This window comes from Paraburkholderia madseniana (assembly GCF_009690905.1).
Taxonomy (GTDB): domain Bacteria; phylum Pseudomonadota; class Gammaproteobacteria; order Burkholderiales; family Burkholderiaceae; genus Paraburkholderia; species Paraburkholderia madseniana.
Genome location: NZ_VOSW01000007.1, coordinates 57,672 through 148,599, shown reverse-complemented (window position 1 = coordinate 148,599; position 90,928 = coordinate 57,672). Strand labels below are relative to the sequence as shown.

Annotated in this window: 80 protein-coding genes and 1 pseudogene (1 of these 81 running past the window's edge); 52 read left to right on the top strand and 29 right to left on the bottom strand. The window is 61.2% G+C overall.

Annotation, left to right across the window (positions count from 1 at the left end; genetic code table 11):
• The 16 genes and pseudogenes from FSO04_RS06010 to FSO04_RS05935 form a co-directional block, all read left to right on the top strand.
• Window positions 1-194: transposase domain-containing protein (locus FSO04_RS06010; RefSeq protein ID WP_166618151.1), on the top strand; the 194-nt coding region annotated here is incomplete at its 5' end.
• A gap of 157 nt (window positions 195-351) precedes the next feature.
• Window positions 352-924, top strand: a complete 573-nt coding sequence (locus FSO04_RS06005) for a plasmid pRiA4b ORF-3 family protein (protein WP_154558801.1) — start codon at window positions 352-354, stop codon at window positions 922-924.
• A pseudogene (locus FSO04_RS06000) lies at window positions 900-1,538 on the top strand (ParB/RepB/Spo0J family partition protein); the annotation flags it as partial. The gene FSO04_RS06005 and the pseudogene FSO04_RS06000, both read left to right, overlap by 25 nt.
• Window positions 1,535-2,437, top strand: coding sequence for a plasmid partitioning protein RepB C-terminal domain-containing protein (locus FSO04_RS05995; protein WP_154558800.1), 903 nt, complete (start codon window positions 1,535-1,537; stop codon window positions 2,435-2,437). The pseudogene FSO04_RS06000 and the gene FSO04_RS05995, both read left to right, overlap by 4 nt.
• A 419-nt stretch (window positions 2,438-2,856) precedes the next feature.
• The gene (locus FSO04_RS05990) at window positions 2,857-3,408 is read left to right on the top strand and encodes a hypothetical protein (protein ID WP_154558799.1); all 552 of its coding nucleotides are present in this window, start codon (window positions 2,857-2,859) and stop codon (window positions 3,406-3,408) included.
• A gap of 791 nt (window positions 3,409-4,199) precedes the next feature.
• Window positions 4,200-6,851, top strand: a complete 2,652-nt coding sequence (locus FSO04_RS05985) for a type VI secretion system Vgr family protein (protein WP_233464756.1) — start codon at window positions 4,200-4,202, stop codon at window positions 6,849-6,851.
• A gap of 38 nt (window positions 6,852-6,889) precedes the next feature.
• A complete protein-coding gene (locus tag FSO04_RS05980; protein WP_154558797.1) occupies window positions 6,890-8,977 on the top strand; it encodes a hypothetical protein in 2,088 nt (695 codons plus the stop codon).
• 42 nt (window positions 8,978-9,019) lie between these two features.
• Entirely contained in the window at window positions 9,020-10,102 is a 1,083-nt protein-coding gene (locus FSO04_RS05975; RefSeq protein ID WP_154558796.1) for a formylglycine-generating enzyme family protein, read from the top strand.
• Window positions 10,103-10,132: 30 nt separating this feature from the next.
• Complete coding sequence (locus FSO04_RS05970) at window positions 10,133-11,065, top strand: DUF3592 domain-containing protein (RefSeq protein ID WP_154558795.1); 933 nt, start codon at window positions 10,133-10,135, stop codon at window positions 11,063-11,065.
• 43 nt (window positions 11,066-11,108) lie between these two features.
• Window positions 11,109-11,498, top strand: coding sequence for a PAAR domain-containing protein (locus FSO04_RS05965; protein ID WP_154558794.1), 390 nt, complete (start codon window positions 11,109-11,111; stop codon window positions 11,496-11,498).
• Window positions 11,495-11,995: a DUF4123 domain-containing protein gene (locus FSO04_RS05960; RefSeq protein WP_166618150.1), complete on the top strand. Its 501-nt coding sequence runs from the start codon at window positions 11,495-11,497 to the stop codon at window positions 11,993-11,995. Before FSO04_RS05965 ends, FSO04_RS05960 begins: the two co-directional genes overlap by 4 nt.
• Complete coding sequence (locus tag FSO04_RS05955; RefSeq protein WP_154558793.1) at window positions 11,988-12,338, top strand: hypothetical protein; 351 nt, start codon at window positions 11,988-11,990, stop codon at window positions 12,336-12,338. Before FSO04_RS05960 ends, FSO04_RS05955 begins: the two co-directional genes overlap by 8 nt.
• A gap of 168 nt (window positions 12,339-12,506) precedes the next feature.
• On the top strand, window positions 12,507-13,100 hold the full coding sequence (locus FSO04_RS05950) for an Imm52 family immunity protein (RefSeq protein ID WP_233464755.1): 594 nt from the start codon (window positions 12,507-12,509) through the stop codon (window positions 13,098-13,100).
• Between the two features lie 25 nt (window positions 13,101-13,125).
• Entirely contained in the window at window positions 13,126-13,713 is a 588-nt protein-coding gene (locus tag FSO04_RS05945; RefSeq protein WP_046567197.1) for a restriction endonuclease fold toxin 5 domain-containing protein, read from the top strand.
• Window positions 13,714-13,731: 18 nt separating this feature from the next.
• The gene (locus FSO04_RS05940; protein ID WP_154558791.1) at window positions 13,732-14,448 is read left to right on the top strand and encodes an Imm52 family immunity protein; all 717 of its coding nucleotides are present in this window, start codon (window positions 13,732-13,734) and stop codon (window positions 14,446-14,448) included.
• A gap of 62 nt (window positions 14,449-14,510) precedes the next feature.
• Complete coding sequence (locus FSO04_RS05935; RefSeq protein ID WP_154558790.1) at window positions 14,511-14,741, top strand: hypothetical protein; 231 nt, start codon at window positions 14,511-14,513, stop codon at window positions 14,739-14,741.
• A gap of 46 nt (window positions 14,742-14,787) precedes the next feature.
• Here the strand turns inward: FSO04_RS05935 and FSO04_RS48700 are convergent, their stop codons facing one another.
• The 4 genes from FSO04_RS48700 to dnaA form a co-directional block, all read right to left on the bottom strand.
• The gene (locus FSO04_RS48700) at window positions 14,788-15,735 is read right to left on the bottom strand and encodes an HNH endonuclease signature motif containing protein (protein ID WP_154558789.1); all 948 of its coding nucleotides are present in this window, start codon (window positions 15,733-15,735) and stop codon (window positions 14,788-14,790) included.
• 630 nt (window positions 15,736-16,365) lie between these two features.
• The gene (gene gyrB, locus FSO04_RS05925) at window positions 16,366-18,837 is read right to left on the bottom strand and encodes a DNA topoisomerase (ATP-hydrolyzing) subunit B (protein WP_154558788.1); all 2,472 of its coding nucleotides are present in this window, start codon (window positions 18,835-18,837) and stop codon (window positions 16,366-16,368) included.
• A gap of 114 nt (window positions 18,838-18,951) precedes the next feature.
• Window positions 18,952-20,055: a DNA polymerase III subunit beta gene (dnaN, locus tag FSO04_RS05920; RefSeq protein WP_054037057.1), complete on the bottom strand. Its 1,104-nt coding sequence runs from the start codon at window positions 20,053-20,055 to the stop codon at window positions 18,952-18,954.
• Between the two features lie 219 nt (window positions 20,056-20,274).
• Complete coding sequence (gene dnaA, locus FSO04_RS05915) at window positions 20,275-21,912, bottom strand: chromosomal replication initiator protein DnaA (RefSeq protein ID WP_216674115.1); 1,638 nt, start codon at window positions 21,910-21,912, stop codon at window positions 20,275-20,277.
• A 402-nt stretch (window positions 21,913-22,314) separates the two neighbouring features.
• Here dnaA and rpmH point away from each other — a divergent pair, with 402 nt between their 5' ends.
• The 4 genes from rpmH to yidC all read left to right on the top strand — a co-directional run bounded on the left by rpmH (window position 22,315) and on the right by yidC (window position 25,002).
• Complete coding sequence (rpmH, locus tag FSO04_RS05910) at window positions 22,315-22,449, top strand: 50S ribosomal protein L34 (protein WP_004198824.1); 135 nt, start codon at window positions 22,315-22,317, stop codon at window positions 22,447-22,449.
• Window positions 22,450-22,463: 14 nt separating this feature from the next.
• Complete coding sequence (gene rnpA, locus FSO04_RS05905) at window positions 22,464-22,964, top strand: ribonuclease P protein component (RefSeq protein WP_154558787.1); 501 nt, start codon at window positions 22,464-22,466, stop codon at window positions 22,962-22,964.
• Window positions 22,965-23,079: 115 nt separating this feature from the next.
• The gene (gene yidD / locus FSO04_RS05900; protein ID WP_007180115.1) at window positions 23,080-23,310 is read left to right on the top strand and encodes a membrane protein insertion efficiency factor YidD; all 231 of its coding nucleotides are present in this window, start codon (window positions 23,080-23,082) and stop codon (window positions 23,308-23,310) included.
• 30 nt (window positions 23,311-23,340) lie between these two features.
• Window positions 23,341-25,002 (top strand): membrane protein insertase YidC, encoded by a 1,662-nt coding sequence (gene yidC, locus FSO04_RS05895; RefSeq protein WP_154558786.1) that lies wholly within the window; start codon window positions 23,341-23,343, stop codon window positions 25,000-25,002.
• A 96-nt stretch (window positions 25,003-25,098) separates the two neighbouring features.
• Here the strand turns inward: yidC and FSO04_RS05890 are convergent, their stop codons facing one another.
• Window positions 25,099-25,578 (bottom strand): XRE family transcriptional regulator, encoded by a 480-nt coding sequence (locus FSO04_RS05890; RefSeq protein ID WP_233464754.1) that lies wholly within the window; start codon window positions 25,576-25,578, stop codon window positions 25,099-25,101.
• 346 nt (window positions 25,579-25,924) lie between these two features.
• On the opposite strand from FSO04_RS05890, the gene mnmE reads away from it, so the two are divergent.
• The 4 genes from mnmE to FSO04_RS46270 all read left to right on the top strand — a co-directional run bounded on the left by mnmE (window position 25,925) and on the right by FSO04_RS46270 (window position 30,464).
• Window positions 25,925-27,319 carry a tRNA uridine-5-carboxymethylaminomethyl(34) synthesis GTPase MnmE gene (gene mnmE, locus FSO04_RS05885; protein ID WP_154558785.1) on the top strand — a complete coding sequence of 465 codons (1,395 nt, stop codon included), beginning with the start codon at window positions 25,925-25,927 and terminating at the stop codon, window positions 27,317-27,319.
• A gap of 263 nt (window positions 27,320-27,582) precedes the next feature.
• Complete coding sequence (dinD, locus tag FSO04_RS05880) at window positions 27,583-28,425, top strand: DNA damage-inducible protein D (protein WP_233464753.1); 843 nt, start codon at window positions 27,583-27,585, stop codon at window positions 28,423-28,425.
• Window positions 28,426-28,798: 373 nt separating this feature from the next.
• The gene (locus FSO04_RS05875; RefSeq protein ID WP_154558784.1) at window positions 28,799-30,010 is read left to right on the top strand and encodes a tyrosine-type recombinase/integrase; all 1,212 of its coding nucleotides are present in this window, start codon (window positions 28,799-28,801) and stop codon (window positions 30,008-30,010) included.
• Between the two features lie 292 nt (window positions 30,011-30,302).
• Complete coding sequence (locus tag FSO04_RS46270) at window positions 30,303-30,464, top strand: hypothetical protein (RefSeq protein WP_166618149.1); 162 nt, start codon at window positions 30,303-30,305, stop codon at window positions 30,462-30,464.
• Between the two features lie 97 nt (window positions 30,465-30,561).
• Here the strand turns inward: FSO04_RS46270 and FSO04_RS05870 are convergent, their stop codons facing one another.
• Entirely contained in the window at window positions 30,562-30,891 is a 330-nt protein-coding gene (locus FSO04_RS05870) for an ecotin precursor (RefSeq protein ID WP_154558783.1), read from the bottom strand.
• Window positions 30,892-31,159: 268 nt separating this feature from the next.
• Between FSO04_RS05870 and FSO04_RS05865 the strand changes: the two genes are divergently transcribed.
• The 7 genes from FSO04_RS05865 (at window position 31,160) to FSO04_RS05835 (ending at window position 40,137) form a co-directional block, all read left to right on the top strand.
• Window positions 31,160-32,785 (top strand): methyl-accepting chemotaxis protein, encoded by a 1,626-nt coding sequence (locus FSO04_RS05865; protein WP_168435577.1) that lies wholly within the window; start codon window positions 31,160-31,162, stop codon window positions 32,783-32,785.
• 77 nt (window positions 32,786-32,862) lie between these two features.
• Entirely contained in the window at window positions 32,863-33,327 is a 465-nt protein-coding gene (locus FSO04_RS05860) for a chemotaxis protein CheW (protein ID WP_154558782.1), read from the top strand.
• Window positions 33,324-34,715: a CheR family methyltransferase gene (locus FSO04_RS05855; RefSeq protein WP_154558781.1), complete on the top strand. Its 1,392-nt coding sequence runs from the start codon at window positions 33,324-33,326 to the stop codon at window positions 34,713-34,715. The genes FSO04_RS05860 and FSO04_RS05855 overlap by 4 nt, the downstream gene beginning before the upstream one ends.
• Window positions 34,708-35,391, top strand: a complete 684-nt coding sequence (locus tag FSO04_RS05850) for a chemotaxis protein CheW (RefSeq protein ID WP_168435576.1) — start codon at window positions 34,708-34,710, stop codon at window positions 35,389-35,391. Before FSO04_RS05855 ends, FSO04_RS05850 begins: the two co-directional genes overlap by 8 nt.
• On the top strand, window positions 35,388-37,922 hold the full coding sequence (locus tag FSO04_RS05845; protein WP_154558780.1) for a hybrid sensor histidine kinase/response regulator: 2,535 nt from the start codon (window positions 35,388-35,390) through the stop codon (window positions 37,920-37,922). The genes FSO04_RS05850 and FSO04_RS05845 overlap by 4 nt, the downstream gene beginning before the upstream one ends.
• A gap of 17 nt (window positions 37,923-37,939) precedes the next feature.
• Complete coding sequence (gene cheB, locus FSO04_RS05840) at window positions 37,940-38,956, top strand: chemotaxis response regulator protein-glutamate methylesterase (protein WP_154558779.1); 1,017 nt, start codon at window positions 37,940-37,942, stop codon at window positions 38,954-38,956.
• 71 nt (window positions 38,957-39,027) lie between these two features.
• On the top strand, window positions 39,028-40,137 hold the full coding sequence (locus FSO04_RS05835) for a diguanylate cyclase (protein WP_154558778.1): 1,110 nt from the start codon (window positions 39,028-39,030) through the stop codon (window positions 40,135-40,137).
• Here FSO04_RS05835 and mdeB read toward each other — a convergent pair whose 3' ends face one another.
• Complete coding sequence (gene mdeB, locus FSO04_RS05830; RefSeq protein WP_154558777.1) at window positions 40,138-42,888, bottom strand: alpha-ketoglutarate dehydrogenase; 2,751 nt, start codon at window positions 42,886-42,888, stop codon at window positions 40,138-40,140.
• Between the two features lie 152 nt (window positions 42,889-43,040).
• Between mdeB and FSO04_RS05825 the strand changes: the two genes are divergently transcribed.
• The gene (locus FSO04_RS05825) at window positions 43,041-43,568 is read left to right on the top strand and encodes an Lrp/AsnC family transcriptional regulator (protein ID WP_054037036.1); all 528 of its coding nucleotides are present in this window, start codon (window positions 43,041-43,043) and stop codon (window positions 43,566-43,568) included.
• Window positions 43,569-43,587: 19 nt separating this feature from the next.
• On the opposite strand, the gene FSO04_RS05820 is transcribed toward FSO04_RS05825, so the two are convergent.
• Window positions 43,588-44,388, bottom strand: coding sequence for an SDR family NAD(P)-dependent oxidoreductase (locus FSO04_RS05820; RefSeq protein WP_154558776.1), 801 nt, complete (start codon window positions 44,386-44,388; stop codon window positions 43,588-43,590).
• 175 nt (window positions 44,389-44,563) lie between these two features.
• Here FSO04_RS05820 and FSO04_RS05815 point away from each other — a divergent pair, with 175 nt between their 5' ends.
• Both FSO04_RS05815 and FSO04_RS05810 read left to right on the top strand, forming a co-directional pair.
• Window positions 44,564-45,499, top strand: a complete 936-nt coding sequence (locus FSO04_RS05815) for a GlxA family transcriptional regulator (protein WP_154558775.1) — start codon at window positions 44,564-44,566, stop codon at window positions 45,497-45,499.
• Window positions 45,500-45,580: 81 nt separating this feature from the next.
• Window positions 45,581-46,051, top strand: coding sequence for an HIT family protein (locus FSO04_RS05810; RefSeq protein ID WP_154558774.1), 471 nt, complete (start codon window positions 45,581-45,583; stop codon window positions 46,049-46,051).
• 216 nt (window positions 46,052-46,267) lie between these two features.
• On the opposite strand, the gene FSO04_RS05805 is transcribed toward FSO04_RS05810, so the two are convergent.
• Window positions 46,268-46,447: a hypothetical protein gene (locus FSO04_RS05805; protein ID WP_168435575.1), complete on the bottom strand. Its 180-nt coding sequence runs from the start codon at window positions 46,445-46,447 to the stop codon at window positions 46,268-46,270.
• Window positions 46,448-46,724: 277 nt separating this feature from the next.
• Between FSO04_RS05805 and speG the strand changes: the two genes are divergently transcribed.
• A complete protein-coding gene (speG, locus tag FSO04_RS05800; RefSeq protein ID WP_154558772.1) occupies window positions 46,725-47,264 on the top strand; it encodes a spermidine N1-acetyltransferase in 540 nt (179 codons plus the stop codon).
• A gap of 449 nt (window positions 47,265-47,713) precedes the next feature.
• On the top strand, window positions 47,714-48,052 hold the full coding sequence (gene sap1, locus FSO04_RS05795) for a surface attachment protein Sap1 (protein ID WP_154558771.1): 339 nt from the start codon (window positions 47,714-47,716) through the stop codon (window positions 48,050-48,052).
• Between the two features lie 290 nt (window positions 48,053-48,342).
• Here the strand turns inward: sap1 and FSO04_RS05790 are convergent, their stop codons facing one another.
• From FSO04_RS05790 to FSO04_RS05770, 5 genes are all read right to left on the bottom strand, one after another.
• On the bottom strand, window positions 48,343-50,076 hold the full coding sequence (locus FSO04_RS05790; protein ID WP_154558770.1) for an IlvD/Edd family dehydratase: 1,734 nt from the start codon (window positions 50,074-50,076) through the stop codon (window positions 48,343-48,345).
• Between the two features lie 59 nt (window positions 50,077-50,135).
• Window positions 50,136-51,140, bottom strand: coding sequence for an L-arabinose ABC transporter permease AraH (araH, locus tag FSO04_RS05785; RefSeq protein ID WP_154558769.1), 1,005 nt, complete (start codon window positions 51,138-51,140; stop codon window positions 50,136-50,138).
• A gap of 85 nt (window positions 51,141-51,225) precedes the next feature.
• The gene (gene araG / locus FSO04_RS05780) at window positions 51,226-52,785 is read right to left on the bottom strand and encodes an L-arabinose ABC transporter ATP-binding protein AraG (protein WP_174825276.1); all 1,560 of its coding nucleotides are present in this window, start codon (window positions 52,783-52,785) and stop codon (window positions 51,226-51,228) included.
• Between the two features lie 98 nt (window positions 52,786-52,883).
• Window positions 52,884-53,888, bottom strand: a complete 1,005-nt coding sequence (locus tag FSO04_RS05775) for an arabinose ABC transporter substrate-binding protein (protein ID WP_154558768.1) — start codon at window positions 53,886-53,888, stop codon at window positions 52,884-52,886.
• A 258-nt stretch (window positions 53,889-54,146) separates the two neighbouring features.
• On the bottom strand, window positions 54,147-55,595 hold the full coding sequence (locus FSO04_RS05770; protein WP_154558767.1) for an aldehyde dehydrogenase family protein: 1,449 nt from the start codon (window positions 55,593-55,595) through the stop codon (window positions 54,147-54,149).
• A gap of 177 nt (window positions 55,596-55,772) precedes the next feature.
• Between FSO04_RS05770 and FSO04_RS05765 the strand changes: the two genes are divergently transcribed.
• The gene (locus FSO04_RS05765) at window positions 55,773-56,750 is read left to right on the top strand and encodes a LysR family transcriptional regulator (protein ID WP_154558766.1); all 978 of its coding nucleotides are present in this window, start codon (window positions 55,773-55,775) and stop codon (window positions 56,748-56,750) included.
• 153 nt (window positions 56,751-56,903) lie between these two features.
• A complete protein-coding gene (locus tag FSO04_RS05760) occupies window positions 56,904-57,461 on the top strand; it encodes a YaeQ family protein (RefSeq protein WP_154558807.1) in 558 nt (185 codons plus the stop codon).
• Between the two features lie 34 nt (window positions 57,462-57,495).
• Here FSO04_RS05760 and FSO04_RS05755 read toward each other — a convergent pair whose 3' ends face one another.
• Window positions 57,496-57,921, bottom strand: coding sequence for a VOC family protein (locus tag FSO04_RS05755; protein ID WP_154558765.1), 426 nt, complete (start codon window positions 57,919-57,921; stop codon window positions 57,496-57,498).
• 398 nt (window positions 57,922-58,319) lie between these two features.
• Here FSO04_RS05755 and ada point away from each other — a divergent pair, with 398 nt between their 5' ends.
• The 4 genes from ada (at window position 58,320) to FSO04_RS05735 (ending at window position 63,141) form a co-directional block, all read left to right on the top strand.
• The gene (gene ada / locus FSO04_RS05750) at window positions 58,320-59,495 is read left to right on the top strand and encodes a bifunctional DNA-binding transcriptional regulator/O6-methylguanine-DNA methyltransferase Ada (RefSeq protein ID WP_154558764.1); all 1,176 of its coding nucleotides are present in this window, start codon (window positions 58,320-58,322) and stop codon (window positions 59,493-59,495) included.
• Window positions 59,492-60,409, top strand: coding sequence for a DNA-3-methyladenine glycosylase family protein (locus tag FSO04_RS05745; RefSeq protein ID WP_168435574.1), 918 nt, complete (start codon window positions 59,492-59,494; stop codon window positions 60,407-60,409). The genes ada and FSO04_RS05745 overlap by 4 nt, the downstream gene beginning before the upstream one ends.
• Before the next feature lie 337 nt (window positions 60,410-60,746).
• A complete protein-coding gene (gene gshA / locus FSO04_RS05740; RefSeq protein ID WP_154558763.1) occupies window positions 60,747-62,363 on the top strand; it encodes a glutamate--cysteine ligase in 1,617 nt (538 codons plus the stop codon).
• Between the two features lie 277 nt (window positions 62,364-62,640).
• A complete protein-coding gene (locus tag FSO04_RS05735; RefSeq protein ID WP_154558762.1) occupies window positions 62,641-63,141 on the top strand; it encodes a hypothetical protein in 501 nt (166 codons plus the stop codon).
• Between the two features lie 484 nt (window positions 63,142-63,625).
• Here the strand turns inward: FSO04_RS05735 and FSO04_RS05730 are convergent, their stop codons facing one another.
• Together FSO04_RS05730 and FSO04_RS05725 are read right to left on the bottom strand one after the other, a co-directional pair.
• Window positions 63,626-65,188, bottom strand: a complete 1,563-nt coding sequence (locus FSO04_RS05730; RefSeq protein WP_154558761.1) for a DHA2 family efflux MFS transporter permease subunit — start codon at window positions 65,186-65,188, stop codon at window positions 63,626-63,628.
• 135 nt (window positions 65,189-65,323) lie between these two features.
• Window positions 65,324-65,866 (bottom strand): MarR family winged helix-turn-helix transcriptional regulator, encoded by a 543-nt coding sequence (locus FSO04_RS05725; RefSeq protein ID WP_154558760.1) that lies wholly within the window; start codon window positions 65,864-65,866, stop codon window positions 65,324-65,326.
• A gap of 253 nt (window positions 65,867-66,119) precedes the next feature.
• Here FSO04_RS05725 and FSO04_RS05720 point away from each other — a divergent pair, with 253 nt between their 5' ends.
• A complete protein-coding gene (locus FSO04_RS05720; RefSeq protein ID WP_154558759.1) occupies window positions 66,120-66,479 on the top strand; it encodes a hypothetical protein in 360 nt (119 codons plus the stop codon).
• Window positions 66,480-66,728: 249 nt separating this feature from the next.
• Window positions 66,729-68,285 (top strand): efflux transporter outer membrane subunit, encoded by a 1,557-nt coding sequence (locus FSO04_RS05715; RefSeq protein WP_154558758.1) that lies wholly within the window; start codon window positions 66,729-66,731, stop codon window positions 68,283-68,285.
• Between the two features lie 79 nt (window positions 68,286-68,364).
• Here FSO04_RS05715 and FSO04_RS05710 read toward each other — a convergent pair whose 3' ends face one another.
• The 8 genes from FSO04_RS05710 to gspG all read right to left on the bottom strand — a co-directional run bounded on the left by FSO04_RS05710 (window position 68,365) and on the right by gspG (window position 75,175).
• A complete protein-coding gene (locus FSO04_RS05710; RefSeq protein ID WP_154558757.1) occupies window positions 68,365-69,144 on the bottom strand; it encodes a type II secretion system protein N in 780 nt (259 codons plus the stop codon).
• A 22-nt stretch (window positions 69,145-69,166) separates the two neighbouring features.
• On the bottom strand, window positions 69,167-69,670 hold the full coding sequence (locus tag FSO04_RS05705) for a type II secretion system protein M (protein ID WP_054042756.1): 504 nt from the start codon (window positions 69,668-69,670) through the stop codon (window positions 69,167-69,169).
• Complete coding sequence (gene gspL, locus FSO04_RS05700) at window positions 69,667-71,067, bottom strand: type II secretion system protein GspL (RefSeq protein ID WP_154558756.1); 1,401 nt, start codon at window positions 71,065-71,067, stop codon at window positions 69,667-69,669. The genes FSO04_RS05705 and gspL overlap by 4 nt, the downstream gene beginning before the upstream one ends.
• 28 nt (window positions 71,068-71,095) lie before the next feature.
• Window positions 71,096-72,358 carry a type II secretion system minor pseudopilin GspK gene (gene gspK / locus FSO04_RS05695; protein WP_414693388.1) on the bottom strand — a complete coding sequence of 421 codons (1,263 nt, stop codon included), beginning with the start codon at window positions 72,356-72,358 and terminating at the stop codon, window positions 71,096-71,098.
• 679 nt (window positions 72,359-73,037) lie between these two features.
• Window positions 73,038-73,715: a PulJ/GspJ family protein gene (locus tag FSO04_RS05690; protein ID WP_154558755.1), complete on the bottom strand. Its 678-nt coding sequence runs from the start codon at window positions 73,713-73,715 to the stop codon at window positions 73,038-73,040.
• Window positions 73,693-74,109 carry a type II secretion system minor pseudopilin GspI gene (gspI, locus tag FSO04_RS05685; protein WP_154558754.1) on the bottom strand — a complete coding sequence of 139 codons (417 nt, stop codon included), beginning with the start codon at window positions 74,107-74,109 and terminating at the stop codon, window positions 73,693-73,695. The genes FSO04_RS05690 and gspI overlap by 23 nt, the downstream gene beginning before the upstream one ends.
• A 1-nt stretch (window position 74,110) precedes the next feature.
• Window positions 74,111-74,680: a GspH/FimT family pseudopilin gene (locus FSO04_RS05680; RefSeq protein ID WP_154558753.1), complete on the bottom strand. Its 570-nt coding sequence runs from the start codon at window positions 74,678-74,680 to the stop codon at window positions 74,111-74,113.
• A gap of 30 nt (window positions 74,681-74,710) precedes the next feature.
• Window positions 74,711-75,175, bottom strand: a complete 465-nt coding sequence (gspG, locus tag FSO04_RS05675; protein WP_154558752.1) for a type II secretion system major pseudopilin GspG — start codon at window positions 75,173-75,175, stop codon at window positions 74,711-74,713.
• Window positions 75,176-75,347: 172 nt separating this feature from the next.
• On the opposite strand from gspG, the gene FSO04_RS05670 reads away from it, so the two are divergent.
• Window positions 75,348-75,761: a type II secretion system protein N gene (locus tag FSO04_RS05670; RefSeq protein WP_154558751.1), complete on the top strand. Its 414-nt coding sequence runs from the start codon at window positions 75,348-75,350 to the stop codon at window positions 75,759-75,761.
• Between the two features lie 26 nt (window positions 75,762-75,787).
• Here the strand turns inward: FSO04_RS05670 and gspF are convergent, their stop codons facing one another.
• The 3 genes from gspF to gspD are packed head-to-tail and all read right to left on the bottom strand — an operon-like array spanning window position 75,788 to window position 80,905.
• A complete protein-coding gene (gene gspF / locus FSO04_RS05665) occupies window positions 75,788-77,005 on the bottom strand; it encodes a type II secretion system inner membrane protein GspF (RefSeq protein ID WP_093634517.1) in 1,218 nt (405 codons plus the stop codon).
• A 4-nt stretch (window positions 77,006-77,009) separates the two neighbouring features.
• The gene (gene gspE / locus FSO04_RS05660) at window positions 77,010-78,578 is read right to left on the bottom strand and encodes a type II secretion system ATPase GspE (protein WP_168435573.1); all 1,569 of its coding nucleotides are present in this window, start codon (window positions 78,576-78,578) and stop codon (window positions 77,010-77,012) included.
• Entirely contained in the window at window positions 78,575-80,905 is a 2,331-nt protein-coding gene (gene gspD, locus FSO04_RS05655) for a type II secretion system secretin GspD (RefSeq protein ID WP_154558750.1), read from the bottom strand. Before gspD ends, gspE begins: the two co-directional genes overlap by 4 nt.
• Window positions 80,906-81,421: 516 nt before the next feature.
• Between gspD and FSO04_RS05650 the strand changes: the two genes are divergently transcribed.
• Both FSO04_RS05650 and FSO04_RS05645 read left to right on the top strand, forming a co-directional pair.
• Complete coding sequence (locus FSO04_RS05650) at window positions 81,422-81,871, top strand: lytic transglycosylase domain-containing protein (protein WP_093634514.1); 450 nt, start codon at window positions 81,422-81,424, stop codon at window positions 81,869-81,871.
• A gap of 157 nt (window positions 81,872-82,028) precedes the next feature.
• The gene (locus FSO04_RS05645; RefSeq protein WP_154558749.1) at window positions 82,029-83,357 is read left to right on the top strand and encodes a GTP-binding protein; all 1,329 of its coding nucleotides are present in this window, start codon (window positions 82,029-82,031) and stop codon (window positions 83,355-83,357) included.
• Window positions 83,358-83,480: 123 nt separating this feature from the next.
• Here the strand turns inward: FSO04_RS05645 and FSO04_RS05640 are convergent, their stop codons facing one another.
• Window positions 83,481-83,759: an HU family DNA-binding protein gene (locus FSO04_RS05640; protein ID WP_006050811.1), complete on the bottom strand. Its 279-nt coding sequence runs from the start codon at window positions 83,757-83,759 to the stop codon at window positions 83,481-83,483.
• A 414-nt stretch (window positions 83,760-84,173) separates the two neighbouring features.
• Here FSO04_RS05640 and mnmC point away from each other — a divergent pair, with 414 nt between their 5' ends.
• The 5 genes from mnmC to FSO04_RS05615 form a co-directional block, all read left to right on the top strand.
• Window positions 84,174-86,141 (top strand): bifunctional tRNA (5-methylaminomethyl-2-thiouridine)(34)-methyltransferase MnmC2/FAD-dependent 5-carboxymethylaminomethyl-2-thiouridine(34) oxidoreductase MnmC1, encoded by a 1,968-nt coding sequence (gene mnmC / locus FSO04_RS05635; RefSeq protein ID WP_154558748.1) that lies wholly within the window; start codon window positions 84,174-84,176, stop codon window positions 86,139-86,141.
• A gap of 853 nt (window positions 86,142-86,994) precedes the next feature.
• Window positions 86,995-88,200 carry a cation:proton antiporter gene (locus FSO04_RS05630; protein ID WP_097390783.1) on the top strand — a complete coding sequence of 402 codons (1,206 nt, stop codon included), beginning with the start codon at window positions 86,995-86,997 and terminating at the stop codon, window positions 88,198-88,200.
• A gap of 152 nt (window positions 88,201-88,352) precedes the next feature.
• On the top strand, window positions 88,353-89,468 hold the full coding sequence (locus tag FSO04_RS05625; protein WP_097390782.1) for a YbdK family carboxylate-amine ligase: 1,116 nt from the start codon (window positions 88,353-88,355) through the stop codon (window positions 89,466-89,468).
• Between the two features lie 536 nt (window positions 89,469-90,004).
• Complete coding sequence (locus tag FSO04_RS05620; RefSeq protein WP_154558747.1) at window positions 90,005-90,643, top strand: MarR family winged helix-turn-helix transcriptional regulator; 639 nt, start codon at window positions 90,005-90,007, stop codon at window positions 90,641-90,643.
• Between the two features lie 128 nt (window positions 90,644-90,771).
• A protein-coding gene (locus tag FSO04_RS05615) for a glutamine amidotransferase (protein ID WP_154558746.1) crosses the window boundary here: on the top strand, window positions 90,772-90,928 show its 5' end (the start). 557 nt of this gene lie beyond the right edge of the window; the window shows 157 of its 714 coding nt (coding positions 1-157); it begins with the start codon at window positions 90,772-90,774; the stop codon falls past the right edge of the window.

Here is a 90,928-nt window from a genome sequence, read left to right as displayed (position 1 = left end):
GCAGATCCTCGTGGCTGTTCAGTGACACCGTTGCCGGTGCGAAGGCCAGCGCGATGATCTATAGCCTGATGCTCACGTGCCGCGCGTGCAACGTCGAACCTTACGCATATCTCTTGCATGTGCTCACCGAGCTGCCGCAACGGCCACCCGAAGCAGACATCACCGATCTCCTGCCGTTCAACTTCGCGATGTGAAGCGCTTCGACTCGAACATCCGCCTGACGCGATTCGTGTCGGTTTCCGGACAGCGCACAGCATAGGTCCCGGCACGCAGCAGGCAGGCACAGCCGACTGCGACGTCGGGCGATAATGCAATTCTGCCTGCGTCCAATATGATGCTTTGCTCGAATCCATGACCAAGTCCTACACCATCTACACACTTCACGCTCAGATCCGTGACATCGAACCGCCCGTCTGGCGCCGGATCCACGTCGACGGCAATATCACCTTGCGCAAGCTGCATCACATCCTGCAAGCCGCCTTTGGGTGGACCGACTCGCATTTGCATGACTTCGAGATCGACGGGCGGACTTACGCGATGGGCGACAACGACAACATGCTCGATCTGTTTGCTGAAGATCCCGAAATGGTGGATGACCGCAAGGCGCGGTTATACCGGATTGCATACCCGGGACACCGGTTCCTCTATCGATATGACTTTGGCGATGACTGGCATCATGACATTCACGTGGAAGAAGTCACTCAAACGGACCATGAGCCGCACAGCGAGGCTTGGATTGGTGCTGGAGAACGTGCCTGTCCGCCCGAGGACGTCGGTGGTACCTACGGATATGCAGAAATGTTGCGCGTTCTGAGCCTGGAGCCAGATAGCGACGAAGCGAAGCGTTATAGAACATGGGCGGGCGACGACTTCGATGCCGAACTGTTCGACCGACGGGCAGCGACGAAGACGCATTCATCATGAGTCTCGCGGAGAACATTGCGCGTCGTCAGTGCCGACCACTCGAACTCCTCGCCGGCATCCGGCAATTGCAGGAGCAGGGATATACGTCGAAGGTGATCGCGGAAAAGACGGGGCTCACGCAATCATATGTCCAAGGTATCCTGATGCTACTGCATCATGGTGAAGAACGACTGGTCATAGCAGTAGAGAAGGGACGGATTCCACTCAACGCCGCCCTGTCTATTGTCAGCGCCGGTGACGATGACACCGCAATGCAGGCTGCTCTGCAGGAAGCTTACGAATCCGGCAAGCTACGTGGCAAGCAATTGATGGATGCCCGCCGGATTATCGAGCGACGTAAAACGCTTGGGCGCTCCGCTGCCCGCAACATGTCGGGCAAGCTCGCGGATGTGACGACATCGAGCCTGGTGCGGACCTATCAGCATGAAGTCGAACGCCAGAAGTCGATGGTGCGTAAAGCCGAATTTGCGCAGCAGCGGCTCATGTTTGTCGTTGGCGCACTTCGGCAAATTTTTGCAGATGAAAACTTCGTCAATCTGCTACGTGCAGAGGGGCTGCCAACGTTGCCGAAATATCTTGCCGAGCGCGTCTGGTCGGGCGGGAGCGTCGCATGACAGGCGTAACGCTCGGTTTCATTCCCGAGCCTCTATCTGTTCCCTTAGTGTGCATCTTGCCGTCGCGCAAGATGCCGGTGACGATCATCGATTCTCGCAAGTTCAAACAGATCAAGGCCTCGATCGAGGAGATCGGCCTGATTGAGCCATTGTCGGTTACCGCAGTACACCAGAGTACGGGTCAACATGTGCTGCTTGATGGCCACCTACGCCTCATTGCGATGCAAAAGCTCGGATTCGTCGAGGTATCGTGCCTGGTTGCAACCGACGACGAAAGCTACACGTACAACAATCGCGTCAACCGGCTGTCTACAATCCAGGAGCACTATATGATCCGGCGCGTCGTCGAACGGGGCGTGTCGCCGGAGAGGCTGGCAAAGGCCCTCGCTATGGACGTGTCCATGATCCTCAAGAAGCTTTCGCTGCTGGACGGCATATGTCCTGAAGCCGCCGAACTCTTGGGAGATCGTCAGTTCTCTGTAGACCTCGCTCGCGCAATCCGAAAAATGAAGCCGACGCGGCAGGTCGAATGCGTCGAACTGATGATAGCGGCGAACAACGTGACCGTGCCTTATGCCGAAGCGCTGCTTGTCGCAACACCCGCATCACGCCTGGTTGATGGAAAGAAGCCGCCAAAGCTGACCGGTGTGACGCCTGAACAGATGGCGAAGATGGAGCGGGAGATGAGCAATCTGCAGGGGCAATACAAACTTGTCGAGCAGACCTACGGACAGGATGTGCTGAACCTGGTGCTCGCAAAGGGATATCTTGCCAGGCTGCTGGAGAATGAACTGGTAGCTCAATACCTGCGGCAGCGTCAACCAGACCTGCTGGCCGAGTTCGAAACGATTGTCGAGACGGTTTCGCTTGAGCAGCAGCAATTCAGCGTTCTCACCTAGCTGCCCTCAGTATCGCCAATGCGATGCGTAGCGTCACATTAGCCATCGAAATGGCAGGTCGACCGCTGCTATTCGAAGGCATTAGTTTTGCGAACGGGCCGCATAGGTGACAGGCAGCAGGCGACCGGTTGCGGACCTTCAACAAGATCACGGGAATCCGCAAGAATCACTTTTACACCGTTCCGTCATTCGACTTCCGCCTTTTCCACGTATCAAGGGCCTATCACGCATTGTCGATTGAAGCCCGCTGTCGACGAGATATTGGCTGTGACGTCGCTAATGGGCCGCTGCCCTCGTCGTAATCGTAGTCAGCGAGCAATAGAGCAGGAGTCTGTTGAATTTATGCGTAATGAATCAATATCGAATTTGATTGCGGACAAAGCCCTGACTGTCGGGCAGAATACTCTTCCATATTATTCGTGTTTGTCCGAATAAAATATCGCTGCATTATCCAGATCGTAGAAGTGCAGGGAAGTGCCGGGCCTGATGTCTTCCACGAGTTCAACTTTCTTATTTCTTATATGAACAGCCTACCCCAGACTATCGAGCCAGAACTGATCGTGCGTGGCAGCCGCTTTGCAATGCCGGCTCTCGGTATCATTTTTCTCATTATTGCCGGGTCTTACATCGTCTTTGCGCAGTCGAACCCATTCATGAGTTTTGGCGATGTTTTTATGGTCTTCCTCGCACCTCTGGCTGCCTTGGTAAGCATGAATTTCACGACACGCGCGGTTTTCTATGTCGATCAATGCAAGGTTGGTCGCACCACGATTCTTTACGAGAACATCGCTTTTGTAAACCGGGGGCGCTTTCTGCTGGTGATCCGGTATAACCGGCCGAATGAAGCGCGCACCAGTCCGCGTCGAGCCGCACTGTCATTCTATGAAATGCGTCGACACGAACAAGAAAAGTGTCTGGATATTTTGCATTCGCGTCTGACTGAAAAGGCCGTTTTAAACTCCCGCTTCTGAATCCGGGATGGTAACGAGCGCTGCTGCGACGCCTCCCGCCGATCGCCTATGCTTTTGCGGCGATTAAATGTCTTGCCTCATCAGGTTAGCTCGATCGATCGGCGGGTGGCGAGATGCTTAAGCGCCAGATCGGCTTAATGGGCACAAGCGCCATGCAGATGTTGAAAACTCGAAAGGAAGTGTAGCGTCTTTCCTCGGCCGAGCTATCTGTCCTCCTTTCGCTAATAGAACTGGAACCGGTGGAGCCACGAGCCGAGGGCGACTGAGCGCGGCCACTTTTCGGTCATTCGTAGTCGCTTCCAAAATGGACCATAAGTCCTGCCGAAGTTATTTCAACAAATGCCTCACCACTGCCGCCATGCTTTGCTTTTCTTTGACCCGCCGTACCGCCTTTAGCTTGAATTCGAGCGTGTACTGTGTCCGCTTTGCCTTGACGGTCATCGCCTGCTCCTTGCTTGAGTTTACTTTTTCAGCAAGGGATTCGTTTTACGAGGGTAAACTCATTGTCACGAATCTCATCTTGCTAATTGGGAGACGGTTACAGTAACGCGCGCGTACTCAAGAAAATATTTCCGATTTTCAGAATTTAACAATTTGATCGGAACGTATTTCCGGTCGCCGCCGCCTTTAACAGGAACGGATAGCTACATTCAAAGGGAATGTTTACCATCCGCTATCATCAGACTTAGAATCTGCGGGCGAGAACCAATACGTGACAAGACGGGGTGCAAAAAATGGGCGCAGCTGACCTAATCGAACAAATTCGTTCGGGAATATTCCAGAATGAGCGTTTGCTCAAACTGGATACGCCTATCGGTGCGAATGCATTGCTCGTCCAGCGAGTGGTGGGAAACAGCCGCATAGGCCGCGATTACGCATTCACCGTCGACGTCGCGTCTACAGACGAAAACATCGAACTTAAACGGCTTATCGCGCAGCCCGTTACGCTATGGATGCAACAAACCGACAAATCGTATCGGCCTGTGCACGGCTTCGTTCACACCGCTCGCCGGCTCGGCTCGGATGGCGGGCTGACCAGCTATCAAGTCGCATTTGCATGCTGGTTGCATTTTCTGCGCTTCAGACGTGATGCGCGCATCTGGCAGGACGTCACGGTTGATGAAATCATTACTGACGTATTCAATCAGCATCCTCAAGCCCAGGGCGCATTTCGCTTTGCGCTGAATAAGCCGCTTCAGCCGCGGTCATTCTGCGTTCAGTACGAAGACGACTGGAATTTCGTCAATCGTTTGATGGAAGCTGAAGGCTGGTACAGCTATTTTGAGCAGGCCGACGACGGACAATCGCACAAGTTGGTGGTGACGGACAATCTGGATTCGTTCAAATCTGCGTCACCGCAAAGCGTGGCGTTCTATCGGGCGGGCACTAACAGCGAAACCGACGCGCTCGTTCAATGGTCCGGTAGCCGGACACTGCAAAGCACCTCGCTTGTCACGAGTACATTCGACTATAAATCGCCGCAATATGCGAAAGGCACCAATATCCCGACGGTCGGCAATCAGGGTTCATTGCCTTCGCAAGCGGAAGTCTACGAATATTCCGGTGCGTACACGTATCGCGAGCAGGACCGTGGCGACGCGCTTTCGAAGATCCGCATGGAGGAGTGGGAGTCGCGCGCAAAGCGTTTCTATGGCGTAGGCGCAGTGCGGCGGATCGATGCAGGGCAGTGGTTTGAACTTGTCGATCATCCGGATCATTCAGGCGGCAACGAGCAAGAGCGGCAATTCGCCGTGCTAGCAGTGGATTGGGTGATCGAGAACAATCTGCCGGTATCACGTAGCGGTGCCGATTTTCCTCATAGCCTCCAGACTAAGGTCAACACGACACGCGCCAATTTCGGCCCAGTGCAGCCGTCCGCGCTGATTCCGAGCGGCGACGGCAGCACCGGCTTTTTCATGGCGACCATTGAGGCTCAGCGGCGCAGCATTCCGTTTCGCAGTCCATTGGACCATCACAAACCCGTCATGCCGACGCAGACCGCAACGGTCGTCGGTCCCTCGGGTGAAGAAGTCTTTACGGACTCGTTGAATCGCGTGAAGGTCCGCATGCACTGGGACCGGATCAATAGCGGCGACGAAAAGGCATCCTGCTGGGTGCGCGTGTCATACCCGAATGCCGGCAGCAACTGGGGCGGCGTCTTCGTGCCGCGCATCGGTCAGGAAGTCATCATCACGTACATTGACGGCGATCCTGACCGGCCGCTCATTACAGGCCGCGTCTATAACTCCGCAAGCTCGCCGCAGTGGCACACGCAGGGCCAGCTCTCCGGCTATAAGTCAAAGGAACATAAAGGCTCGGGGTATAACCAGCTAGTGCTCGACGATTCCACCGGTCAGAATCGCGCGCAGCTTTACAGCACGCAAACCGCAGCACAGTTGAATCTCGGCTATCTGGTCTCGCAAACCGACAACACGCGTGGCGCATTCCGCGGCACGGGCTTCGAACTTGCCACCGACGCCTACGGCGCGATCCGCTCCCAGAAAGGGCTCTACATCAGCACGTTTGGCCGTCCGGCTGCGAGCGGTGAGCAACTCGACGCCACCGAGGCGCGCGGTCAGTTGACCGCAGGTCAGCAGTTGTTGAGCGCAACGGCGGACACTGCGCAACAACACGGTGCAGCCGATATGCAAGCGATCGACTCGCTGAAGACGTTCACAAATGCCACCCAATCCAGCTACGGCGGAAGCGCTTCGCCTGCCTTGTCGGCTTCCTCCGCGCAGGGACAGGAGACGTCGGGCGGCACTGGCCAAGCCAACGGCTTCAGCGATCCCGTGCTGTTGCTCGCTTCCCCCAAAGGCGTAGGGATCACCACGCCGGAAAGCGTCCATATTCACGCGGGCGAGAACGCGACGATATCCGCGAACACCGATATCAACGTTGCGATCGGCAAAAGCCTCGTCGCAAATGCGGTCGATAAGATCAGCCTGTTCGCATACAAGCTCGGCATGAAACTGATCGCCGCGCGCGGCAAGCTCGAGATTCAGGCGCAGACAGACGGCATCGACGTGCTTGCGAGCAAAGGCATCAAGATTTCATCCTCCACCGATGCCATCCAGTTGAGCGCGGAAAAAGAAATTCTGCTCACGTCGGGCGGCGCCTATATCCGCATCAGCGGCGGAAACATTCAGGTTCACGCGCCGAGCCAGGTGGATATCAAAGGCTCCGAACATTCGTTCACCGGCCCGACGCGCTACGACGGGCAACCCGCAGCATTGCCCAAGAGTGTGGTCAACGACCAGCAATTCATCCTGAAGGACGAGACCACCGGCAACGTGATGCCGCTCGCGCCTTACCGCATCGAAAGCGGCGATGGTCAGGTGCTGGCTCGCGGCATTACCGACGCCGAGGGCAAAACCGTGCGGGTCTTCACCGGTACTCAGGAACAGGAGTTGAAGATGTTCCATGAGGACGATCAGGCCTAGGATCGACAACAACATGACGGGTGAGTCGAGATCAAATCATGAATAGTCAGAACGCAGCTGGGACAAGCCAATCGAACGCGCAGGAAGGCAGCACCGCCGACGCCAAGGGTACGCAGCGGCCGCTCCTCTTTTTTTATCCGGATACAGCCGAGCTTTTCGAATGCCCAGTCGAATCCGTCGATGCCGTGGCGAAAGAGATTGCGCTGATGAGTCGGCTATCCGAGAACCTGATCGAGGCACGGCAAGCACTGGGCGTCGCGCACGCTGCTTGGCTGGAGCAACAGGAAAATGTGGCGTTGCGTCCGCAACTCGAAGCGAACCTGAAAGAAGCGATCAAGAAAGAAGAAGCCGCCACCGCGGAAGTTCACGAGCAACTCGAGGAGACGCCCGCCTTCAACAAGGATGGCGTGTGGGAGCTTTTGCCCTTGCGGAAGACAGCGGCCGGCAAAGATAAGTACAGCGGTCAGCGCTTTACGTACGTGCGGTCGTCGAAAGTGAAGAACCATTTTCGACGCTACAAGCTGGACTCCGACAAGCCCCAACTCAAATCCTTTCTCGTCAAGGACGCGACGACGGGCAACTATAAGCTGGATCACGAGAAGATCCAGGAGAAGCTCGACGAAGCGTTCAAGAAAGCGAAGCTCCACGAATGGAAGACACCGCCTTGGGGTCGCGAGTGGGCACCTGAGTTTGCAGAGGCGTTCAACAAGGCCGCCAAATTCAAATCACCGGACGATCCCAACGCAATGTGCGAGTTCTCCGGTGGCACTCAGATCCTGCGGCTGTTCGCCGGTGCTGGCGCGAGCGCCAAAGCGGAAAGCACCATCAAGTCGTTCGACGACCTATTGCACCTGCGCGGCGAAGTCGCTGCATCGGCGAAAGCGAAGGGTGAAGTCGGCGGAGTGCTTGCTGACGGAAACATCAAAGCCACGCTTTATCTGCCGTGGAAATCCGGGCTTGAACTATGGATTCCGGCACCGACCGAGAGCCAGAGCGGCGCGATCTCGTGGAAGAGCACGCCCGACACCACGCTGGGCTTCTTCAGGATCTCGCTCGCGGCAAAGGCGGAAGCTTCTTGCGGTGCGAGCCTCCTCGCGGAAGGCGGGGTCGAATTCAAACTCGGCCGCGACGGTAAGACGCAGAAGGTCAAAGGTACGCGTGCTACTCGCAACGCGGCGCAAATGCAGCAGCCCAAACTCGATGTCACAAAGGTCGAAGTCAAGGCTGACGCGGGCGGTGATCTGAAGGCCTTTGCCGGCGTCGAGGCTGAGGCCTCCGTGGAGGGAGCATTCGAATGGCGGCGCCCGCAGGAAAAGGTCAAATGGACCTCGTTCGCGTCCGTCAAGCCGGGCGTGAGCGGCCAGGCCGGCGCCGGCGCGCAGGCCGCGTTCCACATTACCTATGACGACAAGTTTCGCATTCTGATGAGGGCGGGCTTATGCGTCGGTGTTGGCTTGAAGGGCGAAGTGGAAGCCGCGGTCGACGTCGTCAACATGGCCGAGTTCGCCTGGTGGGCCAAAACCCAGATTGCCTATGCTGGCGACAAAAACCTTCAGTACTTCGCCAAGGATGCCTTCAGGACGTTCGTGGCGATGTACACGTTGGCGATTGCCAAGGGTAAGGAGATCGGCGCCTACGTCGGCAAACAGTTCGACGAAATGAGAACCGAGCTGACCGACTTTATCCGTACCCAGCCTCGAGCATTCCTCAACGCAATCAGGAACGCGCATGACTCGCTGCTGAACAGTCTTGCGGAGGTGAAGGGCTATATCGTTTATGCGTTAAAGTCCATCGCCGACCGATTCGACGAATGGCGGCTGGAAGCGACCGATGCGATCAGCCGTATTCTTGCAGCCGCCCAGATAAGGAACGAACTGGAGAACGTCTACCAGTTCACCTCGTCGGAAATTGCGGTTAAGGGCAATGCGCAAGTTGCGCGCAATGAGATAGGACAGTTCGTCGGCACGAGCCAGCTGGCGATGGTGGAAAGCCGTATGCGTGTCGACCCGGCGCCGGGTTTCGGCTTTGTCTTCAACGATTCGGCCGCGTACCAGATGCAGCAAGGAACCGCGCTCGCCTGGATGGATCCAAAAACGACCGCGGGCGACGGCTCCCAGATGGCTTGAGCGGCGACATCGGTTCAATAGAGAATATAGGAGTGGTGCTGCATGGGTTATCGGTCTCGTCTGGCTCAAGAGAAATCACGGGCGCTATTGGTTGCCGGAATATCGTTGCTGTTGTCGGGCAGCGTTTTTGCACAGAAAGTCGACGTGAACGCACCCGCTGACAAAGATCAATTGATCCGCGAGATTACGACACCGTCACCGAAGAAGGACACGTGGGAACATCTCAGCACTGTGCTGAACTGGGGAACCGGTAAGCCCTACGACGACACCATCCGCATCTTGCAGGATTACTTCAAGTCGTTGCCGCCGCCTTCTAATGACGAACTCGCCAGATTCAAGGACAAGGTGCATCGCGAACTGGTCTTCGTCAAAGGCGGCCAGTTCCTGATGGGCGATTTCGGTCCGGAAAAGTCGCAGGACAGACTGCCCTACTCCGCCAACGACGGCGCCGCGCCCGCACACAATGTGACGCTCGACAGTTACTCGATTTTCAAGCATCGCGTGACTTACGCCGACTATGACCTTTACACACGCGCCAATGGCTTGCCGCCGATCGCGATCAGCAAACACGAAGACCTGGAGTTCCGTTTTCCCGACTACCCCGTGGCGCATATCACGTGGCAACAGTCGCGCGATTTCTGCGCATGGGTCGGTACGCTCGTGAGTCTGCCAGTCGATTTGCCGACTGAGGCGCAGTGGGAATATGCAGCACGTTCGCGCGGCGAGTTATGGGTGATTCCCAGCGCCGCGGTGCCGGTTGTCGACGGCAAATACAACCTCGAACAGCTCGACAACATCATCGACAAAATGGAAGAGAACGGCACCAGCCCGGAGCCGCTGGTTAGCCGGCCGGTAGGCACGTATGGCGACAATCGGCTGGGCGTGTCGGACGTGTTCGGCCGCGGCAAGGAATGGACTTATGACTGGTTCGACAAGAAATACTATAGCCACGCGGCGGCGCACGATCCGCGAGGTCCGGAGCGAGGCAGCCTGCGCAGCGTCCGGTATGCAACCGATAGCCGCACGCGACTCGTCATCGACCGCACGGGCTTCGCGCCCGATACCGCGAAGGCCGATCTCGGGTTTCGATGCGTGCTCAACCAGTCTTCGCCAACAGGTCAGTGAGATGCGCACGCACGCTCCAACCGTCCACTCATGATGAATTCAGCCGCCGCCCCGTCGCCGCACAGCCGAAGCACGCTCGTCATCCTGACGCTCAGTCTCGGCGCGCTGCTTTTTTCGCTGTGCTGGCTCGTGTCTTCGCTGATCGCCACGCATCGCATGACGGTCGCCGAAGGAACCGTGGTGAGTTACGACCAGGGCGGCCGGAGCTGGCGTTCGTATCAACCCGTGATTGTCTTCACGACCGCACGCGGCGAGCGCGAACAGATCACGGGCCAGACGTCGTCGACGCAGCCGGCCTACGATATCGGCCAAACGTTGCGCGTGTTCTACGACCCTGCGAACCCCGCACGCTCGGCGATCATCGACGACTTTGGGCAGCGCTGGTTTCCTGTCGGCGTAGTGATGTTGCTCAGCGTGGTGTTTTCAGCGATTGGCGCGGTGATGTTCGTAATCGAGCGCGGCAAGGTTAAACATGTCGCGCCTTCGTCGTACTCGCAGGCGAGGCGCAAACGCGGCCGACAGAATCTACTGATCTGCCTGATTCCTATTGTCATCGGCGCGGGATTTCTGCTGGGCGCTGCCGCTTCGGCGATGCGCGAACGGCAGATCGTTGGAAGCTATACGCGCACGACAGGCAAAGTCGTCGAAGTCCAGGAAGCCGAGCGGCCTTATCAGCCGCGCTCGCACATGTACTCGGCGATTGTCGCGTTCAAAACCGCGACGGGGAAAGAAGTCACCTTTGCCCAGGGGTCGTCGTCATCGCATAACGATCTCGGCAGCGGTGATGAGGTCAGTGTTCTCTACGATGCGAATACGCCCGATCGCGCGATGATCGACAGCTTCTGGGAGCACTGGGGACTGCCTGCCATCCTCTTTGTCATCGGCTTGCCGTTCTTCGCCGTTGGTGTGTTCTTTGTCAGCACCGTGGACTTCAGCGGTGGGCGCCGCAGCAAACGGACCTAGCTTTGAACGTGATTCGACATTCGAGATTGACGGCAGGTGACTTATGACTTCGATCGCATGTGAAGGCGATAGCACGTCGCACGGCGGCAAGATCGTTTCCGCTTCGGCGACCATCGGCGTCGGCGACAGCGGACGGCGCGCCGCGCGGCTCGGTGACCTCGTCCATTGTCCGAAATGCGACGGCACGTTTCCGATTGTGACATCGCAGAATCCGGCGATGACCGTGGAAGGTGTGCCGCTCGCTTTTCATGGCGACAAGACCTCGTGCGGTGCGGTGTTGATCGCCGCGCAATCCGAGACCACCGGCAATGTACCTGCGTCAATGCAGGGCACGACAGCCGCGGCGGCGGGGTCCAAAGTCGCGCCGACCTTGTGTCGCGAGTGCCTCGCTCATGCCGCAGAAACGGGCGCTTCCACTGTCGTGCGCTCATGATCCCAACGACTCTCGCTGAACGGCTGGAGCGTTTGCGTGCGGATGCGCCGGGGCTGCGTGCGTATGCGCTGGTCGATGGCCTGCAGTACGAACAGCATTTCGGCTGCAGCTTGCGGCGCCGCTGGGGCACTGTGCACACGCTTTTCGCCGGGACAGAAGATGAGCCATTGGCATCCGCTGGACCATGGCTTGTCGACATCGCGCAACCCGATGCCGACGTGGTGGCTTCACTCGATGAACTGGAAACAGCGCGGCCTGGTGTGATGTGGTTGTTCAGCACGCAGGATATCGAGTCGCTCGTGCGGACACTGCAACGCAAGCTCAACAGCAAACTGCCGAATGGCAAGATTGCGTTGCTCCGGTTCTGGGATCCGCGTGTTTTCGTGCCGCTCTTCAATGCGCTCGACACCGAAAGACGTCGCGCTTATTTCGGCGATGTGGACGAGTGGCACGGCCTCGCGGATGGCAAACGCTTTCACGTCTCTCACCATGCTTGAACTGACCGCAGAACAATGGGCCGCTTTGTGCGCGAGCGACGAACGCAATTTTGTCACGACGATTCGCGACGATATCGTGCGCGACGCCCCGCGTTACGCCGACGATCCGACCTTGCTCGACCGCCTGGTGCGGGCGTATGGGGACGCGAAGCGCATGGGGTTTCAGCAGGACAAGGAGTTGGTGGAGTTTCTTTATGTCGAAGCGGATGTGCCAGAGTTTTATCGCAAGCCGGGGATCGCGGCTTGGCTCGCGAAGCCGGGACGACCGGTTGAGGAGCGGTTTGAAGATCTGCTGGCGGTGACGCGGCGGAAGTTGATTGATAGGGATAGGGAGACGCGGTGATGGCTGTGTTGGCTATCGGCGGCGTTCGCATTGCGAGCCTGGAGGAGGATCACGGCAGACCTTAACATTCGCCTGAGCTCCCGGTTGCAGCAAGAGGAACTTCCTTCCCATGAAGAGCTATGGATGGTTGTAGAAGCTCGCTGTTTCGCTCAAAAAACCGGATTGAGTGTGGATGACTGGCACCCTCCGTCGAGCACTCCGCAGGCGTCGCGTCGCATCAAGGCATTCGACGCCTCAGGTCCGACCGAAGCGGTGCTTGCGATGGCAAAGGCGGCTGAGGACTACTATCCCGGTCTGAGAGGTTTGGGCGCATGGAACGGAATAGAAGGACCGGGCGGCGTAGTGATGACCGATCTGCTTGACGTCGCGGGATTGTGTATCTGCGAAGTCGATTCCGACGGCATCGCCAGCTTGTTCGATCCGGCTGTGGTCGTGGCAGTGCTGCACGATATGACCCGCATCTGGCCTGCATCGAGCATTCAGGTCGGTTCGTATAGATATTTTGCGAGACAACAGGTGTTCGACGATCGGCCCGGCGCAGGGTGGATGCTGTACCTGCCGCGCGAAATCGCACACGCTCAGGTGCCCGAGGCGCGCAGGTTGATACCCGTGATGGAAGGCGGGCATTGGACGGGAACGATCGTCGTTAGCGTCGATGATGGCGCTTTTCGCATCGATAACGCGGAGCATGTTGCATCCGCGAATGCCATTGAGAGAAGACTCGTGGATCTAGACCTGTTGCCGCGGTTCACGGATCTGTGAAATCGATTTGACGGGAGAGTAACTGATGGCTGTATTGGCAATTCCGCTCATCGAAGGAGCGGGCGCATTGCTTGCCGAAGCATTCCCCGCTTTGCTAGGCGGGACCGCTGTTGCGGGAATCCTGTCGTTATCCGGCGATCAGGCGCAAGACAAGAGCAAGACCCAACCGGTCGCGCGAACCATGCCGAAGACAGACGAAGCGTGCAAGAAGTGTCCACCGGATGCGGGTAACCTCGTGACGCGTAACTGGAATATGTCAGACACCTCGCGCACGTATCAGGCGCAGGTGACAGGCTTCGCGCCGAATACGGAGTGGAGTTTCAGCGGGCTCGACTTCGATGGGTTTCGTGCGTCGCTGTGTCAGCTGGAAGAGGCAAAGGCGAATTATGATCAGTTTTTTGATCCGGAGACGGGTGAGCCGAAATTTTTTTTCAGAGTTTCCGGGGTCCGAAAAATGGTCGACCAAGCGTCTACCCAAAACGGTATCGTGGTAGCCAATCCGCCCGCCCAGCTTCACTGGTATTTCATGCAGCGATTGAGTTACCGTTATTTCACGCGAGCTTTCACGCTAGCCGCTCCACTTATTCGAACTGAGCTGCGCCCGCTTCAGTGAACTGGAATTGACGACATCATGAATTACAGTCTGAACCTCGAATTGACTTTTCGTCTGTCCGCGCCCGAATTGCCGACGATCGAAACTGAGTATCACCGGTTGTGGCAATTTGCGAGCGCATTGCAAGTCGCGGGTTTTCCGATCGATGGCTGGTTTCCGCCAGCGGACAACGTGAAAGCGTCACTTCTCAACCGGGCTTTCGATTCCACCGGACCGACCACTGCTGCCATAGCAATGGCAAAGGCCGAAAAGCAGGCGAATCCGCACGTACGCTCGTTTGGCGCGTGGAACGGTATCGAAGGCAACGGGGGCGCGGCTTTCACGGACCAACTGTCTGTGAGTGGTTTGTGCGTCTTAAGCCTGCAGACTAAAGGCGTCATGTCTCTTGCAGAATGTGATGTCGTGGCAGATATCGTGACCGAGGCGACCCATATCTGGCCGGCGCTGAGTGTTGAAGTCGGATCGTTCCGGTATTCATCGGAATACAGAGTTTTTGAAAAACGGCCGGGCGCTGGATGGATGCTCTATTTGCCGCGCGTCCTCACCGCCGCGCAAATTCCGGAGGCACGTGATCTTATTCCTGTGATGGACGGCAAGCGGCAGAAGGGCACCATCATTGTCAGTGTGATTGATGAGCCTTTCTCTGCGACGAACAAGGAACATGTAGCCGTGGCGAACGCTATCGAAAAGAGACTCGTCGATCAGGATCTGCTTCCGCTGTATACGGAACTTTAAGCGAGGCCATCTGCGAACATGGGAAACCGCTATCCGCGCAAACCGTGAAAGGGCGTATTGAATTGAACTTCGATCTGACCTATCGGCTAACCAAGCAGCGATTGCCCGATATCGGGGTCGAGTATGGCAAGCTCTGGCGGTTTGCTAGCGTTCTTAAGGGGCTTGGTTTGTCCGTCGAGGGCTGGCATCCGGCGGCGCCGACGGAGAAGGAGTCGCTTCTTATCAATGCCTTCGACCGCGATGGGCCCACAACCGCCGCGATTGCCAGAAACGCCGCGCAGCGACTTTTTTAACAGCATCGGCTGAAAGCAGTTACCTAGCGGCCGAAGCCGCCCACCTTCATAGCCCGATTCGGCAACCCTCCGCCGCTACACCACGCCCACTACAGGCTACCCGGGACAACGCTGCACCGCCGCCAAAGTTCGTCGATCCGGGTCGCCGCCTCGTTGGTGAACAAGTCGGTGCAGTGAATGATCGACACCTCATCGAACTCCGAGATGAAGCGGCGTACATTCTCGGTGATCGGACTGCCGGGGCTGAAAAACGCTCCGAACCGCCTGAGACGAAAGTCAAGTCGGTGCGCTTGCTTGTTTCGTCAACTAGGTAGTCACGGACCCGGTCGGCCGTTGTAATTTCAAGGTGGCACCGGTCTTGGGACTGGACGAACTGGACAGAGGTCATCTCGGGGCGTAGGTATTGCGGATACTTCTCTTGCAACTGCGGCAGAATTTCGACGGACTGCCGAGCTGACGGATTACCGGCTACCTGACAGACGTGTCCGTAATCGATGGCATCGTCGTTTATGTCTTTCTTCTGCGCAGCACGCTGGGCGTTTGCGACCTTGACTTGGTGCTCCCAATCCTCTTTCGCTTGGCGCAACTGATCAACCGTAATGCGTAGGGTCAAGCCACGTTGATGCGCCAAGTCATGATCGTTCGGACACAGGACCACCAGATTGTCATAGGTGTTGTCCTGTGTCTGCTCATATTCCACGATGTGGTGAAGGATATATGAGACGCCCTTGTCTCCCTTGCAGACATTACATAGAAAATTGCTTCGCTGAAGCAACAGATTTACGACATCGGGGTCAATCGGTTGACGTCGTACGCTTTCGGTTAGTAACTTCGCCTCAGAAGGGGAAAGGCCGTACTTTGAAATCAGATCCGTAATGCTAAGTGCGCGCGCCTTGGTCACTGTGAGGCCTGCGTCATGCACCCTCTTAGCAAAGTCGTTGGGAAGTCCATACTGAAGCAGTGTGGCGAAAGTCTTAGGCAGAGAGGAGGTCATACTTTCAGGTCTTTCGAGGATATGTCGGTGCTAAGGCGTTATAGAGCAACAGTCGCCGTCCGCTTCGCAACGAAGCGGAAATCGAGCCTCCTGCGGCGGATGTCCGGCCTATCCCTCTCCGCTCAACAGGATCCTTAAGGTTGGCATACCGAACGGTATCGAAGCTTCCCGACAACGACGCCAGCCTTCGCGTCGCGTGATTGCGCTTGGAACACAATGGAAGACGCAACCCGAAGGCGCCGACGTTTCGTACAATGTCATTAGTACTACTATGTAGTCTACTCAAACCTAACATTCGGCAAGTCGGTGCATCGTGGTTAAGGTGAGTCCGCAAAACAAAAAAGGGTTACAAGCGAATCGCTTGTAACCCTTTTAACTTCTTGGTAGGGCGCGGATGACTGGAACAGTCGCGCTACGGATTAAAAGATTCCCGCTCTTGCTTGACCTTTCGCCCCGTCTGCCAGTAGCAATAACTGACGTCCGCGTGTGCGGCCACTTAACTCGATCACGGTGTCACTCAGCGAGTACCAAGGCTCACGAAAACTCGCCCGATTTTTTCACTATCTGTGGCAGCAGTTTTTCACTTACCTGGCACAGTTTTCACTTTCTGTGGCACCCGACACGACATCTTCAAACATCAATATTCCCCGCCCTCAACGCATTCGACTCAATGAAAGCCCGACGCGGCTCCACATCATCCCCCATGAGCGTCGTAAAGATGCCATCAGCCGCGATAGCATCCTCAATCTGCACACGAAGCAAACGACGCACAGTCGGATCCATCGTCGTCTCCCAAAGCTGCCCAGGGTTCATCTCACCGAGACCCTTATAGCGCTGCTTGGAAATATTGCGTTCAGCATCAGCCAGCAACCACTTCATAGCGCTCTTGAAGTCGGTAACAGCCATACTCCGCTCGCCACGTTTAATGACAGCACCGGCCCCAATCAACCCCTTAAACGTATTAGCGGTATTGATCAGCTGTTGGTAATCAGCAGTGAGCTGAAAATCCTGATCCAGCACAGAAATCTTCTGGTTGCCATGATGAGTCCGAGCGACGCGCAGCGAGCGCAGCTCACGCACCGGGTCATACATCGTCGTGACCTTGACCTCAGGCTTCAACGCATCATCGCGCAACTTAGCCTCAAGCGCCGCCGCCGACACCGCAGCCGCTTCCTCGCTGGAAAGGTCGATAACAACCCCATCCATCACAGCCTCAAGCGCCCCAGCGTCATACAACCGGCTCAGACGATTCACCACAGCTTGCGCCAACAAATAAGCCCGTGCCAACTCCCCGAGTGCATCGCCGGTGATAGGCGTAGCCCCTTCCGAAGCCAACAACTCCGACCCCTGCAACGCCAGCTTCAGAATGTGAGCATTAACCTCAGCCTCATCCTTCAAATAACGCTCATCCTTACCCGCCTTGATCTTGAACAGCGGCGGCTGCGCGATATAGATATACCCACGCTCGATCATGTCCGGCATCTGACGATAGAAGAACGTCAGCAGCAGCGTGCGGATGTGCGCGCCGTCCACGTCAGCATCGGTCATGATGATGATGCGGTGATAACGCAGCTTGTCGAGGTTGTAGTCTTCCTTGCCGATCCCGCAACCCAGCGCCGTAATCAGCGTCACAATCTGCTCCGAAGAAAGCAGCTTGTCATAGCGCGCCTTCTCCACGTTGAGCACCTTGCCGCGCAGCGGCAAGATCGCCTGAAACTTCCGGTCACGCCCCTGCTTTGCCGAGCCGCCTGCCGAGTCGCCCTCGACGATATAAATTTCCGACTTCGCCGGGTCCTTCTCCTGGCAATCCGCCAGCTTGCCCGGCAGACCCACGCCATCCAGGACGCCCTTACGACGCGTCATTTCACGCGCCTTGCGAGCCGCATCCCGCGCCCGAGCGGCGTCAACGATCTTGCCGCAAATGATCTTCGCGTCGTTCGGCGTTTCCAGCAGGAATTCTTCGAGCGCCTTCGCGACCACATCCTCCACCGGCGCGCGCACTTCCGACGACACCAGCTTGTCCTTGGTCTGCGCGCTGAACTTCGGCTCCGGCACCTTCACCGACAGCACGCACGAGAGCCCTTCGCGCATGTCGTCGCCGGCCGTCTCGACCTTCGCTTTCTTCGCGACTTCGTGATCGGTGATGTACTTGTTCAACACGCGCGTCATCGCCGCACGCAACCCGGTCAGGTGGGTGCCGCCGTCGCGCTGCGGAATGTTGTTCGTGAAGCACAGCACGTTTTCGTTGTAGCTGTCGTTCCACTGCATCGCCACTTCCACGCCCACGCCGTCTTTCTCGCCGCTGATGTGGAAAATGTTCGGGTGCAGCACGGCCTTGTTCTTGTTGATGTACTCAACAAAACCCTTCACGCCACCCACGAACGCGAAATCTTCTTCCTTGCCCGTGCGCTGGTCGGTCAGCTTGATCCGCACGCCGTTATTCAGGAACGACAGTTCGCGAATCCGCTTGGCCAGAATGTCGTAGTGATATTCGACATTGCCGAAGATCGTCTCGTCAGCCAGGAAGTGCACTTCGGTGCCGCGGTTTTCGGTGTCGCCAATCAGCTGAATCGGCGAGACAGCCACGCCGTCGATCTCTTCGATCACGCGGTTCTGCGGCACGCCACGGTGGAATTCCATGAAGTGCTTCTTGCCGTCGCGGCGAATGGTCAGGCGCAGCCACGCGGAGAGCGCGTTCACGCACGAGACGCCCACGCCGTGCAGGCCGCCGGACACCTTGTAGCTGTTCTGGTCGAACTTGCCGCCGGCGTGCAGTTCGGTCATCACGATTTCAGCGGCGCTGCGCTTCGGATCGTGCTTGTCGTCCATCTTCAGGCCGGTCGGCACACCGCGGCCGTTGTCGGTGATCGAGATCGAGTTGTCCGCGTGAATGATCACCTGGATATCGTTGCAATGCCCCGCCAACGCTTCGTCGATGGAGTTGTCCAGCACTTCGAATACGAGGTGATGCAAACCGGTCCCGTCTGACGTATCCCCGATGTACATCCCCGGCCGCTTGCGCACCGCCTCCAGACCTTCGAGGATCTGAATCGAGGAGGCGCCGTAGCTGTTATCGGGTTGCGAATTGTTCGTTTCAGTCATGGATTTTTTCCGGTTCTGCGTTACTGCAAGGTTGCTGCTCGGGACTTTTCAAAACACCATAAAAACGCCAAAGGGGCGCTGCGCCCCTTGGTGTGTTCTTTGGTTTTGGACGCGTTAGATGCGCATCGGCATCACGACGTATTTGAATTCGTCGTTCTCGGGAATCGTGATCAACGCGCTGGAGCTGGCGTCGCCAAGGCTCACTTGCAACATATCGACCTTCAGGTTCGCGAGCACGTCGAGCAGATACGTGACGTTGAACCCGATATCGACGCTGTCGCCGTCGTACGCGATTTCCAGTTCTTCCTGCGCCTCTTCCTGATCGGCGTTGGTCGACATGATCTTCAACTGGCCCGGCTCGATAATGCAGCGCACGCCCTTGAATTTGTCCGACGTCAGAATCGCGGCGCGTTGCAGCGAGCGCTGCAGTTCTTCACGGCCGATCACGAACTGATTCTTGTGCGACTTCGGAATCACGCGCTGGAAGTCGGGGAATTTGCCTTCCACCAGCTTCGACACGAGTTCGACCTGGCCGAAGGTGAACTTCACTTGCGTCGGCGCGATGTCGATCTTCAGCGTGTCGTCGATGTCTTCCAGCAGACGCTGCAGTTCCAGAATCGTCTTACGCGGAATGATCACTTCCTGACGCGCGAACGAGCCTTCGATCTTCATCGACGAGAACGCCAGACGGTGGCCGTCGGTTGCGACCGCCATCAGTTGGTCGCCATCTACCACCAGCAGCATGCCGTTCAGGTAGTAGCGGATGTCCTGCTGGGCCATCGAAAAATGGACCATGCCGAGCAACTGGCGGAACGTTTTCTGGGGAACCACCAGGTTCGCGCCGTAGTCTTTAGCCTGAGCGACGGTCGGGAACTCGTCGGCCGCCAGGGTTTGCAGCGCAAAGCGGCTCTTGCCGGATTGCACGGTCAAACGCTTGTCGTTCAGCGTGAGCGTGACCTGCCCGTCGGGCATGGCGCGCAGAATGTCGAGGAGCTTTCTTGCTGCCACCGTGGTCGCGACCGAATCGCCGCCCACGCCAAAATCGGCACGCGTGGTGATCTGCAACTCGAGGTCGGTCGACAGGAACGACACTTCAGGGCCGTTCTTGGTAATCAGCAAATTGGCGAGGATCGGCAACGTATGGCGGCGTTCGACGATGCCGCTCACGGTTTGCAGCGGCCTGAGGAGGTTATCGCGTTCGGTCTTGACCAGTTGCATAGAGTTCCTTCGTTGATATAACGGCCTGCGCGCCTGACTTGCCAGCCTTACAGCGCGCAACCGCGGCTCCCCGCCGGCGCCACGCAGCGCCTGTCACGGCGTGAATTCCGCCCGCGGCCGCCGGGCGGTTAAACCTGTATTGTGCCTGAAAACGGAACCGCTCCACTAAAATGGGGGCGAGTTTGGAAATAAACAGGTCGAATTTCCCGCCCGACCTGCTTAACCTTTCAGCGTTTGCTCCAGCACGTGCAGTTCGTGGTTCAGCTGCGCGTCCGTGCCGCGCTCGGCGGCGATCTTGCGCACCGCGTGCAGCACGGTGGTGTGGTCGCGCCCGCCAAACAGCTCGCCGATTTCCGGCAAACTCTTCTGCGTCAGCTCCTTCGCCAGATACATCGCGATCTGCCGCGGCCGCGCGATGTTCGCCGGACGCTTCTTCGAATACATGTCCGCGACCTTGATGCTGTAAAAGTCAGCCGTGGTCTTCTGGATGTTTTCCACCGAAATCTGCCGGTTTTGCACCGTCAACAGGTCTTTCAGCGCTTCTTTCGTCACTTCGATCGTGATTTCGCGGCCGTGGAACTTCGAATACGCGAGGATCTTGCGCAGCGCGCCTTCCAGTTCACGGACGTTCGAACGCAGATGCTTGGCGACGAAGAATGCGACGTCTTCATTCAGGCTCACGAACTCGGATTGCGCCTTGCGCATCAGAATCGCGACGCGCATTTCCAGCTCGGGCGGCTCGATCGCCACCGTCAGGCCGGAGTCGAAGCGCGAGATCAGGCGGTCGTCGATACCGGAGATTTCCTTCGGATACGTGTCGCTGGTGATGATCACCTGCGCCTTGTTCGCGACCAGCGCCTCGAACGCGTAGAAGAATTCCTCTTGTGTACGCGACTTGCCTGAGAAAAATTGAATATCGTCGATCAGCAGCAGGTCGAGCGAGTGGTAGTAGCGCTTGAAGTCGTCGAACGCCTTACGCTGGTAGGCCTTCACCACGTCGGACACATACTGCTCCGCGTGGATGTAGCGAATCCGCGCTCCAGCTTTGTCCATTAGAAGCTGGTTGCCGATCGCGTGGATCAGGTGGGTCTTGCCCAGGCCCACGCCGCCGTACAGAAACAGCGGGTTGTACGAGATGCCGGGGTTGTCCGCGACCTGAATCGCCGCGGCCCGCGCCAACTGGTTGGCCTTACCGGTCACGAAGTTGTCGAAGGTCAGCACGGGGTTGAGCTTCGAGCGCTCGTACATCGAGTCGTTGTCGCCGTTGCCGTTCGAGCTCGCGCTTTGGCCCGGGCGCCACGTGCGGCGGGCGGCGGCGGCTTCGTTCGCGTCGAGGCTGGGGAGATCGAGGTCGGCGGCGTCCTCAGCGACCGCGCGTGCGTTCGCGTTGTGGTCAGCCGCAGCGCGTGCATTCGCATTGAGGGTCGCCATCGCACTGTTCGCGCCATTGGCGCGCGCGGCTTGCGACGCTTGTACGGCGCCGACGGCTGCGTCCACGGCGGCCCCACCGCCGTTTGCACCGGACGAATGGCCGCCGCCCATTGCGCCAGGTGCGGAAGACGGCCGCGACGGAGCCGGCGACGACGTCGCCGCAGGGGCGCGCATGCCTGCTTTCGGGTCCAGCACAAATTGCACGTCGACCGGAGCGTGCCAGAAATCGCGGGCCATATCCGCGATGCGGCCGGAGAACTGGCTCTTGACCCAGTCGAGCTTGAAGCGGTTCGGCGCAGCGATGCTAAGCGTGTTCGCAGCGGCGTCGAAGGCGACCGGGGCCAACGGTTTGATCCACGTCACGTACTGCTGGGGCGTTAGCTCGCGCTCCAGCAATGCGGAACAGTGTTGCCAGAAATCGTTCATCGAGTTGCTGTCGTTATGATGTGCACGGCGGTTCGCCGCTGCCCCTGTCGCGCGTACGCAACAAGGCCCTGAGCAGCTAGGCCGAACCAGGCGCAATGGCTCCAGGCGCTTGTGCCACAAGGGTTTGCGGGGCAAGCGAGCCGGAGCGGCGTGCAGAATTTTTGGGAAGTAAGGCGAGATTCTACCGCCAAAACGTCGGCGAAAGGGAGTTATCCACAGGGACTGATCATCCGGCGAAGTCTTCCTGGGACCAGGCCGAACCAGGCTAAACTATTGACGGCCAAAAGAAAACCGGTTTAAATAGCGGGTTCCGCGAAAACCAATTCTGTAAACCTCCGGCCATTGCCGCTTCAGCGATGATCGTGCGGTTAATTTTCGATCAGTCGATCAAGTGAGAGCAACATGAAACGTACTTACCAACCTTCCGTTACCCGTCGCAAGCGCACCCACGGCTTCCGCGTTCGCATGAAGACCGCAGGTGGCCGCAAGGTCATCAACGCACGTCGCGCGAAGGGCCGCAAGCGCCTCGCCATCTAAGGTTGGCGAGCGGATTGCGCGCTCTGTCAGTGCCTACAGGCGAAGCCCGCGGTGAAGCGGGAGCGGCTGGGGCGCCGCAACTGGGCTCGATTCCGTTGCGAGCGCAAGCCGCCTTCCCCAAAGCCGCAAGGCTACTGAAAACGGATGAATTTTCATCCGTTTTTCGTTTGCGCCCGTGGCGCCGCACCGCGCACTTCGTGGTGTACGGCCGGCCCACCGGTAACGACGCTCGCTTAGGTCTCGTGATCGGCAAGAAGTATGCGCCGCGCGCGGCCACGCGTAATCTGGTACGTCGACTCGCGCGTGAAGCCTTCCGGCTGCGTCGCGCGGAATTCGGCGGTTGGGATGTGCTGTTGCGTCTGCACACGCGCTTCGACAAGAAAGCTTTGCCGAGCGCCTCGTCGTCGCCGTTGAGGGCGCTGTGCCGCAGCGAAATAGAGACGCTGCTCGATAAAGCAGCGCGCGAAATTGTCCGTCGCGAGGCGCCGCCCGCGGAAGCGCCCAAGACGGAATGACGCTCAAGTGACTGCCCGCTTTGCAGTACAGGCCGCCAAAGTAGCTCGGGCAGCCAGGCTGCGCGGGCGTCGCCCGGTACTCCACGTTGCGCGGCGCCGTTAGGCCGCACCAGTCATGCAAACGGTACTCATCGCTTTATTGCGTTTCTACAAGGTTGCCGTCAGCCCCATGCTCGGCAACCGGTGCCGTTTTTACCCTTCCTGCTCTGATTACGCGCGCGAAGCAATCCAGTATCATGGCGCCGCGCGCGGGACTTATCTCGCCGCCAGGCGTATTTGCCGCTGCCACCCGTTTTCCGCGGGCGGCATCGATCTCGTCCCGCCTCCCACTTCTGAAAAGCGCTGACGCGCCGTTCCATCGACACTGAGACAACGCATGGATATCAAACGCACCGTCCTATGGGTCATCTTTTTCATGTCAGCGGTCATGCTGTTCGACAACTGGCAACGCGACCACGGACGCCCGTCGATGTTCTTCCCGAGCGCCAACCCGACCAAAACCGTCGGTAGCGCCGCACCGGGAACCACGACGCCGGGAACCCAATCCGCCGATCTGCCGGCCACCAACGCTGCTGCGCCGGGCACTGCGCCGGCTGCCGCGGCTCAGGGCCAGCTGATCAGCTTCAGCACCGACGTTTATAACGGCGAGATCGACACCCGCGGCGGCACGCTGTCGAAGCTGTCGCTCGTCAAGCAAGGCGACGGCAAGACGCCCGATCTGGTCATCACCCTGTTCGACCGTACCGCGAACCATACGTATCTGGCGCGCACCGGTCTGCTCGGCGGCGATTTCCCGAACCACACCGACATCTTCACGCCGGTGCCGAACCAGCCGCACGATCTGACGGGCGACGCCAAGTCGTTCCAGCTCAGCCTCGAGTCGCCGGTCAAGGGTGGCGTGAAGGTCATCAAGACCTACACGTTCACGCGCGGCAGCTATGTGATCGGCGTCGACACGAAGATCGAGAACGTCGGGACCGCGCCGGTCACGCCGTCGGTCTATATGGAATTGGTGCGCGACGACACGCCGGTGGAAACGCCGCGCTTCTCGCACACGTTCATCGGACCGGCTGTCTTCACCGAGCAGCACCACTTCCAGAAGATGACGTTCAGCGACATCGACAAGAACAAGGAAGACTTCGTCAATTCGGCCGACAACGGCTGGATCGCGATGGTGCAGCATTACTTCGCGTCGGCATGGATTCCGCAGCAAGGTGCGAAGCGCGACATCTATGTCGAGAAGATCGATCCGACGCTGTATCGCGTTGGCGTGAAGCAACCGGTGGCGACTATCGCCCCGGGCCAGTCGGTTGATGTGTCCGCACGCCTGTTTGCCGGTCCGGAAGAAGAGCGCATGCTCGAAGGCATCGCCCCGGGTCTGGAACTGGTGAAGGACTATGGCTGGGTCACGATCATCGCGAAGCCGCTGTTCTGGCTGCTCGAGAAGATCCACAGCTATGTCGGCAACTGGGGCTGGTCGATCGTGCTGCTCACGCTGCTGATCAAGGCCGTGTTCTTCCCGCTGTCGGCCGCGAGCTACAAGTCGATGGCGCGCATGAAGGCGATCACGCCGCGTATGCAAGCCCTGCGCGAACGCTTCAAGGGCGATCCGCAGAAGATGAATTCGGCGCTGATGGAGTTGTACAAGACCGAGAAGGTCAATCCGTTCGGCGGCTGTCTGCCGGTCGTGATTCAGATTCCGGTGTTCATCTCGCTGTACTGGGTGCTGCTGTCGTCGGTTGAAATGCGCGGCGCGCCGTGGATTCTCTGGATTCACGATCTGTCGCAGCAAGACCCGTTCTTCATCCTGCCGGTGCTGATGGCCGTCTCGATGTTCCTGCAGACCAAGCTGAACCCGACGCCGCCGGACCCGGTTCAAGCCAAAATGATGATGTTCATGCCGATCGCGTTCTCGGTCATGTTCTTCTTCTTCCCGGCCGGTCTGGTGCTGTACTACGTGGTGAACAACGTTCTGTCGATCGCCCAGCAGTACTACATCACGCGGATGATGGGGCAGGCGAAGACGAAAGCGGCCTGATTGATGTCTTGTCTGAAGCGGGTGGTAGCGCCCGCTGACTGACAGGCAGAAGTTGGCTGTAAAAAAGCCGCCCGGTTTTACACCGGGCGGCTTTTTTTATGACTCGGTCGATTGGCCTTTATCTTTCGATGTCGTTGTCGATGCGTCTTCAGGCGCGGCGTCAGTTTCATGTTGCGTGCCGCCGTCAAACTCCGTCATCAGTTCTTCCACCAGATTGCGCTGCTTCGGCGACAAACCCACGAAGCGGTTAGCCATCTTCGTCACCAGCTCAATCGTTTCCGGCGTCATTGGATATTTCTCGCCACGACCAAGCGGCTTAGCCTTGCCGGAGGGCGTCGGCCCGTAGTGCAACCAGTGAACGTCCTTTTGCAGCCACGTCGCTAAAACCTGCAACTTGTCGCGCTTTGGAATCGTCGTACCCGCGAGCCATTTGTGCGCGGTTTGTGGTGAGACGGCAGGGCCACTGCTATAAAGCAGATTGAATTCCCTGGCTAAATCGGTCCCACCCTTAATTTCTTTGGGGAGTGAGTCTTTCAGCCGTTTGGCGAAAGCTGCTTTTTCTTTGGAGGTCGGCATGGGCCCGATTGTGCAATTCGGCGCATAATCAGTGGACAACCAAACGCGCTATTTTATTGCTTAAATGAGCTATTTTTAGCCTGAAATCACCAGCTAATAACGCGTTTCACGATTTTATAGAATTCCGTCTTTTCCTTGTACAGCGTGCGTTCTAGGCATTCTGGCGCGTCCATCTGTCGCAAATGTGTCTTAGGCTATCTTAGCTTGTGTGAGATAAATCCTCATTTGTCTTATGAAAATCGGGCTGCGTTAGGAATCGGGCCAAGTCCAGAGCCGGTGGATGCCCGCGTTACAATGCCCGGCGCTTACTCATGCGCATTCAATCCCTTCTGACAGCCTCGTTCCCATGCTCGCCACCGATTCCGATCCGATCGTCGCCATTGCCACCGCACCCGGCCGAGGCGGAATCGGGGTCGTGCGGATTTCGTTCGGCCGCGCCGGGGAAGCCGCCGCACAGCCGTTGATGCAAGCGCTCACTGGCCAGGCACTCGCGCTGCGTCACGCGAGCTATGTGCCGTTCCTCGATGACGCCGGCAGCGCGCTCGATCGCGGCATCGCACTGTACTTTCCCGCGCCGCACTCCTACACCGGCGAACACGTGCTCGAGTTGCAGGGCCACGGCGGTCCGGTCGTGCTGCAACTGGTGCTGCAGCGGTGCATCGACGCCGGTCGTGCGTTCGGTCTGCGTCTGGCCGAGCCGGGCGAATTCACGCGGCGCGCGTTTCTCAACGACAAGCTGGATCTGGCGCAAGCGGAAGCCGTCGCCGATCTGATCGAGGCCAGCACCGAGGCGGCCGCACGCTCGGCGGGCCGCTCGCTCGACGGCGCGTTTTCGCGCGACATTCATGCTTTGGTTGAAGAGGTCATCACGCTGCGGATGCTGGTCGAAGCGACGCTCGATTTCCCGGAAGAAGAAATCGACTTTCTCGAAGCCGCCGACGCCCGCGGCAAGCTCACGCGGATCCGCGAGCGCCTCGTGCACGTGTTGAGCGAAGCGCGCCAGGGCGCGTTGCTGCGTGAGGGTTTGTCGGTGGTGCTGGCTGGGCAGCCGAACGTCGGCAAGTCGTCGCTGCTGAACGCGCTGGCCGGCGCCGAGTTGGCCATCGTCACTCCGATCGCCGGCACGACACGCGACAAGGTTGCGCAGACCATCCAGATCGAAGGCATTCCGCTGCACGTGATCGACACGGCCGGCCTGCGCGATACCGAAGACGAGGTGGAGAAGATCGGCATTGCGCGCACGTGGAGCGAAATCGAACGCGCGGATGTCGTGCTGCATCTGCTCGATGCACGCACCGGCATGACCGCCGAAGACGAAACGATCGCTGCGCGTTTCCCGAGCGGCGTGCCGGTGGTGCGCGTGCTGAACAAGACGGATCTGACGGGGCTCGCGCCATCGGTGACGCCGCTCGACGCGGATCTCGAACTCAGCGAAGTGGGGCTGTCGGCGAAACGGGGCGATGGCGTAGCGTTGCTGCGTGAAGAATTGCTGCGAATCGCCGGCTGGCAGGCCGGCGCGGAGAGCGTCTACCTCGCGCGCGAGCGGCATCTGATTGCGCTGCGCGCGGCTCAGGAGCATCTGGCGACGGCGGCGGCGCACGCCGATCAGAACTCTCAAGCGCTCGACCTGTTCGCCGAAGAACTGCGTCTCGCGCAGGATCAGCTGAACTCGATCACTGGTGAATTTAGCTCCGATGACCTGCTCGGAGTGATTTTCAGCCGGTTTTGTATTGGCAAATAGCAATTGCCAGGCAACGACCAACGTTCGTAAGCGCGTCGCCAGAGGTTGTCACCCGCTTCGTCGCAGCGCAGCGTTATCGTGCGAGCAAATCGACCGGGCGCTACGCGCTGTGTACGCATCAAGTATCCGCAAGTCCGGCACTTTGTGCTGCACGACGACACTTGCACCACTCCAGTACCTGTATAAAAACACAGTACAATCTTCCGCAAGTGTCGGCCTAGTTCGGCCAGCCATCGTCTACCAAGTTGGCTCTGGAGTCATCTGTGTTGAACAACAAACCCATAGTAGCGCTGCATCACCGCACCTTCGAAAGCATCAAGCAGGTCAACGAAGACGATTCCGAGTTTTGGTTCGCGCGTAGTCTTGCGCCATTGCTCGATTACCAGGACTGGCGCAACTTCGTGCAAGTGATCGAGAAGGCGAAGATTGCCTGCGGACGGTCGGGCCACCCCGTCCAAGACCATTTCGGTGAGGTCACCAAAATGGTCACCCTTGGATCCGGAGCAACGCGCGGGATCACCGACTACACGCTATCCCGCTATGCCTGCTACCTGATTGTACAGAATGGTGATCCGTCGAAATCTGTTATCGCTAACGGGCAAACCTACTTTGCGGTGCAGACCCGGCGTCAGGAACTCGCGGACGATGCCAAGTTTGCACAGCTCGGCGAGGACGAAAAGCGCCTTGCGATTCGCAACGAGATGGCGGCCCACAATAAGTACCTGGCGGCCGCCGCAAAGGGTGCAGGCGTGGAAACTCCGATCGACTACGCCGTCTTCCAGGATCATGGCTACAAGGGCCTATATGGTGGACTTGCCAACCAAGAAATTCACGCCAAGAAAGGCCTGAAGAAAAGTCAGAAGATTCTCGATCACATGGGCAGCGCAGAACTGGCGGCGAATTTATTCCGCGCCACCCAGACTGAGGAAAAGCTGCGGCGCGAGGAGATCAGGAGTAAGCAGCGCGCTAACCAGACGCACTTCGAGGTTGGCAGCAAGGTGCGCCAGACAATCCAGGAGCTTGGTGGGACCATGCCTGAAAGCCTGCCGACACCGGAAACGAGCATCAAGCAGGTCGAGCAAGCGCAGAAGAAGCTGAAGAAATGAAACGCAACCTTGATGGCTGACGATCAAACCGCGCCTAGCTCGACGGCGCGAAATCCGGGTTCCCTTACCTGTGTCCATCGATAGCCGCAAGCAAGTTGCCGCCTCATACCGCTTGATGTCTCAGTCGCTCGACTGGGGAATTCAGTTCGGACAACCTACTCGGCGTGATTTTCAGCCGGTTTTTCATCGACAAGTAGAAAGGGTTGGCCATTTTTTCGCGAAAGCCTTATTCGGTATGCCTAATATGGACTTTTCCCGAAGTCTTCTGAAGGCCTCTATAACGCCTTCTGTTGACCCAAATCCCCACATTTCTTTGGTACACAGAAGACAACCGGTTTAAAATCCCCGCTGTCCGTGTATCAAACGATCCGCCATGCCAAAACTAGCCACCCCGCTCACCGAAGCGCAGATCCGCGCTCTCGAACCGCGCGCCACCCGGTATTGCGTCGCAGACGGCAACGGCCTCGTCATCGAAATCATGACGACGGGCACCAAAGTCTGGCGCTTCCGCTATTCGCTGAACGGCAAGCGCCAGCCGCTCGTGACGATCGGCGATTACCGGATGATTTCGCTGCGGGTCGCGCGCGCCAAGGCGCAGAAGTACGCGGAGATGGTCGCGAGCGGCGTCTCGCCGGTGGCGACGGCGCGTCGCGATCGCGGTGCGGAAAGCAAGGCAGAGGTACTGCGCGAAGGCGCTGAGCTTTATCTCGCGACGGAGATGGCCGGCAAGTCGGCGGAATATCAGCGCACCACGCGGCGCGCACTCGAAAAAGACGTCCTTCCTGCCATCGGCGCCAAGCCGATCAAAGCCGTGACGGACGACGATATCCGCGCGATATGCGATCAGATCAAAAGCCGCGGCTCGCCCAAGATGGCGCTCCACACGCGCAACGCCGTCAAGCGGCTCTATGAGTATCTGATCGCCCGGCAACTCGCCACGACCAATCCGGCAGAACTCATCCCGGCACGCTTCATCGCGACACCGGACAGCCGCACCCGCGTGCTCGATCCTGACGAAATAGGCGCCACGCTCCGCGCGATCTACGCATCGAACATTCGACGCCCGCTGAAATTGGCTTTACACCTGCTGGTGCTGACGATGGTGCGGAAATCGGACCTCATCGAGGCGGCCTGGTCCGAATTCAACCTTGACGCAGCACGATGGACGATCCCGGCTGAGCGCATGAATAAGGACCGTAAGCATGTGGTGCATCTCTCGCATCAGGCGGTCGCTATGCTTCGCGAGCTTCAGGACACGAAAACCAGCCGGAATTTCGTATTCCCGAGTGTCAGAGGCGACGACCGGCCGATCGCGAAGAGCACGCTCAATCAAGCCGTCAAATCGCTCGGGCTCGACGTCGAGCATTTCGTCCTACATGACTTTCGACGCACTACGGCGACCCACTTGCGCGAGATGGGGCAGTCTGTGGACGTGATTGAGAATGCGCTGGCGCATACCGTCAAGGACGCCACGGATGGAGGTCATCACGCTGAGCACGCCGCGGAACGGCGTCGGACCTTGCAACTGTGGGCGAATTTTGTCGACGCCCAGATCGAGAACAGCCGGCACGGCGTGATCGGCTAAGTGCGGCAGATGCGGCAAACGCGGCAGCTAATAGGCCGCTTGCCGCTACTTACCTCACCATTGGCCGACAGTACACTTGATGGTACACAGAGAAAGAATGACCCGAGGCAAGCACCTTCCCAGAAAAAGAAAAATACCTTCTTCACTAGGTTCTCAATCACCCCGCACCACGCCCCGCAATCCCATTCACGTCAATCCCGCCGCGCTGCCAGCCGACCCTTCACAGCGTCCTTTTATCTCGCCGTTCATCGTCTAAACTAAAGCATCGATGCACGTCGGGACGGAGGCTCCCATGTCTGAATCGTTAATGGCTTATTTGCTGGGACCTCTGGTGATGCTGGTGGTCGGCGTGGCGATCTGGGCCGCGTCCCACTATCGCCAAAAGACGAAGCCGGAGCGCCTCGAGCGCTGGCTCGATACGCATTATGCGGAGTGGCTGCATCACAAGCACTGAGCAGAGATACCCAACAAGACAAGGCCGTCGCACCCTGCGACGGCCTTTTTCTCTGGTGCGCGCGAGCATCGAAGCTGCGCGCGCCTCCGCACGTCCCTTACCAGCCCTGTTGAGGCTGCTGCGGATACTCCTCATATTGTGCGGGCGGCGGCGCACCGCACGCGACGTACGCACGCTGGTACTGGTCATAGCAGTATCCCGGCGGCGGCCCCGCATACACGGGCGCCGGCTGATACACCGGTTGCGCATAGACCGGCTGCTGGTAAGCGACCACAGGCGCCGGATTCAGCACAGACGTCACCACCGCGCCCAGCACGGCACCGCCGATCAGCGCACCGACCACGTCGCCGCCGTTGCCATGCGCCGACGCTTGACCCGCCACGCTCAGGCTCCCCACCATCAACAACGCCACAGCAATCTTTTTCATGTTTCTCTCCCGCCGTTCAGGCATGGAGCAGATTGTGTAGGGCGCGCGCGGAAATAGATGCTGCAGTTGGTAACCGGGCATTACGCGTGTAACGCCTGGGTCGGCCCCCCTCACCGACCGCCATCCATTCCCACGATCAATGTAAAATTCGCCGCATGGCCCGTCGGACAAATCCGACGATCCGCAAAGCTTTCCGATCCTTCGACCCCGAGACCCACAAGTCGACATCGGGCGTCGAGCCCAAGCAAAAAAGTTAAGGGGCGTGCGCGTGAAACAATGGACCATCCGGCAACGGATTCTGTGCAGCTTCGGGATCGTGCTGATCGTGATGCTGGCAATGGCAATCGTCACTTTCGAGCAGCTCGGCGGCATCGACCGCGACGCGAAGAGTCAGCAGCAGGACTCGATGCCCGGTCTCTACTACGCGACCGCGATGCGCGCGGCCTGGTTCGAGAACTACACCGTCACGCAGCGTCTCATCTATGTCGATGCGGACCCGGATTCCGTTAAGCGCGACACCACCCGTTTGCAAGAGACCCAGCAGACGCTCCAGAAACTGCTGAACGACTACGGCGCGACCATCTTCCGTCAGGAAGACCGTGACCTCTTCAACGACTTCCGGCAACAACACACGCAATACCTGCCTATCCAGGCGTCGCTGATGACCACCCTGCAGACCTCGAAAGAGGGCGCCGTCCGGATCTCCAGCACGCAGCTCACGCCGATCTGGGAAACGGGCCGCCTCGCGTTGCGCAAGCTGGTCGACGACAACAAGACCTACGCCGACCAGGCCGCGGAAAGCATCCGCAGCTCGGTCGAGACGACCCGTATCGTGCTGCTCGTGACGCTGCTGATTGCCGCCGTCGCCGCCGTGCTGGCCGGCTACTGGCTGCTGCGCGCGGTCACCACGCCGATGGCGAAGGTGCTGCAAGTCGTCGACGTCATGCGCACGGGCGACCTCACGCAACGTCTGCAACTGAACCGCGCGGATGAGATCGGCGCGCTCGAAGCGGGCTTTAACCGTATGACCGACGAGCTCACCGCGCTGGTCGGCCAGGCGCAGAAGTCGGCGGTTCAGGTCACCACGTCGGTGACGGAGATCGCTGCGACCTCGCGTGAACAGCAGGCCACCGCGAACGAAACCGCGGCGACCACCACCGAGATCGGCGCCACGTCGCGCGAAATCTTCGCAACCTCGCGCGATCTGCTGCGCACGATGAACGAGGTCTCGGAAGTAGCAGGCCAATCAGCCGCACTCGCCGGCACCGGTCACGCCGGTCTCGCGCGCATGGAAGACACCATGCGCCTCGTGATGGAAGCGGCCGGCTCAGTCAACGCGAAGCTCGCGATCCTCAACGAAAAGGCCAGCAACATCAACCAGGTCGTCGCCACCATCACCAAGGTCGCGGATCAGACCAACCTGCTCTCGCTGAACGCAGCGATCGAAGCAGAAAAGGCCGGCGAATACGGCCGCGGCTTCGCGGTCGTGGCGACCGAGATTCGCCGTCTCGCGGATCAAACCGCCGTGGCGACCTACGACATCGAACAGATGGTCAAGGAGATCCAGTCGGCGGTGGCCGCGGGCGTGATGGGCATGGACAAGTTCTCCGAAGAAGTCCGGCGCGGCATGCTCGACGTGCAGAACGTGGGCGGCCATCTCACGCAGATCATCCAGCAGGTGCAGCAACTCGCGCCGCGCTTCTCGATGGTCAACGAAGGCATGCAGACGCAAGCCACCGGCGCCGAGCAGATTACCCAGGCACTGACGCAGCTCTCGGAGGCCGCGCAGCAGACGGCGGAATCGCTGCGCCAGTCGACTCAGGCTATCGACGATCTGACGCACGTCGCCAATAGCCTGCGCACCGGCGTATCCCGCTTCAAGGTGGTGGCCTGACGCGCCGCGGCGGGTTCACTGAAGCACGCTGACGCCGATCCACCCATACGCCTCTCCTACAGCCCAAGCCCAAGCCGATGCTCTTCATCCTCTTCACGCTCGATAACGAACGCTACGTGATCGACGCGACGCAGGTGGAGCGTCTGATGCCGCTCACCCCGCAGTCGCCGCCGAAGACGATTCCCGGCGCGCCGTCGTGGGTCGCGGGCGTACTCGATCACGAAGGCGTACCGCTGCCGGTGATCGATCTGCCGGCGCTCGCGCTCGGCCGCCCCGCCGCCCAGTTGATGTCGACACGCGTGGTGCTGGTGCGCTATCCGCATGCGGGCACCGTGCGCCTGCTCGCGCTTCTGCTCGAAGGCGCAACGCGTACCATCCGTCTGGACGCAGAGGCGTTTCATGACGCCGGTATCGACATGCCGAACGCGCGCTATCTGGGCCCGGTCGCAAGCGAAGCAGGCGGTCTGGTGCAATGGATTCGCGTCGAGCATCTGCTGCCCGACGACGTCAAAGCCCTGCTGTTTCCCGAGGCGCACGCATGAACGCGCATCACGACAACGCGCCGCTCTATCGACGCTTCGTCGATCTGCTGCATCGAACCATCGGGCTCGATGCAGCATCGCTCGGTCATCAGTCGATCGAGCGAGCGGTCGATCAGCACGCCGCGGCCTGGTGCGCGGACGGTCACGCCGACGCCACGCTCGCCGACTACTGGGAAGCCACGTTCGCGTCGCCCTCGATGGTGCAGGCGCTGGTCGAAACGGTGGTGGTGCCGGAGACCTGGTTCTATCGCGACGCCGACGCGTTCAGGGCGCTCGCGCGTCTTGCGCACGAACGCCTTGACGAGCGCGGCACCGCGCTGCCGCTGCGGATTCTGAGTCTGCCCTGCTCCACCGGCGAAGAGCCGTACACGATTGCGATGACGCTGCTCGACGCCGGCATCGACGCCGCGCACATGCGCATCGACGCAATGGATATCAGCGAGCGCTCGCTGGCCCTCGCTCAGCGCGCCGTGTACAGCCGCAACTCGTTTCGCGGCAATGCGTTCCCATTTCGCGACGCCCACTTCACGCGCACCGAAGACGGCTGGCGTCTCGCGCAACGCATCGTCGACGCGGTCCGGTTCTCGTACGCAAACCTGATGCAACTCGATGCCGCGGCGCTCGGCGTCTACGACTTCGTGTTCTGCCGCAACGTGCTGATTTACTTCGACCGCGACGCACAGCAGACGGCCTTGCATGCGCTCAACGGCGTGCTGGCTGAAAACGGCACGCTGTTCGTCGGTCCTTCGGAAACCGGGTTGTTGATGCGTTATGGCATGCAGTCGGCGAAGATCCCCTTGGCGTTCGCGTTCCACCGCGCCACGCCCGCTGAAGCGCAGCTCAACGGCTGGCACACCGCGTCGCTCGCCACCGCCGCGGCACTCGCGATGACGCATTCGCCAGTGCCCGCGCTCGCGCCGCTGCAGGTGTTTTCAGCCGAGCCTTTCGCGTGGCCCGATCCGGTTGCGCGCACGCCTTTAAGCGGTATTCCGCAACGCACGCCGAAACCGTCCAAAGCTGCGTCGCAGTCGCACGAGTTTGCGCCGCCGCCCATCACCTCGCCGACCAACGCCGCACGCGACACGCTGCAAGCCGCACGCGCGCTGGCCGACGCGGGCCGTCTGACGGAAGCCGCGAACGCGATCAAGGTCTATCTGGAACAGCACGCCCCGCACGCCGACGCGTTTTATCTGCTCGGCGTGCTGGCCGACGCCAGCGGCGATACGAACCTCGCACGCGGCCACTATCGCAAGGCGCTCTATCTCGAACCGCAGCACGCTGAGGCGCTCGCGCATCTGGCGACGCTGCTCGAACTCGAAGGCGACCGCAACGGCGCGCGTCTGTTGATGGACCGCGCGTCGCGCGCACAGGGAGCGCAACGTGGTTGAGGAGCGCACGGTGGCCTTCGACGATTGCTGGAACCGCATCGGCGTGCGCGGCGATTCGTCGTGCGAGCGGCTGGTCGAATACGTGCGCTGTCTGAATTGCCCTGTGTTCGAAGCGGCCGCGGCCAAATTGCTGGAGCGTCCGATCCCGCTTGTGGATCTCTCGCTGAATGACGCTGACACGCCGGCGCGACAGCAAAGACATGATCAGCAAGGCGCAAGTGAATCGTTCCTCATCTTCCGTATCGGCGGCGAATGGCTCGCGCTGCCCACGCCGATCTTCAAACGCATCGTGCAGACGCGGCCGATTCACACGTTGCCGCATCGGCAGCATCGCGCGGTGCTGGGCGTGGTGAACGTGCAGGGCGACTTGCTGGTGTGCCTGTCGCTCGCGCATCTGCTAGGGTTCGAAGCCGACACCACTGCAGGCGACGATAAAGCGCGTCACGATCTTCCGCGTTTGCTGGTGATCTCGCGCGCCGAAGAGCACGCGGTGTTGCCCGTCGATCAGGTCGACGGCGTGCATCGGATCGCGATCTCCACCTTTTGCCCGCCGCCTGCGACGCTCTCGCAAGCCGCCGCTGCGCATACGCGCGCCGTGGCCCCGTGGCGCGGCATGACGGTCGGCCTGCTCGACGCCGATGCATTGTTCGATACCTTGAACCGGAGTCTCGGATGACGGACGACCCGCGCCGCCCGTCGCTGATCGATCTCTTCCGCGAAGAAGCGCGGACCCAGGCACGCGTGCTCAACGACGGCCTGCTCACCCTCGACCGCACACCGCGCGACGCCGCCGCGCTCGAGGCCTGCATGCGCGCGGCGCATTCGCTGAAGGGTGCGGCGCGTATCGTCGGTGTGCAGGTTGGTGTCGAACTCGCGCACGCGATGGAAGATTGTTTCGTCGCGGCGCAGGAAGGGCGAGCGTTGCTCGATGCTGCCTGGATTGACGAGTTGCTGCGCGGGGTCGATATCGTTGCGCGCATCGGTAATGATGAGGACGAGTCGGCGCGTGATGCGGTTAGTGCGTGCGTGGCTTCGTTGCAAGCGCGGATGGTGGACGTCGTGCCGCATGGAGTGGCAATGCGGCGGGATGCTGTGCCGCCGGCTGCCTCTGCTCCTGCCGTGAGTCCTGCTCGCGTCGACGGTTCTGCATCTGCATCCAGCGTAGCTACCAAACCGCAAACCGCATCGGCCGACGCTGACGCTGCATTCAATCTGCTAGCCAACGCCCTGCGCGCAGAAGCGACACCTGCCTCAGCCGCACCGGCCAGCGCGAGTGCAAATGCATCCGCGCCAGTCTCGGGAACCCCGTTTGCTCCGGCAAACGCCCCTGCGTCTGCCTCTGCGACCCCATTCGCTTCTTCATCCGCCACGGCAACCTGGGCCGCTCCTGCAAGTGCCTCCGGGTCGTCGACCACAACCGCGTCCACCTCGACCGAATCAAGCGCCCCAGCAACAGACCCCGGCCGCATGCTGCGCGTACGCGCCGACAACCTCGACCGGCTGCTCTCCCTATCCGGCGAATCGCTGGTCGAATCACGCTGGCTCAAACCCTTCGCGCAATCGATGCTGCGCGTCAAACGCGTCCAACGTGACGGCACCCGCGCGCTGGATCAGTTGCACGAAACGCTCGCCGACCTGAAGCTCGATCCACGCGCGCACGCCGCGCTCGAAGAACTGCGCCGCCTCACAGCAGAATCGCAGCACCTGCTCGCCGAGCGCCTGGCCGATCTGGAAAGCTTCGACCGCCGCTCGACCCATCTGTCGCAACAGCTGTACGACGCCGCACTGCAATGCCGCATGCGCCCTTTCGGCGACGGCACCAGCGGTCTCGCACGCATGGTGCGCGACGTCGCGCGTTCGCTCGGCAAGAAGGTGCGCTGGCAACTGGTCGGCGAATCGACTCAGGTCGACCGCGACATCCTCGATCTGCTCGAAGCGCCGCTCGGCCACATGCTGCGCAACGCGATCGACCACGGCATCGAAGCGCCTGCGGTCCGTCTCGCGCGCGGCAAGTCCGAAGAGGGCACGCTCACGCTCGACGCACGTCACACCGCCGGCGCCCTGCTCATCACCGTCTCCGACGACGGCGCGGGCATCGATCTCGACGCACTGCGCGCGTCGATCGTTCGCAAGAAACTGGCGAGTGCGGAAACGGCCGCGCGTCTGTCCGAAACCGAGCTGCTCGAATTCCTCCTCCTGCCCGGCTTCTCGTTGCGCGATCAGGTCACCGAGGTGTCGGGCCGTGGCGTCGGACTCGACGCGGTGCACGACGTCGTCAAACGCGTGCGTGGCACGGTCCGCATCACGCACGAACCCGGCGTCGGCACGCGCGTGCAGTTGCAGTTGCCGCTCACGCTCTCGGTGATTCGCAGTCTGCTCGTCGAAGTCGCGGGCGAGCCGTACGCCGTGCCGCTCGCGCACGTGAACCGCACACTGCACGTGAGCCGTGCGGATATCGAATTACTCGAGGGCCATCAGCACATTGCCTTCGACGGCCGCCGCATCGGCGTCGTCACCGCGCATCAGATTCTCGACACCGCGCCGCCCGCCAACGAAGGCGATACCGTCAGCCTGATCGTGATCGGCGACGGTGAAGAAACCTACGGCGTGGTGGTCGATCGCTTTCTCGGCGAGCGCATGCTGGTCGTGCAGCCGCTCGACCCGCGCCTCGGCAAGATCAGGAACATCACCGCCGGCGCGTTGATGGAAAACGGCGACCCGGTGCTGATCGCGGACGTCGACGACTGGCTGCGCTCAGTCGAAAGGCTCGTCGCAGGCGGCGATCTGAAACATACGCAGCACGGCGCTACCCTCACCGCCCGGCGCGTCACGCGCCGCGTGCTGGTGGTCGACGATTCGCTCACCGTGCGCGAGCTCGAACGCAAGCTGCTGGCGACACGCGGCTACGACGTGACGATCGCCGTCGACGGCATGGACGGCTGGAACGCGGTGCGTGGCGAGCACTTCGACCTCGTGATTACCGACATCGACATGCCGCGCATGGACGGCATCGAACTCGTCACGCTCATCAAGCGCGATCCGGAACTGCAGTCGCTGCCGGTGATGATCGTCTCGTACAAGGATCGTGAAGAGGACCGCCGCGCCGGCCTGAACGCGGGTGCGGATTACTATCTGGCGAAAGGCAGTTTCCACGACGAAGCACTGCTCGACGCAGTGCGCGATCTGATCGGCGAAGCTTACGGTTAAACCCACGGGTAAAACGGATGAAAATCGGAATCGTCAATGACCTGCCCCTCGCCGTCGAAGCACTGCGCCGTGCGCTTGCTGCACGCCACGACTACGAGGTGCTGTGGGTCGCGCAGGACGGCCAGCAGGCGGTCGATTTCTGCACCGCGCAGCGGCCCGACATCGTGCTGATGGATCTCGTGATGCCTAACGTCGACGGCATCGAAGCCACGCGCCGCATCATGGCGAAGGCGCCGTGCGCGATCCTGATCGTGACCGTCGACGTGGGCGCGAACGCGTGGCGCGTCTACGAAGCGATGGGCGCGGGCGCGCTCGATGCGGTGGATACGCCCTCGTTGAGCGGCCCTGACGCGCACAAGAGCATCGCCACCCTGATCACCAAGATCGACAGCATCGCCGCGCTGGTCACTGAGCGCAACGCGCCTGGCGCAGCAACTGCGGCGGCGCCCAGAAGCATGACGAACCGCGACACGCCGCTGGTTGCGATCGGCGCTTCGGCTGGCGGCCCGGCGGCACTCGCCACCCTGCTCGCCGGTTTGCCGAAGGATTTCCCGGCGGCAATCGTCGTCGTCCAGCATGTCGACGCGGCGTTCGCCGCCGGCATGGCCGACTGGCTGAACCAGCAGTCGGCGCTGCCGGTGCGAATCGCCAGCGAAGGCGACCGGCCGGAAGCAGGCGTCGTGTTGCTCGCCGCCACCGACGATCATTTGCACCTGAAGCTGCCTAACGTACTCGGTTACACGAACGTGCCGACGGAAACACCCTACCGGCCTTCCGTCGACGTGTTTTTCCATAGCGTCGTGGCACGCTGGCCGGCACGGGCGATCGGCGTGCTGCTGACCGGCATGGGCCGCGACGGCGCGATCGGACTCAAGGCGATGCGCACAAAGGGGTATCACACGATCGCGCAGGACGAAGCGACCTGCGCCGTGTACGGCATGCCGAAGGCGGCCGCGGCGCTCGACGCCGCCGCCGCGATTCTGCCTTTGCCCCGTATTGCCGCTGCGCTCGCCGCCGCCGTCGGCACACGTTAAGGCCCGGTAAGCGCACACTAGCCGCACATTAGCCCGCTACGACTCATTGACATTCATTCTGGCTGACCAATATGGACACTCCGAAACCGCATCAGGCCACCACCGCGCAGGAACTCGCAGAACACGACGCGAACGCGCAGGCATACGCGGAGGACGCACCGAATAGCGCCATCGATGACGCGTTAGCGCGCATCCTCGGCAATCCGCCCGCGGCCGAGTGCCCGATCATGGTGTTGCTGGTCGACGATCAGGCGATCATCGCCGAGGCGGTCCGCCAGGCGCTGGCCGACGAAACGAGCGTCGACTTCCATTACTGCGCGTCGCCCGAAGAGGCGGTGCGCTGCGCTGAAGAAACCCGCGCGACGGTGATCCTGCAAGACCTCGTGATGCCCGGCACCGACGGCCTCACCCTCGTGCGGCAGTACCGGCAGAAACCGGCGACGCGCGATATTCCGATCATCGTGCTGTCGACCAAGGAAGAGCCGCTCGTGAAAAGCGCGGCCTTCGCCGCCGGCGCCAACGACTACCTCGTGAAGCTGCCGGATCGCATCGAATTGATTGCGCGGATTCGCTATCACTCACGCTCGTATCTGAACCTGTTGCAGCGCGACGAGGCGTATCAGGCCCTGCGCCAGTCGCAACAGCAGTTGCTCGCAACCAATCTTGAACTGCAGCGGCTCACGCATTCGGACGGCTTGACGGGTTTGTCGAATCGCCGCTACCTCGATCAGTACCTGGCCGCCGAATGGCGTCGCGGCACGCGCGACAAGACGGCCCTCGGCTTTCTGATGATCGATGTGGATAACTTCAAGGCCTACAACGACACCTATGGACACGTTGCCGGTGACGAGGTTCTTAAGCGCGTCGCGCACACCGTCGAGTCGTGTCTGGGACGCTCGCCCGATCTCGCGGCCCGGTTTGGCGGCGAAGAGTTCGCGGTGGTGTTGCCGGGGACATCGTCGGGCGGCTTGCGCTTGCTCGCCGAGAAAATCCGCCTCGCGATTGAAGGGCTCGCGATTCCGCATGCGGGATCGGCGGCGGGCGTCGTGACGATCAGCATCGGCGCGGCGAACATCGTGCCGTCCGCGACCGAACCGGTGACGACGTTGATCGAAGCCGCCGACGTCGGGCTGTATCGGGCGAAACGCGATGGGAAGAATCAGGTGTCAGTGAGCGGCTGATCAGCACTGCCACGAAGCAGCGCCCACGGGCGCATCGCCGCGATACTTGTTGCGTGCTTCGGCGAGCACGCTCGCATCGATTGCGCCTTCGTCCACCAGCGCCTTCAACGACGCGATCACGATCGACTTGCGGTCCACTTCGAAGAACTCGCGCAACGCCTGACGCGTGTCGCTTCGACCAAAACCGTCCGTGCCGAGCGTGACATAGCGGCGCGGCACGTAGGCGCGGATCAGTTCTGGCACCGCGCGAACATAGTCGGTCGCGGCGATGATCGGGCCGTGCGATGCTTCGAGCGCTTTCGTAACGTAGGGCGCCTCTGTCGGCTCGCCAAGACGTGCGTTTCTTTCCGACGTCATGCCGTCACGCTGCAACTCGGTGAAGCTGGTCACGCTCCACACCGCGGCTTCAATTTGCCAGTCGTCCTTGAGCAACCGTCGCGCCGCGATGACCTCACCAAGAATCGCGCCCGCGCCGAGCAATTGCACCTGCGCTGAAACTGCCGACGTTGCCGCCTGCGCATCCCCGCCAAGCGGATAGATGCCTTTAAGAACGCCCTCACGCAGCGTCGTCAAATCACCACCCGGCACCGAAGGCTGCGCGTAGTTCTCGTTCATCACGGTCACGTAATAGAACACGTCGCGCTGTTCTTCGACCATCTCACGCATGCCCTCGTCGACGATCGCGGCAACCTCGTAAGCGAACGCCGGATCGTACGCGCGGCAGTTCGGAATCGTCGATGCCGCCAGATGGCTCGTGCCATCCTGATGCTGCAAGCCTTCTCCACCGAGCGTCGTCTTACCCGACGTCGCGCCGATCAGAAAACCTCTCGCGCGCTGATCCGCCGCCGCCCAGATCAGATCGCCGATCCGCTGGAAGCCGAACATCGAGTAGTAGATGTAGAACGGCAGCATCGGCAGGTTGTGCACGCTGTACGACGTCGCCGCCGCGATCCACGACGACACCGCGCCCGCTTCCGAAATCCCCTCTTCGAGAATCTGCCCTTTGGTGTCCTCGCGGTAGTAGAGCATCGAGCCGAGGTCTTCCGGCTCATACAACTGCCCAAGCGGCGAATAGATGCCGACCTGCCGGAACATGTTCGCCATACCAAAGGTGCGCGCTTCATCCGCGACGATCGGCACCACGCGCGGGCCGACTTCGTTGTCCTTGAGCAGCGCGGTCAGCATGCGAACCAGCGCCATCGTCGTGGACATCTCGCGGCCATTCGAATCCAGCGCGAAATGCCCCCAGGAGGACATCGGCGGGACGATCAGCCCCTTCGATGCCACTCTCCGCCTTCTGGGCAGATAGCCTCCCAGGGCAGCCCGGCGAGCATGCAGGTATTGCATCTCCGGGCTGTCGTCCGCTGGCTTGTAAAACTTCACCTGTTCGACGTCCTCATCGGTGAGCGGCAGGCGGAAGCGATCGCGAAACGCCTTGAGGTCGTCGAAGCCGAGTTTCTTCTGTTGATGTGTGGTCATGCGGCCCTGGCCCGTGGTGCCCATGCCGAAACCCTTCATCGTCTTCGCGAGAATCACCGTCGGCTGGCCGCGATGCGCGAGCGCCTTCGCATACGCCGCGTGCAGCTTGCGCACGTCGTGGCCGCCGCGGCGCAAGCGGTCGATGTCGTCGTCGCTCAGTTGCGCGGCGAGCGCGGCAAGCTCCGGGTTCTGGCCGAAGAAGCGCTCGCGGTTGTATGCGCCGTCGTTGGCCGAGAATGTCTGGAACTGGCCGTCGACGGTGTGTGCGAACGCGCGCAGCAACGCGCCGGTGCGGTCGCGTGAAAACAGCGCGTCCCAGTCCGAGCCCCACACCACCTTGATCACATTCCAGCCTGCGCCGATGAAGTGCGCCTCAAGCTCGTCGATGATGCGGCCGTTACTGCGCACCGGGCCGTCCAGGCGCTGCAAATTGCAGTTGATGACGAACACGAGGTGATCGAGCCCTTCGCGCGCCGCAATCGAGAGCGCGCCGGTCGATTCCGGCTCGTCCATCTCACCGTCGCCGAAGAAGCCCCACACCTTGCGGCCTTCCGTTTGCACGAGGCCGCGATTGGCGAGATAGCGCATGAAGCGCGCCTGATAAATCGCGTTGATCGGACCGATGCCCATCGAGCCGGTCGGGAACTGCCAGAAGTCCGGCATCAGCCACGGATGCGGATACGAGCACAGCCCCGGGCCGCCGATCTCGCGACGGTAATGCTGCAGGTGTTCCTCAGAGAGAAAGCCTTCGAGATAAGCCCGCGCATACACACCCGGCGACGAATGCGGCTGGAAGTAAACAAGGTCGCCCGTGCCCTCCTCTCCGCCCGGCGCCGCGGCGCGAAAGGAATGGTTGAAGCCGACCTCGAACAGATCCGCCGCCGACGCATAGCTCGCGATATGGCCGCCGAGTTCGCCGTACGCCTGGTTTGCGCGCACCACCATCGCCAGCGCATTCCAGCGCAGCGCGCCGGCCAAACGTTCTTCGAGTTCGAGATTGCCCGGATAGCGCGGCTGCTGATCGAACGGGATCGTGTTCTGGTACGGCGTGACGTTGGTCCGTGCCGATTCCACACCCAGCGACAGCGCATGCCCCGCGAGCTTGTCGAACAGAAACTGCGCGCGATCACGGCCGACATGAGCGGCCACGGCATCGAGCGCTTCCAGCCATTCGGCGGTTTCCTGCGGGTCAGCATCTTCCGCCTCCGCACGCTCCGCGCGCTGGAGATCCAAAGACCGCAACTGCTTGCTACCGCTGGACAAATCCGTCATGGCACCACTCCCGCATCGACGCGTTCGGCTCAAGATCGAGTGAGTCAATGGTAACCACGTGCTCACAAAATGAGCGTCTCATTTGCTTGTGATCCTGTACTGAGATAGGCTATTTATTCCGGATTTGGCCCACACCACAGAATATTTACTCTATGACCACACCACCCAGACGACTCGACCGCATCGACATCGGCATCCTGAGCCAGTTGCAGCAGAACGCGCGCATCACCAATGCGGATCTGGCCCGCTCGGTGAATCTGTCGCCCACGCCCTGCTTCAACCGCGTGCGCGCGCTCGAAAAGCTCGGCCTGTTCAAGCAGCAGGTCACGCTGCTGAATCCGGAGCCGCTCGGGCTGCGCATCAACGTGTTCATCCAGGTGAGTCTGGAAAAGCAGGTGGAAGACGCGCTGACTCGCTTCGAGCAGGCGATTTCGGAGCGCCCCGAGGTGATGGAGTGCTATCTGATGACGGGCGACGCGGACTATCTGCTGCGCGTGGTGATGCCGGATATGCAGACGCTGGAGCGGTTCATCGTCGATCACCTGACGAAGATTCCAGGCATTTCCAACATCCGGTCGAGCTTTGCGCTCAAGCAGGTGCGCTACAAGACGGCCTTGCCGCTGCCGTCGTCGGGACTGACACTGGTCGATCCCGACGACGTTTCAACCGACTGGCGCTAGGCGTTCACCAGGCGCGCATTCAGCCGCGCGTATAACGCGCAGCCGGCACGCTGTGCGACAGGTTCGGCCCGAGATGCTGGCGTGCGGTGTTGAAGCGCTCCCAATCGGCCGCATCCGGCAAGGACGGAATCGTCACGAGTTCATGCTGGTCGAGGCCCACGAGCGCGGCGTCCACCATGTCCTCGGCGGTCATCACGATCTGCGACGGCAGATGTTCAACCGCGAGACCGGCGCGGTCCCAGAACGCGGTACTGGTGGCGCCCGGCAGCACGGCCTGCAACTGCACGCCCTTGTCGCCCACTTCATGATGCAGCGACTGCGTCAGGTTCAGCACATAGGCCTTGGTGCCGCTGTAGGTGCCGTTCAGCAACTCCGGCGAGAGTGCGACGACGGACGAAATATTGATCAGGACGCCATTGCCCCGCTCCACGAAACCCGGCACGGCTGCAGCCGTCAGCCGCGTCAGCGCTGTCACGTTCAGCTCGATCATGCCGTCGAGGTCGTCGATATTCGAGTCGATCAGCGAAGCCGTCGCGCCGACGCCCGCGTTGTTGACCAGCATGGTGATGCCGCGGTCGGCGCGCAAACGCTCCTCGATACGCCGCTGGTCGCCCTTGATGGTCAGATCGGCAGCGATGGTCTCGATATGGCGGCCGGTTTCCGCGGTCAGACGCTCGGCTACGCCCGTCAGACGTTTGACGTCGCGCGCCACCAGAATCAGGTCGTAACCGCGCCGCGCGAGGCGGTCCGCATAAACCGCACCGATGCCCGACGATGCGCCCGTAATCAATGCCGTGCCCTTGTTTGCTTGCGTTGCCATGGTGAATCTCCTTGCGGGCTTAGCGCGTCACGCCTGAGCCCTGATCGATGAATGGGGAAAACTGAAACCTCCGCCGCTGCGCCTTTTTTGTGGGCATCGCGGTGTTGACGAGTGAAGTCTAAGCGCGTAGCCTCTTGTCTCAAATGTCGTATTTACCTCGTTTTAGGACATCGCAATGAAACGCATCGGCGTGGTGGTCTTCCCCGGCTTCCAGATCCTCGATATGGTGGCGATCTCCGTGTTCGAACTGGCGAACCTCGAGGCCGGGCAGCCGGAATACCAGGTGGAAGTCATCTCCGAACAGGGCGGGATGGTGCGCAGCTCGTCGGGCGTCGAGATTGCGACAAAGGCGTTTGGCGACCCGGCGTATGACACGGTGGTCGTCACGGGCGCGATGCAGATCGAGCCGTCGTCGGCGGGATTGCTGGGGTTTTTGAACGACGCCCTCGCCGCCTCGCGCCGCACCACCAGTATCTGCACCGGTGCCTTCGTGCTGGCCGAAGCGGGCATCCTCGACGGCCGGCATGCCACGACCCACTGGTACCACGCCCGCAACTTGCAGCAGCGCTTTCCCGATACACGTATCGACGAAGACCGCATCTTTGTCGCCGACGGCTCGGTGTGGACCTCGGCCGGCATGACAGCCTGCATCGATCTGTGTCTGGCGCTGATCGAAAGCGATCTCGGCATCGCGGTCTCGCGCGCCATCGCCAAGAAACTCGTGGTCTATCACCGGCGCACGGGCGGCCAGTCGCAGTTCTCGGCCATGCTCGACCTGGAGCCGAAGTCCGACCGCATTCAGGACGCGCTGTCGTACGCGAAGAACCATCTGCGCGAGCCGTTGACGGTCGAACAGCTCGCCGACGTTGCGCATCTGAGTCCGCGCCAGTTCAGCCGCGCCTTTCGCGACGAAACGCGCCAATCGCCGGCCAAGGCCATCGAGGCGTTGCGTGTGGAAGCCGCCCGCGCCATGCTCGAAGCGGGCCGTCACTCTATGGAAGCTGTCGCGGTCGAAACCGGCTTTATCGATACCGAACGGATGCGGCGCGCCTTTCTGCGCGCGTTCGGCCAGCCGCCGCAAGCGATCAAACGCGCAGCGCGCGCGATGTAACAGCGGGCTGTAACAGAGGTGGTGGACAATATCGCCGACAGCATCTCCACCTTGAACCGTACGGCAACTAGAGGACGCGTGATGAACTACGACGACAGCAATCCCTTCGCGAAGATTCTGCGCGGCGAACTACCCTGCATCAAAGTGGCAGAAAGCGATGCTGCGCTGGCCTTCATGGACCTGATGCCGCAGGCCGACGGCCACATGCTGGTCGTGCCGAAGGAAGCGGCGGTTGAGATTTTCGAGTTGTCGGATGCCTCGACAGTGGCCTGCATGCGCATGACGCAGAAACTCGCCATCGCCGTGCGCGCGGCCTTGCGCCCGGACGGCGTGTTCATCGGACAGTTCAATGGCGCCGCGGCGGGACAAACGGTGCCGCATGTGCATTTTCACGTGATTCCGCGTTGGGAAGGACAGCCGCTGCGCATGCATGCACGCGAAGTCGCCGATGCGGCCACGCTCGAAGCGCTCGCCACGCGCATTCGCAACCATTGGCGCGCCCCTGTTGACGGCGCGACGGCCGAGGACGACGCAACTGGTCACGCCCCGTAATATGTGTAATGGCCGGTGAAACCAGCCGATCGCGCAATGTGACTAGACTGGCGTCTGCCTTGTACCCACAAGGCATTGAGTGTGGATCTCTTTTCAGCCTGCCCGAAACGGCAGGCTTTTTTATTTGCGGGTCTTATTCGAGGGTCTCATTCGCGAACCGCCCTCGCCTCACAGCGACGCCTGCAGCGCGATGATCCATGCATTCCACTGAAAGGGTCAAACCCGATGCCGCGAGCGGCGCAGCGGATGCCGCCAGTCGATACGGCGCGGCTTCGTGGGCTCAAGATGCAGGTCGTGCAAATGCCGATGCTCCTGCCACAATTCGTCGGAGAAAAGAAACGCGACGATGAGCAGCGGGATGACCAGAAAGGCGCCTAATATCAATTGCTCGATCACGGTAGCCTCCATCGCAAGAGCATGATTTCATTGTAGAGCACCGCATGTGCCCACACGGTGCCGAGCCCCTCACAAATTTGCGATAAGCGGCCTGCGACAACGCGACGCCCCTCCCTTGCCGAACCCGCGCAGCGTCTCGCGCTTCGCAAGACCGCGCTACGCGGACGAGAGGCGTTGTAAGAACTCCCCGCGCTGCGCCCGGACTAACAGGAAACGCAAGCTTGAGTTCTCATGCTGAGGCTGCGGAATCAAACCAATAATTCTCAAGGGGAATCCAATGACTATCGAACACAGCAGCGAACTGACCCTGCGCCCGCTCGAGCGCACCGACCTGCGCTTCGTCCACGAAGTGAACAACAACGCAAAGATCATGCGTTACTGGTTCGAAGAGCCTTATGAAACGTTCTCCGAACTGACCCAGCTCTACGACCAGCACGTGCACGACCTGCGCGAGCGCCGCTTCGTGGCGATCGACAACGACGGCCAGACAGTTGGCGTCGTCGAGCTGATCGAGCTGGACTATATCCACCGGCGCGGCGAGTTTCAGATCATCATCGCACCGGATGCGCAAGGCCGCGGCTACGCCACCATCGCCACGCAGCTCGCGATCGACTACGCGTTTTCGGTGCTGAACCTGCGCAAGGTCTACCTGATCGTCGATAAGTCGAATACCGCTGCCATCCACATCTATGAGAAGTGCGGTTTCCGGCATGAGGCCGAGTTGATCGAGGAGTTTTTCGGCAACGGCCGCTATCACAATGCGTTGCGCATGTGCATGTTCCAGTCCGAGTTCTTCAAGACCGATCGGCACGGCTGAGTGAGTTCAACCTGCGTCAACCAGCCACGCCATGCTGCGTCGCCTGGGACACCTGGCACCGTTTATCTTCTGTATACACACCGTTATTTCGTGATTTTTGATTAGTCGGGTGAATGACTTTGTGTGCAACGCACCAAATGCCTGTATTAATTGTAGTAAATCACTTAATTGGTGCCTCACGTTTACGCCAATACGCGCCGCAAAGCTTTACTGGTTAAAGCGGCGCACCCTGCCCGTCTTTTAGTTATCCGTTTCAATCCGTCCTGTTTAAGCGGCTGCTCAAGGCTTAAGCAGGTGCGACAGGTGGTGCGACAATTCGCCGCTGTTGCGACCGCACACAAGATGTGCTTGTCGTTCTTGCGCGTTCTCCTAAAGTGCAAGGTGCGGGTTCGACGTTAAAGTTAAATACATAGCTAACCTGAGTAATTCAACCCGCACCGGAGGAAAATATGAAAACGCGAATCGCCCTTGTTTTCGCCATTGCGGGATTGGCTGCCGCTTCTGTTCAGGCTCAAGACGCCATGGTCAAGCCGCAGCAAACAATCCAGTTCAAGGCCAACGCGTATGGCTGTCTGTCGAAGGATAAACTCGACGCCGCCGACCAACACGCGCAAGCCGGGGAACAGCAAAAGATGCAAGAATTCTTCTCGGGATATCAGTGCGTTTCGACGCCGGAAAACTCGAGTTTCCGCGTTGTGCGCGTGGTTGGCCATGACGTCGAATTCGTGAACGCTGGGAATAGCGATACACAAGGCCTCTGGGCAAACGATCGATTCATCAAACAATAAGCTAAACGCCAACACCCCGGGTAAACGCCCGGTTTGACGGGTTTTAATTTACGCTACAAACCCTCTGATATTAAAAATCTGAGGGGCTGCGAACCTGCGAGTTAAAAATCGGCTGGGCATTGAGTGCCCGGCCGCTTTTTATTTCTGCGCGCGTTTTCCATGGCGCGCTTTCCATGCGCGTTTTCCATAACGTGACGCCGATAAAAAAGCCGATGCGGGCTTTCGATCCGCATCGGCAATACGCCTTCTCGCAAAGCGCAGGGAGAAACGGCTAACCGTTCAAAAGACCATCAATGCGAGTCGCGCGGCACGGGCGCGCCGCTCGATCCGACCAGGAAATCCAGATCCGCCCCCTGGTCCGCTTGCAGCACGTGCTCGACGTAGAGCTTGTAGTAGCCGCGCGTGGGCGGCGCAGGCGGCTGCCAGGCAGCGCGGCGACGCGCGAGTTCTTCGTCGGTGACATCCAGATGCAGGCGGCGGGCGTCGACGTCGAGTTCGATCATGTCGCCGGTTTGCACGAACGCGAGCGGCCCGCCCGCGGCCGCTTCCGGCGATACATGCAGGACCACCGAGCCGTATGCCGTGCCGCTCATGCGGCCGTCCGAAATGCGCACCATGTCCGTGATGCCCTTCTGCAGCACCTTCTTTGGCAGCGGCATGTTGCCGACTTCGGCGAAGCCCGGGTATCCCTTCGGCCCCGCGCCCTTGAGCACCATGACGCAGTGCTCGTCGATATCGAGCGATTCGTCGTCGATCTTCGCGTGCAGCTCCTCGATGTTCTCGAATACCACTGCGCGGCCGCGATGCTTCAGCAGATGAGGTGTCGCCGCCGACGGCTTGATCACCGCGCCGTTTGGCGCCAGGTTGCCCTTGAGCACCGCGATGCCGGCCTTCGGCTTGAACGGCTCGGCGAACGTCGTGATGACCTTCTCGTCGTGATTCGGCGCGTTGCGCACGTTATCCCAGATCGTCTTGCCGTTCACCGTCAGCGCTTCGCGATGCAGCAGACCTTGCTCGCCGAGTTGCTTGAGCACGGCGGGCAAGCCACCCGCGTAGTAAAAGTCTTCCATCAGGTACTCGCCTGACGGTTGCAGATTCACGAGACACGGCACGTTCGAGCCGAGCTCCCAGTCCTCCAGCGAAAGCTCCACGCCAATGCGTTTGGCGAGCGCGATCAGATGCACGACCGCATTGGTCGACCCGCCGATCGCCGCATTGGTGCGAATCGCGTTTTCGAACGCCTGGCGCGTGAGGATCTTGTCCATCGTCAGATCCTCGCGGACCATATCGACGATGCGCCGGCCGGCCAGATGCGCGAGCACTTGCCGGCGTGCATCGACTGCGGGAATCGCCGCGTTGTGCGGCAAGCCCATGCCGAGCGATTCGACCATCGAGGCCATCGTGGACGCCGTGCCCATCGTCATGCAGTGGCCGCGCGAGCGGTTCATGCACGACTCGGCTTCGGTGAATTCTTCCTGTGTCATCGTGCCGGCGCGCACTTCCTCGGACATCTGCCAGACGCCCGTACCCGAGCCGATGTTCTTGCCGCGGAACCGTCCGTTGAGCATCGGTCCGCCCGACACGGCCAGCGCCGGCAGATTGCACGACGCCGCGCCCATTAGCAGCGCCGGCGTGGTCTTATCGCAACCCACCAGCAGAATCACGCCGTCCATCGGATTGCCGCGAATCGACTCCTCGACATCCATCGAAGCCAGATTGCGAAACAGCATCGCGGTAGGCCGCAGATTGGTCTCGCCGAGCGACATCACCGGAAACTCGAGCGGCAAACCGCCCGCTTCGTGCACGCCTTTTTTCACGTACTCGGCGAGCTCGCGAAAATGCGCATTGCACGGCGTCAGCTCGGACCACGTATTGCAGATGCCGATCACCGGACGCCCGTCGAATTCGTCGTGCGGAATGCCCTGGTTTTTCATCCACGAGCGATGCAGAAAGCCGTCGCGATCTTTGAGGCCAAACCACGCCTGGCTGCGTAGCGGCTTTTTAGTCTGGTTGGAATCAGCCATGAAATCTCCTGTTGGCAAGCATGTAGTGCGGGGCGCCTGGCCCGGGGCGTATGTCAGCCTCAGTGCACGCGCTTGCTGCGACGGTACTGATCGAACAACACCGCGAGCAGCAGAATCCCGCCGCGAATCAGGTATTGGTAAAAGGTCGGCACATTCATCAGGCTCATTGCGTCCTGCACGGAACCCATGATCAGCACGCCGACCAGCACACCGGAAATCGTTGCGACGCCGCCCGTCAGCGAAACGCCGCCGAGCACGCACGCGGAGATCACGCCGAGTTCGAGACCGACCGACGTCTTCGGGTCGCCGAGGCTCATGCGTGACGCCAGCATCACGCCTGCAAAGCCCGTGACGAGGCCCTGCAATACGAACACTGTGATCTTGATTCGGGTGACCGGCAAGCCCGCGAGCAAAGCGGCCTCGCTATTGCCGCCCACGGCCAGCACGTTTTTGCCGAATACGGTTTTCTTCAGCAGAAAACCGAACAGCACGAAGCCGACGATGTTGCTCCAGATCGGATAAGAAATACCGAGGAACGCGCCGCCGCCGAGGTCGAAGAAACGCTCTTCGGAAATCATCACCGCGTCGCCGTTCGACGTGATGAAGGCGAGGCCGCGCACGACTTCCATCATCGCGAGCGTGACGATCAGCGAGTTGATCTTGTAGCGCGCGACCAGCACGCCGTTGACCAGTCCGACTGCGCCACCCGCAAGCACACCGGCGGCGATGCCGAGCGTCACGCTATGGGTCGCGGTAATCAGGCTGGACGCAACCACGCCCGCGAACGCAACGATCGACGCCACCGACAAATCCACTTCGCCCAGCGCGAGCACGAACATCATCGTTACGGATATCGAACCAATTAGCGTGACGGAGAGCAGCAAGCCCTGGATGTTTCGCGAGCTTAAGAAATCCGGCACCGTGAACGACAAAGCCGCGAACAGGATGATGAACACCATCACGATGCCGGACTTGTTGATGAGATCCCAGGTGCGCGCGGCGCGCGCGCTCAGGCCCGAGGAGGCGATGGCTGGCGTAGAGGAGTCGGTTGAGGGTGTCTGCATGATGTCTATTCCGTTTTCGATGGCGCGACGCAGTTGCCGTCGGTTGCATTCAGTGGCCTTCAGTTGACTGGTGAGCGCGGCGTCCTCAGCGTGGCAGCGCAAGTTTGATCAGCGCATCCGGCGTGGCCTGCGCCTTCGGCAGATTGCCGACGATGCGGCCTTCCTTCATCACGATCACGCGATCCGCCACGCCGATCACTTCGGCCAGATCGCTCGACACGACGATGACCGTGCGGCCCGCTTCAGCAAGCCCATACAGCAAGCCGTAAATCTCGCTGCGCGCGCCGACGTCGATGCCACGCGTGGGTTCGTCCATCAGGAACACGTCGATGTCTTCGGCGAGCCAGCGCGACAGAATCACTTTCTGCTGATTGCCGCCGGAGAGGGTGCCGATCGGCGTTTCGCCATTGCGCGTTTTGATCGAGAGCTTGCCGATGAACTCTTTGGCGGTCTGCGCTTCCTTGCGGCCGTTGAGCACGTTGAAGCGGCTGAAGTGACGGCGGCAACTGATATTGAGGTTGTCCGACACCGAAGCAATCGAGACGATGCCTTCCTGTTTGCGATCTTCCGGGCACAGTGCGACGCCAGCACGCACGGCATCGCGCGGCGTGGTGAAACGCACGCGTTTTCCCTTGAGCACGATCTCACCGGCGCTCGGTTTGACGGCGCCGTAAATCAGTTTCATCAGCTCCGAACGGCCAGCGCCCACCAGACCGAAGAAGCCGACGATTTCGCCTTTACGTGCGGTAAACGAGGCCGGTTCGCGCAAGCCGCGTCCCATCAGGTCCCTGACTTCGAGTTGCAGGCCACCCAGTTCGCGTGTGCGATAGCCGTACACGTCGGCGATCGAACGGCCCACCATGCAACTGATCAGGCGATCGCGATCGAGTCCGTCGCCGGCTTCGAACGTATCGATGCGGCGACCGTCGCGAAACACCGTCACGCGGTCGCACAGTTCGTAGACTTCGTCCATCCGATGTGTGACATAGATAATCGCGCGGCCCTCGGCCTTCAACGCGCGGATGATCCGGAACAACTGCGCGGTTTCGCGCGACGACAACGAACTCGTCGGCTCGTCGAACGCAATCACGCGCGCATCGCGCATCAGCGCCTTGCCGATTTCGATCATCTGGCGCTGACCGATCGAGAGATTCTTCACCTGCTGCGACGGGTCGATTTTTTCGCCGAGTCTTTCCAGCTCGCGCACCGCACGTGCAATCAGCGCCTTTTCATCGAGCACGCCGAAGCGGTTGGGCAGGGCGCTGAGCATCAGGTTCTCTGCAACGGTCAGTTCAGGCACCAGATGCAGTTCCTGATAGATGATCGCGACGCCCGCCGCGATGGCCGCCTTGGTGGTGACGAACTGCTGCTCGACACCATCGAGCAATAACGTGCCCGCCGCCGGCTGGTTCACACCGGACAGCACTTTGAGCAGCGTCGATTTGCCGGCGCCGTTTTCACCCATCAAACCGTGCACCTCGCCGCGCCGCACGTCGAGCGACACCTGGTCGAGCGCGAGCACGCCGGGAAAGCGCACGGTGATGCCGTCGAGTTGCAGATACGGATCAGTCGACGTAAGCGTAGGCGAGGGCGCTTGCGCGGGCCGCGCCGCTTGGCCCGTTTCGCCAGTGTGAGAAACCGTCATCGAAAGCCTCTAGCGGGTGGACAAGCTATGCGGGCCGATCTCGCGTTGACGTCAGCGTGAACGTGAAAAGGCCCGCAGTGTGCAGACTCGAATACCGCTTAAATTCCGAGCTCTTTACGCACGTCCTGCCAGTTGCCGCGCACCATCAGCTTGCCGGTGGTTTGCGTGTCGGCGGGCGGCTGCTTGCCGTCCTTGATCCACTCGACGAGGTTCTCCGTGCTCTCCTTGCCGTGCATCGTCGAGCTCACTGCGATCGTGCCGTAGAAGCCCGTCGGTTCCTTCTTCTGGAACTCGGCAAACGCTTCGCCCGCACCGTTGATGCCGACGCCGATCACGTCCGCCGCCGGAATGTGCAGTTGTTCGGTCGCGCGAACGCCACCCAGCACGCTTTCCTCGTTCAACGCGAAGATCACCCACTTCTTGATGTTCGGATGCTGCGCAAGCCCCGGCGACGATGCGTTGAAACCGCCTTCGTCATCGGTCGTCTTTTGCGGCGCGTCGAAGATGTTTTCCTTCTTGAAGCCGCCGGCCAACAGCGATTCCGTTGCGCCGTCGGTGCGCAGTTTGGCGGTCGGCAGTTCGTAGTTCGTGATGCGCAGCGCGCCGACTTCTTCCGGCTTCCAGCCGCGGCGCTTCATCTCTTCAGAGATTGCCGTGCCGACCTGATTGCCGATCTTGAACGCGGACATGCCCAGATGCGGCACGTTCGGCAGCGGCTTGCCGGTGGAGTCGACCAGTTGATCGTCAACGGTGACGAACTTCATGTTGTAACGCTTCGCACGCGCCTGGATCGCCGGTCCGAGCCGCACGTCGGGCGCGCAGATCACGAAACCTTTGGCGCCTTGCGCGCCGAGGTTATCAATCGCGGCCAGCACTTTCTCGCCATCCGGCGTGCCGATGTTGACCACCGCGAAGCCGTCCTTCTGGCCGAGCGCGCTGGCGGCTTTCTGTTCGTTGATGAACCACGCCTGTTCCGGCATCTTCACGAGGAAGCCGACTTTCAGTGGCTGATCGGCGCGTGCGGAGAATTGTGCGGCAAAGGGCGCGGCGAGAGCCGCTGCGGCGATCGCGGATAGCGTCAAACGGCGAAGCTTGCTGGTCATACTTGTCTCCTGAGGTTGAAAAGCTGCATTGGTTTCGTTTATTTGCAGCAGGGAATGCACGGCGGCGTCAGCCGGGGCGTGGATGGGCGATGGGGTAAGCCGTTCGAATCGCGGCAGCGTGCACCGTGCAACACGCGGCATGCTGAGCGATGAGATTCGCGGCCGAGTGAACTGCGAGATACACGGCGGCTACGGCGCTGCTAGGGGCAGCGGAATGAGCCGTGGGAGATGTGACGTGGTAAGCGAGTCCCATGGCCATCAACCCGCAACGTAGGCCGTTTTCACGGCCGTCCAGAACGCTGCATCGGTTGCGCCGTAGGCCGATGCCTTGCGACCGCCACCAGCCGCGTGATGCTCGATGGTGGTCGTCGGCAGATTGATCGTGACGAGGCCGCATTGCGCGTGGCGGCGGAAATGCCGCGCGCGGCTCAAGGAGCGCGTGCAGATGCCGGCGCATAGACCGTAAGCGGTGTCGTTCGCGAGATGCAGCGCGTGGTCGTAGTCGTCGGCTTTCAACACGACAGCGAGTGGACCGAAGATCTCGTCGCGTGCGATGCGATGTTCGGGTTCGCCGATAAACAAAGCCGGTTCGAAAAAGTAGCCGCGTGTCGCGCGCTCCAACTGACGCCCGCCGTGCAGCAGTTGCGCGCCTTCCTCCTGACCAACGCGCACGTAGTCGAGATTGCGCTCCAGCTGCGCGGCGTTGGCGACCGGGCCAATATCCGTACCGTGCTTCAGTGCGTGATCGACGTTGAGTCTCGCGAGCTTCGCCCGCAATGCGTCGGCGAACGGCTCGAACACCGCACGTTCGACGATCAACCTCGACGCAGCCGTACTGCATTGGCCGGTGGAACCATAGGCGCCGCTGAGGGCTGCATCGACGGCGCTGTCGAGGTCGGCATCAGCCAACACCACGAAGGGATTCTTGCCGCCCATTTCCAGTTGCACGCGTGCTTGCCTTGCAGCCGCAACCTGCAGGACACGTGTGCCGGTTTCTGCCGACCCAGTGAAACTGATCGCCGCCACCAACGGATGCGCGGCGATCCGAGCGCCGACTTGCCGGCCGCTGCCCATCACAAGGTTGAATACGCCGGCCGGCAAACCTGCGCGACTGACAATGGATGCCAGCGCCGCCGCACAACCCGCTGCCGATTCGGCCGGTTTGAAGACCACGCAATTGCCGTGGGCGAGGGCAGCGCCGATCTTGGCGGCGGCAATCGCCAGCGGCGCGCTCCAAGGCGCAATGATGCCGATGACGCCGAGCGGTTCGCGCGTCACATCGATCTCGACGCCGGCGCGCGCCGCCGCCACGGGTTCGGCAAACGCGCGGAGTGCCTCGGCGGCGAAGAACTTGAAAATCTGGCCGGCGCGCGTGGCTTCGGTCAAGGCCTCCGGCATCGGCTTGCCGACCTCGCGCGCGAGCAGCCGGCCGAGTTCGTCACGCCGTGCCAGCATCTCGCTGCCGATCGCATCGAGCGCATTCGCGCGGCGCTGCGCCGAACCCAGGGACCATTCGCGGAACGCCGCGCTGGCCGCTTCGATGGCCGTATCGGTTTGCCTTGCATCGGCCCGGACGTAGTCGCCGACCGGTTCATCCAGATCCGACGGATTGAGCGACACGCCGGTGGTCGCGCCCGTCTCCCATCCGCCATTGATGTAATGGCGGAACGGACTGGCAACGAGCGGGACGAGCGGATCGCGATTCATCGACGGGAGGGCGCCACATGGGGAAGCTCAGAAAGTCCACGAATGGTATGAGCCGCCCCAATAACTTTCCAATCCCTTTTTCGGCCATCCCGATATCAATTTCGATATGGCATGATGGAGACTCAACGACGGCAAATCGTCCGACAGACGGCATCGAGCTGCATAGGGAGACAGGCCATGACGCGTAGCTACTCGAACTGGTTCGTGCGGGCGCGGCTCAAGACGCGACAGTTGCTGCTGCTCGCAGCAATGGAAGAGGAGGGCAACGTCCGGCGCGCTGCCGACGTGCTCGGCATGACCCAGCCTGCCGCGTCGCGGCTCCTGAAAGAGCTGGAGGACATGCTGGAGGTGAGTCTGTTCGACCGCACGCCGCACGGCATGCACGCCACCCTGTATGGCGAAGTGATGATCCGTCACGCGCGCATGGTGCTCTCGAATCTCAGCCACGCGCACGATGAAATCTCGGCACTGCGCGCCGGTCTGGCCGGCCAGGTGCGGATCGGCGTGATCGCCGCGGCCGCTGCGACGATGGTGCCGCGCGCCATCGCCAGCGTGAAGGAACGCTATCCGCAGTTGCAAATCTGGGTGGAGGTGGAAACGTCGGACGTGATGCTGCCGAAGCTCGCCGAAGGCGAGCTGGACATCATGGTCGGCCGGGTACTGGAGCGGCAGAACCAGTTCAAGACGGAAGTCCGCTACGAACCGCTCGCCGACGAGCCGCTGTGCGTGGTGGCGCGTCCCGGCCATCCTCTCGAAAATGAAACAAGTTTGACACTGCGCGGAATCGTCAACGCGAGCTGGGTTTTGCACCCGCCGGGCAGCGTTTTGCGCCATCGCTTTGATCTGATGTTTTCGCAGATCGGACTGAATCCGCCCCAAAACGTCGTCAATACCAACAATTTTTTGGCGATTTCGAGCTTATTACTTCAAAGCGACATGTTGGCGGTTTTACCTGACGAAGTGGCGCGTCAGTACCAACAGTATGGTGTTCTCAAGCAGGTACCGATCGATTTACCGTGCAGAATGGATACATTCGGTATCATCACGCGCCAGTCGCATCTGCTTTCGCCAGCGGCCTCCGTCGTGCTGGAAGCCTTACGGGAAGCCGCTGCCGGGGTGTATGGCACCGCTTTCGAGCCGACAGTGGCGCGATAAATGCTTCTCCCGTTGCGATAGTCGCAACAGTAGCCGGCTTTTTCGGCTCGGGAGGAACACGCGATGTACAACAAACACGGAACACGGCAACGCGCCGTCGACGATTCTTTTTCTGTTCGCTCCGGTGGAGCGAGCGCCTGGTTTAGTAACGGCATGGCTCTCAAATCGACGATTTACAAGGCGGAACTCCAGATCGCCAACATGGACCGGCACTATTACGCCGACCATTCCCTGACGATCGCCCGCCATCCCTCGGAAACCGACGAACGGATGATGGTCCGCGTCGCCGCGTTCGCGTTGTTCGCGCAGGAACGCCTCGAATTCTGCAAAGGTTTGTCCGATGTCGACGAACCGGACCTGTGGCAGAAGGACCTCACCGGCGCGATCGAAACCTGGATCGAAGTCGGCCAGCCGGACGAACGGCGCATTGCCAAGGCCAGCGGCCGCTCGAACGAGGTGATCGTGATCGCCTATGGCGGCCGCACGTCGGACATCTGGTGGCAAGGCGTGCGCAGCAAGGTCGAACGCATGCGCAATGTGACGGTATGGACGCTCGGCGAAGACGTCGCCGCCGCGCTCGGCTCGCTGGCCGAACGGACCATGCGTCTGCAATGCACCGTGCAGGACGGCGAAGCATGGCTCGGTAGCGCTGAAGCCGATGCGGTGAAGATCGAGTGGACGGTGTTGAAGGCGCCCGCCGACGCCTGGTAGCCTGGTAGCCTGGTAAAGGCCTTGGCAGCGCCCGTTACAGCGACGTAACACGCGACGCTTCGGGCGGCCCTTTGAGCTCGACCATATTGCCTTCCGGGTCGAACAGATACAGGGATTGCCCAAACCCATCCGCGCCATAGCGCAAAGCCGCCTCGCCGGGCCGCGCGCCGTGTTCGGCCAGATGCGCCTTGAGCGCCTCGGCGTCGAACGGCTCAACCCGCAAACACACGTGGTCCATATTCCGCCCCGCGCCCGGCACGCCGTTTTCGGGGTGATCGAGCTTGGCGCCGACCTTTAGCAGGTCGATCAGCGAGCGCCCCGCGCGCAACTGCATCAGCCCCAGATCGGGCTGCTCCTTCTCGATGCTGCAACCGAGCACCTCGCAGTAAAAGCGCGTCATCTGCGGAACGTTCGACGCCCGAATGACGATGTGATCGATCTCGCGAATGTGGATTTTCATATCGAACGCCCCCAAGGCTTGCTCGCAGAACGGATGAACAGCCACCAGTGTAGGAGAAAGGACGGCGCCGCGAGAGCGGGCGATGAACTCGTCACGAGGGGCAGATCAGAAATGTTCAGACGAAAAAAAGCCCGCTCTATGTGGAGCGGGCTGAATCCATATCAGGAGGAGACATGGAGGAGACAGGTACTAATATACACATGGGGTTGATGCGACGCAATAACTTTTTAAGGGAAAACCCGATATTGGGCCAAATTGTCGCAGTTTGAGGCGAAACGGGCGACCGGCGGGGCTTCCGGCCCTACGAGGAAGCGCAATGACAGAGCAAGAACCGGGGCGTAGTGTTTCGGCATGCGGCCTACATTGGTGAGCATCGACACCGCCTTTCCGGGACCATCATGAACCGCACCGATCTTACCGAGACCAGCAACGAAGCCGCCGTCAGCACGCCGCGCTGGGCCACAGACGCCGAGCGTTGGGAAGCCGTCGTCCGCCGCGAGCCGCAGGCCGACGGCGCGTTCTTCTACGCCGTCAAAACGACGGGCGTGTTCTGCCGCCCGTCGTGCGCGTCACGCCAGCCGCGTCGTGAAAACGTCGCGTTCTTCGCCGACGCAAACGCCGCGCGCGCCGCGGGCTATCGCGATTGCAAGCGTTGCCAGCCCGGCGGCCTGCCGCGCGAGCTGGAGATCGTCAATCGCGCCTGCGCTGCGCTGGATGCCGATCCGCAGCAGCGCCTCACGCTCGCGCAGCTAAGCGACGCGGTGCACGTCAGCCCGTTCCATTTGCAGCGTCTGTTCAAGCGCGTGGTCGGCGTCTCGCCGCGTCAGTATCAGGCCGCGCAACGCGGCGCCGCGTTGCGCGATGCGCTGCAGAGCGGGTCGGACGTGACGCGCGCTACGCTCGACGCCGGCTTCGGCTCGCCATCGCGGATGTACGACAGCGCTTCAGCCGAATTGGGCATGGCGCCATCCGCGTTTCGCCGCAAAGGCGCCGGGCTTACTGTGCGCTACGCCAGCGCGCCGACCTCGCTCGGCTTCGTGCTGATCGCAGCAACCGACAAAGGCATCTGCAAAATCGGTTTCGGCGACGATGCCGCAATACTCGTCGACGATCTGCGCGGTGAGTTCGCTAACGCCGGACTGGTCGAAGACGCAACGCGGCTCGCACCGTTCATCGCCCAGATCGACGCCTATCTGCGCGGCACCCGCCAGGACTTCGATCTGCCGCTGGATATCGCCGCCACCGCGTTCCGGCAACGTGTATGGGATGCGCTGCGGCGCATTCCCTACGGTGAGACGCGCAGCTATTCGCAGATCGCGGAAGCGGTCGGCTCACCGCGGGCCGTGCGCGCTGTGGCAAGCGCGTGCGCGACGAATCCGGTCGCGCTGGCGATTCCATGTCACCGGGTCCTGCAGAAGGGCGGGGCGCTGGCGGGATACCGCTGGGGCCTGCCGCGAAAGGCCGCACTGCTCGACAACGAAGCCCAGCACGCAGGCGACGTTTCGCGCGACGAAGCCGATCGCCGCGAGCACGTGGCCATCGCAACCACCACCAACCTGGACCATGCCGCGTGAGTACGCTTGACGACGTCGCAACACTCGAACTGCCCTTCAAACCACCCTTCGACTGGCCGCGCCTGCTCCGCTTTTTCGGCGGACGCGCGACGCCTGGCGTCGAAGCCGTCGAAGACGGCGCCTATCGCCGCGCGATCGATTGGGCCGGCGACAGTGGCACGCTGACCGTGCGCCTGCATCCGCGCAAGCGCTGCATCGTTGCGAACATCGACGGTCCTGCGAGCCGTCACGCCGACGCGCTCGCCGCGCCGATCGCGAGGATGTTCGACCTGCACGCCGACCCGAAGAAAATCGGCACTGAACTGGCCGCCGACCCATGGCTCGCGCCGTTGATCGAAGCCGTGCCGGGATTGCGCGTACCGGGCGCGTGGTCGGGCTTCGAGCTGGTGGTGCGCGCGATCGTCGGGCAGCAGGTCAGCGTGAAGGCGGCGACCACCATCATCGGACGATTGGTGCAGCGTGCCGGCGAACGCATCGACGGTCATCCGCATGAGAACACCGCGTGGCGCTTTCCGACGCCCGCCGCGCTCGCGGCGGTGGATCTGGAAAAGATCGGCATGCCGGGTAAACGCGTAGCGGCGTTGCAAGGGTTTGCGCAGGCGGTCGCTTCGGGCGACGTGCCGCTCGACAGCAACGTCGCCGATGCCAACAGCCTGCGCGCAGCCTTGCTCGCATTGCCTGGCATCGGGCCATGGACAGTCGAGTATGTGGCGATGCGTGCATGGCGTGATGCCGACGCCTGGCCTGCTTGGGACCTCGTGCTGATGCAGTCGATCTGCGCGCGCGATCCGGCGCTCGTGCGGCCCACGCAGCAACGCACCCGCACCGACACATGGCGGCCGTGGCGCGCGTACGCGGCGATGCACCTGTGGAACGAGGTGGCGGATCGGGCCGGCGCAGCGCGCGGCGGCTGAGATCGTGTGGCGGTCCGGGAGGAGGGCCGCACGGAACCGACGGACCGTGGGCAGGCGGCTAGCTCGGCGGCAGCACTCGGACGACGCCACGCGAATCGCGCGTCGGGCGCGTGAAGGGTAGCGTAAGGCGCAGGGCAGCCCCTTTTGTGCTGAACCGTGCTGAAATCAGGCCAGGTTGTGTCGTCGGAAGGCCGTCCGAAGCGGCCTCAAGCAGCCGTCGTGGCGAGATGTTAAAGTGCCCGCTACCCGAAAATTCCGCCGAACGTTGTCAACCGCGCAGTGCTGCACCTAAGCAGTGAAGCGGCACATGGCGGCCGACAACGCCCGACTCGCATCAATGCCAAACACGACACCTTCCCGCACGAACGACGCGTTCTCGCACCGCCTGTCCGTGCTGACCACAGGCCCACAGCGCGACGCGCTGATACGCGGCCTGCGCGGCATCGAAAGGGAAAGCTTGCGCGTAACGCACGACGGCAAGCTCGCCATGACGCCGCATTCGCGCGCGCTCGGCTCGGCGCTCACGCATCCGTCGCTCACCACCGACTATTCCGAAGCACTGCTTGAACTGATTACGCCGGCTGAACACGACGTCGCGATCACGCTCGAGAAACTCGATACGCTGCATCGTTTTGTCTACGCTGAACTCGGCGACGAGATCTTGTGGAACAACTCGATGCCGGGCCTGCTGCCTGAAACGGACGAAGGCATTCCGATCGCGCATTACGGCACGTCGAATATCGGCAAACTGAAGTACGTGTACCGCATTGGCCTCGCGCTCCGTTACGGCCGCACGATGCAGTGCATTGCGGGCATCCACTACAACTATTCGCTGAACGAAGAAGTGTGGCGGGCGTTGCATGCCGACCAGCAATCCACGGCAAACGCCGTCGATTTCCAGTCCGACCGTTACCTCGCGCTGATCCGCAATTTCCGCCGCACCAACTGGCTGTTGATGTACCTGTTCGGCGCATCGCCGGCACTGGATCGCCGATTCCTGCGCGATCGCCAGCACACGCTCGAAACCTTCGACGCCGACACGCTGTATCGCCCGTACGCGACCAGCTTGCGCATGAGCGACCTCGGCTACTCGAACACCACGGCGCAAGCGGCGCTGCACGCCGACTACGACACCTTGCCGGGCTACCTCGACGCACTCGCGAAGGCCGTGAGCCAGCCGTATCCCGCGTATGAAGCGATCGGCACGCAGCGCGACGGCGAGTGGGTGCAGATCAACACGAACGTGCTGCAGATCGAAAACGAGTTTTATTCGACGATCCGTCCGAAGCGCGTCACGTATCCCGGCGAGCGTCCGCTGCATGCACTGGCTGCCCGCGGCGTGCAATACGTCGAAGTGCGCTGCATGGACATCGATCCCTTCGAGCCGACCGGCATTTCACTGGAGACGTCGCGTTTTCTGGACGCCTACCTGCTGGTCTGCGCGCTCGACGACAGCGCACCGCTGCCGCCGGACGCGTACGCGGAGGCCAATCAGAACTTCGGCCGCGTGACGATGGAAGGCCGCAAACCGGGCCTCGAACTGACGCGCGACGGCAACCCGATCGCGATGACAGATTGGGCGAACGAACTACTGGTCAAGATCGACGCAGCCGCGGCAACACTCGACGCGCTGCATGGCGGCGACTCACACGCACGCGCCGTGGCGGTTCAACGGGCAAAACTGGCGGATGTCTCGCTGACACCGTCTGCACGCGTATTACAGACGATGCGCGACAAGCAGCAGAGCTTCCTCACCTTTGGCCTCGAGCAAAGCGAAGCGCACGCCGCCTATTTCCGCGCGCGCCCGCTGGATGCCGCGCAGACGAAAGAATTCGCCGACCTCGCTACGCAATCGCTTGCAGAGCAGGCCAAGCTTGAGCGAGAAGAGGTGGGTTCATTCGACGCATTCGTCGCGGCCTACAGGGCGTACACGTTGAACCGGTTTAGCGTCTAAACGACGACGAACGTAGGCAGCGCGCCGGAAAAAGCAGCCTGGGGACTAATGCCGTTCAGTTAACGCTGAGCGGCATTTTCATTTGTGAAGCACGAAGCGGCCTTGGCGGGCCGCTTTTTATTGGGCACAGGTAACGTCTACGCAAAGCGCCGCCGTCGGCCCAACTGTATCGGCAAAATCACCGTTCGTTTAGCCATTCGCAAATGGACATGAAACACCGTGCCGAGGATGCGGTCCAACTTAGACGACACGCTCCAGAGCGGGAGGCTTCAAGGCGATGAAAAAAGGTCTGTTGGCCGTAGTGTGCATAGTGGCGGCGGGGTGTTCGACGCAGGGTCAGGTGAACCCGGACGTGATGCAGATCGCGACGACGCCGTTGACGTGTTCGAGCAAGGCCGAGTGCGATATCTGGTGGCAGCGAGCGCAGACGTGGGTAGCGGGCCATTCGACGTACAAGATCGAGTCTTCGACTGACACGTTGATCCAGACATCGGGCCCGGACGGCGGCAAGCGCGCGCTGGCGTACCAGATCACGCGGACCCCAAACCCGGACGGCACAGCAACGATAGGTTTCGCAGCGCATTGCGACGGCTCAATGGGTTGCAAACCAAACCCATGGGAGGCGGGCGCCGACTTCAAGCAATACGTACGAGGCAACACGCCGGGCGCGCCGCAGAGCGACACAAAACCATCGCAACCAGCACCAACGGCGATGCACCCCGATGCATTGCAGGGACAATCGGTCCCGGGAACGAGTGGGGAAGCGATAACGCAGTAGGAGAGGAAAAAGCGGCAACGCAGTCAGCAACGAACCAGTTCGCGATCCTCTACGAGGATCGCTGCACCAGACAACGCGTGTAGAACAATCCGATTGGCTTTGCACACAAGAAATCAGACGCTACCACCCGACAACGCAAAAGCATGACGAGTGGTTTTAAGAAGTACTCTTCGGCGCGCGCAGCGCCGCCGGAAGAATGACGCCCTTGTCACTGGCGTATGCCGGTGCACGAACACAGATTCCAGATGCACCACTACCCGCAGCAGACCACGGGCCCCGCTTAGCATTAGCGGTTTGAGCTGCTTTCTTTTGCCTACTTTTCTTTGCAGCCGGCAAAGAAAAGTAGGTGCCGCCCCGCACAGGCAACGCTAATAGACCACTAACAATTCAAGGAAAGGCCAACGCCCCAGGAGCACAAACACAGAGCTCAACCACACCAACAACCCAACAAAAAAACCACCACCGCCGAAGGCAAAAAAAACCCTCAGTGCCCCGTAGAAGGCCCAACCCCCTTCCTGGGCTTAGTAACCCAAACAAGCACGGCCAGTACAAGAAACGCCGCACAAGAAATACGAAAAAAGTCATTAGTGGCCATCATATAAGCCTGCGCAGTAACAACCTGATTCAACTGAGCGGTGAGGCTATCACCAGAAAGCCCGAGACTCCCCAACGCGTTGGTATAGGCATTCGTATTAGCCGCATAAACGTTCACAGAATCAGTCAACATCGCATGATGATAGATGGTGTCATTCTCCCAGTACGTCGTACTAATAGCCGTCCCAATCGCCCCAGACAAAGTCCGAAAAAAGTTCGACAACCCGGAAGCACTAGCAAGCCGCTCATCCGACACGCTGGACAGCGTAATAGTAGTCATCGGCACAAAGAAACAGGCAACGCCAATACCCTGCACCAACCGCGGCCAGATCACATGATTGAATGGCACATCGAGCGTAAAAGTCGAATTCCAGAACGACACGAACGCAAACACGATGAACGCAAAACTCGCCACCACCCGCAGATTCAGCCGATGCATATTCTTGCCGATCATCGGCGACAAAAACAGCGCAAGAATACCGACCGGCGCCGTCGCCAAACCGGCAAGCCCGGCGGTATACCCCATCACTGTCTGCAGCCAGAGCGGGAAAATCACCACTGACCCGAAGAACGCCATAAACCCGAACGAAATGATCACCACGCCGAGCGCGAAGTTACGATCCTTGAACAGCGAAAGATCGACAACGGGTTCCTTGTCCGTCATCTCCCACACCAGCAGGAACGCAATCGACACCACCGCGATAATGGCCAGCGTGATGATAAACGTCGAGTTGAACCAGTCGCGATCCTTACCGAGGTCGAGCACCATCTGCAGGCACGACACGCCGATCACGAGCAACGTGAGGCCGACCGCATCGATGCGCTGTTTGGTGACCTTGGTTTCGCGGCCACGCAGCAGCAGGAACGCGCACACCGCCGAGAACAATCCGATCGGCACATTGATGTAGAAGATCCACGGCCACGTGTAGTTGTCGGTGATATAGCCGCCCATCACGGGCCCGAAAATCGGCGCGCAAATCACGGTCATCGCCCAAAGGCCGAGCGCGAGCCCGCGCTTTTCCGGTGGGTACGAGCGCATCAGAATCGTCTGCGAAAGCGGGACCATCGGCCCTGAGACGAGCCCTTGCAGGAGCCGGAACGCGATCAGCGACTCGAAGTTGTGCGCGAAGCCGCACAGCGCCGAGGCGATCGTGAAAAGCAGAACGGACAGCGTGAACAACCGCACCTCGCCGACGCGCCGCGCCAGCCACCCGGTCAACGGCACCGCGATCGCCGAGGCCACGGAATACGACGAGATGACCCAGGTGCCCTGACTGGTCGCCACGCCGAGGCTGCCGGAAATGGTCGGCACGGCGACGTTCGCGATCGAGGTGTCGAGCACTTCCATGAACGTGCCGAGCGCGAGACCGACGGTAAGCAACGCCAGCACCCCGCCTTTGAGCGGAGTGGGTTCGGCAGCGGGTAGGGCTTCGGCGGGAGCCGTGGCAGCCATGTGTGTTTCTCCTCAGCCGGGAAAGCTTGTCGCGGCAGCTTTATCGCACCCTTCAAGTGGCGCGCTTACATGCCGGATCACCCTCTGCCCAGACAGACATTTTCAAACGATGACGCTTTCAAAAGCGCCTCTTGGTTACTGCCCGCCGTGACCTGGCGGAGGTTCTTCGGGTGAGTCTTCCAGCGAGTCCTGCGATGGTCCGAGGCCGCAACACGCGCTGGTTCCCTCATCGATCCCGTTCGCAATGAAACGGCCGAGCAGGTCGAGCAGAGTGGCGTGGTCGGCGGCGGAAAATCCGCGCAACTGCTCGTTCAGCACGGCGGCTCCCAGACTGGGCAATTGCCGCGCCGCTTCGTGGCCCTGCGGCGTCAGTTCCAGCTTGACCATCCGGCGGTCGGCGTCGCTGCGCGTACGCACGATAAAGCCTTTCTTTTCAAGGCGATCGAGCAGACGCGTCATGGATCCGCTGTCGTATGACATGACGCGCGACAACTCGAACGGCGTGCTCGCGCGTTGCGCGGATAACACCAGAATCACGCCGATTTGCTGGGCGGTCAGTCCTAACGGTTTGACCGCACGGTCCATCCGCTCGACAAGCACGTTTCGCGCTTTCGTCAGGTAATAGCCGAGACTCGATTCGAGGTGAATCTCGTCCGCGTTGTAAGGGCCGTCGGGCATCGTGTATCCGGGAACATCGTCAAACAGAACGGATTCTAGCTGCCTAAGCAGACAAGTCAAATTTCATTTCGCGTCGTGCGAACGGCGCAAAAAACAACACCGCGACTGCGCGCGAAGCAAAGTATCTTGAAATTTAATTGCATAGTCAATATTATTATAGGCAACGAGTTACGCGCGACCCGCGCCACCCGAGACCATGTTCTGACCGATTGTCTGCGCGCCGCAATGGCGCCGTGCCAAAAGGATTTCCCCGATGCTGTACCTCAAAAACACCCTTGGCGGCTTGAGCCGCTCCCTGACCGATTCCGCGCTGAGCAGCTTTCAAGGTCCGCATCGCTGGTGGAAGCTGGCGTTGTTCACCGTGCTGTTCGTCCTGCCCGGTGGATCAGTGGGAGTCGCGATGTTGGCGTGGGTGGAGCATCGGCGAGGGCAGAAGGGGACCCAAGTCGTCCCGGTGGAACCGGTGGGGTCCGTCATTGCGGCGGGGAGTGTCGTCGCGACCGCTGCTGCTGCAAGCCCGGTTGGCCCTTGCCCGGCACGCTCAGGCGCGCCGTGCCGGGCTGCGGCTGGCAAGCTGGCCCGGCAGCCTGCGTCAGCGGATTCGCGAGTTTGACTCTCTAGTCGTGGAACCGGCCTTTGTTGCCTGCGCGGCGCTTTTTCGTCGCCAAAGGCAACCAGGCCGGTAACAGCACGTAACCATCCCGACACGCTAAGTAACACACCTCCGCCTCCCCCCGCATTACCCTTTCAGTTTCCCGCGCCCCAGCGGTCCCATACGCTAACATCCCGGCAGAGCCATGATCTCGCCCGGTCGGCGGTGCCGCCATCGGCCGCACTGCGGCGTCCAGAAGGAATCCATTGCATGCAGTTTGAACGAATCTCGCGCGCGCGGACGCTTGCGCCCCGCGCCCTGACTATCGCGGTAGCCGCGGCCCTCGCCACCGTGCTGGCCGGTTGCGTGGTCGGCCCCGACTACAAGCGGCCCGCGGCCGAGATCCCCGCGTCCTACAAGGAAGCCGCGCCCGGCTGGAAGGTCGCCCAGCCGGCCGATCAGCACGACCGCGGCGACTGGTGGACTATCTACCAGGACCCGCAACTCAACGCGCTCGAAGACCAACTGAACGCGTCGAACCAGACCGTCGCCCAATTTGCAGCCGCCTATCGCCAGGCACGTGCGCTGGTGGGCGAAGCACGCGCGGCATATTTCCCGACCATCGGTGCATCGGCAGGCGCCACGCGCTCAGGCAACGGTTCGTCGTCCAGTGGCAACTCAACCCGCTCCAGCGTCAGCAACAGCTTCAACGCGCAACTCGACGCAAGCTGGGAGCCGGACCTGTGGGGCTCGGTCACGCGTTCGGTCAATTCGCAGAAAGCCGGTCAGCAGGGCGCCGCCGCCGATCTGGCGAATGCGCGGCTGTCCGCCCAGGCCACGCTCGCTCAAACCTATTTCTCGCTGCGCTCGCTCGACTCCACCCAGAAGCTGCTCGACGACACCGTCGCGGCCTATCAGCAGTCACTGCAACTCACGCAGAACCAGTACGCGGCCGGCGTCGCCGCGCGCTCGGACGTGATCCAGGCGCAAACGCAGTTGCAATCGGCCCAGGCGGCCGCGATCGACAACGGTGTGCAGCGCGCGCAGGACGAGCACGCGATCGCCGTACTCGTCGGCGAACCGGCCTCGACCTTCTCGATTCCGCCGATGCCGCTCACCGCCACGCCGCCCGCCGTGCCCGAGCAGATGCCGTCGGCGCTACTCGAGCGGCGCCCGGATATCGCATCGGCTGAGCGCAAGGCGGCGGCGGCGAACGAACAGATCGGTGTCGCGATCGCCGCGTTCTTCCCGACGCTGACGCTGTCGGCCACGGGTGGCTTCCAGAGTTCGGTGTTCTCGCAATTGCTGACCGCGCCGTCTCGCTTCTGGACGCTCGGCCCGCAACTCGCCGCCACGATCTTCGACGCCGGCCTGCGTGAGGCAAAGACCGAAGCCGCACGCGCTGCCTACGACCAGAACGTCGCGGCGTACCGTCAAACGATTCTGGCCGCGTTCCAGGACGTCGAGGACAATCTCGCCTCGCAGCGCATCCTCGAACAGGAAATCGTCGTGCAGCAGCAAGCGGTGGATTCAGCGCGTCAGGCGCTGGCCATCGTCACGAACGAATACAAGGCGGGTACGGTCGGCTACGTCAACGTGCTGACCGCGCAGACCACGGCCTTCCTCGCTGAGCAGAAGCTGGAGAACATCGCCGGGCAGCGGATGGTGTCGTCGGTGGGTCTGGTGAAGGCGCTCGGCGGTGGCTGGGACGCGTCGCAAATGAACCGCGAAACGGGCGATATGGCGGCGCCCGCGCCGCAGCCGGCAGCGTCGGCGACGCCGGTGGCACAAAGCGGAGCCGCGCCGCAATCGGCGCAGAGCAACTAGGCAAGGGACTCGTAAAGTCAAAGCAAAAGAGGCATAGCCGCGCAATGCAGCCATGCCTCTTTTTCTTGCAACCGGCGCCTCAGTGCGCGAACGTCAACGCGACCGTATCCGGTCCGCTTGGCCGGCCCAACAGATTCAGCAGTCCCGCGAGGTTGTCGCGCGCTTCCGGGGCGGCGCTGGCCGTCCCTCGAAACGATGTCGAGGCGGCTGACACCGTGCCATTGCCAGTCAGCATCAGTGGCCCCTTCAGGGTCGTCAGATCCAGCGTGGACGACGCACCCTGCGCCTGGAACAACAGCCGGTAAGAACCCAGTGGCTTGACCAGCGAGACGCGCGAACTGACATCGTTCAGGGTCACGGTCAACTGGCCGAACGCTTCCTGATTGAAGCTGCGCCAATCGGACCATGCGAGGCGCACGTCACCTTGCAGATCGAGCGTATTGAACGGCGCGCCGAGGCCGCTCAGCAGCGAAGCCGGCACCGCCATCGCACCCGGCGTAATGGTCGCGCTGCGCAGGGTCGCATCGACGGTGATCGGGTCGGGCATCGCTTCGCTGTGCCGCATGGTCATCCGCACACGGCCGGTGAAGAGCGGCCAGAACGCCGTGCGCCATTCGATCCGCCCCGGCAGCAGGGTCGCCGCGCTCATGTCGGAACCGGCGGCGAGCATCAGCGTGGCCGAGCCGTGCCACAGCGAACCGGACGGATTGACGAGATTGACGTGGCCATGGGTTTGTCTGGCGAACTGCGGCGTAATCCAGGCGGCCGGCAACAACGTGAGCATCACGACTGCGTTCGCCAGCACCGCGACCGCCAGCCAGGGTAGCGCGACGCGCAGGCGCCGCATCCAGTAAGTCATGCGAAATCCTGTAACGGCGCGGTCATTTCGCGGTAGATGGCTGCATCGACGCCGTCAGATCCACCTGGCCGTCTTCCTTGAGCGCGGTCACGTGCGCCTCGGCGACCTGCACCTTGAACTGCTTGCGCGCATCGTCGACCCAGCTCGTCCACGCGGGGAACGCCACGTTCTTCATCTGGATCTGCACCATGTTGCCGATCACCTGCACCTGGGTCGCGGCAAGGCCGTGATCGCCGAGCGAGGCGGTGAGCGCGTCCTTCAGCGCCGCGCCGGTCGGCGCGACACCTTGAGCCGCAGCGGAGAGCTGGCGCGCTTCGTTCGCCTGCGCAGTCATCTGCGCCAACTGACGCTGCAAGGTTGGCAGCGATTCACGCAGATGCGCGCGGCCATCCTGCGCCGGCGCCCACAGCACCGACCACGCGATCACCACGGCCAGCACCCCGCCGCCCCATGCCAGCAGCGTTTTTTCGCGTTCGGTGCGCTGGTCCCAGAATCCAGCCCAGCTTTGGGCGAGTTCAGCTTTCATTGTCCGTTCCTGATGGTCCACTTGCCGGTATTGCTGTCGATCGCGCCGGTCAGGCCGTTGCGCGCGAGACGTTTGGCGAAATCGGGATCGAGTTTCACCTCGGGCTTGAAGGTCACATCGAGCCGCCGGTCGTGATAGTCGAGCGCGGCGATACCGTTGACCGGCACCGGCGCCAACGAACGCGCGAGGCCATCGGCGAGCGATAGAAAATCGTCCGGCGACAACTCACCCGCCGCCACCCGCAACTGTTGCAACTGGCGCGACATCTGATCCGGCGCATCGAGCACGACCGTCGTCTTGGGGAAGGCGTTGAGAAGCAGCTCGGTCATCTGCGTGTTGATCGCGTCGCGCTGACGCGCGAGCATCAACCACTGCACGTTCGCGCCGGCGATCGCGATCACCAGCGCGCCGACCGCCAGCGCGACCGGCAGGCGCAGACGCCGCAGCGTCGCGCGGTCAAGCCGCCACGGCTGCGAGGCGAACTCGAACTGACACAGGTCGAAGCGGCACTCCAGCGCGCGGCGGGCGAGTTGCTCGAACGGCAGCGGGCTGGCCCCATGGATATGAGCCGCGAGCTTCGCCGGGCTGGCTGCTGCGAGACTCGGCTCGTTGCCGGGCACTTCCGTCAGCATGTACAGCGAAATTGGCGCCGCGCCGGCGAGCGCGCTGAGCGTCGCGTTCACGGCGTTAGCCGGCACCGCCAGCCCTTCGCCTTGCACGCCGCGCGCGATAGCCAGCTCGACGCGCGGCGTACCACTGACCGGCGCGCTTTCGACCGCACTCCCGAGCAGCAATGCGGGCGCGGTCTGGGCGACGGCGCCGAGCACGGCCGCCACCATCGGCACGACCGACGCGACGCCAGGCGGCATCACCGGCGCCACGCTCGCCGAGCCCGCCATGACCGGCTCGCCTGCGTTGACCATTTCCGCGACTTCGGCTGGCGTATCGAGCGCGACGGCTTGCGGCAGACAGCGCGTGACCGGCACGGCGCGCACGCTCCGATGACCGGCGGCGGCAAAGGCTTCGCAGATGAAGCGGAACCAGCCGCGATCGATGATCGCGAGCAACTGCCGGCCGCCCGCGACCGGTTGCGGATCGACGGCGATGTGACAGGTTTGCGGGTCCTGGATCAGTTGATCCTCGACGACATTCGGCAACGCCTGACGCAACCTTGGACCGCGCAAGGGCGGCAGCTTGGCGGGCATCATCAGCAGGTCGCGGGCGGCGACCATCAGCACCGTCGACGTAGCGCGCGGCAGCAGCGCGAGCGCCGAGCGGCCCGCGCGTTGGGTGCGGCCCGACTTGTCGAGCAGCACGAACGGCAACTCCGGCAGTTGCCATTCCTGCGATGGCACCGCCGGATCACGCGGCGGCAGTAGGACGATCAGTGTGCTCAAAGGCCACTCTCTCTGGGAAAGGCGTTATTCATAGTTGGTCTTGTACCCGCACGATACGCGTAGTGTGAGTCAATGCGTCGCGATAGACGAGGGTCGTGCGGTCCACTTCCGCGCGTTCGTGCTGCACGCGGCCGTGAATCAGAAAGTAGTTCGTGTTGACGTCCATTTCACTCGGGTCGACCGAGACCGACTGTACGCCGGCGCCGCGCAAGGCGAGTTGCACATCGCTGACGTTATGGAAAAACACCGTCTGCCGACGCGCGACGAAGGCTTGCGCGGCGGACAGGTTCATCCCCGGCACGATCGCCGCGATCACTTCGGCGGAGGCCGTATTCATGTTGACCGCCGACACCGTCGGCAGCACGGTGACGAATGGCCGCAAGCGGGCGATCATTTCCGGCGTATAGCCGGGGATATCCAACAGCGAATCGACGCTGGTCATTTGCAGCGGCGCGACGGCCGGGTTGTCGTCGCCGTCTTCCATACCGGGTTTGTCGGTGAAGCTGCCGCTCGTGGCGCCGCCACCCGCGGTAATTGGAGCTGTCGACGCGCCGGTAGTGGACGTAACGGTTTGGAAGCGTGTCGCCGATTGACCGAGGCTCGCGCGCATCTGCACGGCGGTGCTTTTTGCCAGTTGGCTGTTCACGCCGAGGGATACCAGCAGGCGCTGATAGGCGCCGATCTGCTCCGTGTTGATCTGCATGACGCCCGGCGCGGGGCTCGAGACCAGATTACGGAGGTTGAATTTCGCCTGGGCGTCTTCGATTGAACCTGAGAGATAGGTTGCCTGGCCTTGTTCGGCTCTGACTTCGCCGATTTGTCCAAGGAAATCCGACAGGCGGGTTTTGGCGATGGGGACGCCCCAAAGGCCACCCAGGTAGGTGATGCCTGCTGAGGTGTCGCCCTCGGAGCGGAGGATCAGACGCGTCCAGTCCAGCGCGCCGCGGGCGACCCATTGCGCCTGGGAGAGGAGGCGTTGGTTTTCGATCCTTCGGATTTGGACTTGCTGGCGCCAGAGCATGCCCGATACTAATATCGCTGATAGCGCGACTACTAGTAGGGCACTGATGATGGCTGCGCCTTGTTGGTTTGCCTGCGCGGCGCTTGGGTGTTTGCCTACGGCGTTGGGCTTTGATTGGCTTTTTTGCCTGCTTTGCGCTTTTGTCTGTGCGCTTGCGGTGTTGGCCTTTCCTTGTTTTGTTAGTGGTCTATTAGCGTTGCCCCTGTGCGGGGCGGCACCTACTTTTCTTTGCCGGCTGCAAAGAAAAGTAGGCAAAAGAAAGCAGCTCAAACCGCTACTGCTAAGCGGGAACCGTAGCTCAGAACCGCTAGTGGCTCCGTGGAATCTGTGTTCTCTCACATTCGGCGTCAGTGACAAGGGCGTCATACTTCCGGCGGCGCTACGCGCGCCGAAGAGTCGGTCTGAAAACCAGGGGGCGGGCTCACGCGTCGCGGGAGCCGTCGGCTTCGCCTCGGCGATACGCCTGACTAGTTGATCGCGCGTTGCACGCGCGACCGAAGTGGACGGCGGCAATTGCGAGTGGGGTGGGACCAAGTGGACCACTGGTTTGTTGAGGTGCTCTTCCGGCGAGCACGTCGTGCGAGACGGGAGGTATGACGCCCTTGTCACTAGCGCGAGTAGGTGCACGAACACAGATTCCAGATGCACCACTACCTGTTGCAGGCTACGGTGCCCACTTAGCATTAGCGGTTTGAGCCGCTTTCTTTTGCCTACTTTTCTTTGCGGCGGCAAAGAAAAGTAGGTGCCCCCCCGCACAGGGGGAACGCTAATAGACCAAAAGCAAATCAAGGAAAGGCCAACACCGCAAGCGTGCAGACAAACCCGCCAGGCAGGCAAAGAAGACAAAACCGAAAGGCACGCGCGCGCACACCCAAACCCAGAGCGTCGCGAAGACAACAACAAAGCAGAAGACCCAGAGCGTCGCGGAGACAACAAAAAACCCCTCATCTCATTCTCCGACGAGAAAAACCCGCGTTACAGGCCGCGCCAACGACTTAGCCCCCACACTCACTTCCAGCCCAGTCACCGACCGCGGCAGCGGCGCATTCCCCAACTGGGGCACCTTCAAATTATTATCGTTCTCCGTAATCGCACTCTGCACATCCTTCATCTGCGTGGTCCAGCCAACCTTCGGCACATACAGCCGAGCAGAAATAGCCCCGACGCCCCCCATCAAAGGCACCGCCGTCCAGCCATTCCCCTCACCACCGCGCAGCGCACCCCGCAACTCGCCCACGTTCCCCAGCGGCGGCGATGCATATCGCACCACGCGCCCCTCGGACACGCGATACCTCACCACCTGCAACCGCGGCGCCGTCCCCGGCAATACCATCTCCCGTACGATCTGCAGCACGTTGCCACTAACCGATACGGCCGCCTGTCCAGACTCATCATCCGACGCGGCCTGCCGCACGTCGATCCGCATCTGGTCGAACAGTTGCGCAAAGACGCGCTCGTCTTCCATCGCGTTCGTGATCGTCTCCCGGCCACGAATGATCTGGTCCAGCCCGCGCCACGACAGCACGGCAATCACCGCCATGATCGCAATCGCGACCAGCAACTCGATCAGCGTGAAACCACGCGCGCCCGATCGGCCGCGGCGCTCAGAGCGAACGGTTGTTTTCATTCGCAACCACCGTGACCATCTGGGCGAGATTGCCGGAACGCCCCGGCGTCGTCACCATCACTTCCACCCGACGAAACACCGGATTCGGCGTCGCCGTTACATGCTCGGTACAGATCAACTCCAAATTGCCCTGCGAACAGTCAAAACTCGTCGAGCCAACGTTCGGCCAGCCATGCGTCAAATGCAGTTGCGCCAGCGTATTGTCGGCGCTCCATCCCGCCAGCAGCCGTCGATGCAAATCGGCTTCGCCGCTCGCCAGACTTCCCACCGCGCGCAACGACGCCGCCAACGCAATCGCGATGATCGCCAGCGCCACCAGCACTTCGATCATCGTAAAACCGCGCTGCGCGCCGTGGACCATCTCGCGAGCGCCCCTGTCCCTGCAACGACGCATCTCAGTGCACCTCATAGCGGCCATTGCCGGTGCCGATGATCGTCGCGCGCCCCGCCGCCGAAAACAGCGTGATCTGCACGGGCACGTCGATCGCTTCAGTGCCGAACACGACACGGCTCGGGTGCGAGTCCGATCCCGGGTAGTCAATCGTGACGCCGGTCACACCGCCTTCCCAGTTGCGCGGCCCAAGCAGGTCGTCACGCAACGGACGCCAGCCGTCTTCGGTACGCAGATCGAAGCGGAAGCCGCCATCGAGCGGTTGCCATGCGATCGGCCGTGCGCGCACCTGGGCCTCGTCGCCGGCCGATTCGAACAGCAGCGCGAGACGCTGCGCTTCTTCGTTCAGATCGGTGCGCGGGTTGCGCGTCATGGTCAGCGCGGTCAGCGATACCAGAATGCCCGCGATCACCAGCACCACCATCATTTCCAGCAGCGTGAAACCCGCCGCGCGCTTCCGGCCGCCTGCACTGAATTCACGTGCGCCACGCACGCACGCGCCGGCGCACTCCGTGTCCGGCAGCGACGCCGTACACGGAGTGTCCACACGGGACTTGCAAGCGGACAGTCGCATAGTGCCGGCCACGAACGATGAACTACTCGACTACTGCCACGACCCTACGTCGGCGTCGTTGCCTTCGCCTCCCGCTTTCCCATCGGCGCCATAGCTGAACACATCGATCTCGCCATGCACGCCGGGGTTCAAATACTGATAGCTATTGCCCCACGGATCGTTCGGCAGACGTTCGAGGTAGCCGCCGTCCTTCCAGTTGTTCGGCGCCGGATCCGTGCTCGGCTTTTCGATCAGCGCGCGCAGGCCTTGCTCCTGAGTCGGATAACGGCCGTTGTCGAGACGGTAGAGTTTCAACGCCTGCATCACGGTGCCGATGTCCTGCTTGGCGGCGACACGCCGCGCTTCATCCGGACGGCTCATGATTTTCGGCACGATCAGCGCGGCCAGAATACCCAGAATCGCGATCACGACCATGATTTCAATCAGCGTGAAACCGCGTTGACGACGGCTGCGCGGACCCGCGATTTCATGACGGCGAAGGGTCGACAGTTGCATAGCTTGCTACCTCTTTTCAGGTGAAATTTCGATCGGGCGGATTCGCGCGTCAGGCAATCAAGGTGCCATTGAACACGCCCGGCCGGTCATTTTAATGTCATGTTCTTGAAGGGTTGCGACAAACCGCCAGGCACCCCAACGCAATTTTCACAATAGTCCGTACAATATGCGCATGAACGCTATCCAAATCCGCCTTCTGTCGCTCGCACTGTTCGCCGTGTTCTGCGCGACGCTGACCTACTGGGTCATCACGATCTCCACGACATCCGGCGCGCCGTTGCCCGCCGCCGCCGCGCATACGCAGGTGTCGACCGATCAGGCTGCCACGCTGTTCGGCGGCCAGCTCACCCGCAGCGCCAACCAGGACGTGCATCTGTTCGGCATCCTCGCTTTGCAGGAAGGGGCCGCAGCCATCGTCAGCGTCGGTGGCGAACCGCCGCATGCGGTATCGCTCGGCAGCGCGCTCATGCAAGGCGCCAAACTCTCCGAAGTCCGCGCCCGCTCGATCATCATCGACCGCAACGGCGCGCATTCCGAAGTGTTCCTGCCGGCCAACGCGCCAGGTCCAACCATCTACGTGCGCTGACCCAGGCGTTCTGCCTGGCTTCAGCCTTACTGCACCAGGTTGTTCAACTCGATGATCGGCAGCATCACCGCCAGCACGATCACCAGCACCACGCCCCCCATCGCCAGAATCAGTAACGGCTCGAGCAGGCTCGTCAGGAACATCGTGCGACGCTCCAGCTCACGTGCTTCGCCGTCGGCCGCACGATCGAGCATGGTCGTCACGTCGCCGGTCGCTTCACCCGAACGGATCAGGTGAACCAGCACGGGCGGAAAGGTCTTCGTATTGCCGAGCGCACGCGATAAGGACGTGCCTTCGCGCACACGCACGATCGCATCGTCGATGTTCTCGCGCATCGCGACGTTGCTGAGCGTTTCGGCTGCGGCTTGCAGCGCGCGCAGGATCGGCACACCCGCCGCCGTCAGAATGCCGAGCGTGCTGGCAAAGCGCACGGTGTTGTAGCCGCGCACGAGTTTGCCGAGCAGCGGGGCGGTCAACAGCCACCGGTCGAAAGCGAGGCGCGGGCCGGGCTGTTTCAGGATCGAACGCACCAGATACACCAGCACGACCACGCCGATCAGCATCGCCCACCACCAGTGCCGCACGAAACCGGACAGCGCCATCATCATGATGGTGAGGATCGGCAGTTGCTGTTTGGTGCTGGCGAACACGTTCACCACTTGCGGCACCACGTAGCTCAACAGGAACGTGACGATGCCGAAGGCGATGAGGGTCACGATCGCCGGGTAGGTGAACGCGAGCACGATCTTCTGCTTGAGCGCGTTGCGTTGCTCGATGTAGTCGGCCAGACGCGAGAGGACGAGACCGAGCTTGCCGGTATGTTCACCGGCAGCCACCAGCGCCCGATAGATCTCGGGGAAGTCTTTGGGATGCTGCGTCAGCGCGTTCGCGAGCGAATGGCCGCCGAGCACTTCGGCGCGAATCGACGCCATCAGCTCGCGGATGTAGTCGCGCTCCGATTGCTCGGTCAACACCGATAACGCTTCATCGAGCGGCAAGCCGGCAATCAGCAGGCTGGCCAGTTGCCGCGTGAGAATCGCCTGCTCGCGCTGCGACAAACGCCGTCCCAGCGACAAGCGTTGATTGCGCTCACCACGTGTGCGCGTCGCAGCCGGTTCGACGACGAGTGGCGTCAGTCCCTGCGAACGCAGATTGGTCCGTGCGCCGCGCGCGCTGTCCGCGTCGAGCACACCTTTTTGCGCTTTGCCCGCCGCATCGATCGCTTCGAAACGAAATGCCGGCATGCGCTTATGCTCCGCCCGTTACGCGGATCACTTCTTCGAGCGACGTCAGCCCGGAGGCGAGCCAGCGGTCCGAATCTTCGCGCAGCGTACGCATGCCTTGCGCGCGGCCCGAAGTGAGAATTTCCGCATCGGATGCATTGCGGTGAACCAGCGTGCGGATTTCGTCGTCAATCAGAAGCAGTTCGTAGACACCGCGACGTCCCGCGTAACCCGACTGGCCGCATTTCTCGCAACCGACCGGATGCCAGCGCACGCTGCCATCCTCTTCGACGCGTTCTTCGCGGCATACCGGGCACAGGCGCCGCACCAGCCGCTGCGCCAGCACGCCGAGCAGCGATGACGCCAGCAGATAGGGTTCAACGCCCATGTCGGTCAAACGGGTCACTGCGGATGCCGCATCGTTCGTGTGCAACGTCGCCAGCACAAGGTGACCCGTCAGCGACGCCTGCACCGCGATCTGCGCGGTTTCCAGGTCGCGGATTTCGCCAATCATGATGACGTCCGGATCCTGCCGCAGAATCGAGCGCAGCGCCCGCGCGAAGGTCATGCCGATCCGTTCGTTGACCTGCGTCTGGCCGATGCCTGAGAGGTCGTATTCGATCGGGTCTTCGACCGTCATGATGTTGGTGGTCGCGGTCTCGAGCCGCGACATCGACGCGTACAGCGTGGTCGTCTTGCCCGAGCCGGTCGGGCCGGTCACCAGCACGATGCCGTGCGGTTTGCCGATCAGTTTGTCGAACTTGACGAGCGTGTCGGGGGCCATGCCGAGCGCTTCGAGATTCAGGCGTGAGGCGTCTTTTTCCAGCAGACGCAGCACCGCGCGTTCACCGTGGCCGGTCGGCAATGTGGAGACACGCACGTCGACCGGACGTCCGCCGACACGCAGCGTGATCCGGCCGTCCTGCGGCAGACGCTTTTCCGCAATGTCGAGCTGCGCCATGATCTTGATCCGCGAGATCAGCGCGCCGTGCAGCGCTTTTTTCGGCCGCACGACATCGCGCAACGTACCGTCGACACGGAAGCGCACCACCGATGACGTCTCGAACGGCTCGATGTGAATATCCGAGGCCTGTTCGCGCGCCGCTTGCGTAAGCAGCGCGTTGATCATGCGGATGATCGGCGCGTCGTCTTCCGACTCGAGCAGATCCTCGATCTCGGGAATGTCCTGCATCAAACGCGACAGATCGACTTCGCCTTCCACTTCGCCGACCACCTGCGCCGCGCTGCCGTCCTGGCGCGCGTAAGCCTGGTTGATCGCGAGCGCAAGTTCGTCGGCCGGCACACGCACCACGGACAACGCGCCGAAGTTGCGTGCGACTTCGGCAAGCGCAGCATCGCTGGTGCGTTCGCTGATCCAGACTTCGAGACTATCGGCGTGCTGATGCGCGACCAGAATCTGGCCGCCTCGGGCGAAGCCGTAGGGCACGAGCCGTGCGGCGACCGCCGACGGTGCGATGCGTTCGGCATGCTCCGCCACGACAGCGGGCGCAATCGCCCCGGCTTGCGTCGATGCAGCGACGCGCGCCGCTGCGGACGATCCCGGAGCTGACGGCGGCGTGGACGGCGTGCTCACGGCTGCACTCCAGGCGACGCCGTGGACGGTGCCGTCGGTACCGGATTCGTCTGCACAGCACCGCCATTCGTGACCGGATTCGTCTGCACAGCGCCACCATTCGTGACCGGCGGCGGCGCCATCTGCTGACGACGCATCCTGTCGAGATCGAACAGATTCATCGCAGGCGAACCGCCTTGGCTCGGGCCGATCGGCATCGGCGGAACCACCGGATCGTCCTTGTCCTTGATCAGGTTGTTGTCCGACTTGTACGCACCTGTCACGCCCTGGACGTAGTCGTAACGGTTCGACGTCACGGCCTGCGCGGTATCGCGATCGGTGATGATCACGGGGCGCAGAAACACCATCAGGTTGGTCTTGGCGCGGGTCTTCTGTTCCGAACGGAACAACTGGCCAAGCCACGGAATATCGCCCAGCAGCGGCACCTTGCTGTTGCTGACCTGGTAGTTGTCCTGCATCAGGCCGCCCAGCACGATGATTTCGCCGTTATCGGCGAGGACCGTCGACTGGATCGAACGCTTGGTGAACTCCGGCCCAGCCGGATTGGTCGCCGCGTTGGTCGTGCCGTTCACGATCGCCGAGTCTTCCGTGTAGAGCTGCAGCTTGAGAATCCCGCCCTCGGTAATCTGCGGTTTGATGTGCAGCGTCAGGCCGACATCGACGCGGTCGAACGTATTGAATGCGTTGCTGGTAGTGCCGCTCGTGAGGTTCGAATACGAACCCGTCTGGATCGGCACGTTCGTGCCGACGACGATTTTGGCTTCTTCGTTATCGAGCGTGATGAGGTTAGGCGTCGACAGCACGTTCGCATCCTGCGTCTGCGAAAGTGCCTGCAACAGCGCGCCGAGTCCCTGCACACCGAAAATGTTGTGAATCCAGCCGACGTTGAGGCCCTGCTGGATATTCTGGGTTGCGAGCGCCCCGGCGAGACCGCCGGTAGCGCCCGTCGCTGCGGCCGCAGCCGTCAGATTGATGATGCTGTTGCCGGTGCCGGTCGCCAGGTTGGTGCCGGCAAAGATCGAATTGTTCGCGACCTGCCACTGAATGCCGAGGTTGGCGTTCGTGTTCGAGTTCAACTCGACGATCAGCGCCTCGATATAGACCTGCGCGCGCCGCGCGTCGAGCTGGTCGATCACCGCTCGCAGGTTGCGGTACACCGGCTCAGCCGCCGTGATGATCAGCGAGTTGGTCGCAGAGTCCGCCTGGATCATGCCGCCCGGCTGATTGTCGTCGCTCTTGTCCTTGTCGCCGCCGAGCAGGCCGGCTGAACCCGAACCGCCGCTCGAACCGTATCCGCCCCCGCCACCGCCCAATGGTGACGCTCCCGAGCTGCTGTTGAGTCCGCCCGACGGCAGCGGCGGCGTACCCGACGTGCCCGTCGAATTGCTGCCGAAGCCACCTCCACCACCGCCGTTCTGGTTGAACGAATTGGCTTCGTTCGAGCCACCCGATGAGCCGGTGTCGCCGCCTTTACCGAGCATCCCGCGCAAGGTCTTCGCGAGCTTGGTCGCGTCAGCGTTGCGCAGCGCCACGACGTGCATGTTGCCGGGCATGGTGGTCGGCGAGTCGAGTTCCTTCGCCAGTTGCTTCGCGGCCGCGAGCCGGCCGCCGTTCGACGCGCGAATCAGCAGCGAGTTGGTGCGCGGGTCCGCGGTGATCGACACCTTCAGCGTCGCGTCGGTGCTGCCGATCGCGCCGGGGTCGAGCATCTTGGTCAACTGCGTGGCGATGTCGATCGCGTTGGCGTTCCTCAATTGCACGACCGCTACCGACTGGCCGGCGGCCGTATCGACACCCGCGATGATCTGCGCGATACGCCGCACGTTGTCGGCGTAATCGGTCACGACAATCGAGTTGTTGGCCGGGTAGGCCGCCACAGTATTGTTCGGCGAGATCAGCGGACGCAACACCGGCAACAGGTTATTGGCCGACTCGTTCTTCAGCACGAACACCTGCGTGACCACCTGGTCGCCTCGCGCCACCGGCGTATTGCCGACGTAGGTCGGCACGCCTTGCAGCTTGGCATCTGCCTCGGGTACGACCTTCAGCACACCGTGGTCCTGGACCAGCGCGAAGCCCTGCATCCGCAAAGCGGATTGCAAGGTCTTGAGCGCCTGATCTTCAGGCACTGCATTTTCCGACACGAGGTTGAGCTGACCCTTCACGCGTGGGTCGACGATGATCGTTTTGCCGGTCGCCGCGCCGATCGCCTTGGCCACCTGGTCGATATCGGCGTTCACGAAGTTGAGTGTCACCTGTGCCTGTGCTGTCTGCGCGGTGATCAATCCAGCCACCAGCAGCGCCGTTGCGACGCGACGCAATGCCATACGATTTCTTCTCATGGAATGTAGGATCGATGCCGACGGCCACAGCCGCCAACGGTCATGCAGTGCGAACATTTGAGCAGGCCGCCGCCCTGTCGGTCTGCCAGCCGGCTTCACAGGCAATCAACGCCCTGGACGCCGGACATCCAATGTCCGAAAAAAAGAAACAGTAACAGTTTTTCATGTCGGATTTGTCACAAAACGAACGGCTCCGTGCGATTACTCTAAAGACCGTCGCAGACTGTCAAACAATTGAAAGCAAACGAGCTTGTGTGCGCCGAACCGCAGAAGCGCTTCGTTTTACGCTTGATTATGTCGGTTAGCCAACTTGACGCTTGTAACTCTGTCGGTATGATACGAGCCGTTCGAGGTACTGGTTGTGACTTGCCAACGCGGGTTTTCCCCGATGGCCGACGAAAGCCCGGCCAGTACGCCTCACCGGCTGCCAGAGACTGAAGTATGGCCGATGTATGACCTTACCAAATCTTACCCTTGCGATTTGTTTAGTCGTCTTGACTGATGAAACGAACCTTCGTCACCGTCGCCGCAGGACTTGCCGTGCTGATCGCAGCAGGGCAGGCACGCGCCGATTGCTTTGACGAAGCGGCGAAGTATCAGAAGGTCAACCCCTTGATTCTGCGCGCAATTGCGTGGCAGGAGTCACACAATCGGCCGGACGCGCAGCATAAGAACGCCAACGGCTCGACCGACTATGGCGTGATGCAGATCAATTCGATCCATCTGCCCGTACTCGCGCAATACGGCATCTCGCAAGGCACGCTGATGGAGCCTTGCAAGAACGTCTACATCGCGGCGTGGCATCTGCGCCGCCAGATGAACAAGTACGGCAATACCTGGCAGGCAGTCGGCGCGTATCACTCCGAGACGCCGGCACTGCGTGATAAGTATGCTATGCAGATCGCCGCGATCCTGCGCAAGTGGAATCTGATGCCGGCTGCTGCACGCTGACTCACGCGCGTCCCGATCCGGCCCGTCACGCGGCCGCTCCCCGTTTGATGCACAATGCGGCTTCGTGCTGCCGTCGGTGTTCGGCCGTCTTCCGGCCCCGGAGTCATGCGACCCCAACCCGGCACGCCTTCCAATCCTCTTGTTTTACCGTACTGCGATGAACCAGCCGCTATTGCCCGTCACCGTGCTCTCCGGTTTTCTGGGCGCCGGCAAGACCACGCTCCTGAACCACATCCTCGCGAATCGCGCCGGTTTGCGCGTCGCCGTGATCGTCAACGATCTGGCCGCCGTCAATATCGATGCCACGCTCGTGCGCGACGCCGCCGCGCTCTCGCATGTCGAAGAGCAGCTCGTCGAACTGTCGAACGGCTGCATCTGCTGCACGTTGCGTGACGACTTGCTGGTCGAGATCAAGCGGCTTGCAGGTGAGAAGCGCTTCGATGCGATCCTGATCGAGTCGACGGGCGTAGCCGAGCCGATGCCGATCGCTGAAACGTTCACCTTCGTCGACGACGACGGCGCGTCGCTGTCCGACGTTGCACAGCTCGATACGATGGTGACGGTGGTCGATGCGTTCAACTTCCTGCGCGACTACGGTTCATCCGACGCACTCTCCGAGCGGGGCATCGCGGCAACCGAAGAGGACGATCGGACGCTGGTCGAATTGCTGATCGAGCAGATTGAATTCTGCGACGTGCTGGTGGTGAACAAGGCCGATCTGGTGAGCGCGGATGAACTCACGCGTTTGCAGCGCATCCTCGCCCGCATCAATCCGCGTGCAGTGCAGGTGGTGAGCCGTTTCGGCGAGGTACCGCTGGCCGAAGTGCTGAACACCGGGCGCTTCGATTTCGATGAGGCATCGAGCGCACCGGGCTGGCTGGCGTCGCTTAACGACGAACATGGGCACGACCATGAACACGGCCATGCCCATCACGGCGAAGCAGACGAATTCGGCATCGGCAATTTCATTTTCCGCGCACGGCGGCCGTTTCACCCTGAGCGCCTGTGGGCGTTGCTGCACCAGGAGTGGAAGGGCGTCTTGCGCAGCAAGGGCTTCTTCTGGCTCGCAACGCGTAACGACATCGCCGGTTCGCTGTCGCAGGCGGGTGGTGCTTGCCGGCATGGTCCGGCGGGGATGTGGTGGGCCGCGCAGGATCGCAGCGAATGGCCGGACGGTGATGACGAACTGGCCGCCGAAATTGCCGCCGACTGGTACGGCGATCCGGACGATCTGAGCATCGGCGATCGCCGCCAGGAACTGGTGATGATCGGCGTCGGCATCGACCCGGCTGTCTGGCAAGCCAAGTTCGACGCGTGCCTTGTAACCGATGAGGAATACGCGGCGGGACCGCAAGCGTGGCAACAATTCGCCGATCCGTTCCCGGCATGGGACTTCGACGAAGACGACCATGATCATGACCACGATCACCATGATCACGACCACGACGGTCATGGCCACGGCGAAATCGTGCATCGCCACGATTAAGCTCGAGCGGCCTTTCCGCCTGGTGCTGATTGTTTAGCCGCGACGCCCGTCGCGGCTAAACAGAAATCGCAGACGAAAAAAAACCCGCCGTTGGCGGGTGTCAACTGCCAGGCAGTAATCTGCTTAGCGCTTGTTGACTGCGTCCTTGAACGCCTTACCAGCCGTGAACTTGACGGTCTTGGCGGCCGGGATCTTGATAGTTTCACCGGTCTTGGGGTTACGACCCGTACGTGCTGCGCGCTTGCCCGAACCGAAGCTGCCAAAGCCGATCAACTGGACCGCGTCACCCTTCGACACAGACTTCTTGATCACTTCAAGCAACGTGTCCAGCGTCTCACCGGTTTGAGCCTTGCTGGCGCCGGTCTGTCCTGCGACGGCGTCGATCAGTTCCTGTTTGTTCATTAAGGTTCCTTTCTGAGTTTAGGTTGACACGAACAGCGCGAACGCGCCGATTATACGTGCGCGGGCCGCGCCGTCGAGCAGCTGCGGCTCCGGATCCCCTCCGGACAATTAGCGCCGGGCAGTGACTGCCCGTCGGCCGTGCTGCCGCTCCCTTCGCGGCGCTTGCTATGATAGCGCAGCGCAAACCCAATCAGGATAAGGGTTTCGAAGATTTAAGCGGTTCTGGGGCAGATATCGAGGGGAAACCCTCCTTTTTCCTCCTCGCAGAGCCCAATTGAAGGCTGAAACCCAGTATGGACGGGGCTTAGCGTTGGTTTTTGCCAACGTTGCAGCGCGTCTTTTTCGCCGCCCGGCGAGCTGCGCGCGCTGGCGGTAACGTCTGACTCGCTCTTTCGAGCGTCATTTCCGCCGCGCATGACCGATCCGCTGATCCCCGCCGTCCTCGCTTTTCGCGACAACGGCACGCCTTTTTCGCCGTTCTACGACGACATCTATCACAGCGCTGTCGGCGGTCTCGAACAGGCTGAATACGTCTTTCTCCGCGGCAATGGACTGCCGCAGCGATGGCAGGACCGCCGCGTCTTCACCGTGCTCGAAACCGGCTTCGGCATGGGGATCAACTTCCTGATGACCTGGGCCGCCTGGCGTGCCGATCCGGCGCGCTGCGAGCGCTTGCACTTCGTGTCGACCGAGAAGCATCCGTTTACTCAAGCCGATTTGCGCAGCGTCTATGCGACGACGATCTCGAATCCCGAGATCGCCGCGCTCGCGGAAACGCTGGCAACTGAATGGCCGATGCTCGTCCCCGGCACGCACCGGCTCGAATTCGAGGGTGGGCGAATCACGTTGACACTGGTGTTCGCTGACGCCGCGGAGAGCCTGCCGGCGTTGAGGCTGCGCGCCGATGCGTTCTATCTCGACGGCTTCGCCCCGGCAAGAAACCCAGAAATGTGGACGCCGGCGATCTTCAAGGCGCTCGCCCGGATGGCCGGCGAGAACGCCACATTCGCAACCTACAGCAGTGCCGGCGACATCAAGCGCGCGTTGACGCAAAACGGCTTTGTGTACCAAAAAGTCGATGGTTTCGGCTGGAAACGCGCGATGCTGGTCGGCCATTTCGCGCCGCGCTGGCGTGTCCGCCGCTATGAGCCGCCCGCGCCACTTGAAGTCGATGAGCGGCATGCGATCGTAATCGGCACCGGCCTCGCGGGTTGCGCGGCGATCGAGCGGCTGGCCGCACGCGGCTGGCGCGTCACGTCGCTGGAGCGGCACGCGTCGGTGGCTCAGGACGCCTCGGGTAATCCGGCCGGCGTGTTCCATCCCATGATCTCGCGCAACGACAGCGTCGCTTCGCGCGTCACGCGCGCGGGCTTTCTCTACACGCTCAGACGCTGGGCCGCGCTCGAACGGCTTGGTTACCGTCCATTGCGCGGCGCGCCAGGGCTGTTGCAGATCGCCGCGGACGACGAAGAAGCCCGCTCGATGAGCGAGGCAATCGCCGCGTTCGGTTACCCGGCGGAATATGTGACGCCCGTTTCGCTGAACGAGGCGCAAAGGCTTGCGGGCATGCCGCTCGCGCGAAGCGGCTGGCTTTTCCCCCAAGGCGGCTGGATCGACCCGGCGTCGCTTTGCACCGCGCAGTGCGCAGCCGCGGGCGGGCTGCTCGAACGCCGCTTCGGAGTAGACGTGGCGCGCCTCGAACGGTCCGGCAATCAATGGACCGTCTTCGACGCAACTGGGCAAGCCATCGCGCGCGCGCCGGTGGTCATTGTCGCGAGCGCGCACGACGCCGCGCGGCTCGCCGGTTTGCAGTACGCGCCGACCCGCAGCATCCGCGGCCAGTTGACTTTGCTGCCGCCGGGCACGGTGCTCACACTCGAGATGCCGGTTATAGGCGAAGGCTACGCGGTCCCGCTCGCCGACGGCGTCACGCTGACCGGCGCCACCTACGAACTCGACGACCCCGACACCGCGTTGCGACCGGATGGCCATCTGGAAAACCTCGAGCGCGTTGCGCAGATGCTGCCGGCCTTTGACGGCATCGTCGACCCGGCAGAGGCGGTGAAGCTCGCCGGGCGCGTCGCGTTTCGCTGCGTCACGAGCGACCGGATGCCGATGATCGGCAACTTCGCCGACGAAGCCGCCTCGGCCCGCGATGCCCAGCGCCTGCGTGGCGCATGGCCGCTCGATCTGCCACGCGTCGACGGCTTGTACGGCGGGTTCGCGTACGGTTCTCGCGGTCTGGTATGGGCGGCACTTGGAGCGGAGCTGATCGCCTCGCAGATCGAAGGTGAACCGTGGCCGCTCGAACGGGATTTGGCCGAAGACATCGATCCTGCCCGCTTCCTCTTGCGTGCGTTGCGCCAGGGTACGGTGAGTTAACCCGTAGTTAACCGCGCGCACCGAACATCGGCGCCAGGAAAAGTTATCCACTGAAACTTGTGGATAACCGCGCCGTTTACCGGCGCAACTCATGTGGAACCGTTGTGGACGTAAACGGGGTAACTTTGCCGCGGCCGAAAATCGCGAAAAGTTACCCTTGTATACCCTCCGCTGCCGCACACGCTGTGCATCCTGTTATGCGAGCGGCAAGCCGATGAATCAATTCGGTAAACCGGAGTTATCCACAGAAAACGAGTCACCTTGTTAACTGTTACTACGTATACATACGGTAAACCTGTAAACAGAAAGGCCGTCCCGAGATCGAGCGCAATCGTTGAGCCCGAAGCGTCGAAAGTTGAAGGAAAACGCCGCCGGCCGTGTGCCAGGAAACACATCTGCAACGTCGAATCTGTACGCTATGAGAGCCCGACCCGGTTTTAAAACGGTCGCTTTTTCCTCATCTCGCGAAGATAACGTACGTTTTTACCGTTTTGCCTGCATGTTCCTGTCTTTTCGGTCAAGTCTGAAAAAGCTATGGCACAATCGCCGTTCTTTTCCGCGTCGTGCCTCGCCGCTGGCCGCACACGCTGCAATGGAACGGTGCCGCGCAATCAGAATCTGATTCAAAGTCGACGGCGTTCTTTCACCGTGCCGGGCCGGTAGCTACGGCCGCCCCCAGAATGCGCTGCGCCCCTTGCGGCTGCGGCACATTCAGATCATCCGATCGTTGAAAACTCGCAACGCGGGTCACGCGAAGCGATCGCGACAGTGAGCGCCTCATGCGTTCATCCGCTCGCCGGTGTTTGCGCCGGTTCGTGTTGTCTGCCGTTGCTGCCAAGGAGAACCCATTACGATGAAGTCGGCGTTTTCATTTTTTCCAGCATGGCCACTCACACCCGACGCCATTTTTTGGGCTGGTCTTGCATTGCTCGCCGCGGGTCTGTGCGGTGAACTGTGCTACCGCGCATGGCGTTTGCCGCGCATTTCCGGGTATGCGGTCATTGGCCTGGTAGCCGGCGCAGCCGGTTTCGGCGTGATCGACGCTGATTCCGCGAGCGCCGCGCGGCCTTTGCTCGACGTAGCGCTCGGTTTGTTGTTATTCGAACTGGGCAGCCGGCTCGATTTGCGCTGGATTCGCCGCAATCCCTGGCTGATTCTGTCGAGCGTCGCGGAAGCCACGCTGACGTTCGCACTGGTTTTGCCGGTTTTGTTGTTCCTGAAGGTGCCGCTGATGGTGGCAACGGTGCTCGCCGCGATTGCCATGGCGACTTCGCCGGCAATGGTGATCCAGCTCAAAACCGAGCTGCGCGCGGAAGGCCAGGTCACGCAACGGTTGTTGACCCTTACCGCGCTGAACAGCATGTACGCGGTGGTGATCGAAAAACTGGTCTCGAGCTGGTTGCATCAGGAGGTTTACGGCAACGTCTACGCCACGATTCTGCAGCCGCTTTATTTGCTGGTCGGCTCGCTCGTGCTGGCCTATCTGCTGGCGCGCACCTGCACGTTTTTTTACCGTCGTCTGAACATGCAGGACGAGCATTCGTTCGTCGCGCTGTTCGGCCTCGTGCTGCTGGCCATTGCGGTGGCGCATGTGTTCAAGCTTTCCACCATTCTCGCGTTGCTGGCCGCGGGCATCATCGTGAAGAATCTTGAAGCGCGTCCGCAGTTGTGGCCGGAACATTTCGGCACGGCCGGCTGGTTGTTGACCGTGATTCTGTTCGTGCTGACGCTCACTTCGTTCGAATGGAAAGACATCGCGCTTGGCGGTGTCGCGGCGCTGGGTCTGATTGTTGCGCGTCTGGTCGCGAAACTGGTGGGCGTGATGGCCTTCGCCAAGCCGAGTGGCTTGAACTGGAAGCAGGGCATGGCGCTCGGTTTGTCGTTATCGCCCATGTCGGCGCTTGCGTACCTGCTCGTCGACGATACCTACAACCTTTATCCGAATTTCGATCCGCAACTGCGCGCGATCGTGATGTGTTCAATTTTCGTGCTGCAGATTCTCGGGCCGTGGCTCGTGTATCGCAGCCTGGCGCTGGTGGCTGAACGGCGCGAAGAGTAAGCGCACGGTAAGGGCACGCCGCTGTCCGATGCGCTGTCCAATGCTTTACGCGCCTGATTTGCGCGCTTTATCCAACTTATTCGATTCAAAAACGGCCGGGTGTGTGACACAGACATGTGACACACATCGGCCGACCTGACTCTGGGGACGCCATGTCACTCGAACCCTTCATCGATTCGAAACCGTTCACATTCGGTGTCGAACTCGAGATGCAGATCGTCAATACGCACGACTATGATCTGACCAAAGCCGGCTCGGATCTGATGCGCCTCATCAAGGACGAAAAAATTCCCGGCAACATCACGCCGGAAATCACCGAAAGCATGATCGAGCTGTCGACCGGTATCTGCACGACGCATGAACAGGCCGTCACCGATTTGCGCACGATCCGCGACACGCTGGTGTCGGCGGCCGACCGTCTGAACGTCGGCTTGTGCGGCGGCGGCACGCACGCATTCCAGCAATGGAGTGAAAGGCAAATCGTCGATACGCCACGCTTTCAGTATCTTTCCGAGTTGTACGGTTATCTTGCCAAGCAGTTCACGGTGTTCGGCCAGCACGTGCACATCGGCTGTCCGGATCCGAACAGCGCGCTGTATCTGCTGCATTCGATGTCGCGCTTCATCCCGCATTTCATCGCGTTGTCCGCTTCGTCGCCGTTCGTGCAGGGCGTCGACACCGGTTTTCATTCGGCACGACTGAATTCCGTGTTCGCGTTCCCGCTGTCGGGCCGTGCGCCCTTCGTGTTGACGTGGGATAGCTTCGAGGAATATTTCTCGAAGATGGTCCACACCGGCGTGGTCAACAGCATGAAGGATTTTTACTGGGACATCCGGCCGAAGCCCGGTTTCGGCACGATCGAAGTACGCGTGATGGATACGCCGTTTTCGGTGGATCGCGCCGCGGCGATTGCCTGCTACATCCAGACGCTTGCCCGGCATCTGCTGCTCGACAAGCCGATCACGCCGAAGGAAGACGATTACCTCGTCTACACGTTCAACCGCTTCGAAGCATGCCGCTTCGGTCTGGCCGGCAACTGCATCAATCCGCAAACGAGCGAACGCAAGACGATTTCCGAAGACATCCTCGAAACGCTGGATCTGATTGCACCGCACGCCGAAGCATTGGGTTCGGGCAACGCGCTCGCCGAAATCGGTGCGATTGCGCGCGGTCAGGTCAACGACGCGACGTGGCTGCGGGGCGTTTTCGAGCAGGAAAAGTCCTTGCATGAAGCTGTCAGACAGCAGTGTCTGCAGTGGCGAGCCTAGCCAGATAGAGGATTGCTTACGTTAAACCGTAAGGAAGACCCGCCTCGTGCGGGTTTTTTTTCGTAAATAAATTTCCAGCTCGCGGGCCTTCAGGTTTTTCTAAAATTTACGTATACAAACGTAGTAGTAGTTAACAAGCATTGCATCTGCCTGTGGACAACTGAATAATTCCCTGAAAAGTCAAAGTGCTACGTAAACCATAACTGGGCTGATCCGAGGCGCATCGATGGCGGTAAACGAGGACAACTTTAGTAAGGAAAGAGGGGGCAAGCTGCTTATCAAGAATTGGCACACAGGCCATCCCCTGTGTTTTCCCATGGTTATCCACAGCTTGCGTTGGATAACTTAGCTGTACGATTGGCCGGTCTCGCATAGAATGTCGTTTCATCTGCCTTTGGCTTGCAAGGCGGTAAATTTTTGAGATAGTAGAAACCGTCTCGTCTGCTTTAGGGCGAGGCCACCCCACACAGGCTACGGGCGTGTTCGGCAGCGGTTCGCCGACATCGCTCGCAAGCTTAATAAACCAAACGAAGATTATGAGCGAAGGCGTATACGGAGAACAGGCAACCGGGCGAGTGACCCACAGCCTATTGCGATTGAGCACGGCCATGCGGAGCCAGGCTTGGGAATGGGCGGAAGGCGCAGGCCTTACGCCGACCCAGGGCGAAATCCTGGTCTTGCTGATGCAACGCAAGGGGCCGATGCGTCTTGGCGAAATTGCCCGCGAAACGGCCCTGACCGCCGCGACCACCAGCGATGCCGTGAGCACGCTCGAGACCAAAGGCCTGGTCGAAAAGCGCCGCGCACTCGACGACGGCCGCGCCCTCGCGGTCCGGCTGACGGCGCGTGGCCGCACGGCCGCGAAGCGCGCTGCGCAATGGCCGGACTTCCTGGCCAAAGCGGTCGGCACGCTGCGTGAGGAAGAACAGACGCTGTTCTATCGCACCCTGCTCAAGACCATCCATCAGTTGGAAGCGCAAGGCACGATTCCGCCGCACCGCATGTGCCTGAGCTGCTCGCACTTCGAGCCGAGCAAGAATCCGAAGAAGACGCCGCATCACTGCGCGCTGCTCGACATGAAGATGTCGGACACGGATCTGCGTCTCGATTGCTCGGTGTACGAAGTGGCCGACGTCGCTACCCAAAAGAAGACCTGGAAGATCTTCGCCCAATAAGGCGGCTTCTCCTGGGACAATCCGCTACACTGCGAAGCCGTGTTCCGGCGGGCGGCGATTGCCGTCCGCCGGCCGGTTCGCGCCGTGTAGCGGCAAGTCTTTAGGCAACCTGAAGGTGGGACAGGCTGATGAATCGGGAAGTTCTGGCCATTCGCCACGTGCACTTCGAGGATCTGGGCAGTCTTGAGCTGGAGCTCGGCGAACGGGGGCGCCCGGTGCGCTATCTCGACGTCGGCGTTGCCCGTATCGAAGCGCCGGACCCGTTTGCCGCATCGCTCATGGTCG

What these genes read in the sequence shown, in the direction of transcription:
- FSO04_RS06005 (WP_154558801.1), top strand. Translation starts at nt 352, where the DNA reads ATGACCAAGTCCTACACCATCTACACACTTCACGCTCAGATCCGTGAC.
- FSO04_RS05995 (WP_154558800.1), top strand. Translation starts at nt 1,535, where the DNA reads ATGACAGGCGTAACGCTCGGTTTCATTCCCGAGCCTCTATCTGTTCCC.
- FSO04_RS05980 (WP_154558797.1), top strand. Translation starts at nt 6,890, where the DNA reads ATGAATAGTCAGAACGCAGCTGGGACAAGCCAATCGAACGCGCAGGAA.
- FSO04_RS05975 (WP_154558796.1), top strand. Translation starts at nt 9,020, where the DNA reads ATGGGTTATCGGTCTCGTCTGGCTCAAGAGAAATCACGGGCGCTATTG.
- FSO04_RS05970 (WP_154558795.1), top strand. Translation starts at nt 10,133, where the DNA reads ATGATGAATTCAGCCGCCGCCCCGTCGCCGCACAGCCGAAGCACGCTC.
- FSO04_RS05965 (WP_154558794.1), top strand. Translation starts at nt 11,109, where the DNA reads ATGACTTCGATCGCATGTGAAGGCGATAGCACGTCGCACGGCGGCAAG.
- FSO04_RS05960 (WP_166618150.1), top strand. Translation starts at nt 11,495, where the DNA reads ATGATCCCAACGACTCTCGCTGAACGGCTGGAGCGTTTGCGTGCGGAT.
- FSO04_RS05955 (WP_154558793.1), top strand. Translation starts at nt 11,988, where the DNA reads ATGCTTGAACTGACCGCAGAACAATGGGCCGCTTTGTGCGCGAGCGAC.
- FSO04_RS05945 (WP_046567197.1), top strand. Translation starts at nt 13,126, where the DNA reads ATGGCTGTATTGGCAATTCCGCTCATCGAAGGAGCGGGCGCATTGCTT.
- FSO04_RS05940 (WP_154558791.1), top strand. Translation starts at nt 13,732, where the DNA reads ATGAATTACAGTCTGAACCTCGAATTGACTTTTCGTCTGTCCGCGCCC.
- FSO04_RS48700 (WP_154558789.1), bottom strand. Translation starts at nt 15,735, where the DNA reads ATGACCTCCTCTCTGCCTAAGACTTTCGCCACACTGCTTCAGTATGGA.
- gyrB (WP_154558788.1), bottom strand. Translation starts at nt 18,837, where the DNA reads ATGACTGAAACGAACAATTCGCAACCCGATAACAGCTACGGCGCCTCC.
- dnaN (WP_054037057.1), bottom strand. Translation starts at nt 20,055, where the DNA reads ATGCAACTGGTCAAGACCGAACGCGATAACCTCCTCAGGCCGCTGCAA.
- dnaA (WP_216674115.1), bottom strand. Translation starts at nt 21,912, where the DNA reads ATGAACGATTTCTGGCAACACTGTTCCGCATTGCTGGAGCGCGAGCTA.
- rpmH (WP_004198824.1), top strand. Translation starts at nt 22,315, where the DNA reads ATGAAACGTACTTACCAACCTTCCGTTACCCGTCGCAAGCGCACCCAC.
- yidD (WP_007180115.1), top strand. Translation starts at nt 23,080, where the DNA reads ATGCAAACGGTACTCATCGCTTTATTGCGTTTCTACAAGGTTGCCGTC.
- yidC (WP_154558786.1), top strand. Translation starts at nt 23,341, where the DNA reads ATGGATATCAAACGCACCGTCCTATGGGTCATCTTTTTCATGTCAGCG.
- FSO04_RS05890 (WP_233464754.1), bottom strand. Translation starts at nt 25,578, where the DNA reads ATGCCGACCTCCAAAGAAAAAGCAGCTTTCGCCAAACGGCTGAAAGAC.
- mnmE (WP_154558785.1), top strand. Translation starts at nt 25,925, where the DNA reads ATGCTCGCCACCGATTCCGATCCGATCGTCGCCATTGCCACCGCACCC.
- FSO04_RS05875 (WP_154558784.1), top strand. Translation starts at nt 28,799, where the DNA reads ATGCCAAAACTAGCCACCCCGCTCACCGAAGCGCAGATCCGCGCTCTC.
- FSO04_RS46270 (WP_166618149.1), top strand. Translation starts at nt 30,303, where the DNA reads ATGTCTGAATCGTTAATGGCTTATTTGCTGGGACCTCTGGTGATGCTG.
- FSO04_RS05870 (WP_154558783.1), bottom strand. Translation starts at nt 30,891, where the DNA reads ATGAAAAAGATTGCTGTGGCGTTGTTGATGGTGGGGAGCCTGAGCGTG.
- FSO04_RS05860 (WP_154558782.1), top strand. Translation starts at nt 32,863, where the DNA reads ATGCTCTTCATCCTCTTCACGCTCGATAACGAACGCTACGTGATCGAC.
- FSO04_RS05855 (WP_154558781.1), top strand. Translation starts at nt 33,324, where the DNA reads ATGAACGCGCATCACGACAACGCGCCGCTCTATCGACGCTTCGTCGAT.
- FSO04_RS05845 (WP_154558780.1), top strand. Translation starts at nt 35,388, where the DNA reads ATGACGGACGACCCGCGCCGCCCGTCGCTGATCGATCTCTTCCGCGAA.
- cheB (WP_154558779.1), top strand. Translation starts at nt 37,940, where the DNA reads ATGAAAATCGGAATCGTCAATGACCTGCCCCTCGCCGTCGAAGCACTG.
- FSO04_RS05835 (WP_154558778.1), top strand. Translation starts at nt 39,028, where the DNA reads ATGGACACTCCGAAACCGCATCAGGCCACCACCGCGCAGGAACTCGCA.
- mdeB (WP_154558777.1), bottom strand. Translation starts at nt 42,888, where the DNA reads ATGACGGATTTGTCCAGCGGTAGCAAGCAGTTGCGGTCTTTGGATCTC.
- FSO04_RS05825 (WP_054037036.1), top strand. Translation starts at nt 43,041, where the DNA reads ATGACCACACCACCCAGACGACTCGACCGCATCGACATCGGCATCCTG.
- FSO04_RS05820 (WP_154558776.1), bottom strand. Translation starts at nt 44,388, where the DNA reads ATGGCAACGCAAGCAAACAAGGGCACGGCATTGATTACGGGCGCATCG.
- FSO04_RS05815 (WP_154558775.1), top strand. Translation starts at nt 44,564, where the DNA reads ATGAAACGCATCGGCGTGGTGGTCTTCCCCGGCTTCCAGATCCTCGAT.
- FSO04_RS05810 (WP_154558774.1), top strand. Translation starts at nt 45,581, where the DNA reads ATGAACTACGACGACAGCAATCCCTTCGCGAAGATTCTGCGCGGCGAA.
- speG (WP_154558772.1), top strand. Translation starts at nt 46,725, where the DNA reads ATGACTATCGAACACAGCAGCGAACTGACCCTGCGCCCGCTCGAGCGC.
- sap1 (WP_154558771.1), top strand. Translation starts at nt 47,714, where the DNA reads ATGAAAACGCGAATCGCCCTTGTTTTCGCCATTGCGGGATTGGCTGCC.
- FSO04_RS05790 (WP_154558770.1), bottom strand. Translation starts at nt 50,076, where the DNA reads ATGGCTGATTCCAACCAGACTAAAAAGCCGCTACGCAGCCAGGCGTGG.
- araH (WP_154558769.1), bottom strand. Translation starts at nt 51,140, where the DNA reads ATGCAGACACCCTCAACCGACTCCTCTACGCCAGCCATCGCCTCCTCG.
- araG (WP_174825276.1), bottom strand. Translation starts at nt 52,785, where the DNA reads ATGACGGTTTCTCACACTGGCGAAACGGGCCAAGCGGCGCGGCCCGCG.
- FSO04_RS05775 (WP_154558768.1), bottom strand. Translation starts at nt 53,888, where the DNA reads ATGACCAGCAAGCTTCGCCGTTTGACGCTATCCGCGATCGCCGCAGCG.
- FSO04_RS05770 (WP_154558767.1), bottom strand. Translation starts at nt 55,595, where the DNA reads ATGAATCGCGATCCGCTCGTCCCGCTCGTTGCCAGTCCGTTCCGCCAT.
- FSO04_RS05765 (WP_154558766.1), top strand. Translation starts at nt 55,773, where the DNA reads ATGACGCGTAGCTACTCGAACTGGTTCGTGCGGGCGCGGCTCAAGACG.
- FSO04_RS05760 (WP_154558807.1), top strand. Translation starts at nt 56,904, where the DNA reads ATGGCTCTCAAATCGACGATTTACAAGGCGGAACTCCAGATCGCCAAC.
- FSO04_RS05755 (WP_154558765.1), bottom strand. Translation starts at nt 57,921, where the DNA reads ATGAAAATCCACATTCGCGAGATCGATCACATCGTCATTCGGGCGTCG.
- ada (WP_154558764.1), top strand. Translation starts at nt 58,320, where the DNA reads ATGAACCGCACCGATCTTACCGAGACCAGCAACGAAGCCGCCGTCAGC.
- gshA (WP_154558763.1), top strand. Translation starts at nt 60,747, where the DNA reads ATGCCAAACACGACACCTTCCCGCACGAACGACGCGTTCTCGCACCGC.
- FSO04_RS05735 (WP_154558762.1), top strand. Translation starts at nt 62,641, where the DNA reads ATGAAAAAAGGTCTGTTGGCCGTAGTGTGCATAGTGGCGGCGGGGTGT.
- FSO04_RS05730 (WP_154558761.1), bottom strand. Translation starts at nt 65,188, where the DNA reads ATGGCTGCCACGGCTCCCGCCGAAGCCCTACCCGCTGCCGAACCCACT.
- FSO04_RS05725 (WP_154558760.1), bottom strand. Translation starts at nt 65,866, where the DNA reads ATGCCCGACGGCCCTTACAACGCGGACGAGATTCACCTCGAATCGAGT.
- FSO04_RS05720 (WP_154558759.1), top strand. Translation starts at nt 66,120, where the DNA reads ATGCTGTACCTCAAAAACACCCTTGGCGGCTTGAGCCGCTCCCTGACC.
- FSO04_RS05715 (WP_154558758.1), top strand. Translation starts at nt 66,729, where the DNA reads ATGCAGTTTGAACGAATCTCGCGCGCGCGGACGCTTGCGCCCCGCGCC.
- FSO04_RS05710 (WP_154558757.1), bottom strand. Translation starts at nt 69,144, where the DNA reads ATGACTTACTGGATGCGGCGCCTGCGCGTCGCGCTACCCTGGCTGGCG.
- FSO04_RS05705 (WP_054042756.1), bottom strand. Translation starts at nt 69,670, where the DNA reads ATGAAAGCTGAACTCGCCCAAAGCTGGGCTGGATTCTGGGACCAGCGC.
- FSO04_RS05690 (WP_154558755.1), bottom strand. Translation starts at nt 73,715, where the DNA reads ATGAAAACAACCGTTCGCTCTGAGCGCCGCGGCCGATCGGGCGCGCGT.
- gspI (WP_154558754.1), bottom strand. Translation starts at nt 74,109, where the DNA reads ATGCGTCGTTGCAGGGACAGGGGCGCTCGCGAGATGGTCCACGGCGCG.
- FSO04_RS05680 (WP_154558753.1), bottom strand. Translation starts at nt 74,680, where the DNA reads ATGCGACTGTCCGCTTGCAAGTCCCGTGTGGACACTCCGTGTACGGCG.
- gspG (WP_154558752.1), bottom strand. Translation starts at nt 75,175, where the DNA reads ATGCAACTGTCGACCCTTCGCCGTCATGAAATCGCGGGTCCGCGCAGC.
- FSO04_RS05670 (WP_154558751.1), top strand. Translation starts at nt 75,348, where the DNA reads ATGAACGCTATCCAAATCCGCCTTCTGTCGCTCGCACTGTTCGCCGTG.
- gspF (WP_093634517.1), bottom strand. Translation starts at nt 77,005, where the DNA reads ATGCCGGCATTTCGTTTCGAAGCGATCGATGCGGCGGGCAAAGCGCAA.
- gspD (WP_154558750.1), bottom strand. Translation starts at nt 80,905, where the DNA reads ATGGCATTGCGTCGCGTCGCAACGGCGCTGCTGGTGGCTGGATTGATC.
- FSO04_RS05650 (WP_093634514.1), top strand. Translation starts at nt 81,422, where the DNA reads ATGAAACGAACCTTCGTCACCGTCGCCGCAGGACTTGCCGTGCTGATC.
- FSO04_RS05645 (WP_154558749.1), top strand. Translation starts at nt 82,029, where the DNA reads ATGAACCAGCCGCTATTGCCCGTCACCGTGCTCTCCGGTTTTCTGGGC.
- FSO04_RS05640 (WP_006050811.1), bottom strand. Translation starts at nt 83,759, where the DNA reads ATGAACAAACAGGAACTGATCGACGCCGTCGCAGGACAGACCGGCGCC.
- mnmC (WP_154558748.1), top strand. Translation starts at nt 84,174, where the DNA reads ATGACCGATCCGCTGATCCCCGCCGTCCTCGCTTTTCGCGACAACGGC.
- FSO04_RS05630 (WP_097390783.1), top strand. Translation starts at nt 86,995, where the DNA reads ATGAAGTCGGCGTTTTCATTTTTTCCAGCATGGCCACTCACACCCGAC.
- FSO04_RS05625 (WP_097390782.1), top strand. Translation starts at nt 88,353, where the DNA reads ATGTCACTCGAACCCTTCATCGATTCGAAACCGTTCACATTCGGTGTC.
- FSO04_RS05620 (WP_154558747.1), top strand. Translation starts at nt 90,005, where the DNA reads ATGAGCGAAGGCGTATACGGAGAACAGGCAACCGGGCGAGTGACCCAC.